General features: G+C 65.6%; 99 protein-coding genes, 1 tRNA gene, 1 other RNA gene and 2 pseudogenes (2 of these 103 running past the window's edge). 68 read left to right on the forward strand and 35 right to left on the reverse strand.

Translation table 11 applies throughout. The features are described from left to right. The 3 genes and pseudogenes from ABD017_RS07725 to ABD017_RS07735 all read right to left on the reverse strand — a co-directional run. Positions 1-4,355, reverse strand: the 5' portion of a protein-coding gene (locus tag ABD017_RS07725; RefSeq protein WP_343881808.1) for a DEAD/DEAH box helicase. The gene continues 1,804 nt to the left of window position 1, outside the view; only the first 4,355 of its 6,159 coding nucleotides appear in the window; the start codon lies at positions 4,353-4,355; its stop codon lies beyond the left edge, outside the window. After that, a complete protein-coding gene (locus tag ABD017_RS07730; protein WP_343881810.1) occupies positions 4,352-7,555 on the reverse strand; it encodes a hypothetical protein in 3,204 nt (1,067 codons plus the stop codon). The genes ABD017_RS07725 and ABD017_RS07730 overlap by 4 nt, the downstream gene beginning before the upstream one ends. A gap of 85 nt (positions 7,556-7,640) precedes the next feature. Then, a pseudogene (locus ABD017_RS07735) lies at positions 7,641-7,979 on the reverse strand (transposase domain-containing protein); the annotation flags it as partial. Positions 7,980-7,991: 12 nt separating this feature from the next. Here ABD017_RS07735 and ABD017_RS16765 point away from each other — a divergent pair. From ABD017_RS16765 to ABD017_RS07755, 5 genes and pseudogenes are all read left to right on the forward strand, one after another. Further along, a pseudogene (locus ABD017_RS16765) lies at positions 7,992-8,105 on the forward strand (IS5/IS1182 family transposase); the annotation flags it as partial. 778 nt (positions 8,106-8,883) lie between these two features. Further along, a complete protein-coding gene (locus ABD017_RS07740; RefSeq protein WP_343881812.1) occupies positions 8,884-10,914 on the forward strand; it encodes an ankyrin repeat domain-containing protein in 2,031 nt (676 codons plus the stop codon). Between the two features lie 670 nt (positions 10,915-11,584). Beyond that, positions 11,585-12,541 carry a DUF932 domain-containing protein gene (locus ABD017_RS07745; RefSeq protein WP_343881814.1) on the forward strand — a complete coding sequence of 319 codons (957 nt, stop codon included), beginning with the start codon at positions 11,585-11,587 and terminating at the stop codon, positions 12,539-12,541. Then, positions 12,541-13,044: a JAB domain-containing protein gene (locus tag ABD017_RS07750; protein WP_343881816.1), complete on the forward strand. Its 504-nt coding sequence runs from the start codon at positions 12,541-12,543 to the stop codon at positions 13,042-13,044. Before ABD017_RS07745 ends, ABD017_RS07750 begins: the two co-directional genes overlap by 1 nt. Before the next feature lie 86 nt (positions 13,045-13,130). Beyond that, positions 13,131-14,108, forward strand: coding sequence for a YqaJ viral recombinase family nuclease (locus ABD017_RS07755; protein WP_343881818.1), 978 nt, complete (start codon positions 13,131-13,133; stop codon positions 14,106-14,108). An 82-nt stretch (positions 14,109-14,190) separates the two neighbouring features. Here the strand turns inward: ABD017_RS07755 and ABD017_RS07760 are convergent, their stop codons facing one another. Next, the gene (locus tag ABD017_RS07760; RefSeq protein ID WP_343881820.1) at positions 14,191-14,538 is read right to left on the reverse strand and encodes a helix-turn-helix domain-containing protein; all 348 of its coding nucleotides are present in this window, start codon (positions 14,536-14,538) and stop codon (positions 14,191-14,193) included. Between the two features lie 294 nt (positions 14,539-14,832). Between ABD017_RS07760 and ABD017_RS07765 the strand changes: the two genes are divergently transcribed. The 10 genes from ABD017_RS07765 to ABD017_RS07810 all read left to right on the forward strand — a co-directional run bounded on the left by ABD017_RS07765 (position 14,833) and on the right by ABD017_RS07810 (position 28,540). Further along, positions 14,833-15,390: a DUF4339 domain-containing protein gene (locus ABD017_RS07765; protein ID WP_343881822.1), complete on the forward strand. Its 558-nt coding sequence runs from the start codon at positions 14,833-14,835 to the stop codon at positions 15,388-15,390. A gap of 113 nt (positions 15,391-15,503) precedes the next feature. Next, the gene (locus ABD017_RS07770) at positions 15,504-15,926 is read left to right on the forward strand and encodes a hypothetical protein (RefSeq protein ID WP_343881824.1); all 423 of its coding nucleotides are present in this window, start codon (positions 15,504-15,506) and stop codon (positions 15,924-15,926) included. Positions 15,927-16,135: 209 nt separating this feature from the next. Then, complete coding sequence (locus tag ABD017_RS07775; RefSeq protein ID WP_343881826.1) at positions 16,136-17,014, forward strand: recombination directionality factor; 879 nt, start codon at positions 16,136-16,138, stop codon at positions 17,012-17,014. A gap of 465 nt (positions 17,015-17,479) precedes the next feature. Beyond that, positions 17,480-17,725 carry a DUF4258 domain-containing protein gene (locus ABD017_RS07780; protein WP_343881828.1) on the forward strand — a complete coding sequence of 82 codons (246 nt, stop codon included), beginning with the start codon at positions 17,480-17,482 and terminating at the stop codon, positions 17,723-17,725. A 2-nt stretch (positions 17,726-17,727) separates the two neighbouring features. Beyond that, entirely contained in the window at positions 17,728-19,587 is a 1,860-nt protein-coding gene (locus ABD017_RS07785; protein ID WP_343881830.1) for an N-6 DNA methylase, read from the forward strand. Between the two features lie 66 nt (positions 19,588-19,653). Then, positions 19,654-22,017: a type I restriction-modification system subunit M gene (locus ABD017_RS07790; protein ID WP_343881832.1), complete on the forward strand. Its 2,364-nt coding sequence runs from the start codon at positions 19,654-19,656 to the stop codon at positions 22,015-22,017. After that, positions 22,017-23,423 carry a restriction endonuclease subunit S gene (locus tag ABD017_RS07795; protein WP_343881834.1) on the forward strand — a complete coding sequence of 469 codons (1,407 nt, stop codon included), beginning with the start codon at positions 22,017-22,019 and terminating at the stop codon, positions 23,421-23,423. The genes ABD017_RS07790 and ABD017_RS07795 overlap by 1 nt, the downstream gene beginning before the upstream one ends. Beyond that, complete coding sequence (locus tag ABD017_RS07800) at positions 23,410-24,474, forward strand: virulence RhuM family protein (RefSeq protein ID WP_343881836.1); 1,065 nt, start codon at positions 23,410-23,412, stop codon at positions 24,472-24,474. The genes ABD017_RS07795 and ABD017_RS07800 overlap by 14 nt, the downstream gene beginning before the upstream one ends. Then, positions 24,474-27,542: a type I restriction endonuclease subunit R gene (locus ABD017_RS07805; protein ID WP_343882223.1), complete on the forward strand. Its 3,069-nt coding sequence runs from the start codon at positions 24,474-24,476 to the stop codon at positions 27,540-27,542. Before ABD017_RS07800 ends, ABD017_RS07805 begins: the two co-directional genes overlap by 1 nt. Before the next feature lie 278 nt (positions 27,543-27,820). After that, a complete protein-coding gene (locus ABD017_RS07810; RefSeq protein ID WP_343881838.1) occupies positions 27,821-28,540 on the forward strand; it encodes a MobA/MobL family protein in 720 nt (239 codons plus the stop codon). A 185-nt stretch (positions 28,541-28,725) separates the two neighbouring features. On the opposite strand, the gene ABD017_RS07815 is transcribed toward ABD017_RS07810, so the two are convergent. The 4 genes from ABD017_RS07815 to ABD017_RS07825 form a co-directional block, all read right to left on the reverse strand. After that, positions 28,726-30,177 (reverse strand): YfjI family protein, encoded by a 1,452-nt coding sequence (locus tag ABD017_RS07815; RefSeq protein ID WP_343881840.1) that lies wholly within the window; start codon positions 30,175-30,177, stop codon positions 28,726-28,728. Continuing rightward, positions 30,174-30,482: a hypothetical protein gene (locus ABD017_RS07820; RefSeq protein ID WP_343881842.1), complete on the reverse strand. Its 309-nt coding sequence runs from the start codon at positions 30,480-30,482 to the stop codon at positions 30,174-30,176. The genes ABD017_RS07815 and ABD017_RS07820 overlap by 4 nt, the downstream gene beginning before the upstream one ends. Beyond that, positions 30,475-30,816 carry an AlpA family phage regulatory protein gene (locus ABD017_RS16770; RefSeq protein WP_425543683.1) on the reverse strand — a complete coding sequence of 114 codons (342 nt, stop codon included), beginning with the start codon at positions 30,814-30,816 and terminating at the stop codon, positions 30,475-30,477. Before ABD017_RS16770 ends, ABD017_RS07820 begins: the two co-directional genes overlap by 8 nt. A gap of 296 nt (positions 30,817-31,112) precedes the next feature. After that, entirely contained in the window at positions 31,113-32,051 is a 939-nt protein-coding gene (locus ABD017_RS07825; RefSeq protein WP_343881844.1) for a hypothetical protein, read from the reverse strand. A 356-nt stretch (positions 32,052-32,407) separates the two neighbouring features. Between ABD017_RS07825 and ABD017_RS07830 the strand changes: the two genes are divergently transcribed. The 4 genes from ABD017_RS07830 to ABD017_RS07845 are packed head-to-tail and all read left to right on the forward strand — an operon-like array spanning position 32,408 to position 35,589. Next, a complete protein-coding gene (locus ABD017_RS07830; protein ID WP_343881846.1) occupies positions 32,408-33,004 on the forward strand; it encodes an anthranilate synthase component II in 597 nt (198 codons plus the stop codon). A gap of 17 nt (positions 33,005-33,021) precedes the next feature. Next, positions 33,022-34,065 carry an anthranilate phosphoribosyltransferase gene (gene trpD, locus ABD017_RS07835; RefSeq protein WP_425543698.1) on the forward strand — a complete coding sequence of 348 codons (1,044 nt, stop codon included), beginning with the start codon at positions 33,022-33,024 and terminating at the stop codon, positions 34,063-34,065. A 28-nt stretch (positions 34,066-34,093) separates the two neighbouring features. Next, the gene (gene trpC, locus ABD017_RS07840) at positions 34,094-34,888 is read left to right on the forward strand and encodes an indole-3-glycerol phosphate synthase TrpC (protein ID WP_343881850.1); all 795 of its coding nucleotides are present in this window, start codon (positions 34,094-34,096) and stop codon (positions 34,886-34,888) included. 5 nt (positions 34,889-34,893) lie between these two features. After that, positions 34,894-35,589, forward strand: coding sequence for an HAD family hydrolase (locus ABD017_RS07845; RefSeq protein ID WP_343881852.1), 696 nt, complete (start codon positions 34,894-34,896; stop codon positions 35,587-35,589). A gap of 105 nt (positions 35,590-35,694) precedes the next feature. Here ABD017_RS07845 and crp read toward each other — a convergent pair whose 3' ends face one another. Continuing rightward, the gene (crp, locus tag ABD017_RS07850) at positions 35,695-36,390 is read right to left on the reverse strand and encodes a cAMP-activated global transcriptional regulator CRP (RefSeq protein WP_343881854.1); all 696 of its coding nucleotides are present in this window, start codon (positions 36,388-36,390) and stop codon (positions 35,695-35,697) included. A 282-nt stretch (positions 36,391-36,672) separates the two neighbouring features. Here crp and speD point away from each other — a divergent pair, with 282 nt between their 5' ends. Then, positions 36,673-37,458: an adenosylmethionine decarboxylase gene (gene speD, locus ABD017_RS07855; RefSeq protein ID WP_056084842.1), complete on the forward strand. Its 786-nt coding sequence runs from the start codon at positions 36,673-36,675 to the stop codon at positions 37,456-37,458. A 63-nt stretch (positions 37,459-37,521) separates the two neighbouring features. Here speD and ABD017_RS07860 read toward each other — a convergent pair whose 3' ends face one another. Beyond that, entirely contained in the window at positions 37,522-39,249 is a 1,728-nt protein-coding gene (locus tag ABD017_RS07860) for an IlvD/Edd family dehydratase (protein WP_343881857.1), read from the reverse strand. Between the two features lie 218 nt (positions 39,250-39,467). On the opposite strand from ABD017_RS07860, the gene ABD017_RS07865 reads away from it, so the two are divergent. Next, positions 39,468-40,277 (forward strand): SDR family NAD(P)-dependent oxidoreductase, encoded by an 810-nt coding sequence (locus ABD017_RS07865; RefSeq protein ID WP_343881859.1) that lies wholly within the window; start codon positions 39,468-39,470, stop codon positions 40,275-40,277. Positions 40,278-40,286: 9 nt separating this feature from the next. Here ABD017_RS07865 and ABD017_RS07870 read toward each other — a convergent pair whose 3' ends face one another. Then, positions 40,287-41,243 carry a LysR family transcriptional regulator gene (locus ABD017_RS07870; RefSeq protein ID WP_343881862.1) on the reverse strand — a complete coding sequence of 319 codons (957 nt, stop codon included), beginning with the start codon at positions 41,241-41,243 and terminating at the stop codon, positions 40,287-40,289. Positions 41,244-41,421: 178 nt separating this feature from the next. Between ABD017_RS07870 and araD1 the strand changes: the two genes are divergently transcribed. The 3 genes from araD1 (at position 41,422) to ABD017_RS07885 (ending at position 45,288) form a co-directional block, all read left to right on the forward strand. Further along, positions 41,422-42,429, forward strand: coding sequence for an AraD1 family protein (araD1, locus tag ABD017_RS07875; RefSeq protein WP_343881864.1), 1,008 nt, complete (start codon positions 41,422-41,424; stop codon positions 42,427-42,429). A gap of 213 nt (positions 42,430-42,642) precedes the next feature. Further along, positions 42,643-44,073, forward strand: a complete 1,431-nt coding sequence (locus ABD017_RS07880; protein WP_343881866.1) for a sugar porter family MFS transporter — start codon at positions 42,643-42,645, stop codon at positions 44,071-44,073. 66 nt (positions 44,074-44,139) lie between these two features. Next, positions 44,140-45,288 (forward strand): aldose epimerase family protein, encoded by a 1,149-nt coding sequence (locus tag ABD017_RS07885; RefSeq protein WP_343881868.1) that lies wholly within the window; start codon positions 44,140-44,142, stop codon positions 45,286-45,288. A 54-nt stretch (positions 45,289-45,342) separates the two neighbouring features. Here ABD017_RS07885 and ABD017_RS07890 read toward each other — a convergent pair whose 3' ends face one another. Both ABD017_RS07890 and ABD017_RS07895 read right to left on the reverse strand, forming a co-directional pair. After that, positions 45,343-46,221, reverse strand: coding sequence for a LysR family transcriptional regulator (locus ABD017_RS07890; RefSeq protein ID WP_343882225.1), 879 nt, complete (start codon positions 46,219-46,221; stop codon positions 45,343-45,345). Between the two features lie 92 nt (positions 46,222-46,313). Continuing rightward, on the reverse strand, positions 46,314-46,544 hold the full coding sequence (locus ABD017_RS07895; protein WP_343881870.1) for a hypothetical protein: 231 nt from the start codon (positions 46,542-46,544) through the stop codon (positions 46,314-46,316). On the opposite strand from ABD017_RS07895, the gene ABD017_RS07900 reads away from it, so the two are divergent. Next, entirely contained in the window at positions 46,543-47,415 is an 873-nt protein-coding gene (locus ABD017_RS07900; protein WP_343881872.1) for an aldo/keto reductase family oxidoreductase, read from the forward strand. The two genes, ABD017_RS07895 and ABD017_RS07900, sit on opposite strands and share 2 nt — an antisense overlap. Positions 47,416-47,473: 58 nt before the next feature. Next, on the forward strand, positions 47,474-48,187 hold the full coding sequence (locus tag ABD017_RS07905) for an extensin-like domain-containing protein (RefSeq protein WP_343881874.1): 714 nt from the start codon (positions 47,474-47,476) through the stop codon (positions 48,185-48,187). On the opposite strand, the gene coq7 is transcribed toward ABD017_RS07905, so the two are convergent. Next, complete coding sequence (gene coq7, locus ABD017_RS07910) at positions 48,175-48,816, reverse strand: 2-polyprenyl-3-methyl-6-methoxy-1,4-benzoquinone monooxygenase (protein WP_343881877.1); 642 nt, start codon at positions 48,814-48,816, stop codon at positions 48,175-48,177. The two genes, ABD017_RS07905 and coq7, sit on opposite strands and share 13 nt — an antisense overlap. Before the next feature lie 279 nt (positions 48,817-49,095). Here coq7 and rplM point away from each other — a divergent pair, with 279 nt between their 5' ends. The 4 genes from rplM to ABD017_RS07930 all read left to right on the forward strand — a co-directional run bounded on the left by rplM (position 49,096) and on the right by ABD017_RS07930 (position 52,599). After that, positions 49,096-49,524, forward strand: a complete 429-nt coding sequence (gene rplM / locus ABD017_RS07915) for a 50S ribosomal protein L13 (protein WP_056085180.1) — start codon at positions 49,096-49,098, stop codon at positions 49,522-49,524. Between the two features lie 9 nt (positions 49,525-49,533). Beyond that, complete coding sequence (gene rpsI / locus ABD017_RS07920) at positions 49,534-49,926, forward strand: 30S ribosomal protein S9 (RefSeq protein ID WP_343881881.1); 393 nt, start codon at positions 49,534-49,536, stop codon at positions 49,924-49,926. A gap of 57 nt (positions 49,927-49,983) precedes the next feature. Beyond that, positions 49,984-50,057, forward strand: a tRNA-Gln gene (locus ABD017_RS07925). 616 nt (positions 50,058-50,673) lie between these two features. Then, the gene (locus tag ABD017_RS07930; protein ID WP_343881883.1) at positions 50,674-52,599 is read left to right on the forward strand and encodes a chloride channel protein; all 1,926 of its coding nucleotides are present in this window, start codon (positions 50,674-50,676) and stop codon (positions 52,597-52,599) included. A gap of 42 nt (positions 52,600-52,641) precedes the next feature. Here the strand turns inward: ABD017_RS07930 and rpiA are convergent, their stop codons facing one another. Beyond that, complete coding sequence (gene rpiA, locus ABD017_RS07935) at positions 52,642-53,283, reverse strand: ribose-5-phosphate isomerase RpiA (protein ID WP_343881885.1); 642 nt, start codon at positions 53,281-53,283, stop codon at positions 52,642-52,644. Positions 53,284-53,444: 161 nt separating this feature from the next. Here rpiA and ABD017_RS07940 point away from each other — a divergent pair, with 161 nt between their 5' ends. Then, the gene (locus ABD017_RS07940) at positions 53,445-53,693 is read left to right on the forward strand and encodes a type II toxin -antitoxin system TacA 1-like antitoxin (protein WP_343881887.1); all 249 of its coding nucleotides are present in this window, start codon (positions 53,445-53,447) and stop codon (positions 53,691-53,693) included. Further along, entirely contained in the window at positions 53,690-54,094 is a 405-nt protein-coding gene (locus tag ABD017_RS07945; RefSeq protein WP_343881889.1) for a type II toxin-antitoxin system VapC family toxin, read from the forward strand. Before ABD017_RS07940 ends, ABD017_RS07945 begins: the two co-directional genes overlap by 4 nt. Before the next feature lie 78 nt (positions 54,095-54,172). On the opposite strand, the gene ABD017_RS07950 is transcribed toward ABD017_RS07945, so the two are convergent. The 5 genes from ABD017_RS07950 to ABD017_RS07970 all read right to left on the reverse strand — a co-directional run bounded on the left by ABD017_RS07950 (position 54,173) and on the right by ABD017_RS07970 (position 56,089). Beyond that, the gene (locus ABD017_RS07950; protein WP_343881890.1) at positions 54,173-54,625 is read right to left on the reverse strand and encodes an EVE domain-containing protein; all 453 of its coding nucleotides are present in this window, start codon (positions 54,623-54,625) and stop codon (positions 54,173-54,175) included. Continuing rightward, entirely contained in the window at positions 54,622-55,239 is a 618-nt protein-coding gene (locus tag ABD017_RS07955) for a 5-formyltetrahydrofolate cyclo-ligase (RefSeq protein WP_343881892.1), read from the reverse strand. Before ABD017_RS07955 ends, ABD017_RS07950 begins: the two co-directional genes overlap by 4 nt. A gap of 67 nt (positions 55,240-55,306) precedes the next feature. Beyond that, positions 55,307-55,492: non-coding RNA, 6S RNA (ssrS, locus tag ABD017_RS07960), on the reverse strand. A 58-nt stretch (positions 55,493-55,550) separates the two neighbouring features. Then, positions 55,551-55,865, reverse strand: a complete 315-nt coding sequence (locus tag ABD017_RS07965; RefSeq protein WP_343881894.1) for a cell division protein ZapA — start codon at positions 55,863-55,865, stop codon at positions 55,551-55,553. Next, positions 55,865-56,089: a TIGR02449 family protein gene (locus ABD017_RS07970; protein ID WP_343881896.1), complete on the reverse strand. Its 225-nt coding sequence runs from the start codon at positions 56,087-56,089 to the stop codon at positions 55,865-55,867. The genes ABD017_RS07965 and ABD017_RS07970 overlap by 1 nt, the downstream gene beginning before the upstream one ends. Positions 56,090-56,198: 109 nt before the next feature. Here ABD017_RS07970 and ABD017_RS07975 point away from each other — a divergent pair, with 109 nt between their 5' ends. The 4 genes from ABD017_RS07975 to cydB all read left to right on the forward strand — a co-directional run bounded on the left by ABD017_RS07975 (position 56,199) and on the right by cydB (position 60,720). Continuing rightward, complete coding sequence (locus ABD017_RS07975; RefSeq protein WP_343881898.1) at positions 56,199-56,762, forward strand: UPF0149 family protein; 564 nt, start codon at positions 56,199-56,201, stop codon at positions 56,760-56,762. Then, a complete protein-coding gene (locus ABD017_RS07980; protein WP_343881900.1) occupies positions 56,759-58,117 on the forward strand; it encodes an aminopeptidase P N-terminal domain-containing protein in 1,359 nt (452 codons plus the stop codon). The genes ABD017_RS07975 and ABD017_RS07980 overlap by 4 nt, the downstream gene beginning before the upstream one ends. Before the next feature lie 204 nt (positions 58,118-58,321). Then, positions 58,322-59,707, forward strand: coding sequence for a cytochrome ubiquinol oxidase subunit I (locus ABD017_RS07985; RefSeq protein ID WP_343881902.1), 1,386 nt, complete (start codon positions 58,322-58,324; stop codon positions 59,705-59,707). Between the two features lie 2 nt (positions 59,708-59,709). Then, positions 59,710-60,720, forward strand: a complete 1,011-nt coding sequence (gene cydB, locus ABD017_RS07990; protein ID WP_343881904.1) for a cytochrome d ubiquinol oxidase subunit II — start codon at positions 59,710-59,712, stop codon at positions 60,718-60,720. Positions 60,721-60,838: 118 nt separating this feature from the next. On the opposite strand, the gene pepQ is transcribed toward cydB, so the two are convergent. From pepQ to rph, 7 genes are all read right to left on the reverse strand, one after another. After that, complete coding sequence (gene pepQ, locus ABD017_RS07995; RefSeq protein ID WP_343881906.1) at positions 60,839-62,149, reverse strand: Xaa-Pro dipeptidase; 1,311 nt, start codon at positions 62,147-62,149, stop codon at positions 60,839-60,841. 128 nt (positions 62,150-62,277) lie between these two features. Further along, positions 62,278-62,634 carry a PilZ domain-containing protein gene (locus ABD017_RS08000; RefSeq protein WP_343881908.1) on the reverse strand — a complete coding sequence of 119 codons (357 nt, stop codon included), beginning with the start codon at positions 62,632-62,634 and terminating at the stop codon, positions 62,278-62,280. Continuing rightward, complete coding sequence (locus ABD017_RS08005; protein WP_343881910.1) at positions 62,631-64,847, reverse strand: DUF1631 family protein; 2,217 nt, start codon at positions 64,845-64,847, stop codon at positions 62,631-62,633. The genes ABD017_RS08000 and ABD017_RS08005 overlap by 4 nt, the downstream gene beginning before the upstream one ends. A gap of 110 nt (positions 64,848-64,957) precedes the next feature. Further along, positions 64,958-67,114 carry a DUF1631 family protein gene (locus ABD017_RS08010; protein WP_343881912.1) on the reverse strand — a complete coding sequence of 719 codons (2,157 nt, stop codon included), beginning with the start codon at positions 67,112-67,114 and terminating at the stop codon, positions 64,958-64,960. 77 nt (positions 67,115-67,191) lie between these two features. Next, positions 67,192-68,358: a radical SAM family heme chaperone HemW gene (gene hemW, locus ABD017_RS08015; RefSeq protein WP_343881914.1), complete on the reverse strand. Its 1,167-nt coding sequence runs from the start codon at positions 68,356-68,358 to the stop codon at positions 67,192-67,194. Next, positions 68,355-68,951, reverse strand: coding sequence for an RdgB/HAM1 family non-canonical purine NTP pyrophosphatase (rdgB, locus tag ABD017_RS08020; protein WP_343881916.1), 597 nt, complete (start codon positions 68,949-68,951; stop codon positions 68,355-68,357). Before rdgB ends, hemW begins: the two co-directional genes overlap by 4 nt. A 124-nt stretch (positions 68,952-69,075) precedes the next feature. Further along, positions 69,076-69,807, reverse strand: a complete 732-nt coding sequence (gene rph, locus ABD017_RS08025; protein ID WP_343881918.1) for a ribonuclease PH — start codon at positions 69,805-69,807, stop codon at positions 69,076-69,078. A gap of 93 nt (positions 69,808-69,900) precedes the next feature. Here rph and ABD017_RS08030 point away from each other — a divergent pair, with 93 nt between their 5' ends. From ABD017_RS08030 to ABD017_RS08060, 7 genes are all read left to right on the forward strand, one after another. After that, positions 69,901-70,764: a YicC/YloC family endoribonuclease gene (locus ABD017_RS08030; protein WP_343881920.1), complete on the forward strand. Its 864-nt coding sequence runs from the start codon at positions 69,901-69,903 to the stop codon at positions 70,762-70,764. A 114-nt stretch (positions 70,765-70,878) separates the two neighbouring features. Further along, positions 70,879-71,502, forward strand: coding sequence for a guanylate kinase (gmk, locus tag ABD017_RS08035; protein ID WP_343881922.1), 624 nt, complete (start codon positions 70,879-70,881; stop codon positions 71,500-71,502). A gap of 114 nt (positions 71,503-71,616) precedes the next feature. Continuing rightward, on the forward strand, positions 71,617-72,453 hold the full coding sequence (locus ABD017_RS08040; protein ID WP_343881924.1) for an ABC transporter ATP-binding protein: 837 nt from the start codon (positions 71,617-71,619) through the stop codon (positions 72,451-72,453). Continuing rightward, entirely contained in the window at positions 72,450-73,226 is a 777-nt protein-coding gene (mlaE, locus tag ABD017_RS08045; protein WP_343881926.1) for a lipid asymmetry maintenance ABC transporter permease subunit MlaE, read from the forward strand. Before ABD017_RS08040 ends, mlaE begins: the two co-directional genes overlap by 4 nt. A gap of 34 nt (positions 73,227-73,260) precedes the next feature. Then, positions 73,261-74,103, forward strand: coding sequence for an outer membrane lipid asymmetry maintenance protein MlaD (mlaD, locus tag ABD017_RS08050; RefSeq protein ID WP_343881928.1), 843 nt, complete (start codon positions 73,261-73,263; stop codon positions 74,101-74,103). A gap of 47 nt (positions 74,104-74,150) precedes the next feature. Next, positions 74,151-74,822 carry an MlaC/ttg2D family ABC transporter substrate-binding protein gene (locus tag ABD017_RS08055; RefSeq protein WP_343881930.1) on the forward strand — a complete coding sequence of 224 codons (672 nt, stop codon included), beginning with the start codon at positions 74,151-74,153 and terminating at the stop codon, positions 74,820-74,822. Further along, positions 74,819-75,118 (forward strand): STAS domain-containing protein, encoded by a 300-nt coding sequence (locus ABD017_RS08060; RefSeq protein WP_343881932.1) that lies wholly within the window; start codon positions 74,819-74,821, stop codon positions 75,116-75,118. Before ABD017_RS08055 ends, ABD017_RS08060 begins: the two co-directional genes overlap by 4 nt. Positions 75,119-75,184: 66 nt before the next feature. Here the strand turns inward: ABD017_RS08060 and ABD017_RS08065 are convergent, their stop codons facing one another. Further along, positions 75,185-76,012, reverse strand: a complete 828-nt coding sequence (locus ABD017_RS08065) for an MlaA family lipoprotein (RefSeq protein ID WP_343881934.1) — start codon at positions 76,010-76,012, stop codon at positions 75,185-75,187. 204 nt (positions 76,013-76,216) lie between these two features. Here ABD017_RS08065 and rpoZ point away from each other — a divergent pair, with 204 nt between their 5' ends. From rpoZ to ABD017_RS08100, 7 genes are all read left to right on the forward strand, one after another. Beyond that, a complete protein-coding gene (gene rpoZ, locus ABD017_RS08070; protein ID WP_007081172.1) occupies positions 76,217-76,507 on the forward strand; it encodes a DNA-directed RNA polymerase subunit omega in 291 nt (96 codons plus the stop codon). 135 nt (positions 76,508-76,642) lie between these two features. Continuing rightward, positions 76,643-78,814 carry a RelA/SpoT family protein gene (locus tag ABD017_RS08075; protein ID WP_343881938.1) on the forward strand — a complete coding sequence of 724 codons (2,172 nt, stop codon included), beginning with the start codon at positions 76,643-76,645 and terminating at the stop codon, positions 78,812-78,814. Positions 78,815-78,906: 92 nt separating this feature from the next. Further along, positions 78,907-79,290: a RidA family protein gene (locus ABD017_RS08080; protein WP_343881940.1), complete on the forward strand. Its 384-nt coding sequence runs from the start codon at positions 78,907-78,909 to the stop codon at positions 79,288-79,290. Positions 79,291-79,370: 80 nt separating this feature from the next. Further along, on the forward strand, positions 79,371-81,497 hold the full coding sequence (recG, locus tag ABD017_RS08085; RefSeq protein ID WP_343881942.1) for an ATP-dependent DNA helicase RecG: 2,127 nt from the start codon (positions 79,371-79,373) through the stop codon (positions 81,495-81,497). A 226-nt stretch (positions 81,498-81,723) separates the two neighbouring features. After that, a complete protein-coding gene (locus tag ABD017_RS08090; RefSeq protein ID WP_343881944.1) occupies positions 81,724-82,662 on the forward strand; it encodes a nucleoside hydrolase in 939 nt (312 codons plus the stop codon). A gap of 87 nt (positions 82,663-82,749) precedes the next feature. Next, the gene (locus ABD017_RS08095) at positions 82,750-83,004 is read left to right on the forward strand and encodes a type B 50S ribosomal protein L31 (RefSeq protein ID WP_343881946.1); all 255 of its coding nucleotides are present in this window, start codon (positions 82,750-82,752) and stop codon (positions 83,002-83,004) included. A 259-nt stretch (positions 83,005-83,263) separates the two neighbouring features. Beyond that, entirely contained in the window at positions 83,264-84,559 is a 1,296-nt protein-coding gene (locus ABD017_RS08100; RefSeq protein WP_343881948.1) for a citrate synthase, read from the forward strand. 148 nt (positions 84,560-84,707) lie between these two features. On the opposite strand, the gene ABD017_RS08105 is transcribed toward ABD017_RS08100, so the two are convergent. Then, the gene (locus ABD017_RS08105; RefSeq protein WP_425543684.1) at positions 84,708-85,388 is read right to left on the reverse strand and encodes a hypothetical protein; all 681 of its coding nucleotides are present in this window, start codon (positions 85,386-85,388) and stop codon (positions 84,708-84,710) included. A 170-nt stretch (positions 85,389-85,558) separates the two neighbouring features. Beyond that, positions 85,559-88,087 carry a penicillin-binding protein 1A gene (locus ABD017_RS08110; RefSeq protein ID WP_343881950.1) on the reverse strand — a complete coding sequence of 843 codons (2,529 nt, stop codon included), beginning with the start codon at positions 88,085-88,087 and terminating at the stop codon, positions 85,559-85,561. Positions 88,088-88,368: 281 nt separating this feature from the next. Here ABD017_RS08110 and ABD017_RS08115 point away from each other — a divergent pair, with 281 nt between their 5' ends. The 11 genes from ABD017_RS08115 (at position 88,369) to ABD017_RS08165 (ending at position 100,962) form a co-directional block, all read left to right on the forward strand. Continuing rightward, a complete protein-coding gene (locus ABD017_RS08115; protein ID WP_343881952.1) occupies positions 88,369-89,433 on the forward strand; it encodes a pilus assembly protein PilM in 1,065 nt (354 codons plus the stop codon). Further along, positions 89,433-90,071 carry a PilN domain-containing protein gene (locus ABD017_RS08120; protein ID WP_343881954.1) on the forward strand — a complete coding sequence of 213 codons (639 nt, stop codon included), beginning with the start codon at positions 89,433-89,435 and terminating at the stop codon, positions 90,069-90,071. The genes ABD017_RS08115 and ABD017_RS08120 overlap by 1 nt, the downstream gene beginning before the upstream one ends. Next, a complete protein-coding gene (locus tag ABD017_RS08125; protein WP_343881956.1) occupies positions 90,071-90,733 on the forward strand; it encodes a type IV pilus inner membrane component PilO in 663 nt (220 codons plus the stop codon). Before ABD017_RS08120 ends, ABD017_RS08125 begins: the two co-directional genes overlap by 1 nt. Then, positions 90,730-91,278 carry a pilus assembly protein PilP gene (locus ABD017_RS08130; protein ID WP_343881958.1) on the forward strand — a complete coding sequence of 183 codons (549 nt, stop codon included), beginning with the start codon at positions 90,730-90,732 and terminating at the stop codon, positions 91,276-91,278. Before ABD017_RS08125 ends, ABD017_RS08130 begins: the two co-directional genes overlap by 4 nt. Before the next feature lie 56 nt (positions 91,279-91,334). Beyond that, positions 91,335-93,575: a type IV pilus secretin PilQ gene (locus ABD017_RS08135; RefSeq protein WP_343881960.1), complete on the forward strand. Its 2,241-nt coding sequence runs from the start codon at positions 91,335-91,337 to the stop codon at positions 93,573-93,575. Between the two features lie 280 nt (positions 93,576-93,855). Beyond that, positions 93,856-94,851, forward strand: coding sequence for an AAA family ATPase (locus tag ABD017_RS08140; RefSeq protein ID WP_343881962.1), 996 nt, complete (start codon positions 93,856-93,858; stop codon positions 94,849-94,851). Then, a complete protein-coding gene (locus tag ABD017_RS08145; RefSeq protein WP_343881963.1) occupies positions 94,848-95,789 on the forward strand; it encodes a DUF58 domain-containing protein in 942 nt (313 codons plus the stop codon). The genes ABD017_RS08140 and ABD017_RS08145 overlap by 4 nt, the downstream gene beginning before the upstream one ends. Further along, entirely contained in the window at positions 95,789-96,340 is a 552-nt protein-coding gene (locus tag ABD017_RS08150; protein WP_343881965.1) for a DUF4381 domain-containing protein, read from the forward strand. Before ABD017_RS08145 ends, ABD017_RS08150 begins: the two co-directional genes overlap by 1 nt. Next, positions 96,333-97,319, forward strand: a complete 987-nt coding sequence (locus ABD017_RS08155; RefSeq protein WP_343881967.1) for a VWA domain-containing protein — start codon at positions 96,333-96,335, stop codon at positions 97,317-97,319. Before ABD017_RS08150 ends, ABD017_RS08155 begins: the two co-directional genes overlap by 8 nt. Beyond that, positions 97,316-99,277: a tetratricopeptide repeat protein gene (locus tag ABD017_RS08160; RefSeq protein ID WP_343881969.1), complete on the forward strand. Its 1,962-nt coding sequence runs from the start codon at positions 97,316-97,318 to the stop codon at positions 99,275-99,277. Before ABD017_RS08155 ends, ABD017_RS08160 begins: the two co-directional genes overlap by 4 nt. Continuing rightward, positions 99,274-100,962 (forward strand): BatD family protein, encoded by a 1,689-nt coding sequence (locus tag ABD017_RS08165; protein ID WP_343881971.1) that lies wholly within the window; start codon positions 99,274-99,276, stop codon positions 100,960-100,962. Before ABD017_RS08160 ends, ABD017_RS08165 begins: the two co-directional genes overlap by 4 nt. Here ABD017_RS08165 and ABD017_RS08170 read toward each other — a convergent pair. Continuing rightward, positions 100,949-101,470, reverse strand: coding sequence for an O-acetyl-ADP-ribose deacetylase (locus ABD017_RS08170; RefSeq protein ID WP_343881973.1), 522 nt, complete (start codon positions 101,468-101,470; stop codon positions 100,949-100,951). The two genes, ABD017_RS08165 and ABD017_RS08170, sit on opposite strands and share 14 nt — an antisense overlap. Before the next feature lie 248 nt (positions 101,471-101,718). Here ABD017_RS08170 and ABD017_RS08175 point away from each other — a divergent pair, with 248 nt between their 5' ends. The 3 genes from ABD017_RS08175 to ABD017_RS08185 all read left to right on the forward strand — a co-directional run bounded on the left by ABD017_RS08175 (position 101,719) and on the right by ABD017_RS08185 (position 106,659). Beyond that, positions 101,719-102,177 carry a MarR family winged helix-turn-helix transcriptional regulator gene (locus ABD017_RS08175; RefSeq protein WP_343881975.1) on the forward strand — a complete coding sequence of 153 codons (459 nt, stop codon included), beginning with the start codon at positions 101,719-101,721 and terminating at the stop codon, positions 102,175-102,177. 207 nt (positions 102,178-102,384) lie between these two features. Beyond that, a complete protein-coding gene (locus tag ABD017_RS08180) occupies positions 102,385-103,506 on the forward strand; it encodes an efflux RND transporter periplasmic adaptor subunit (RefSeq protein WP_343881977.1) in 1,122 nt (373 codons plus the stop codon). A gap of 51 nt (positions 103,507-103,557) precedes the next feature. After that, positions 103,558-106,659, forward strand: coding sequence for an efflux RND transporter permease subunit (locus tag ABD017_RS08185; protein ID WP_343881979.1), 3,102 nt, complete (start codon positions 103,558-103,560; stop codon positions 106,657-106,659). 60 nt (positions 106,660-106,719) lie between these two features. On the opposite strand, the gene ABD017_RS08190 is transcribed toward ABD017_RS08185, so the two are convergent. From ABD017_RS08190 to ABD017_RS08200, 3 genes are all read right to left on the reverse strand, one after another. Beyond that, positions 106,720-108,159 (reverse strand): M20/M25/M40 family metallo-hydrolase, encoded by a 1,440-nt coding sequence (locus ABD017_RS08190; RefSeq protein ID WP_343881981.1) that lies wholly within the window; start codon positions 108,157-108,159, stop codon positions 106,720-106,722. Positions 108,160-108,318: 159 nt separating this feature from the next. Next, a complete protein-coding gene (gene mscL, locus ABD017_RS08195; RefSeq protein WP_343881983.1) occupies positions 108,319-108,729 on the reverse strand; it encodes a large-conductance mechanosensitive channel protein MscL in 411 nt (136 codons plus the stop codon). A gap of 95 nt (positions 108,730-108,824) precedes the next feature. Further along, a complete protein-coding gene (locus ABD017_RS08200) occupies positions 108,825-109,511 on the reverse strand; it encodes a fumarylacetoacetate hydrolase family protein (RefSeq protein ID WP_343881985.1) in 687 nt (228 codons plus the stop codon). Positions 109,512-109,656: 145 nt separating this feature from the next. On the opposite strand from ABD017_RS08200, the gene ABD017_RS08205 reads away from it, so the two are divergent. From ABD017_RS08205 to ABD017_RS08220, 4 genes are all read left to right on the forward strand, one after another. Next, positions 109,657-110,895, forward strand: coding sequence for an efflux RND transporter periplasmic adaptor subunit (locus ABD017_RS08205; RefSeq protein WP_343881986.1), 1,239 nt, complete (start codon positions 109,657-109,659; stop codon positions 110,893-110,895). A 91-nt stretch (positions 110,896-110,986) separates the two neighbouring features. After that, positions 110,987-111,673: an ABC transporter ATP-binding protein gene (locus ABD017_RS08210; protein WP_343881988.1), complete on the forward strand. Its 687-nt coding sequence runs from the start codon at positions 110,987-110,989 to the stop codon at positions 111,671-111,673. Positions 111,674-111,683: 10 nt separating this feature from the next. Continuing rightward, positions 111,684-112,847: an ABC transporter permease gene (locus ABD017_RS08215; RefSeq protein ID WP_343881990.1), complete on the forward strand. Its 1,164-nt coding sequence runs from the start codon at positions 111,684-111,686 to the stop codon at positions 112,845-112,847. Positions 112,848-112,859: 12 nt separating this feature from the next. Continuing rightward, positions 112,860-114,182 carry an ABC transporter permease gene (locus tag ABD017_RS08220; RefSeq protein WP_343881992.1) on the forward strand — a complete coding sequence of 441 codons (1,323 nt, stop codon included), beginning with the start codon at positions 112,860-112,862 and terminating at the stop codon, positions 114,180-114,182. A 132-nt stretch (positions 114,183-114,314) separates the two neighbouring features. Here the strand turns inward: ABD017_RS08220 and ABD017_RS08225 are convergent, their stop codons facing one another. Further along, positions 114,315-115,017: the 3' portion of a short-chain fatty acid transporter gene (locus ABD017_RS08225; RefSeq protein ID WP_343882229.1), read on the reverse strand. The gene runs 686 nt beyond the window's last position; only the last 703 of its 1,389 coding nucleotides appear in the window; its start codon lies off the right edge, out of view; its stop codon occupies positions 114,315-114,317.

Genomic DNA, 115,017 nt, shown 5'->3' on the forward strand with positions numbered 1-115,017 from the left:
TCACTTGCTTGAGCATCCGCAGCCACGGCGAAGCCGGCTGGGTTCAGGTACTCGAACCGCGAGCGCGGGGTAGGCTCGTTGCCACAACCCGGACACGATTCCATGCGGGACGCCTGATCGGAGATCTCTCCGCAGTGCTGGCAGATCAGGCGCCAACGGAAGCTCTGCAATTCAGCGGCTTCGGATGCACCTGCAGGGCGCTTCCAATTCAAGGTAACTCCGCCAACGGTGTAACGAGCTCCGTTCACCACGACGTCTGCCCCGGGCTGGTACTCACGCAGAGCGACCGGCAATTCCCGGCTCAGCTTCGTGGCATCCCATTCGTAATTGGCGCTCGTGGCTCGAGAAGATGGAATGATCAGGTCACGCACGTGGGTCGGGAATCCTCTAGCTGGGAGGTAACCCCTCTCCGTCAGTTCCGTCAGTAGATAAGCCCCCGCCATCCGCTTGATCTGCGCGCTGATGGCCAGCCAAGGCTTGGAGTCGGCCTGCTCCTCGTGTCTCTGGTTAAGCAGCACCTCGAACTCGCCCCACCAGTCGTGGTCGATCTTTTCAAGCGTTGCCACGGCGGCGGCGGCCAGTTGCTCTGTTGCAAGCGCCTGCAACACTGTGCCCGCGACGATCGCTTGGATCGCTTGTCGCGCCTCTTCGGTAAGCCCCTTGTGCAGCTGATCCAGCATGGACGCGACAGGCGCGCTGCGTCGCTGGTAGTCGGCATTGTCGACATTGGCGTCTTCTCCACCAAGAAACCAGCCCACGGATAAGCTGCTGGCGTTGACTGATGGATGTAGGGTCAGGAAGTTGCGCAATAAAAGCGCGTTGACGTGCCGTTGCACCACGGCGGCGCTCTCAAGTCGAACGCTCGGAACCGGCGTCTTGCCTGAGATGAAGGCGCTTCCGTCAATGAATAGCTCCATAGCGCGCGGCTCAGGGCGGCATAGCGTGTACGCGAGCGCACGGGACTCTCCTCGGCGGCCCGCGCGTCCCGCACGCTGAAGGTAGTTGGCCAGCATGGGCGGTGGATTGGTCATCGCAACGACTGACAAGTTGCCTATGTCGACGCCCATTTCCATCGTGGTGGAACAGTTGAGGACGTTCAGCCTTCCCGACTGAAACTCCGAAGTGATTTCCTTAAGGGTATCCGTGCCTATTTGTGCCGAGTGCTCTCGCGCGGCATAAAATTCTGTGGCAACAAAGGCGCGGTCGAGTGCTTCACTCCAGTGCCCGTCGCGCCGCAACTCAGCCACGACCTCTTGGTTGTCTAACCACGCCTTACGTTCGGCCACGGGCACGAACGAATTGCCCTGTCTCCAAAACCCATGAGGCAGCTTGGGGAAGCGGACTTGCTGACAGGGCCGGATTTGCCTCTCAGCATTACGGGGGAGGTAGGGCGAAATACCCCGCAACGTGGCGTCCAAGAAGCGATGGGTGATATTGCACAGCCACACCCGTTCCGGCTCGGCCAGTTCTTGCCGCGAAAAATCAAGGTGGAAAACGTTAGGTTGACCGTCCGTGTTCGACAACGTCGGCAGCGTGCCGGTGGTGAGCGCAAGCCAAGCGTGGTCCATCACGTCATCGATCCAGGCCGCGCAGTCAGGCGCATTGCCATCGAGCTCGAAAGCAGCAACCAGCAGGCGATAGGCCCGATGTCCCGCATTGACCGCGCCATCGGACCGGATTATCACGGGCCATCCGATCTTGCGTTCATACCTGCGTTCTTGGGCGGTTACAACGCGCTTCAACCGCTTTTGGCGGAAGGAAGTGCCGATCCAGTTGGCCAGCTCATCGGGGAGATCAACGCAGCCGTTTTCACGCACGTGGTAATCGATAAGGATCTTGAGAAAGTCCTTCCAGTCTTGAAGGGATCCCCCCTTGCGAGCCCATCCCTCCGGTAGGGCCGTAAGTCCTTCGATCCCCGGGTAGCGGAGGGAAACTAATCCCATTGTTTCCAACGAATTGTGTCGCTTTGGCCTGCGGTAGAGTTCGCGCATGAGGAGCAAGTGCGCAGCCCGGCGACGGTCGCTCCCTCCACCGGCTATCTCGCCCAGGTAATTGGCGATGTATGCCAGTTCGGCCCGCTGGGCCAGCTGGTCGCGAAGCTCGCTCCACTGCATGCGCCCTGTCGCCGGGGCAAGCTGAAGTCTCTTGATAGCGAGCTCTTTACTCAGGTGGTTCCTAATGGCGGGTACCGTGGCGGCCTCAAGTCGGCGCTCGAGAGACTCGATATCCGCAGACAGCAGCTCTGCCACCTCAGGGTCTGGAAGCTGGCGTAGTGTGGCGAGTTGGTGCGGGACCACATAGCGTGCAAACTCGCGCAACGCCCTGTCATAGAGGCGAACGGCATTTCGCGCAGTGCCTTGACGACTATCCGTGAAGCTCAGCAGACGCCTGCCTTGCATCAGGGCACCGTCTTTGACGTCCTCGTCGGCCGGCGCGGAGGCCAGCAGTGAAGGAATCACCGTGCCAAGCATAAACGGCGCTGAGATCCGCACTTCTCGCCGGTTTCGGGCGTTGCGCCAGTCTGCGCTGCAATGGGGGCAATCCGTCAGTGCATCGCCCTCGGCGATAGAGACCGTCATGTCCGGATTGTCTGGCTCAAGCTGACCCGTTTTTGCATCGAGCAGGCGTGTGTGCGCGACATCGCCGGCCCGTAGGGCATCTGCAGCATTTAGCACAACAGCGAGGCCATGGCGTCGCGGTTCATCCTCCTCCGAGCCCTCCTCACTACCATCGAGCGAATCATCGAAACCTTCGTCCGCGTCGTAAAGAAAGTCATCCTCGTTATCGCCTAGCGCACGAAGGCGCTCGCTTGGTCCGACTCGCTCGATCAGAGCCTGCATCGATTCCGATCCGCACTCAACGCAAAGGCGCACACTCAGCACCTTGCTGCCGCAGTAGGAACAACACTCGGTTTGGTCTAAGAAGACGGCCCCGAAGCCCCAGTCCTCGGTCAATCCCTGGTCCTGCGTGCCCGGGCAATCGGTGCGTACACAGGACCAAACCCCTTCTAGCGTGCGTTGCATGAGATGCATGCGAACCGGGAGAAACCGCCGGTCGGTGAGGCTGTGATCGTCGGACACGCCGGCGGTAGCCACATCGAGCCAGCGCGCAGCGTGTGGCCAGCTCAGTTGAAGTGCGTTTGCTATCTGCCCGAGGTTCTGAGGTGCCTCGATGAGGAGATCCCGCATCCGCACGGCGACCGGTGAGCGTCGGAGCTCGCGATAGAGATCTGCCGCGGTCGCATCCGGGGAGTTGGCCAGTGCCTCAAGATCCTCTAGGGAAGGCGGCGCACCCTTGTCTGCCTTGTCCAAGACGGGGACTTGGCGATGCCCGCGCACGACAATCACGTGCGTATCGGGCACGCCCGCCATGTCGGCTAGGAAGCGACGAACCTTTGTGTCGTCCTCCCCGGAGGCATCACCCATGGTGGCGGATGTGGCGATAAATCGCACATCGGTAGGCTTTACTCCGAACGCTAGCATTGCGCGGCGCAATAAGAGTGTTAGCTCAGCAGCCTGGGTGCCGAGGTAGGAATGAGCCTCGTCAATGACGATGTACCGCAGCTGGCCGCGCGACGCCTCGAAGATCGGACGATCATCCGCGCGCACGAGCATGTATTCGAGCATGGTGGTGTTGGTGATCAGAACGGGCGGCGGTTCCGCGCGTAACCTGCTACGGTCGGGAACCTCGCACTTCAACTGTGCGGCGGTGTTCGGGCCGTCGCGCCTGACACTCGGCTTGAGCTCGCTGCTGTAAAGTGCGAACCGCATGTCACCGCCATACGGCTCCATCCAGGCAACAAGGCGTTCGCGCTGGCTGCGAATCAGCGCATTCAATGGATAGATGAAAAGCGCCTGCACCCCAACAAGTCGACCACGCGCTTCAATGGCCGAGGAAAGGTCACTCAGGATCGGGAAAAGAAAGCTTTCCGTTTTGCCTGACCCAGTGCCGGCCGAAACCAATACCGACTTGCCGGCGCCTACCGCCTCCAATGCGCGCAATTGATGCGCGTAAGGGTGCATTTCTCCTTGGAAGGCGTAAGGATTGGCACTTCCCGCCGCTGAGGGGTTCTCGGCGTGAGGCTGCTTCAGCGCGGCCACAAAGCGAGAGTCGAGTATTCCTTTGGCCGCCAATTGATCGAACGTCTCTCTCGCAGGGCGCCATCCGAACATTGCCTCGAATGCGGGGTCGGCAGTTATTCCGTCTCTATCAGCTGGCACGGCGCTCAAGCGCCGCGCCATGAAAGCACGGAAGCTGGCGCTTGCTGGTCGAAGCATGCTGACGGCCGCGTCAGAGACACGCTCAGGAAGCTCCTGCAGCAACTGGCTGACCAGAAGGTCTTTAGAAACGCTCATGAGATTTGTTCCAGCAACATAGCCGCGTAGGCATAAAGAGTGTCGAATTCTGTGTTGTCGAGGTGACGGACATAAGCGGTCTGCCTGCGCAGCTCGTCAGGAACAGGGGAGCCGTCGTGGGCCACCCAGGCGGCGACAAGAGGCGCTACCAGGACCGGTTCTATCCAACTGACCGCTCCGGGGAATCCAGTATCGAGGGTACCCTTATCTCGTATATCGCCGGCAACTGACCAAATCGACTCTAGCCACGGAAACGTTGCGCCGTGGAAGTCTTCTGCAAGCATCGCCACCTTGTTCCGCCAGACCTGTTTGTACTCGGTCACACATCCGGTGAACATGGCCCGGTGTGCGGGTGAGTGGTCTACCTGACCCATCAAGTGCTGGGTCAAAAAACCGTGGTACATCGTGGCCAGGTGGGCATCTAATGCCATCGTCTCTAGCTGGGCAGACGCCAACTGTTCTGCGATTGATTGGGTAAGTTCTGGCTGCTCTTCACCCAGTAGTCCTGTCCACCAACGGAAAAAGCCATTCCAAGAGCGCTTTGGGGCAAGCTGCCAATAAAGCGGTACGTGGCGCAGCTTGGCACTCAACGCGTTGAATGTTGGCCCTCCACAGGAGTAGGCCATCAACCGCGTGGCGTCATATGGTGAGCTCGCAATAGCCTTGAAGACGTCCAGGTAGTCGATGGGGAGGTCGTCAAATCGCATCAGCCAAAGGCGTAGGTACTCGAGTTCATCGCGAGAAGCTTCGGACGAGACCCCGTCGAGGGCTTCTTTCAAGTGCTGGCTTAACCGAGCGACTCGCTCGGCGTTTGTACCATCCAGCTGCAACAGGTGCCGAAAGCTTTCCGGATGCCCCTGTGTGATTGCCTGTTCCTCACCGAAGCGCACCGCGAGGGGCCTGACGCCTACCTCCATGGCAGAGACGATCGCCCAACCTGCAGGGAAGTCCTCAGGCAGAGACCAGGTTCGCTCCTGCTCATCGCTCTGTACCAAGACACATTCGTGCTCGAGGGACAAATGACGCAGGCGTAGTTCACCCGAAAGGTCCCGTGCCTCTTGCAGTCGAATCTGATGCCCAGCGCGGAGCAGGCGCTGCGGAGCAACCTCCAAGGAGGCCTGTCCGACGGATAAAGTCAATGGTGTGTCCACCTCATCGCCCGAGTAGCGAAACTCCCGAACGTCATTCTGAATAAGAGAAAGAGGCATCTGGCAACCGGCGGACCCTTCTCTCGCCCTTAAGCGGTATGGGAAGCTTGCCTTCCCATTGAGCGTCAGCCACAGAGACTCGCTTGGTGCGCTGGAGTAGGCGACATACTCCGAAAGCGCGGAAATCGTCATCCTCTTCGGGGCCGGGGTCCGATCGATAAGACGACGGAAGCCCTCGCCTGGGGTAAAAACCGGTACACGAAGCACGACGGACTTGGCACAGTACGGCGAACCAAGGAGAAGCTCAATTTCAGCCGAGTTGTCGCCAGCCGGCCGGGTGATGCGCCAAGTCTCACCATGCTGAACGGCCCCCCCGGGAGCCTCAATGCGCCACCCTTGGCCTAAGACCACATCCACCCTCATGCGGCTCGAGTGTGTAGTGAATGCTTCAGGTAGCAACAGCGCCCGGGCTTCGGCGACAGACTCGTCCCCATCGCAGAGGCGATAGCGAACCAAGCCCCGGGCTCGTTGAAGGCTACTGCTCCAGGTTCGCTGATGACCATCACCCACCGAACACCACTCGATGGTCAGGTTCTCCGCCCTTGGGACGGCAGAAACCCGCGCTTCGCCACGGAAGATCCTCCTGGTTGCAGGTGAAGTGGCGCCGACGTGGCTACCCGTTATCCGCAGTGTCGGGCTGTCCTCCGTCGCTCCGCACCTAACGGTGAATTCGCCTGCCTCACCAGCATCAATCAGCACCGTGCCTTCGATCAACAGGATCCGACGGGGAGCATTGCCGTTGTTCGGTTGCATGAGGCCAACCTGCTGCCAGGTGCCATGGACGACCTCCCATGTGTCGCAGATGGCTACGAGTGCATAAGGAAGTCTCGTACGAATGCTCCCCACCCCGATCAGTTCGGCCAGAGCTCCGCTATTCGCGGCATCGCCCTCGCTTGTGGATGCGAAGACCCACGGCATGTCGTCATCGAGTGGCTCTCCCCCGTCCGAAGAAAGGCTGATGCTCGCTCGCTCGTCGGCAATTTGCATTGCGAGCGTAGAGGAGGTTGCCGCAAACGAAGGGTCTAGCTGAAGGTCCCGCTGAGTTAAGCGGGGAAAGGCCACGTAACGGTTGTCATTTTGTCGAACCAGCCGCGCAAGCTCCTGCACAACCTCTCCCTCGACAAGTACCTGCAAGCGGTACATCGGTTCCGTGCATTCATCCGGCAACGATAGTCGCGGAGGGAGGTCCGCTACTTGCACGGAGGGAGTCCAGTTGTCCCTCACTCGAACGATCGACCGGATGAAAGAGACGCCGCTTCCGTCGCGGCCTGCGGCATCGGCCGCGACGTTCAAAAGCTCCGCGACGAGATGCTCGGCATCATTGCCATCAAAGGAGAGGGGCAACGTCCGCTTCCAGCCCGGTTTCTTGCTGTTTAGCAGGTCCAGATGCAGTGAGGTGTCGCCAACGTTCAGAGCCAAGTTCGCCACAGCATCCACAAGGTCAACGCACAGCCCTACAAAGAACGGCGACAACTTGAAGGCGTTTGGCAGGCCTGAAGCTGGAACAAGCACGTTTGCAGCCCGCCGTAGCTCATCTGCGCCACTGGCCATGCGCTTGCGTAGCAGAGACCTAAGAAGAGCACGCAATGGGCTTTGGCGACTCAAGAACGCAACGGGAAAGCCGCCATATGCCACCACCGATGCAAGACACAACTTGCGACCGTGGGCAACGAGCGGCTTGAGTCCCCAGTATTTCAGGCTCTCATGTATCAACCCGTTGAACGCGCCATTGCCACGCTTCTCTCGGAGGCGAGCAACCACGCTGCCGCAGTCGGCCCAGCTCCAAGCGTGGTCCTTGTAGCTTCTGCGAAACCGTTCGGAGGCGACGAAAGCGAGCAGTTTTACCCGAACTAAATCGGTGCACCTGGTGTGGGCCAGCTCGTCTTCAAGGCGCTGTAGCGACCTTTCCGATACGTTGTACGCGTAGAACGGTATCCCTGAAGGCTGTTCAAGCTTGTTAGGGCGAAAAACAACCAAGGCTAGCAAATCCATTTTTCGTCCCCCGCTGTAAAGCAATCGTACCGCCTCGGGATTCGTGGAGGCTATTCGGCTTACGTCTGGCCTCCGCGGTGGCTGCCTAACTGGCGAGTCGCCTGCAGTAGCTGGCCTCCGCCTCTGCAAGCGCGTTATAGCCGATCGATCCGAGCAGGCGCCGGTGGTTGAACCAGGCCACTCATCCGAGCATGGCCAGTTCGACCGCTCCCCTGCTTTTCTATGGCGCTCGGTGGCGGACCAGTTCGGGCTTGCAGAGGCCGTTGATGGTCTCGCTGATCGCGTTGTCGCAGCTGTCGCCCTTGCTTCCCACTGATGATTCGATGCTAGCCTCGGCCAGACGCTCGCTGTAGCGGATGGACACGTACTGCGACCCGAGGTTGCCTCGGGGGATCAGGGTGCTTTGCTGCCCTGGCTGTCGTGCGCAGGGGGGGCTTTGCGCGAACGGATCGAACAGGGCTTTGGCTGGATCAAGACCGTCGGCGGGCTGCGCAAGCTGCCGATGGTCGGCCTTGCCGCGGTGCGCGATTGGGTAACCTGGACGTTTGCCGCCTGCAGCCTGACTGGCTTGGTGGCATCGGAGAGTGGTGGGAGCCGTCGCCGACCTGAGGCACCACGAGAAGCGTGTGTCTGCAGGGCAGAAAATCGCGCCCTTCGGACACTGGCAAGAACGAAATGCATAGATCCGAGCTATGAGGAGCGCTATGGAACCACGCTTCTCAACAGCTTGTGAGATCGAAGCGTGCCGCTCGGTGGGTTCCGTGATGGACGCCTGCACATTTTCGAATTTCCTGACCACTCGCCTGGACGACGCCGAACCCTTGATTCCCTACGGTTGACCACGTCGCCAATCCCGGCGACGACCATCCGAGAGGCCAAGTGATGACTAAGAACTCCACCTCCTCCTCCTCACGCAATGCGATGACGACCGCTGCCGCGGCTCGTATCCAGTCCGCGACCGCTCGCAGCCACGGTGGTAAGACGCCGGCGGGAAGCTTCGCATCTCGTGGACAGGCCGCTGCGGCGCGCAATGCAGGTCGCGGCAAGAAGTAACTGCAACAGCCACCCGGGCGGGTTCACCCGCCCGGGACGGGAGGGATATCCATGAAGTACTGCAAGGACAAGGACATCGCCGCGCTGGTTAGGGGCATGATCCGAGAGGGATGGCGATGCCGGATGGGTGGGCGCCACGGAAAGCTGATATCTCCCCACGGGGGCTGGATGACTGTGCCTTGCACGCCTGGCGATCATCGCGCCCTGCAAAATTTCAAGCGGGACCTGCGCAAACTAACTAATTTGTCCGCGACATGACTGAGGAAAGAAATGCGATGGATCGCCCACCATACCCTCGTATTGGAGAGCTTTATCGCGCGCTGGCAGGTGCGCTCGACACCAAAGGCAAGGATCGTGCTGTCGATCGGCTGGCACGCGAGGGAGAATTCGACTGGACCCTGCTTCCCGAACTTCGAGAAGGTCTCGTCATGAGACCGATCAGGGACGCAACGGACGATGCTTTCGCCGGAGTTCTCGCTCGATTCGTTGATCGCGTACATGCCGGCTATCTTGATCTTGTGGCGAAGGTCCCGCTCGATAGCCTGAATCGCGACGACGCGCTGCCCTTGCTCGTAGAACACTACTTCGCTTATGAGGGTGCTGGTCTTCTCCTTGATATCAAGGAGAAATTCGGTGGTCCGGATCTCATGGTGCTGCTGGATTTGGAAAAGCATCCGCTTGCAGTGGTCCTCGACTGGCTGAATCAGCACAGCGGGGTCGACCTGGTGCGAACCGTGTTCCCGGACTCCACGGGGGAAGATCGGTCTGATCGAGAGTTGATTTCCAGCTGGACCAGCGGTGGGCAAATCCCAGACCTTGCGAGCATCAAGCGGGTTGCCCGCGTTGTCTGGGAGCGTGCGGGTGATGCTGGACGGCAGCGAGCACCTGCCTTGCGGCACTGGATGGTGGTCGCGCGCGCGCTTTGCTGGTTCCAAAGAGAGTCATCCCTGCCAATCAGGACCCTTATGGGTCGACATCTATTGGCCGGCCTTCCTGAGCTTGATCTGGGCCACGTGCTATCCGTTGCAAATCATCGAGAGGGAGTGCGCTTTTCAGCTCTCAAGATGCCGGCTTTGCAGCTCTACGAGGATCTGAAGCGGACTACACCAAAAGCTCCGGGAGATCAGGGCCGGATCCGTGAGAGGCTGGATGCTTTTGAACAGCTTGCGAAAGTGATCGATCCGGAGGGAAGGACCCGCTATCACCGGGCCTGGCTGTATGGAAGGTGGCATGCGCTGTCAGCTCGGTTCGATGAGGCCTTGGACTATTACGAGGAGGCGGTAGAACTCGCGCACTATAGGGCGGGCGATCAGGAAAAGCAGATTGTCGAGGAGACAATGGTCCTTGCGGCCCTTGTCGGTAACCAAAAGGCCTTGCTAAAGCGCCTCAAGCACCGTGCTGTGGCATTCGGCCTTTTTGTCGAGCCACGAGGCGATGCTGTAATCGAGGATTGGGAGGTTGAGCATCTGCGCCGGGAACTTCCTCGCCTATTTCCCCCTCATGGCATGTTTCCAGAGGCCCCAGAGCAGAAGGTCGCGCCGATGGCCATCCCAATGATCGCCGCAGAGGATCTGGATAGGCTCGCCCCCGATCTGCGCAACCCTGATCGCGTAAGAACGGTTTGTAGTGCGGACGGCCAAAGGCTCCGGAGGCCTCAGTTACATTTCTTCGTATCTCTCGGGCGCGTCGATGACGTGCAGACCTTGCTGGATCGGGGAGCCTCCGTCGACCAACTTGATGCCAGCATGGGCTCGGCATTGCTGTGTGCTCTTCAACGATTCGATAGCAAGGGAGACAGAGGGCCGCTGGACGTGATCCTACAACGGCATCACGCGAAGGCCACCCTGGACAGCGTGACCTCTCGGAAGCGACACACGGCTCTGATCAGTGCCGTGCGCTCCGGGGCGCCGGACATCGTCGAGGCACTACTGGCCATGGGCGCAACCGCTGACCAACGTGGAATGATTGAGAACGTCACGCCCTTGTACTGCTGCATTACCTTCCTCGGGTTGCTGGGGGCGCCGCGGCGACAACTGCCAGTGATGCAAGAAAGCGTCCGACGCGAGCATATGCGACGCTACGGTGTCCTTGGCGCCGGGACCTTCGGTGATGCGCAAAGCCCCTTCGCGAATGACGGAAATCCTCGGCATCAGCGCATCCATCAGGAGTTGAAGGCCGCGATAGATGCCAACCAATTTGAAAAGCTCTCTGAACCGAAGATTCTTCGTATGGTCGAGTCGCTCTTGAGGAGCGGAGCGAACCCAAATGTCGCCCATGATCACCCCGTGTCAGGCAGGACGCCATGATGTTGGCCGCCGAAATTGATTCGGTTGACGCTTTTGATCTGATGCTTCGGCATGGCGGCGCCCCTTACCAAAAGGATGATCGGGGCCTAGATTGCGTGAGGCTTGCCTTGGGGTTCCGCAGCGTTCGCATTGCAGGCTACCTTCGTAAAGTCGGAATCCTCTAGTGGCCAGAGGTGGTCTCGTTAAGGTCCAGCCGCGCGGCCTCTAAGTCGATGTGGGCGAGCTCGCATCGTCGATGCCTCGAAAACAAGGTCGTGCGTCGGCGGAAAGGAGGGCGGGCGGGTGTCGCGGCGAGCGACAGGCTGCGCATCCGCCGTTTCATCGCTCTCAACGTGGCGCTCAAGAGCATGATTCCGTGGCGTGGCAGGAAGTGATCGCAAACCAAAAAAGTTTCAGATCTACATCACCCACTCGAAGCAGGGAGATTCCTGCCTCGCGTGAGGGCATCCGTTCTGATGTCCTTTTCACCATGGAGTGATCTGATGCTTCCCGAAAAACCCGACCCGCTGACCTGCGTCCTGGTGGTCACCGCCGCCCTGCTGCTGGGCTTCGTCCGCTGCTCGGGGAACCTCAACAAGGCTCCCTGAACCATCCAACCACGCATGACTCGCCAAAGGCCCGGGAAACCGGGCCTTTGGCGTTTCTGCCGTCTGAAAATGAGGAATTGCACATGCATCTGGTCGAATCGATCGCCTATCGAGGCGAAAAACCGTGGCACGGCCTGGGTAACCGGCTCGAAGCCGGGCAACCCATCGAGGTCTGGAGGGAGCGCGCCGGTATGAACTGGTCCATCGAGGACGCCGACGTGCGCTACGTGGTGGGGAATCAGGGACTGGGCGTGATCCAGTCCTTCCCCAGCCACAAGGTGCTGTACCGCTCGGATACCAAGGTGCCGCTGGCGGTCGTCAGCAAGCGCTTTCAGGTGGTCCAGCCGGGCGAGATCCTGGAGTTCTACCGCGACCTGACCGAGGTCGGTGGGTTCGAGCTCGAGACCGCCGGCGTGCTGCGCGAGGGCCGGAAGTTCTGGGCGCTGGCCCGCACGGGCCACAGCGTCACGCTGCGGGGCAAGGACAAGGTCGAGGGCTATCTCCTGCTGGCCACCGCCTGCGATGGCACGCTGGCCACCACCGCCCAGTTCACCAGCGTCCGGGTGATCTGCAACAACACTCTGCAGATCGCCCTGGGCAAGGGCGAAGGTGTCATCAAGGTGCCGCACCGCAGTGCATTCGACGCCGACGCAGTCAAGCGCCAGCTGGGGATCACGGTGTCGTCCTGGGACGGCTTCGTGGCCCGGATGAAGGCGCTTGTCGACAAGCCGGTGGATCCGGATTCGGCCGAGGGGCTGCTGCGCCGGGTATTGACCTATCCCGGACAGGAGAGCCGGAGCGCCGTCGTCAACGAACAGGCGGTGGCCACGGTACGGGCGCTCTACGAGGGCGGCGGCCGCGGCGCGCAGATGGCCTCCAGTCGCGGCACGGCCTGGGGGCTGCTCAACAGCGTGACCGAGTTCGTCGATCACCACCGGCGTGCCCGCACGGACGATCACCGCCGGGATGCGGCCTGGTTCGGCCAGGGTGCGCAGATCAAGCAGCGGGCGTGGGATGAGCTGGTCAAGGGGGTGGCCTAATGCGCGCACAGGCGGTGAGGCGGCCCGTCGCTCAGCGGGCCATCGACGGGCCGACCGACCGCGACCAGCAGGATGCAGTGATCGCCCAGGCCCTGACGATCCTGGCGGCGCGGGCCCTGACCTCCGGACAGTTCATGAAGGATCCACCCACCGCGGGGCAGTTCTTTCGCCTGCGGCTGGGGGAGGAGCGCCGGGAGCATTTCGAGGTGGCCTTCCTCGACAACCGGCACCGGCTCATCGCGGTGGAACGGCTGTTCTCCGGGTCCGTGGATGGGGCCGAGGTGCATGCACGGGTGGTGGTCCAGCGCGCGCTCGCCTTGAACGCCGTGGCCGTCATGCTGGCCCACAACCACCCGAGCGGGAATCCGGAGCCGTCCCCGGCGGACCAGACGCTGACCGCCCGCCTAAGGGAAGCGCTGGGCTTGGTGGATATCCGGGTGCTCGACCACTTCGTGGTCACCGCCACGGAGGCGGTCTCGCTGGCTACGCGTGGCCTGATGTAACGCCCTTTGCTCATCACCCCGCTCCCCTCAGGAAGCGGCATATCGCCCGGCCCCTGGCCGGGCGTTTCTTTTTCAGGAGAGGATCGATGAAGAGACAGACAGCTTTGCGGCTGGTCGACACCCGGACGCTCGATCGGCAGCAGTGGTTGGCGGTACGCCGCGGAGGCATCGGGAGTTCGGACGCGTCAGCGGCCGTAGGTCTAAACCCCTACAAGAGCCCGCTCGCCCTGTGGATGGACAAGACCGGACGGGCGATCGAACAAGAGGACGCCGCCGAGGACATGGACGATCCGCGCTACTGGGGCACCTTGCTGGAGCCCTACGTGGCTGCGGCCTACCAGCGCAAAACCGGTCGCCGGGTGCGCAAGGTCAACGCGGTCCTGCAGCACCCTACCTTCCCCTTCATGCTCGCCAATCTCGACCGGGAGATCGTCGGGGATCCGGAGGTCCAGATCCTCGAGTGTAAGACCGCGGGCGAGTTCGGATCGCGACTCTGGAAGGACGGCGTGCCGGACTACGTGCAGCTGCAGGTCCAGCACCAGTTGGCGGTCACCGGCAAGCGGGCCGCCGACGTTGCGGTCCTGCTTTGCGGCCAGCAGCTGGAGGTGCACCGCATCGAGCGTGACGACGAGCTCATTGGCCGGCTGACATTGCTGGAGACGCGTTTCTGGGAACACGTGGAAACGGGCACCCCACCGTCCGCGGACGGGAGTGAGTCGTCGGCCAAGGCGCTGCGCCAGCTCTATCGCGACAAGGGCACGGTACTCGACTTCGCAGGCAACGCCGATCTGGACGGTGCTTTCGATGCCCTGGTCACGCTCCGGGCGGAGCTGGAGGCCAAGAGCCTAGAAGCCGAGCGTCTCAAGCAGGCCATCCAGCAAGCCATGGGGGACGCAGGCAAGGCCTGCTTCAGCCGCGGCGAGGTCACCTACAGGGGCGCGAAAGATAGCGCCTCTTGGGACATGAAGCGCCTAGCATCGGACCATCCCGACCTGGCAGCTCAGTATCTGGTGATCAGGCCCGGTGCACGACGGTTTGTCGTGACCCCGCATCCGACGGTGTGACGGCCCGGATGGTGCGATTCACGCGTGGGATCGAAAAGTACACGCACGGACCGAGGCGCTTATGGGTCCTCGGTCCACGTCATCAGCCGGACTTGGTGCCCTTGCTGGCGCGTTTCTCGGCCATCTGCTTGGCCTGCGCGAGGAGCTTGGTGCGATCGCCGCTGGTCAGCTGGGCGAAGGCAAGAAGTAACTCGGCCTGGTCGTCCTTCTCGGCGAAAAGATAAGCCAGCGGTACGTCAAGCGCTGCGGCGAGTGCGGCCGCCGTGTCCATGTCTGCGCGGTTGACGCCCTGCTCGTACCGGTTGATGCGGACGCTTCCGTTGCTCTTGCTCTCCGACACCAGGCCTCCGAGCGCACGCTGGGACAGGCCACGCAGTTCGCGTGCGGCCTTCAGGCGTGTCGCAAAGATCGATGTGATGGGCTTGGACAAGAGGCGAGAGGGCTTGCTCTGACAGCCCCCAGCATTGCGCAAGCCCGTAGCGTGCGACAGACTATACCGTATCAGTATATATCAGGCGACGAGTAGGCCCAACGCGGCCTGACGCAGCCAGGGCACGGTGTTTTGCGTCGCATACATAAACGGCAGCCCGCCGTTACCCCGGGTGTTTCTCGATGGCTTTCCCCGGCCCTCTCTCCGGTCATGGCTCCGCCGTGGCTGCTCTCCCCATGCGCTCGGCAACGGGTGCTTTTCCAGTCCTACCTATCCCACGACAAAGGAGTGCAGATGGACGCATCAAACACCGGCTCGGTGAGCTGGTTCTACGAAACCGATGGGCAACGCAAGGGACCCGTTACCGAGGACGCCATGCTGGCCCTGATCAGGCAGGGCACCGTCACCTACGGCACACTGGTCTGGAAAGCCGGCTTCCCGGAATGGCTCAAAGCCGAAGACAGCGAGCTACGCACTCACCTGCAGCGGGTCGCACCGCCACCGATCACCGGCAAGCACATCGGCAACGGCGTGGTCTGGACGCTCGCGTTCGCGCCGCTGATTGGCTACATCCTCGAAAGCGCGGTCGCCTACGCGGTCAACAGTAGCGACAGCGCGGCAGAGGCCGCCATGAATGACTCCAAGTACTGGTTCATCACCCTCGCCCTGAATGTCGGGTTGTCGTACTTCGACGAGGGCCGGCTCAACCGTGCCGGCTACGACACGGGCAAGTTCAAGGCCATGGCCTGGCTTGTACCGGTGTACCTCTACAAGCGCGCCAAGGCCCTGAACCAGAGGCTCGGCTACTTCATCGTCTGGATGGTCTGTTTCGTCCTCACGATGCTCGCCTGACGTCCGAAGGATGCGCAGCCCGCGCATCCGATTCCCTTCCTGATGCCTGACCACGCACCACCCCATGACGCATGCGCACATGGGTCGCCCCCGCTATTACATGGAGAACGACAATGGCTGAAATTTTCACTGGACTGAGCACGATCCTGACGATCGTCGGCTGGTTCTTCTTTGGGTTCGGTATCGCCCAACGGATCCGCCTTCGCAAGAAGAGGATCACTCCTACCAAGCGCCAGCTCTGGAAGTGGTGGTTCATGATGGTCGGCGCGTGGGTGCTGGGCGGGATCTGCCTGCTGATTGGTAACCACATCGCTACGAGCCAGACGCAAACTGCCGACTCGGCCGTCGCCCAGCAGAACATGGCGGATCTGAAGGCCCTCATGAGCGAACCCTCTGGCACGGATACCGACCAGTGTGTCGATCATTGGGTCGATGCCTACCGTAAGGACGCAGGCGAGGACGCAGTGGTGACGCAGGACCAACTCGATGAATGGACGGGCTGGTGCAAAGAGGGCAAGCAGGCCCCCGGCTCCTAAAGCCTTCGCAGCCGCCCGGCTGTCACACAAGTCCATACCGCCAAGAGCCCGCTATGCCGGGCTCTTGGCGTTTTTGCTTCCTGAAAGCAGGCAGACCTGACCCTGATCGGGCCGCGGACACCGAACGCCCTCAGCACAGGGGCGATTCGGCCGCGATGCACCCGTCCTGACTCTCTTTCATTTCCCAAAATCCACTAAGGAGAAAACCCATGCTCAAGGGCTTGGCCATCACCCCACCCGTCATCGGGCGAATATCCATCGGCCGCGTGATCGAACGTAACGGCAAGCGGCTCCCCGAGAAGGACGATCAGTTCACCCTCACCACCCAGGTGCAAACTCGCGACGGGTGGGTGCTGCATCCGCTGGACGAGGCACTCCGCAAAACTGCCGAAGGCAAGCTGCGGTCGATCCCGGTCCGTATGCTGTTCAATGATCCAGACCTCAACCTTCGCGCGGACTACTCGCTGTTCGACCGCACGACCGGCCGGCCGGTGTGCGTTGGCAATGGAGAAACCTGCCGTCGTACAGGCAAGGACGGCGTCAGCAGCTCGTCGTGTCCAGGACCGGATGCTTGCGCGTTCGCGCAGGGCGCGTGCAAGGCCTACGCCCGGCTCAACGTGGTGGTGGGGGATGACGATGCGCTGGGTAGCTTCGTCCTGCGCACCACGTCTTACAACACCATCCGCACGTTGGCAGCCCGGTTGGCGTATTTCGGTGCGGTATCGGGCGGCCTGCTGGCCTGCCTGCCGTTGGAACTGAAGCTGCGTGGGAAGTCCACCACACAAAGCCACCGAGCGCCGATCTACTACGTCGATCTAGTGGTTCGCGATGGGCTGACGCTGGAGCAGGCCATCACGCAGGCGCGGGAGCGGGATGAGCAGAGGCGAGCCGGCGGCTTTGACCAGGCCGCACTGGACGAGTCAGCGCGTACGGGTTTCGCCAACGGAGCGTTCGAGGAGCTGGAAGAGGACGTGCCCGCGGTGGTGGAGGAGTTCTTCGCTGAGGCTGGCGGTGAACGGCTCACATCCGCACACCCATCCGAGGGCTTCGGCCTGAAAAGTCGCCTGGAAGCGCGCGTTTGCGGATAGCGATGGCAATGACGGCGATGTTTGCTGTCGCGGAGGGCGTCGATTGGTGTACGCCTCTAGTTGCCGGGGGCTTGGAACATCGAATCGATCGATCTGATGCATTGGCGAGTTGACGCACTGCGCGGTGGAGGGGCATAAGCCCCTCCACCGCGCAGTGCGGGGCGCACTTTTCGTTTCTTGCCGCCTTAACGGGTAGCACCAACCTGGATGACACGGAAGTCCGTGGCCGCGCTTCATACGCTGAGTGACGCCCCATGCGGCCAGCATTTAGGTGAGTCATCCGTGGTCGCACCCTTACAAATCAGAAGGATAAAGAGTGCTGAGGTGCTTCTGGCCCATTGACGCTGGCGGCTAAACGTGAACAAAAAATAAATAGCGTCATGGTCATGCCTCACCTACTCATAAAAAGTATTGCACTGGTCTAATTTCATCCGTACATTGGTCTCATACGCGGAGGGCACTGGAATGGACAAGACCACCCATATTCGGCAGCGCATGAGCCAGCGGGGCATCAGTAGCGACATGCTGGATCTTGTTATTGGTTACGGCGAGGCCGAGGGCGACAAGATTGTCTTGAGTCGCAAGCATTCGGCCCGGCTGCTCGCCGCAGCCCGCACCTTGAACAAGATCGTGGACAAGGGTGGCCTAGTCGTCGTCGCAGACGGAGAGGCGCAAATCACCGCCTACAACTACACCGGTCGGAAGCACTGACCATGGCTCACGCGGAGAACGCGAAGGGTGTGTTGTTCGAGGTCAGCGATAGGCTGCGGAACTCGCCGCTGGGATCCCATGAATGTGGTCTTTTGGCGTTTCAGCTGCTGGCCTGGGGGTATCTGGAACAACAGGGGCGACTCGATAGTGCCGAATCGATCGATGACGCACTTGAGCGCGGAGCGGCAGGCGTCCTTGATGCGCTCAAGCACTTGGAATCGCGAGATGCCCCTATCGGACAGGCCTTTGATGGTGCGTCGAGGCGCGCGCATGCAGTAGGCAACGACCTCGTCCCGGCTACGGTGAGCACGAAACGCTTGACCGAAGGTGGGATCTTCGAGCGTTTCTCGCCGGTAGACATTGCGAACGCCCTTGAGCATGACCGCACAATGTCTTTCGTCGCGCCTCAGGAGCTGGCGGCACTGATGGTGAGCCTGACGGTGAGCGAGGGATGCTCTTCCATTTATTGCCCCTGGGAAACCGCCGGGCGACTCGTGGGCGCACTATTGCAAAGTCCGTCCACTATCTACGTGGAAGCGCCGTATGCCGCACCGGTTTCTGCTCTTCTGAGTCTGTTCCGGCATGGTGCAACGGAGATTGTCATCACCGACCCGCTGCGCGCTCCGACCGCTCTTAAAAGTGGCCGCCTGCGTAAGTTCGGCGCGACACTCTCGCTTCCTCCCTGGAACATGCAACTCGCTGACGACGTCTCCGATCGCGACCTCTATGGGCGCTTTCCGATCAAGAAGGCAAACGGGAATGGTCTTTCCGTACAACACATCGTGGCCCAGACCGATGGGAGGGCCGCCGTGGTTGTACCGAATGGATTCCTGTTCGGGCTGGGGCGAGACCGGGATGTACGCGAGGACCTGCTCAACAAAGGCCTAGTGGAGGCAGTCATCGCCCTTCCGCCCGGGCTTCTTCAGGGCACCAATATCTCCTCCGCGCTGCTTTTGCTGAATACGCAAACCCGCTGCCAGAGCGTTGGTTTGGTGGATGCAACGCAGCCCCACTTTGCCAAGGTTGCCGGGAAAGGAGTTGTCGGGCTCAGCCATACGGAAGCCATCATTGCCTTCTGCCAATCTCTGTCGAGCGGCCGTCCGGAACTTGGCCACCATCAGCTGGACGAAACGATGGCGAGGACAGTCTCCGTTAGCGAGATTCTCGCCAACGATGCGGTGCTGCAAGTCGACCGCTACGTGATGGCGCAAGAGCAGCGGGCAGCGCAGGCCGCGTTAGACGCCCTGCCTACAGCTGCGTTGGACGATGTGGTGCACTCATACAGTCCCGTCCCCAACAAGGACCGAGGCGTCGATTCGGTCGATGCCATTGAGGTTTATGAGGTGGGCGCCGCCGACCTCCCTTCCACGGGGTACATTCGCCACCCGGAAAAGAAGGTCACGATCCAGCTCAATTCCCGCCGACCGGGTTACAGCGACGAGGTGTTCCTCCGCGCCCACGACCTAGTGCTCATCACCAAAGGAAGTACCGGAAAGATCGGCATCGTCCCGGACAATGTCCCCCCTCCTGGGCCGGGGGGGTGGATCGCCGGACAGTCGGCGGCGATCCTCCGATCTCGCGATCCGAGATTCGATGCCCGCGGCCTCGGTTTGTGGTTGCGCTCCGAGATGGGGCAGCAGTTGCTGGCGGGCATCAAGGCAGGCGCCACGGTTCCACTGATCTCGCTGGCGACGCTACGCAAGCTCATGGTTCCCGTGTTGACGCCCGAGTGGATAGGCCGCGCCATTGATGCCTTGCGGTGTGAGGACGAGATCCAGCACCAAATAGAGGCGCTTGAGCAAGAGCAGCGCGGCATCGCCAGTGCGCTCTGGCAAGAATTTCTGCAGTCCACAGCCCACTGACCATCTCATAACTCGCAGTCCGCGCTGCACAAGCGCGAAGCGGGGAACACAAGGCAAAGCCGAAACATGACGCTGCACAAGCCGCAAGACCAAAGCCAAATCCGCTGGATCTCCGATTTCATCTGGAACATCGCTGACGACCGCCTACGCGACGTGTACGTGCGTGGCAAGTATCGCGACGTCATCCTGCCCTTCACCGTGCTGCGTCGTCTGGATGCGGTGCTTGAATCGACCAAGCAGGCCGTGCTGGAACAGAAGCGGTTCCTCGACAAGCATCGCGTCGCCGAGCAGGACGGCGCGCTCTACGATGCCGCGGATCAGGCGTTCTACAACGTCTCCGAGTTCACGCTCGCCAGGCTCAAGGCCAGTGGCCAGGGCCAGCGGTTGCGCGACGACTTCATCGCCTATCTGGACGGCTTCTCGCCCAACGTGCAGGAAATCCTGACCAAGTTCCGATTCCGCGACCAGATCCAGACGATGGTCGACGCGGGGATTCTCGGTTTCCTGATCGAAGACTTCCTGAATCCCGACATCAACCTCTCCCCCCTACCGGTCAAGGATGCCGATGGCCGCACCAAGCTGCCGGGTCTGGACAACCACGGCATGGGTACGGTGTTCGAGGAGCTGATCCGCCGCTTCAACGAAGAGAACAACGAAGAAGCGGGCGAGCACTTCACCCCCCGCGACGTGGTCAAGCTGATGGCCGAACTGTTGTTCCTGCCGGTAGCCGACCGTATCCAGTCCGGCACCTACCTACTGTACGACGGCAGTTGCGGCACGGGCGGCATGTTGACCGTGGCGGAAGACGCACTGAAGGAACTGGCTGAAGCGCGCGGCAAGGACGTCTCCATCCACCTGTTCGGGCAGGAGATCAACCCCGAGACCTACGCCATCTGCAAGGCCGATCTGCTGCTCAAGGGCGAGGGCGGCGAGGCCGACCACATAGTGGGTGGCGCGGACAAGTCCACCCTGGCTGCCGACCAATTTGGCAGCCACGAATTCGACTTCATGATCTCCAACCCGCCCTATGGCAAGAGCTGGAAGACCGACCTGGAGCGCATGGGCGGCAAGAAAGAGTTCAACGACCCGCGCTTCATCGTCACGCACGAAGGCAACCCCGAGCTCAAGCTCATTACCCGTTCCAGCGACGGGCAGCTCATGTTCCTAGTGAACAAGCTGCAGAAGATGAAGCACAACACGCCGTTGGGCAGCCGCATCGCTCTCGTCCACAACGGATCAGCGCTGTTCACCGGGGATGCCGGCCAGGGCGAGAGCAATATCCGGCGCTGGGTGCTTGAAAACGACTGGTTGGAAGCCATCATTGCCTTGCCGCTGAACATCTTCTACAACACCGGCATCGCCACCTACATCTGGGTGCTCGCAAACAAGAAGGCCGAGCACCGCAAGGGCAGGGTTCAACTGATCGACGCAAGCCAATGGTTCCAGCCACTGCGCCGCAATCTGGGCAAGAAGAACTGCGAACTGACGGCCGCCGACATGCGCCGCGTACTCGACCTCTACCTCGGCAAGCCGCAAGACACGACTGAATCGCGCTGGTTCGACACGAAAGACTTTGGCTACTGGAAGGTCACCGTCGAACGCCCGTTGCGCTGGAAGAGCCAGCTCAAGCGCAGCGCCATCGAAACCCTGCGCTTTGCCAGCGGCGACGAGGCGATCCGCGCCGAGCTGTACGCCAAGCACGGCGACAAACTCTACACCGCCTTCGCCGAGCTGAAGCCAGGCATCGAGGCGTGGCTGAAGGGTGACGACGAGGAAGCTGACGAAGACGACGGCGACGATGCCGCGCCGGCCCGCAGGGCCGTACCCGAGAAGCGTCGCAAGAAGCTGTTGGATGCCGCGACCTGGCAGCGCGACAAGTCGCTGGTCGAGCTGGCGCACAAGGCTCGTCAGGTATTGGGCGAAGACGTTTTTGACGACCACAACCTCTTCCGCGAACGCTTCGACGAGGTGATCAAAGCTTGTGGCGAGAAGCCCGGTGCCACCGACAAGAAGCTGATTTTCCGGGCCGTCAGCTGGCGCGATGAATCGGCGCCACCTGTGGTCGCCAAGCGCAGCAAGCTGAAGAAAGGCGAATTCTTCGAGCCGGGCTTCGACGGCGCTTACCTGCAAACCGTGGGCAAGGATCGCTACATGGTCGAGTACGAGGCGGACAGTGAACTGCGCGACACCGAGCAGGTACCCCTGAAAGAGCCGGGCGGCATCGAGGCGTTCTTTCAGCGCGAAGTCCTGCCGCACGCACCGGACGCCTGGATTGCCGCCGACAAGACCCAGATTGGCTATGAGATTTCATTTGCGCGGTACTTCTACAAGCCCACGCCGCTGAGGACGCTGGACAAGATCCGGGCCGACATTCTGAAGCTGGAGCAGCGGAGCGACGGCTTGTTGCGGAAGATCGTGGGGTTGGCGTGATGGCAGCCGCGCAGGCGTATCCCAACTACCAGCTGGTGCGTTCCCGCTGGATCCCGCGTGTGCCGGAGCACTGGTCGTTGCTCCGAGTCAAAAACTTCTTGCGGGAAATCGACGATCGCTCGAAGACAGGCGAGGAAACGCTGCTGTCTATGCGCATGCATCGAGGCTTGGTTCCACACAACGATGTTTCGGTTAAGCGCATCGACCCGCAACATCTCATCGGCTACAAGAAGGCGCGGCCGGACGAGCTGGTGCTTAACCGGATGCAGGCAGGGAACGCGATGTTCTTCCGCAATCGGCAATCTGGCTTGGTCAGTCCCGACTACGCCGTATTCCGTTTGCTCCGCAACGACCATCCCGAATACCTCGGCCATCTATTCCGTTCGTGGCCGATACGAGGGCTGTTTCGTTCAGAGTCTAAAGGACTTGGAACGGGCACGTCGGGCTTTTTGCGGCTCTACTCGGATCGCTTTGCGGCGTTGGAAATTCCGCTTCCTCCGCGGCCCGAGCAAGATCAGATCGTGATCTACCTGCGTGCGCAGGACGCCCATATCGCCCGCTTTATCAAAGCCAAGCGCGATCTCATCGCGCTGCTGACCGAGCAGAAGCTGCGCATCATCGATCACGCCGTCACGCGTGGCCTCGACGCCGCGGTCGCGCTGAAGCCTTCCGGCATCGAGTGGTTGGGCGAGGTGCCGGATCATTGGGAGGTGAAACCGCTGAAACGTTGGGTGCGGCTCAATGCCAGCACGCTGGGTGAAAAGACTGATCCGGGTTTTGAGTTCCGCTACGTGGATATTGGATCGGTACAAACCGGGCGCTTGACGAAGGAACTTGAGCGCATCCGTTTCGAGGCCGCGCCGTCCCGAGCGCGTCGCGTTCTAAGCCGAGGCGACACCATTATCTCGACTGTGCGCACGTATCTGAAGGCCATCTGGTATGTCAGTGAGGATGCGGAAGACCTAATCGCGTCCACCGGCTTCGCGGTGCTCACGCCGGGCAAGAGTGTAGAGCCTGAATATCTCGGCTACGTCATCCAGAGCAGTGCCTTCGTGAACCGGGTGGCGGCCAACTCCATCGGCATAGCGTATCCCGCAATCGCAGAAAGTGTGCTGGGGCGGTTCGCAGTGGCTTTGCCACCAACCGTGAATGAGCAGCAAGCCATTGTTGCGCGCATCAAGACAGAAAGCGCGCCGCTGGACATCGCGATCGCTCGCACCGAAGAAGAAATCAAACTGATCCGGGAATACCGCGACCGGCTGATTGCGGATGTGGTCACCGGCCAGGTGGACGTCCGCGGCTGGCAACCAGGCCCGGACGACTTCGTCGGTGATGATCAACTGACTGCACTAAGTGAAGAGGAAGCGGAACCCACCGACGAGGAGGATGCCGATGGCGACGAATGAACCCGAGTCACCGGGCGAGCTGGTGATCTACCCCGGGAAGGATGGCCGCCTGCGCGTGCAGGCACGTCTGGCCGTGGACACCCTCTGGCTGACGCAGAAGCAGATGGCCGAGCTGTTCGGCGTGCAGCCGCCGGCCATCAGCAAGCACCTGAAGAATATCTTCGAGACAGGCGAATTGGCCGAGTCGGCAGTTGTTTCCGTTTTGGAAAGTACTGCTGCTGACGGTAAGACCTACGCTACGCGCTTCTACAACCTGGATGCCGTGATCGCCGTGGGCTACCGCGTGAACTCGGTGCTGGCCACGCACTTTCGCATCTGGGCCACTCAGGTACTGCGCGAGTACATCGTGAAGGGCTTTGCGCTTGACGACGAGCGCCTGAAAAACCCGCCGGTGGCGGGCTCCACCGTGCCTGACCACTTCGCCGAGATGCTGGAGCGGGTGCGCGACATTCGCGCCAGCGAACGGCGCATGTATCTCCGTGTACGCGAGGTGTTCACGCTGGCGGCGGATTACCAGCCCTCGCTGCCGGAGACCACCCGCTTCTTCCAGATCATGCAGAACAAGCTGCACTACGCCGTTACGGGCCTGACGGCACCGGAGATCATCGCCAGCCGCATCAATCACGCCCTGCCCCATGCAGGCCTGACCACGTGGACGGGCGATGAGGTGCGCAAAAGCGACGTGACCATCGCCAAGAACTACCTGCAGGAGGGCGAAGTCCGCGAACTGAACCGCATCATCACCATGTGGTTGGATTTCGCCGAGGATCAGGCCGAGCGGCGCAAGCAGGTGTTCATGGCGGACTGGCAAAACAAGTTGGATGAGTTCCTGCGCTTCAACGAACGCAAGGTGCTGCCCAGCGCGGGCAAACGTTCGCGCAAGGAGGCCGATGCCATCGCGCACGCGGAGTTCGAGAAGTTCGCTGCACATCGCCGTGAAGAGAAGGAGTCGGCGGGTGCCATCGAGAACATTCGTGCACTGGAATTGGCGGCGAAGCTGCTGGATAGCGCCAAGCCAAAAGCGCGACGCAAAAGGAAGGGGGAAGAATGATGGCCAAGACGGACACCAGTGAACGCTGGTTCGAGGCGCGCATCGTGCGCGGCCTGACCGGCGTACCCCAGCCAGAGTACAGCCAGGCGTTGGCAAGCACCGACTTTGCCGCAACTGGTAACGGCTACGTGCAGGGCAAGCCCACCGACTACAACCGCGACGTGGCGCTAGACGTCGTGCAGCTGCTGGCCTTCCTGCAGGCCAGCCAGCCCAAGGCGGTGGAAGCGCTGGAGCTGGGGGCGGAGGGCATCAAACGCACCCAGTTCCTGCACCGCCTGCAAGGCGAAATCACCAAGCGCGGCGTGGTGGATGTGCTGCGCAAGGGCGTAAGTCATGGGCCGATGCACGTCGACCTCTACAAGCATCTGCCGACGCCAGGTAACGTCGCCGCCGCCGAGGCATTCGGCCAGAACATTTTCAGCGTCAGCCGGCAGGTTCGCTACAGCAACGATTCCGGCAACGAGCTGGATCTGGTGATCTTCATCAACGGCCTGCCGTTGCTCACGTTTGAGCTGAAGAATTCGCTGACCAAGCAAACCATGGCCGACGCGGTGGTGCAGTACCAGACCAGCCGAGAGCCCAGGGAGTTGCTGTTCCAGCTGGGCCGCTGCATCGCCCACTTCGCCGTGGACGACACGGAGGCGAGCTTCTGCACCGAACTAAAGGGCAAGGCCTCGTGGTTCCTGCCCTTCAACCAGGGCTGGAACAGTGGCGCTGGCAACCCACCCAACCCTAACGGCCTCAAGACCGATTACCTGTGGAAGCAGGTGCTGACCCGCGAGTCGCTGGCCAACATCGTCGAAAGCTATGCCCAGGTGGTGGAAGAGGAGGAGTCCGCGCCGGGCGGTAAACGCAGGAAGAAGCGCAAGCAAATCTTCCCCCGCTTCCACCAGCTGCGCACCGTGCGCGCCTTGCTGCGCCGCACGCGGGAAGACGGCGTGGGTAGGCGTTACCTGATCCAGCACTCGGCAGGCAGCGGCAAGAGCAACACGATTGCCTGGCTGGCGCATCAACTGGTGGAACTGCGCACGGCAGCAGACCCGTTGGTGCCGCAGTTCGATTCCATCATCGTTATTACCGACCGGCGTGCGCTGGACACGCAGATTGCCCGAACCATCAAGGGCTACGACCACGTGGCGTCGATCTTCGGCCACTCGGACAACGCTCAGGAGCTCCGCGACTACCTGCGACGTGGCAAGAAGGTCATCGTGACGACCGTGCAGAAATTCCCGTTCATCCTCGATGAGCTGGAGGATCTCTCGGGCAAGCATTTCGCACTGCTGATCGACGAGGCGCACTCCAGCCAAGGCGGCAAGACCACCGGCAAGATGCATGTGGCGCTCGGTGGCAAAACTACGGATGAAGACGCCGCCGCGGATGACGAGGAGTCCTTTGAAGAGGATGCCACCCAGGAAGCGGTGAACGCGGAGATCGCCAGGCGCATCGAGTCGCGGCGTATGTTGTCCAACGCGAGCTATTTCGCGTTTACGGCGACGCCCAAGAACAAGACGCTGGAGTTGTTCGGTGAGAGCGTGCTGGTGGGCGACAAGAAGCAGTTCCGCTCGCCGGAAGAGCTCACTTACACCACCAAGCAGGCAATCCAGGAGAACTTCATCCTGGACGTGGTGGAGCACTACACCCCGTTCAACAGCTTCTACCACGTCGCCAAGGCGGTTGAAGGCGACCCCGATTTCGACCGGGTGAAGGCTTTGAAGAAGATTCGGCGCTATGTCGAGTCCACCGACAAGGCGATCCGCCGTAAAGCCGAGATCATGGTCGATCACTTCCTGTCGGAGGTCATCGGCAAGCAGAAGATCGGTGGCAAGGCGCGGGCGATGGTTGTCTGTAACGGGATCGCCCGGGCTATCGACTACTACCGTGAAGTGTCGGCTTACCTGGCCGAGATCAAGAGCCCCCACAAGGCCATCGTGGCTTTTTCAGGCAAGTTCGAGATTGCCGGCGTCAAAAGATCCGAGGCTGATCTCAACGGATTCCCCAGCAAGGACATTCCGGACAAGCTTCAGCAAGATCCGTATCGGTTTCTCATCGTCGCGAACAAGTTTGTCACCGGCTTCGACGAGCCGCTGTTGCACACGATGTACGTCGATAAACCGTTGGCTGGCGTGCTGGCGGTTCAGACACTCTCCCGACTCAACCGCGCCCATCCGCAGAAGCACGACACTTTCGTGCTGGACTTTGCCGACAACCAGGAGGCGGTGAAGGCGGCGTTCCAGGACTACTATCGCGCGACGATCCAGGTTGGCGAGACCGATGCCAACAAGCTGCACGACCTGAAAGCCGAGCTCGATGGCCAACAGGTATACAGCTGGGAACAGGTCGAGAACCTGGTAGCTCTGTACCTCTCGGGAGCGAATCGCGACAAGCTCGACCCGATCCTCGACGACTGCGTCAGCGAGTACAAGAACAAGCTGGACGAAGACGGCCAGATTGCCTTCAAGGGCAAGGCGAAAGCATTCGTGCGCAGCTATGGCTTTCTCGCGGCCATCCTCGCCTACGGTTACGCCGACTGGGAGAAGCTGTCGATCTTCCTCAACTTTCTTGTCCCGAAGCTGCCGAGTCCGCAAGAGAACGATCTCTCCAGGGGCGTGCTGGAAGCCATCGATATGGATAGCTACCGCGTGGAAGCACAGGCCACACTCAAAATGACGATGGACGACGCCGATGCGAGCGTCGACCCAGTTCCCCCGGGCGGTGGTGGAGGTCTAAGCGAGCCCGACGTCGACAAACTTTCGAACATCATCAAGGCATTCAACGATCTGTTCGGGAACATCGACTGGAAGGACGGCGACAAGATCCGCCATGTGATCGCCGAGGAGATCCCGTCGCGTGTAGCTCGGGACAAGGCGTACCAGAATGCCCAAGCCAACTCCGACCAGCAGAACGCCAAGCTGGAGCATGACAAGGCGCTCAAGCGCGTCATGTTAGACCTGCTACAGGATCACACTGAGCTGTTCAAGCAGTTCAGTGACAACCCCGGCTTCAATCGTTGGCTGACCGATACGGTCTTTAATGCAACCTATCTAACAGGTGGTTCTGGGTCTCCGTAGCATCGTGCGGAATGATTGCTTCAGCGGGCGCATGTGCTGATCAGTAAATTTTTACTACGCTGGTACTTAATGTATGAGGTGGATCGTCACTCATACGCGTACATTCATTGTCGAGTGATTGGCTAGCTTAAGACAGCTGTTATATAGGGAGAGGAGCCTACGCGCACTTACCGTTTTTGTCGCAGCAAGCTGTAAAGGGGAAAAATCCACTGCCGCAAGCCGATGGGGGCAATCTCGTCGGCTTTACTTTTTCGACACTAAGAAAGGGTAGTTCACCAATGGCCACTTATCACTGCGAGATGAAGACTGGGCGCAACGCGAGCGAGCATGCCGACTACGTGGCGCGTAGGGGCTTTCACGGGAAGAGGGGAGACTTAATTGCTTCAGGCCACGGCAACCTGCCGTCATGGACGGGTGGTGATCCGAATGTGCTGTGGAAAGCAGCGGAGAAGTACGAGCGAAAAAATGGTGCGGTGTATCACGAGGTTGTCATCGCATTGCCAGGGGAGCTCGACTTCGAGCAGAACATGGCGCTTGTGGAAGACTTGGTATCAAAGCTTGCCCCCGGCAGGCCACACCAGTTTGCGGTCCATGCACCAAACTCATCACTTGAGGGCGAGCCCAATCCGCACGTTCACCTGATGAAGTCAAATCGAATGGACGACGGCATCGACCGGCCGGCTGAGCAATTCTTCTCGCGATACAACCCTAGTCAGCCTGAGAAGGGCGGGCGCAAAAAAGCGAGCGGCGGTCGCAATCGCATGGAACTTCGCGATGACGTCATCGCCACCCGTAAGGTAGTAGCGGAAACCATCAACCATCACCTCGCGATCAACGGGCACGATACTCGTGTTGACCACCGCACGTTGAGGGATCAAGGCGTTGAGCGCGACGCCGAGTGCCATCTGGGCCAGGCGCGTATTAGAGGCATGTCGGCGCGAGACAGGGACGAGTACATCGGCATGCGAGGCCGAAATCGTGGGTCGCTCAGCTCCTGACGTTAGCTGGCGACGATTGCGCCCACAGGGCCCGTCACGCATGTTCGGACTTTTTGCCCGGCAGGCCTCGGGCTCGTGCGCACCGTGCGATCTTGCCCCTAACGGGGCATAAACGCTGCCGGTGCATGGACTGGAACGAGAGAGCCGCCCAGTCGGGCGGCTCGGCGCAGTCTCGCTTGGCTCGGCTAAGCGTGTCCCATGTTAGCAAAAACGTGGGGGTTGAGGTGGATCCAGAGTTTGCCCTTGCGCGAGTGAGCCTGGTCCGTGGCCACCCCAATTGACCCACCCCAGGTAAGGGCCTGAATTGCCCGGTCGAAGCGCCCTTGGTGACGTACAGGGCCGCACTTGCGAACCTCGCTGCGGAGGGCGGCGTACAATCCGTTCCGCCAATAGCGAGAGTGCAGATATGAGAGTAACGATCGTGCATCGCGCTGTTCCAGAGGGAGATCTGCCTTGCTTCCGAACAGGTCGACATATTCGCTGAAGTAGTACTGGAGCAGGCTCAGTGCGCGCTGCAGGCTCTCCATGCTGATGGTGTTGCCCGCAACGCCCTCGAAGTGGTGCATGCAAGCCGCCAGGCGCCCGGCGATCTCCATTGACTTTGACGCGAAGTCGCGAACGCTCTGAAATTCCCCGCCCTGTTGCAACTTCGGCTCGATGGCATTCTGAACAGTTACCCACAGTTCCTTCGCTTCGGGGGAAAAGGACAGTAGCGTCCGGGTGGTGTCGCCGGCCTCTCGGCGGCTGGCGGTTGCTTCGAGGAGATCATCCATACGCTTGTGAAACGCTTTGAGGTGGTCCCACACGGGCTCATCGAGCGACATAAAGCGGAAGCCCTGAGTCGACGCAGGCCAGCAGACCAAGAAGCGGGCGAGGAAGCCGGATTCGCGCACCGCGCCGCCACGTTTCTGCATGAAGTCCTCGAACAGCTTTTCCTGGATCATAAAGCTGACCGTTACACGGGGGTCACGTGCTTCAATGCTGTCGTCAGCGCGATCGAACGTCAGCAAGCTGGGGCCATCCCAGGCCTTATTGAGCGCTGCGATCTTGTTGGTGGCGCCGCCCTTCAACACGATGCTGCCCTCATCGCTCAGGATAGCGATGCACCTGCTATCGCCCTGAATCGCCTCCATCAGCGGGCGCTCGGTGATGCTCTGATATACGAGCCGCTGGCGCTGAGGGGGAGGCGGCTCCGCTTCGGCATGCTCCTTCAGTTCAAGGCGGAGTTCATCGGTGTCGTCCCCCTTGCTGATTGCCTTCACCAGCTTTCGCTGAAGCGCTGCATCTTTCGCCGTCCAGTAGCGCACATCCGCACGGTAAGCACTGACTGCGCGCTTGTGTTCGGTTGCTGCCTTCACATCGCGCGCGTAGATCACCGCGAGCACGATTTTGTCAGTGGCAGTCTTACGTTCGCCAGAGTCCGCGATGGTTCCAATGTAGAGTGACGAGGGGCTGATCTGACCGGAGGGGTGCAGGACGTCAACATCACTTTCCGCGCAGATCGAGAGGGCGGTCAGAAATGCCCCGGCGATGAGACCCGCTGGTGCCTGCAGGTTCGTACAGACTTCGTGGAAGGCCTTACTCACGCTGCTGTAAAAGGCGTTCTCCGGAAAGATTTTGAAGCTGGGGCGGTTCATGCTTCGCCCTCCTCGTTCGTCTCCGTGCCGGCTTTAGAATGGGCCTTGTTCGCAGACGCCATTAGTTCATTGAAGCGAGTCGGGTGCAATTTAAGACCTTTGGCTTCAAGAACCTTGAGAATCGCTTTCTGGGTGACGCTCTTCTCAAGCAGCTCGACGATCACGGGGTAGAGCAGAGCGAACAGCTGACCTTTGCGATGCTGGGCTTTCGGCTGGAGCACACGAAGAGCCGAGGCAATTTCGCTAGCCTGGGTCTCAAGATCCTGTGCCGCGCGAGCATCGAGGGGGTGATAGGTATCAATCATTATGGTTCTCCTTAGTGCCCACGGCGGGCATCGGACTTCGACTGCAGATAGGCGAGCACTTCCCACGCCCACCACGCGGAGGGCGAGCGGGTGCTGTTCCCCAACTTGAACGGCTGGGGGCGCAATGGTCATAAGTGGGGAGGCGCGGATTCAGCAGTGCGTACCACGCGCTGCGGCTCATGCCGGTCATGCGAAGCACTTCAGGGAGACGGATCGCGCGATGCAATTCCATCTCAGTAAGCGGCGGGCGGAAGTCCGCGAGGGGGTTCGTGCAGTTGTGCGCATCTGCGCTGAACTGCGGTGCTTTGTTGAGGGTATGTTTGTGCACGTTCATCGGATTGCTTTGTTTGCGCTGCGGCCTGCAGCGTCAACAAAACTATCCATGCACGCTCGATCTTGAATCACCGTCTGCATGCTGACGGGGTGATGTGTACAGATGCTCGCCTGCAGCCGACAGGGCATGGAGAGGTGTTTGAACCCTCCGGAGCCTACGGGTGACCAGAGCCCAGTGGGCAGCGGCGCTTTTCCAACTCCAAGGAGAGTTGCCAATTCCTCCTTGCACTCGTCGGTTTACCGTTTGCTGCCTAAGGGCAGCTTCGAAGGTGCGGTATTCCGTAACCTCGGAGATCTTCAGTCCTGCAAAAGAAACTTCACTATGAGGGCTTCATCGTCATCGAGGATATTCACGATCCTCAAAAAGTATCTCTTTTCAACTGACTTAATTTCTTCACCATTAACCCTGTTTCTTCTCGCGCTGCCTTTTGGCGCGCGCCTTTTCTTGCTGAACTTTGAAAAAGCTTCCGAAATATCCGGGTAAGGACCGCTTGGCATGGACCAAGTGTCTAGCAAATTTCTCAAACGAACCATTACGTCGTTTTTAAAGTTATCTTGAGTCCGTCCCTTGGTTTTTTCCGGAATCGAGGCGTCGAATTCGTCAAGCCATTCTTTTACGCTTCCCTTCTTCTTCTCTATAAGGTTATAAACTTCATCTTTTGCTTCTTTGATGCTACGGGCTGAGCCTCGCCGTTCAATGAGTTCAAGGGCGCCTAGGACGAGAGCTCTTAACTTTTCGCTGCGTCGAGAGTGCAGTAGCCGAGCTGCCCTAGAAGCATTCTGCTTCACGGAAGCGGTTGTGTTCATGCCGAGGTAATAGTAGGCGATCGGCAAAAGATGCCAAGCTCGATCTCTATTGCCCTCTAGGCACAGTCGGCGCGCCTCTTGGAAGTAAATGGCGGAGACCAAGAGGCCTTTGTATGGGTAGGGCTTGGATGGGGCCCAGTTATCGGGATAGATGTCGCCAGTAATGATGTGGTAGCGCAGCCATTCGGTCCACGAATATACAGGAGTTTCTCTGCGGTCTTCCAAAAGGGATTCAGCAAAATCCCAAAGGTTCCAGTTATCAACATCTGTCGCTCGATCAACTTGCTCCTGCCAAAGATCAATGCCGTTGTTGACGAGGAGTAGGGGGTCGACAGTGCGCTCTCCGTGAAACTCGTAAAAAAACCGGGTGGTCGGCTCTCCCGTCACGAGTGCGTTCTCGACTGATTTGCCAGTCTTGCTGCTAGACATAATCCGAGTTTCCGAAGGGTGTCTTTCTTGTTTGGAGTATTGCCGATACAGGTGGCAGCTTGGTCTATGCCTCAGGGTACGCCGATCCGCTCCAGCCGAGTGACGTGGGTGACGCGGCGTGTAAGAGTGCTTCTTAACAACACGGCCAGCCTGAGAGTGCATGCGCAACAGGGCACCTGATGCTGATCGGTGTGACGTTCGATGCAGTCCAACGAGGTCCCTGCACGTGCGAAAATGCAACGCGTCTGTTGCTTAGCAGTGAAGTAGGGCATCAGAAGAATACGCGGGTACCTAGGTGGGTATCAAAAGCCACGCTTCTTTCTTGTGGCTATAAAAATCAATTGGATACATGTCTCATGCTTCTGATGATCGACAACTACGACAGCTTCACCTACAACCTCGTGCAGTACCTGGGCGAGCTGGGGCAGGAGGTGAAGGTGGTGCGCAACGATGCGCTGGACGTGGCCGGCATCCGTGCGTTGCGGCCCGAGCACATCATGATCTCGCCGGGGCCGGGCACGCCGGACGATGCCGGGGTGACGCTGGATCTGCTGCGCGGCCTGGCCGGCGAGATCCCGGTGTTCGGCGTGTGCCTGGGGCATCAGGCGATCGGGCAGGCGTTCGGCGGCAAGGTGATTCGCGCCAAAGAGATCATGCACGGCAAGATTTCGCCGGTGCGCCATCGCGGTCAGGGCGTGTTCGCGGGCTTGCCCGATCCGTTCGAGGCCACGCGCTACCACTCGCTGGTGGTCGAGCAGTCGTCGCTGCCCGACTGCCTGGACGTCACCGCATGGACGGAAAACGCGGATGGCTCGATCGACGAGATCATGGGCCTGCGCCACAAGGCCTTGCCGATCGAGGGCGTGCAGTTCCACCCCGAGTCGATCCTGACCCAGCATGGCCACGACCTGTTGCGCAATTTCCTCGGCCTGCCGCTGAAGCTCGCCGCATGAGCATGCCGGCCGAGGACATGGCGATCACGCCACGCGAGGCGCTGCAGCGCACGATCGAGCACCGCGAGATCTTCCACGACGAGATGATCTCGCTGATGCGCCAGATCATGCGCGGCGAGGTGAGCGCGCTGATGACGGCGGCGATCATCACCGGCTTGCGGGTGAAGAAGGAAACCATCGGCGAGATCACCGGCGCGGCGCGCGTGATGCGCGAGCTGTCGCTGAAGGTGCCGCTGGCGGGCACCGACGATCGCCACCTGCTGGACATCGTGGGTACCGGCGGCGATGGCGCGTCCAGCTTCAACATCTCCACCGCCTCGATGTTCGTGGCGGCGGCCGCGGGCGCGCGCGTGGCCAAGCACGGCGGGCGCAGCGTGTCGTCGAAGTCGGGCAGCGCCGACGTGCTGGAAGCGCTGGGCGCGGTGATCGATCTGGCGCCGGCGCAGGTGGCCCAGTGCATGGCCGAGACCGGCATTGGCTTCATGTTCGCGCCCAACCATCATCCGGCGATGAAGATCGTGGCGCCGGTGCGCAAGGAAATGGGCGTGCGCACGCTGTTCAACATCCTGGGCCCGCTGACCAATCCGGCCGGCGCGCCGAACATCCTGATGGGCGTATTCCATCCCGACCTGGTCGGCATCCAGATCCGCGTGCTGCAGGCGCTGGGCGCGCAGCGGGCGCTGGTGGTGTGGGGTCGCGACGGCATGGACGAGATTTCGCTGGGCGCGGCCACCATGGTCGGCGAGCTGCGCGATGGCGTGGTGCGCGAATACGAGGTTGAGCCGGAGGATTTCGGCCTGGCGATGGCCTCCAGCCGCAACCTGCGGGTGGAGGACGTCGGCGAATCGAAGGTCATGCTGCGGGATGCGCTGCAAGGCCAGCCGGGCGTGCCGCACGACATCGTCTGCCTCAACGCCGGCGCAGCGCTGTATGCCGCCGGCGTCACCGACGGCATCGACGCCGGCATCGAACGCGCCAGGGCGGCGATTGCCAGCGGCGCCGCCCGTGCGAAAATGGACGCGTTCATCGCCACGACCCGCCGCCTTGCCGGTTTGGCTTAGCGGCGCCTACCCCCATAGCGAGCACGCCATGACCGACATCCTCAACCGGATACTTGCCCGCAAGCAGGAGGAGATCGCCGAGCGCAGCGCCCAGCTGTCCGTGGCGGAGCTGACGGCGCGCATCGCGGACCTGCCGCCCACCCGCGGGTTCGCCGCGGCGATGGAGGCGAAGATCGACGCCGGGCTGCCGGCGGTGATCGCGGAGGTGAAGAAGGCCAGCCCCAGCAAGGGCGTGATCCGGGCCGATTTCGATCCGGCCGCCATCGCGCGCAGCTACGAAGCCGCCGGTGCCGCCTGCCTGTCCGTGCTGACCGACAAGGATTTCTTCCAGGGCAGCGAGGCCTTCCTGCAGCAGGCGCGCGCCAGTTGCTCGCTGCCGCTGCTGCGCAAGGATTTCATCATCGATCCCTACCAGGTGCACGAAGCCCGCGCGATCGGTGCCGACTGCATCCTGCTGATCGTGTCCGCGCTGGAAGACGACGCACTGCTGGAGCTTTCGCTGCTGGCGTCCGAGCTAGACCTGGACGTGCTGTGCGAGGTGCACGACGAGGAGGAACTGGAGCGTGCGCTGGCGCTGCCAGTGCCGCTGATCGGCGTCAACAACCGCAACCTGCGCACCTTCGAGACCTCGCTGGAAACCACGCTGTCGCTGCAGGCCCTGATGGAATACGACCGCATCATGGTGGCCGAGTCGGGCATCCACACGCCTGAAGACGTGGCGCGTTTGCGCGAGGGCGGCGTGCAGGCCTTCCTCGTTGGCGAGGCCTTCATGCGGGCGGAGAACCCGGGCAGCGAACTGCAGCGGTTGTTCGCCACCGCCTGATCGCCATGTCCCCCGATGAAACGCCCCCTCCGGCGCTGCCGCCGGACTCTGCCGCCGCGCGCGTGGTGCTGTTCGATTTCGATGGCGTGCTGATGCACGGCGATGCCTTCGCGCTGTTCGCGCGCGAACGCTATGCCCGTTCGCTGGGCTGCAAGCTGATGGCGCTGCTTTCGGCGCCGGGGCTGATCCTGCTGCTGCCGTTTTCGCGCAACTGGCCGCTACGCCTGCTGGCGCGGATCGCCTTGCTGGGCATGAGCGAGCACACGTACCAGCGCCGGGCCGAGGCGTTCGCCGGGCTGCTGGTGCGCCGGCCGCGCCAGTTCTGCCGCGACGGCATTCGCGCGCTGCGCCAGCATCAGGCCGCGGGTGACCGCGTCATCGTGGTCACCGGCTGCGAGCATCACCTGGTCAGCAGCATGCTGGCCCAGCTTGGCCTGACTGGTATTGAAATCGTCGCCTCGCAACTGCGCCCCAGCTGGATCGGCATGCGCCTTCGACGCCACAACGTGGGCGCGCGCAAGGTGCAGTCGCTGGCGCAATACGGCGTCACCGCGTGGCAGCTGGCCTACAGCGATTCGCTGCAGGACGCGCCGATGCTGAAACCGGCGGGCGAAGCCGTACTGGTCAACGGCACGCCGCGCTTGTGCAAGAAGGTGGAAAAGGCGCTGGGCCGCGCCGTGACGCGGGTGGAGTGGTGGTAGGAGCGCACCCTGTGCGCGATGCTTTTGCGGTTTTCGATTCCCGGCAGAAAAGCATCGCGCACAGGGTGCGCTCCTACTTCCAAGCCGGTGCCGGTCGGCACGGCTTCAGCGCGTGCCACGCACCACGATGGTCTTGCCGGACACGTCGATCATGCGCTGTTCTTCCAACTGCTTCAGCACGCGCCCGACCATCTCGCGCGAGCAACCCACGATGCGGCTGACTTCCTGGCGCGAGATGCGGATCTGGGTGCCGTCGGGGTGGGTCATCGCGTCCGGCTCCTGGCACAGGTCCAGCAGCGTGCGCGAGATGCGGTTGTTGACGTCCATGAAGGCCATCCGGCTCACCTGGCGCGAGGTGCGCAGCAGCCGGTGGGTGAGCTGCGAGCCGATCGCGCAGAGGATCTTGGGGCATTCCTCGCGCAGCGGGCCTTCCATCAACTGGAACAGCCGCTCGTAGCTGACCTCGGCCATCTCGCACGGCGTGCGCGTGCGCACCACCGATTCGCGCGCCGCCTGCGCCACGAACAGGCCCATCTCGCCGATGAACTGGCCGCGGTTGATGTAGGCCAGGATCAGCTCGCGGCCTTGCTCGTCTTCCGTGCACACGGCCAGCGAGCCGTCGATGACGTAGTACAAGGTGTTGGCCGGATCGCCGGGACGGATGATCGCCGTCTTGCCCGGGTAGCGCCGCCGATGGCACAACGCCAGGAAGCGTTCCATCGAGGCGGGATCGGGGGCGAAGCCGGCGGGAGTCTGCGAGCTTTCGAAGGCTTGCTGGAGCAGGTATTTGAGCTGGGCCAATTCGGTATCCCCCTATTTGTCGTTCACGCGCCTGCCGCGGTGCCGTTTTGTCGCTTCCTGCCACCGGCGAACCATTATGGCAAACCCGGCCGCGTTGCGGAGGTTCTGTTTTACCGCCTTTTGCCCCATACTTCGCGGTCTTTCGGCGGCGCCGAGCCCGTGCCTGCCGATCGCGAGGGTCGCGTCAGGTTACCGCCTGCGCTTCAATACGATTCAGCGGGGACCCTTGTCGCTAACCCGCCTCTACAGCTGACCGAACCTTTCGGTCATGGAGAGCCGCCCGTGGTCAAACCCCTTCCCCGTCTGCGCCTGCAGGGTTTCAACAACCTGACCAAGGCGTTGAGCTTCAACATCTACGACATCTGCTACGCGGTGTCGGAGGAGCAGCGCGGCCGCTACATCGAGTATATCGACGAGCAATACGACGCCGACCGCCTCACCCAGATCCTCACCGACGTGGCCGAGATCATCGGCGCCAACATCCTCAACATCGCGCGCCAGGATTACGACCCGCAGGGCGCCTCGGTGACGATGCTGATCTCCGAGGAGCCGGTGGTGGAGAAGCTGGGCCGCGACTCGATCGCCGGCGCCGTGGTGGCGCACATGGACAAGAGCCACATCACCGTCCACACCTATCCGGAAACGCACCCGCACAACGGCATCGCCACCTTCCGCGCCGACATCGACGTGGCCACCTGCGGCGTGATCTCGCCGCTGAAGGCGCTGAACTACCTGATCGACAGCTTCGAATCGGACATCGTGGTGTGCGACTACCGCGTGCGCGGCTTCACCCGCGACGTGAAGGGCAAGAAGCACTTCATCGATCACAAGATCAACTCGGTGCAGGACTACCTGGCCAAGCACATCCGCCAGAAATACGAGATGTTCGACGTCAACGTGTACCAGGAAAACATGTTCCACACGAAGATGCACATCAAGGACTTCGACCTGGACACCTACCTGTTCGAGTCGCACGCCGACGACCTGTCGTTCAAGGAGCGCCAGCGGATCGAGTCGCTGGTGAGCCGCGAGATCGAGGAACTGTTCCACGGCCGCAACCTGATGTGACGAAAAAACCCGCCGAAAGGCGGGTTTTTTCTGCGACGTGGTCGCGCTCGGCGTCAGGCAGGTTCAGTGCGAATCGCGCGGCACCTCGCTGCCGCTGCCGCCGACCAGGATGTCAAGGTCGGCGCCGAGGTTGGCCTGCTGCACGTGGTCCACGTAGAGCTTGTACCAGCCGCGTTTGGGCGCCTCCGGTGCTTTCCACAGCGCGCGCCGCCGCGCCAGCTCCTCGTCGCTGACGTCGAGGTGGATGCGCCGCGCCGCCACGTCCAGCTCGATCATGTCGCCGTTCTGCACCAGCGCCAGCGGGCCGCCGGCGGCGGCCTCGGGCGAGGTGTGCAGCACCACGGTGCCGTAGGCGGTGCCGCTCATGCGGCCGTCGGAGATGCGCACCATGTCGGTGATGCCGCGCTTGAGCAGCTTGGGCGGCAGCGGCATGTTGCCCACTTCGGCCATGCCCGGGTAGCCGCGCGGGCCGCAGTTCTTCAGCACCATCACGCAGTGCTCGTCGATGTCCAGCGCGTCGTCGTCGATGCGCGCGTTCAGGTCCTCGATGTTCTCGAACACCACCGCGCGGCCGCGATGCTGCAGCAGGTGCGTGGAGGCCGCCGACGGCTTGATCACCGCGCCATCGGGCGCCAGGTTGCCATGCAGCACGGCAATGCCGGCCTCGGGCTTGAACGGTTCGGCGGCGGTCATGATGACGTCGCGGTTCCAGCACGGTGCGGACTTCACGTTCTCGCCCAGCGTCCTGCCGTTCACGGTCAACGCATCGAGATGCAGGTGCGGCGCGATTTCGCGCAGCACCGCCGGCAGACCGCCGGCGTAGTAGTAGTCCTCCATCAGGTGCTCGCCGGAGGGCTGCAGGTTGACCAGGCAGGGCAGCTTCGAGCCCAGCTCGTCCCAGTCCTTCAGTGTCAGCGGCACGCCCAGGCGCCCGGCCATGGCCAGCAGGTGGATCACCGCGTTGGTCGAGCCGCCGATGGCCGCATTGGCGCAGATGGCGTTCTCGAACGCCTGGCGCGTCATGATCTTCGACATGCGCATGTCCTCGTGCACCATCTGCACGATGCGCCGTCCGCTGAGCTGGGCGAGGCGGTAGCGGCGCGAATCCACGGCGGGAATGGCGGCGTTCTCGGGCAGCGACATGCCCAGTGCCTCGACCATGTTGGCCATCGTGGACGCCGTACCCATCGTCATGCAGGTGCCGCCTTTGGAGCGGTGCATGCAGGACTCGGCCTCGACGAAATCCTCCTGGTCCATTTCACCGGCGCGCACCATTTCCGACATCTTCCACACGCCGGTGCCCGAGCCGATCTTCTGCCCGCGCCAGCGGCCGCTCAGCATGGGGCCGCCGGAGACGCCGATGGTGGGCAGGTCGCAACTGGCCGCACCCATCATCAGCGATGGCGTGGTCTTGTCGCAGCCCATCAGCAGCACCACGCCGTCGATCGGATTGGCGCGAATGGATTCCTCGACGTCCATGCTGGCCAGGTTGCGGAACAGCATCGCGGTGGGGCGCATCTGCGTCTCGCCCAGCGACATCACCGGGAATTCCAGCGGGAAGCCACCGGCCTCGTAGACGCCGCGCTTGACGTACTCGGCCAGCTCGCGGAAATGCCCGTTGCACGGCGTCAGTTCCGACCAGGTATTGCAGATGCCGATCACCGGGCGGCCATCGAAAAGGTCGCTGGGGTAGCCCTGGTTCTTCAGCCAGCTTCGGTAGAGAAAGCCGCTCTTGCCCTCGTGGCCGAACCAGGATTGGCTGCGTCTTTTCGTGTCTTTCGGTGAAGTCATGGCTGAACGATGTCCTTTGCTGGGATCCGCTTGCGTACCGGTGAAAACCGGCTTTGGAAAGCCTGAACACGCCGTCTTTCGCCGGAATGACGAGCAAGGGCTTGTTCGGGCCTTCCTTTACAGGCGGCAGACTACAGGGCATATTGATACAAATAAAATAATATTTGCAGCAATATTGATACACATAATCGTATCGAGAGAACGGTGGAGTTCTTACCATGCAGGCATCATCCGCTCAGCCGCATGACAGCGGCTCGTCCCCTGGCGACGCGCTTTATCCGGACCTGCGATCGCGGCGGGTCTTCATTACCGGCGGCGGCAGCGGCATCGGGGCGGCACTGGTGGAGGCCTTCGTGCGCCAGGGTGCCAAGGTGGCGTTTGTCGACATCAACGGCGAGGCGAGCGAGGCCCTGGTCGAGCGGTTGCGCGCCCGGTATCCCGGCTCCGTGCCTTGGTGGCGGCGTTGCGACGTGACCGACGTGCCGTCGCTGCAGCTCTCGATCGCCGACGCGGCGCAGGCGTTGGGCACCTTCGACGTGTTGGTGAACAACGTGGCCAGCGACGACCGCCACACGCTCGACGAGGTCACGCCCGACTACTGGGACCAGCGCATCGGCGTCAACCAGCGCGCGGCCTTCTTCGCGATCCAGTCGGTGGTGCCGGGCATGCGTCAGCTGGGGCACGGCTCCATCATCAACCTGGGCTCGACCGGCTGGCAGACCAAGAATGCGGGCTATCCCTGCTATGCCACCGCCAAGTCGTCGATGAACGGCATGATGCGCGGCATGGCCAAGGCGCTGGGCGAGCATCGCATTCGCATCAACGTGCTCAGCCCCGGCTGGGTGATGACCGAACGCCAGATCACCCAGTGGCTGGATGCCGAGAGCGAGAAGGAGCTGATGAAGAACCAGTGCCTCCCCGACAAGGTGATGCCCGAGGACATCGCGGCGATGGCGCTGTTCCTGGCCTCGGACGCCTCGCGCGCCTGCACGGCGCAGGAGTTCGTGGTCGACGCGGGCTGGACCTGAGCGCCGCCGTCAATCGAGTCGCGGCAGCCCGTAGACGTCGCCGGCGGCCTGTTTCAGCGCCTTCAGCATGCACTCGGCCGCCGGCGACAGCAGCCAGTCCTTGCGCGTGATGATGCCGAAGTCGTCCATCTTGCAGGCCAGCTCCACCGGCACCTGCGATACGATGCCGTGCGCGACGTAGTACTCGGCCGCGTCGGTGGGGATCACGCTGATGTAATCCGTGCGCCGCAGCATGTTGAGCACGAACACCAGCGCCGTCGATTCGATCAGCCGCTCGGGCAAGGCCAGCCCCGCATTGTGGAACAGCAGCTCGAACCGGTGCCGCAGCACGCTGCCGGGCGGCGGCACGATCCAGCCGTAATGCGCCATGTCGGCCAGGGACGGTTCCTGCAGCGCAAGCAGCGGGTGGTCGGGGCGCACGATGGCGCAGATGTTCTCCTCGGCCAGCGCCTGGTAGTGCAGCTGGCTCTTGTCGTGGCGGGCAAAAAGCCGGGCGACGAGGATGTCCAGCTTGCGTTGCGCCAGACGCTCCATCAGCACGTCGCTGCTCTCCACCAGCATCGAGACGCGCAGCAGCGGCCGCTCCTGCACCGCGCGCTTGATGGCCTCGGGGATCAGCGTGACCGCCGGCCCCTGGATGGCGCCCACGCGCACGGTGCCGGCGTAGCCTTCCTTCAGCGACTCGATCTCGGCGCCGGCCTCCTCGAGGCTGGCCAGCGCGATGCGCGCATGGCGGATCATCACCTCGCCGTACAAGGTGGCCCGCATGCCGCGCGGCATGCGCTCGAACAGCGGCACCTCCATCAGGTCTTCCAGATCTTTCAGCAATTTCGACGCCGCCGGTTGCGACACGTCCAGCGACTCCGCCGCCCGGTGGATATTGCCCTGCTCGTCGATGGCGACCAGCAGCATCAATTGCCGCGTCTTCAGTCGCGCGCGCAGAAACCACGGTTTTTCCTGGGACACGATGGGCGCTCCGGCGCGCAAAGATATGTTTTTACGTATCAGATGACTTAAAAGCCATATTTGTTGTGTATACATGGCCCCGGCAGAATGGGCAATGATCGGGAGCGGCCGTGTCAGGTTTGGCTCCCGCTGCCCGGCGTGGCCGGGCGCGTTCTCAAGCTGTCGGGATGATGTGCGTATGCGATTGATCCAGTTCATCGACGATGTCCGGACGCAACGGGTGGGCGTGGTCGATGCCAGTGGCGCCACCGTGCAGGCGTTGGCCGGTGCCCAGACCATGTATGCCCTGGCGCAGGAGGCGCTGGCCTCGGGCCAGTCGCTGGCCGCCCTGGTCGGCGCGCGGCCGCGCGAGGAGGCGTTCGACTACGCCGAACTGCTTGCCAACGGCCGCGTGCTGCCGCCGCTGCAGCATCCCGACCCGGCGCACTGCCTGGTGACCGGCACCGGCCTTACCCACACCGGCAGCGCCGCCACCCGCGACGCCATGCATCAGCAAGCCAAGGCGCAGGTGGAGGAGGAAACGCTCACCGACTCGATGCGCATCTTCCGCTGGGGCCTGGAAGGCGGACGCCCGACCGGCGGTCGCCCCGGCGTGCAGCCGGAGTGGTTCTACAAGGGCAACGGCCACATCGTGGTGGGTGCGGGCGCGCCGTTGTCGTCGCCCGGGTTCGCGCTGGACGGCGGCGAGGAGCCGGAGCTGGTCGGCATCTACCTGGTCGACGACGCGGGTACGCCGCGGCGCCTGGGTTTCGCGCTCGGCAACGAATTTTCCGACCACGTCACCGAACGGCAGAACTACCTGTATCTGGCCCACTCGAAATTGCGCCAGTGCGCGGTGGGCCCGGAGCTGTGGACGGGCGAGCTCCCCGACGACCTGCGCGGGCAGAGCCGCATCCGCCGCCAGGGCAAGGTTATCTGGGAAAAGCCCTTCGTCACCGGCGAGGCAAACATGTGCCACACGCTGGCCAATCTTGAATACCATCACTTCAAGTACGCCGCCCACCGTCGTGCGGGCGACGTCCACCTGCATTTCATGGGCACGGCCACCCTGAGTTTCGCCGACGGCGTCCGCGTGGAGCCGGGCGACGAGTTCGAGATCGACCTGCCTGCGATGGGCGCGCCGCTGCGCAACACGCTGCAGGTGGTGGACGAGGATTTTTCGATCGGTGGCGTGCGGCCACTGTAGACGCTGGAGCGTCATGGCCGGGCCGTGCCGGGGTGGCAGGGCGGCGAAAGAACGGCGGCGACACGGACGCGACGCGGCATCTCCTGCAGCACAGGACAAGGGCGACCGGCGCGGTGGCCAGAGGTCGATGGATCGGCGTTGCGCGTGCATCCCGCGGGGGCGGGCGACATCGGTATCGACAGCAACACCCAATCGGTGGGGAAGGGGAAGACCATGTATCAATCCGACAGCGAGGCAAGCGCCATGACACCACTCGACGTGCCCGCCGGTCAGCATAGAAAGCCGCTGCCCATCATCTACATCGTTGGCCCCATCGCCGCGCTTGCCGGCCTGTTGTTCGGCATGGACATCGGCGTCATCTCCGGCGCATTGCCGCTGATCGCCGAGGCGTTCCACGCCTCCGACCTGGTCCAGGAAATGATCGTCAGCGCGATGATGGCCGGCGCGGCCGTCGGTGCGATCGGCGGTGGCTGGCTGTCGCATCGCTTTGGCCGCCGGGTCACGCTGCTGATCAGCGGCCTGGTGTTCGTGGTGGGTGCGGTGGGTTGCGCCGTGGCGATGTCGACGACCACGCTGATCGTGATGCGCGGCCTGCTCGGCGTCGCCGTGGGCATCTCCTCCTACATCGCCCCCATCTACCTGTCGGAGATGTCGCCCGAACGCAACCGCGGCGCGCTGATCGCCTGTTACCAGTTGTCGATCATGATCGGCATCCTGCTCGCCTACCTGATCGGTGCGGGGCTGAGCTACTCCGGCAACTGGCGCATGATGCTGGGGTCGATGGCGCCGCTGGCGGCGATCCTGGTGGTGACGATGTTCTTCCTGCCCACCAGTCCGCGCTGGCTGATGTCCAAGAAGCGCGATGACGAGGCGCGCGCCGTGCTGCTGCGGCTGAGGGAAAACGATCCGGTCGTCGCCGAAGCGGAAATGGCGGCCATCCGCGTGAGCCTGCAGGTGGAGGGCAACGGTTTCCGGCTGTTCCGCACGAATCCGAATTTCCGCCGCTCGACCTACCTGGGCATGCTGCTGCAGTTCATGCAGCAGTTCACCGGCGCCAACGTGATCCTGTACTACGCGCCCAAGATCCTGGGGCTGGCCGGCATCGCCACCGGCGCCAACCGCATGTGGGGCACGGTCGCCATCGGCGCGTTGATGGTGCTGGCCACCTTCATCGCCATCCACCAGGTCGATCGGCTGGGCCGCAAGCCGCTGCTGTATATCGGCTACTCGGTCATGGGGCTGTGCATGCTGGGCATGGCGGCACTGTTCCATGTGGGGCTGGGGCACGGGCATTCGGCCGGCGTCGCCATCGCCCTGCTGGTGGCGTTCGTGATCGCCTACGCCATGTCCGCCGCGCCGGTGGTGTGGATCCTGTGCTCGGAAATCCAGCCGCTGAACGGTCGCGACTTCGGCGTGTCCTGCTCGACGGTGACCAACTGGGTGAGCAACTTCGTGGTCGGCGCCACCTTCCTGTCGCTGCTGACGGCGCTGGGCAGCGGGCAGACCTTCGCCCTCTACGCGGTGCTCAACTTCCTGTTCATCGGCCTGGTCTGGCGGCTGCTGCCGGAGACCAAGGGCGTGACCCTGGAGAACATCGAACGCAAGCTGATGGCCGGTGTACGCCTGCGCGACATCGGCATCTGACGCCGCGCCCCGCCGCCGGTCGGCTGGCGGGGCGCCCATGGCATCCCCACTGCGAGGAGTTGGTCCGTGAAGAATCCCCATCGTCACCTGATGCTGAGCCTGGCCTGCGCGCTGCTGCTTCCCGGCGCGGCGCTGGCCACGTCCGCCACGCGCTCGAATTTCGGCGCGATGCCCGACGGCCGCACGGTCGAGGCGGTCAAGCTGCAGAACGGACACGGCACCAGCGTCACGGTGATCTCGTACGGCGCGCGGGTGCAGTCGCTGCTCACGCCTGATCGCGATGGCCACGTGGCGGACGTGGCGCTGGGCTACAACACGATGGACGGCTATCTGTCCAAACGTCAGTTCTTTGGCGCCACCGTGGGCCGCTTTGCCAACCGCATCGACAAGGGCCAGTTCACGCTTGACGGCGTGCGCCACCAGCTCACCCTCAACGACGGTCCCAATTCCCTGCACGGCGGCACCGAAGGCCTCGATACGCGGTTGTGGAAGATCACCGCCGTCGCCCAGGGTCCGACGGCCAGCGTCACCTTCAGCGACGTCAGCCCCGATGGCGACCAGGGCTACCCCGGCCGCTTGACGGTCACGGTCACGTACTCGCTGAGCGAGGACAACCAGCTGACCATCGACCACCGCGCCACCACCGACAAGACGACCATCGTCAACCTCTCCAACCACACCTACTGGAACCTCGACGGCGAAGGTTCGGGCACGGTGATGGACCAGAGGCTGACGATCCCGGCCGACGAGATCACGCCGGTGGACGACACGCTGATCCCCGCCGGCGCCTTCCTTGCCGTGGCCGGCACGCCCTACGATTTTCGCCAGGCCAAGGCGATCGGCAAGGACATCCGCGATGGCCGCTCGGCCCAGCTGATGACCGGCAAGGGCTACGACATGAACTGGGTGATCAGCCGCGCGAAGAGCGCCAGGCCGCGACTGGTGGCGCAGGTGGAGTCGCCCGACAGCGGCCGCGTGCTGCGCCTGTATTCCGACCAGCCGGGCCTGCAGTTCTATTCCGGCAACTTCCTCGACGGCACCACGGTGGGCAAATCCGGCCACACCTATCGCCAGGGCGATGCCTTCGTGCTGGAGCCGCAATTCTTCCCGGACACGCCCAACCATCCCGAGTTCGGCTCGGCCGTGCTGCGGCCGGGGCAGGTGTACGAAAACCGCATGGTCTATCGTTTCTCGACCGACAAGGTCGGCAAGTAATACGGGCGGTTTGCAGGTTGTGACGAAGACCCCGCGCAAGCGGGGCTTTTCCTGTCAGGCGTTCGCCTTGATGAAATCGATGAAGGCGCGCAACGGTGCCGGTACCAGCCGCCGGCCGGGATAATACAGAAAGGGGCCGGGGAACGACGGCCACCACGGTTCCAGCACCGCTTCCAGCGCACCGCTGTCCAGTTGCGGGCGGATCCAGTCCTCGAACATGGCCACGATGCCGCAGCCGGCGACCGCCGCGTCGACGGCCAGGTCGGAGGCGCCGCCCATGCGCACCACCAGCGGCCCGGTCGGTTCCACCAGCACGGTTTCGCCGTCCTTCTCGAACTCCCAGGCGGGCATGTTGCCGCTGGCGAAGCGACCGCGCAGGCAGGCATGGGCAAGCAGGTCGCGCGGATGCTGTGGGCGGCCGTGAAGGTCCAGGTACGCCGGCGACGCGGCCGTGGCGAAGCGCTGCACGCGCGGCCCGATCGGCACCGCGATCATGTCCTGCTCCAGCCGTTCGTCGTAGCGGATGCCCGCGTCGCAACCGGCGGCCAGCACGTCGACGAAGCTTTCGTCGGTGATCACTTCCAGGCGGATGTCGGGATAGGCGGCCAGGAACGGCGGCACGATCGCCGGCAATACCAGGCGCGAGGCACTCATCGGCACGTTGAGCCGCAAGGTGCCGGCGGGGCGCTCGCGAAAACGGTTGACCACATCCAGCGCGCCCTCCACCTCGGCCAGGGCCGGGCGCAGCCGTTCCAGCAAACCCTGGCCGGCTTCGGTGGGTGCCACGCTGCGGGTGGTGCGATGGAGCAGGCGCACGCCGAGCTGCGATTCGAGTCGGCGCACCGCCTCGCTGAGCACCGACGCGCTGCCGCCGCTGAGGCGCGCCCCTTCGCGGAAGCCTCCCGCGCCGGCCACGGTCACGAACGCGTTCAGATCGGCCAGGTTGGGTTTCATCGCACTCTCCGCTGGGGTCGCCATTGTGCGGAAAACGGCACAAGTCGTGCGGATTGTCACCGCTTATCGCGCTATCCGGCAGGCCCTACGCTTGGAGAAAGTTTGAACACGCCTTTGCTCGTCATTCCAGCGAGGCGCTCCTCAACGGCCGAAGGGCCGGCCAAGCTGGAATCCAGTGTCTTCGAGAGGTTGCTGAGGCGCTGGATGACCAGACATTCGTCTGTTGAAAAGCTCCTCCAGTTTTCGCTGGGATGACGATTGTTCAGACCATCATTGGTTCCCCCTGACAGGAGATAGCTCATGTCCCCCATCACGAAATCCGGCACGTTCCCGCTCGGCGATCGCCGCGTCCATCGACTGGGCTACGGCGCGATGCAGTTGGCGGGCCCCGGCGTGTTCGGGCCGCCGCGGGATCGCGACGCGGCGCTGGCGGTGTTGCGCGCGGCGATCGAGAGCGGCATCGACCATATCGACACCAGCGATTTCTACGGTCCGCACGTCACCAACCGGCTGATCCGCGGAGCGCTGCATCCGTATCGCGACAATCTGCTGATCGTCACCAAGATCGGCGCGCGCCGCGACGACAAGGGCGGCTGGTTGCCGGCGTTCTCGCGTCAGGAGCTGACCGCCGCCGTGCACGACAACCTGCGCCACCTGGGGCTGGAGGCATTGGACGTGGTGAACCTGCGGGCCATGTTCAGCGCGCATGGGCCTGCCGAAGGCTCGATCGCCGAGCCGCTCGCGGTGCTGGCCGACCTGCAGCGCCAGGGCCTGGTGCGCCAGATCGGCCTGAGCAATGTCACGCCCAGCCAGATCGCCGAAGGCTGCGGCATCTGCGAGATCGTCTGCGTGCAGAATCTCTACAACCTCGCGCAGCGCGACGACGACGCGTTGATCGACGAGCTGGCCCGCGACGGCATCGCCTACGTGCCGTTCTTCCCGCTGGGCGGGTTCACGCCGCTGCAATCCTCGACCTTGTCGGCCGTGGCCGCGCGCCTCGATGCCACCCCGATGCAGGTGGCGCTGGCGTGGTTGCTGGCGCGCTCGCCGAACATCCTGCTGATCCCCGGCACGTCGTCGGTCGATCATCTGCATGAGAACCTGGCGGCGGCGGAGCTGGTGTTGCCGCAGGACGTGCGGCGCGAACTGGACAGCGTGGCGAAGGCCGCCTGAGGGCTCTCCAGGGTGGTGGCGGTCGCCACCTTCACGCCTGTCGCCCTAGGCTCTGGCCATGCGCGCGTGGCTGCTCCTGATCCTTCTCGGTTCGCTCATCGCCCTGGCGTGGGTGCGTGGCTGGCGCCCGCCGGATCGCTACAACCCGTGGGCGCCGCTGGATCTTCGGGCCGAGCCGGACCCGTTTCTGCGTTACAAGCTGCGCCGCCTCGCGGCCGATCCGCCGCGTTGCCTGGCCGCGTTGCAGCGGGCGGGAGCGCGCTTCACGTCAGTCGATGATCGCCATGGCCCGGGCGGCTGCGGCTGGCATGACGCCGTGCGTCTTCGCGGTACCGGCGTGGCCGTGCTGTCGAGCCCGGCGGTGATGGCGTGTCCGCTGGCGGCCACACTGGTGCTGTTCGACCGCGATGCGCTGCAGCCGGCGGCGCGCTCGGCGTTTCAGCAGCCGGTGGTGCGCATCGACCACGTGGGCAGCTATGCCTGCCGCAATGTCTATCACCGCAACGATGCGCCGCTCAGCCGGCATGCCCGGGCGCAGGCCATCGACATCACCGGGTTTCGGCTGGCCGATGGCAAGCAGGTGCGGATCGGCGAGGCTTGGGGCGATGGCACGCCCGCAGGCCGGTTTCTTCATCGCGTGCGTGCCCGTGGCTGTGCGGTCGTCGGCATGTTGCTGGGGCCGGATTACAACGCCGCCCACCGCACGCACTTCCACATCGAGGCGTCTGGTTGGGGTTATTGCCCTGGCGGAGGCACGGCTCAGAGGCGGTAGGCCACCGTCTTCATCACCATCGAGCTGGCGTGCATCAGTTGCGGCAACGGAAACCGCAGCGCGATGCCGCCGCGTTGCTGGGCGGCGTCGGCATGGCGGATTTCGTCGGCCTGCATCCGGGTCAGCACGGCGCGCGAACGCTCATCCGCGGCCGGCAATTTCTCCAGGTGCTCGGCCAGGTGCGCTTCCACCTGGTGCTCGGTCTCCACCACGAAGCCCAGGCTGACCGGATCGCCAACCAGGGCCGCTGCCGCGCCGATCGCATAGCTGCCCGCGTACCACAGCGGATTGAGCAGGCTGGGGCGGCTGTGCAGTTGTAGCAGCCGCTGCGCGCACCAGGCCAGGTGATCGGTTTCCTCCGCCGCCGCATGCAGCAGGTGGGCGCGATTGGTTTCGTCGCGGGCCAGCGCGGCCTGGCCGACATACAGCGCCTGCGCGCAGACCTCGCCGGTGTGGTTGACGCGCATCAGGCCCGCCGCGTGGCGGCGCTCGGCGTCATCCAGCTCGGCTTCGGCAATGCCGTTGGCCGGTGACGGGCGCGTAGCCATGGGCATGCCGGCGATCGCTTCCAGCGCGCGCTCGCAGCGTTCAAGCAGGCGGTCGAGGGGGCTCAGGGTGCGAACGTTCATGGGGTGCCTGTTGAGAATGTCGGGGTGGCCGGTGTCGGGTCGAGCCGGCAGGTCAGCGGATGCGGCAGCGGCCGGCGCCGGTTCGCCAGCCGACGATGCGCCCGGCGGAAGCGGAAGTAGGGGACTTTTCAAGCGACCTGCCCGTCATGCTATCATTGCCAGCTCACAGCCCGCCGGTCGGTGGGCTTGCGCCACGAGTGACGGCTCCGCTATCATCTCGCGCCTTTGATCCACCGATGACGCGTACCGCCACCCATGGCGGCATACCAGGTATTTGAAATGAAAACGTTTAGCGCCAATGCAGACAACGTCAAGCGCGACTGGTTCGTGGTCGACGCCGCGGGCAAGACGCTCGGTCGCCTGTCGACTGAAATCGCTCGTCGTCTGCGCGGCAAGCACAAGCCGGAATACACCCCGCACTGCGACACCGGCGATTATATCGTGGTGATCAACGCGCAGCAGGTGCACGTCACCGGCGCCAAGCTGGACGACAAGAAGTACCACCGCTTCACCGGTTACGTCGGCAACCTGAAGACCACCAGCCTGAAGGACCTGCTGGCGACCTACCCGGAGCGCGTGATCGAGATCGCCGTCAAGGGCATGCTGCCGAAGAACCCGCTGGGCCGCGAGATGTACCGCAAGCTCAAGGTCTATGGTGGCGCCGAGCATCCGCATACCGCACAGCAGCCGCAGGCGCTGGAAATTTAAGGAACCGACATGGCAATCCAGCAGAATTACGGCACCGGCCGCCGCAAGACCTCCGCCGCCCGCGTGTTCCTGCGCAAGGGCAGCGGTGCCATCGAAGTCAACGGCAAGTCGCTTGAGCAGTTCTTCGGTCGCGAAACCTCGCGCATGATCGTGCGCCAACCGCTCGAACTGACCGAGAGCACCGAAAAGTTCGACATCAAGGTGACGGTCGCCGGCGGCGGCATCACCGGCCAGGCCGGCGCCATCCGCCTGGGCATCGCCCGCGCGCTGATCGAATACGACGAAAGCCTGAAGTCGCCGCTGCGCAAAGCCGGTTTCGTGACCCGCGATGCGCGCGAAGTGGAACGCAAGAAGGTCGGCCTGCACAAAGCCCGCCGCGCCACCCAGTTCTCCAAGCGCTAAGTCACCAGCGCATCGGCACGCTGCAGCAAGGTCAGAGCGCAGCCTGCCACCGGTTCTTGGGAGATCGTCTAATGGTAGGACAACAGACTCTGACTCTGTTTATCTAGGTTCGAATCCTAGTCTCCCAGCCAAAACAAAAAGACCGCCCTCGTGGCGGTCTTTTTGTTTTTGGTTGGGGTACAGGAGTCAACCACGTTCGACAATTTTGTCTGGAACAAAATTGGACAGCCGCAGGCTGGCCCCGCGAAGCGGGGTTGGTCCCATGGATGGGACCAACAATCCTAGTCCCCCATGCAACCTGAGCCGTCTTCCCTGCCGAGCTTTTTTTCTGGTTGGGAAACATGATGTGCCACGTCACTCGGCACGTCCCGTGCCTCGCCCTTCGGGCCATCGGCTGCGCCGATGTTCGCTCCGGCATCCTGCCTCCGCAGTCGACAATCTTGTCTGGAACATTGTGGACAGCCGCAGGCTGGCCCCGCGAAGCGGGGTTGGTCCCATGGATGGGACCAACAATCCTGGTCCCCCATGCAACCTGAGCCCTGTTTCTTGGCGGTATCTCTTGGTTGGGACACGGAGCCGAACCACATTACTAGGCACGTCTCGCGCCTCACCCTCCAGGCCACCTGCCCTCGATCCTCCTCCCGCAGGCATCCACTTTTCCCCGCCTGACCCGTCCCCGGACGCCGCCCCACTTTTGCTCCCCTCCCGCAACAAAGTAACATTCACTCCTTTGCCTCGCGGAAAACCATGACCAACCCCGATACAAGCAAGGCACCCGGACAGGCCGATGTGCGTACCGTTGGCAGCACAGACGCGCTGCCGGTGGCGCCGGCGCTGGGTTTGTCGCTGGATGCGGCGCGGATGCCGCGCAAGTCCACCCTGGTCACGCACCGCATCCTGTTGATCAGCGTGCTTGCCATCGCGCTTGGCGTGCTGGCGGCCTGGGCGGCGCAGCTGCTGATGTTCATGATCAACCTGATCACCGACCTGGTCTTCTATGGCCGCGTGTCCGACGTGATCGGCCCCACGGCGCGCGAGGGCTCGTTCGTGCTGTCGCCGGCGGGCAACCAGTTGGGCGCCTGGGTGATCCTGGTTCCGGCGATCGGTGGTTTGCTGGCGGGCATCATGGCGCGCTGGGGCTCGCGCGCGATCCAGGGCCACGGCATTCCCGAGGCGATGGAGCAGATTCTCACCAATGAATCGAACATCCCCGCGCGGATGACCTGGTTGAAGCCGGTGTCGTCGGCGTTCGCGATCGGCACCGGCGGGCCGTTCGGTGCGGAAGGGCCGATCATCTCCACCGGCGGCGCGCTGGGTTCGCTGCTGGGTCAGCTGCTGCACGTGACCGCCAACGAACGCAAGGTGCTGTTGGCGGCGGGTGCGGCGGCCGGCATGGCGGCAGTCTTTGGTGCGCCGGTGGCCTCGCTGGTGCTGGCGGTGGAGCTGCTGCTGTTCGAGCTGCGCCCGCGTTCGCTGATCCCCGTGGCGCTGGCCACGGTCACCGCGGTCGGCATCCGCTACGCCACCTACGGTGCCGCGCCGGTGTTTCCGATGCCGAACGTGGCCGAGCCCGGCGGCTTGGCGCTGATCAGTTTCGTGCTGGTGGGCGGTCTGGTCGGTTTCGCCTCGGTGTGGGTCACCAAGGCCGTTTACGGCGTCGAGGATCTGTTCGCCAAGCTGCCCATCCACTGGATGTGGTGGCCGGCGATCGGCGCGCTGATCGCCGGTTTCGTCGGCTGGATCGAGCCGCGCACGCTGGGCGTCGGCTACGACAACATCGATGCGCTGGTGCAGGGGCATTTCGGCCTCACCGTGCTGCTCAGTTTCGGTGCGCTGAAGTTCATTTCGTGGGTGATTGCGCTGGGCAGCGGCACGTCCGGCGGCACGCTGGCGCCGCTGTTCATGATCGGCGGCTCACTCGGCGCGGTGGTCGGCATCGGCATCAATCACTGGGTGCCCGGTGCCCACCTGGACATGGGTATCGCCGCGCTGGTGGGTATGGCGGCGATCTTCGCCGGTTCGTCGCGGGCGCTGCTGACCGCCGTGGTGTTCGCCTTCGAAACCACGCGCCAACCCGCGGCGCTGCTGCCGTTGCTGGGTGGCTGCACGGCGGCGTACCTGATTTCGGCGGTGATGATGCGCAACACCATCATGACCGAGAAGATCGCCCGCCGCGGCGTGCGCGTGCCGTCGGAATACGCGGCGGATTACCTCGACCAGGTGACGGTCGGCGCGGCCTGCGCCCGCGACGTGTTTTCGCTGCGCGCGGATCAGACCCTGGCCGAGGTGCGGCGCTGGCTGGGCGAGGGCGCGCCCGAAGCGCAGCACCAGGGTTTCCCGGTGGTGGATGCCAGCGGCAAGGTGTGCGGCGTGCTCACGCGCCGCTCGCTGCTCGATCCGCAATGGCACTACACGCTGACGGTGGGCGAGCTGGTCACGCGTCCGCCGGTGACGGTGAAGGAGAGCCACTCCCTGCGCGAAGCGGCCGACCACATGGTGGCCGAGCAGGTGGGCCGGCTGATCGTGGTGAGCCAGACCGCGCCGCACCGGCTGGTGGGCATCCTCACCCGCGGCGACATCCTGTCGGCGCACGCGCGGCGGCTGCGCGAGGCGCGTCTGAAGGATCGCCACATCAAGCTCGGCAAGCATCGCGGTTCGGCGTCGCACGCCTGAGATGCGGCCACCGGCGCGGCGCGTCGGTGGCGACAGGTCGGGCTAGATTTCCCGGTCGCCCAGCAGTACCACGTCGGCCGGACGTCGCGCGAACAATCCCACGGTGACCACGCCGGCCAGCTGGTTGAGCTCGCTTTCCAGCGCGACCGGGTCGGCGATGCGCCAGCCGTGCACGTCGATGATCCAGTTGCCGTTGTCGGTGACCACGCCGTCGCGCCACACCGGCTGGCCGCCCAGTTTCACGATCTCGCGCGCGACCAGGCTGCGCGCCATCGGGATCACCTCGATCGGCAGCGGAAAGGCGCCCAGCAGGTCCACCTGCTTGCTGGAGTCGATGATGCAGACGAACTTCCGCGCCGCCGCCGCGACGATCTTCTCCCGCGTCAACGCGGCACCGCCGCCCTTGATCAGCCGCTTGTGCGGATCGCATTCGTCGGCGCCGTCGATGTACAGCGACAGCGGCCCGGCGGCGTTGAGGTCGAGCACGGGGATGCCCAGCCGGGTCAGGTGCGCCGTGGATTGCTCCGAGCTGGAGACGGCACCCTGGATGCGATGGCGCAGATCGGCCAGCGCCTCGATGAAAAACGCCACGGTGGAACCGGTGCCCACGCCGACGATGCTGCCGTCCTCCACGTAGCGGATGGCGGCCTCACCGGCCTGGCGCTTTTCGTTGGCGTTGCTCATGGGGTCCCCTCGGCATAAAGAACGCCATGATCGTCGATTTGACGCGCGATGGCACGAGCGCACCGAGGGGCGACTCAATAGCGATCGTATTGAATCCATCGGTCTGCCGATGGCTCTATCCGATAAATGTACGGTATCATGCCGTACACAGGAGACTCGCCATGGCCACAACCGCCGACCGCCTCGACCTGCGCCTCAGCGCCGAGGACAAGACCCGCATTCGCCGTGCCGCGGCCCTGCATGACATGCCGCTGGCGGCTTTCGTGCGTGAAGCCGCTCTACGCGAGGCCGATACCGTCATCGCCCACCCGCCCAAGGCGCGGCCCGGCAGCCTGTCCGCCCGCCTGCGCGGCCGCGCCACCGCACGCCTGGGCACCGACGAAATCATGCGCCTCACCCGCGGCACATGAGTCGCGTACTGGTGGACGCCAACGTCCTGCTGGACGTGCTTACCGACGATCCGAAATGGTACGGCTGGTCGGCCGCCCAACTGGACGCCTGTGCCGCCAGCGGCGAGCTGTGCATCAACCCCATCGTCTACGCCGAGGTTTCGGTCGGTTTCGAGCGCATCGAGCAACTCGATGATGCCCTGTCGCCCGACAGCTTTACTCGCCTGGAACTGCCATGGGAAGCGGGCTTTCTCGCCGGCAAGGCTTTCCTGCAATACCGCCGCGCCAGAGGCATGCGACGTTCACCGCTACCGGACTTCTACATCGGCGCCCACGCCGCCATCGAAGGCTTGGCGCTGCTGACGCGCGATGCGAGGCGGTATCGCACGTACTATCCGACGCTGGAATTGATCTGTCCGTGAGCCCGCGCGTGGAGCGCTCTCCAACGTCAGATCGTCGAGGCCTGCAAATCCGATGGATTCAGGTGTGCTCGCGGCGCGTCATTCCAACCCGATGATGTGCTTCCAGTGCCGTGCCTCAACCGGCTGTACCGACAGCCGACTGCCCTTGCGCAGCAGCACCATGCCGTCCAATGCAGGATCGGCCTGAAGTTCCTTGAGGCTGATCGTGCGCTCGAGCTTCTTCACGAACTTCACGTCCACCAGCATCCAGCGGGGGTTGTCGCGGGTGCTGCCGGGGTCGAAGTATTTGCTCTTGGGATCGAACTGGCTGGGGTCGGGATAGGCTTCCGTCGCCACCTTGGCGATGCCGACGATGCCGGGCACGGCGCAGTTGGAGTGGTAGAAGAAAACCTTGTCGCCCGGACGCATGCCGTCGCGCATGAAGTTGCGCGCCTGGTAGTTGCGCACGCCGTCCCAGGCTTCCTGCTTCTTGCGTTTCAGGTCGTCGATGGAGAACGTGTCGGGCTCGGATTTCATCAACCAGTAGTTCATGCGCTCGCCTTGGTATCGGGTTCGCCGTTGCAGTCGATCAGCTCGCGCTCGGTGGCGATGAAATCCAGCGCCACGTCCCACGGTTCGGCGTCGATCGCGTCCAGTTCCTGGAACGCGTAGCCGATGCCCACCAGCAAGGGTTCGGTGGGCCGCATCTGGTCCTTGAGGAAGGCGAAGCTGCGATCGTAGTAGCCGCCGCCGTAGCCCAGCCGGTGGCCGCGGCGGTCGAAGGCCAGCAGCGGTACCAGCACCAGATCGAGCTGGAACGGCGCGAACCAGGTCGTCGGCGCCACCGGTTCGGGGATGCCGTGGCGGTTCGGTTGCACCGCGTCGCCTGCCTGCCACGGCGCGAACCGCAACTGCCGGTCGGCGCCGACCACCGGCAGCAGGAATTGCTGCTCACGCGCGGCCAGTGGCGGGATCACCACGTTCAGCGGCAGCTCGCCATTGCTGGCCCAGTAGCCGGCCACGCGGGCGTCGGTAAAGTATTCGGGCAGTTGTTCAAGCGTGCGCCGCAGGCCTTGCGCGGCGGTGATGCGCTCCAGCGGCGTGAGTGCGCGGCGGCGCTCGGCCAGTTGCTGGCGAAGTTCGCGGCGTTGGGCGGGGGCGTCCACGGGTCGCGTATCTCCGATCGAAAGGCGCCCCGTCCGTCGGGTGACGAACGGGGCGCGTAATGGGGTGGCGTCAACCGCAATGCCGCTGCCCACCAAACGACCTTGATCCACGAGGATCAGGTGGGAGGGCTACATGGTCTCAAGGCTTTCCGCACATGGCGGACATGCACAACAACCGATGTGAAGCCGACCCGGGGCCGTATTTAGGAACAAGGCAAATGTAAGAGTGTGCTGGCGCACATCACAGAAAACGCCGAGGTCGATTCTAAAAGCCTGCGCGCTGGAAAGCGAGCGCGGCGCGCGCCAACGATTCAGCGCTTGACCAGGTTTTCATCGAACGCGGCATCCAGCTTGTGCCGCAACACGGCCAGGCCTTCGCTCAGGCGCTGCTCCTGCGTCTCATGCTGTTTGCGCAAGGCCATCAGCTCGTGGGTGACGCTGATGGCGGCCAGCACCGCCAGCCGCTCGAAGCTGGGCGCGCGGGCGTTGGCGCGCAGTTCGCGCATCTTGCGGTCCAGGAACACCGCCGCGTCCAGCAGCCCCTCGCGCTCTTCCGGCGAGCAGGCGATCAGGAATTCGCGATCGATCAGGCGCAGCGCGACCGGATCACTGACAGGCGTGTTCATCAACCGTTGCTCTCGAGGGATTTCAGCCGCTGGATCATCGCCTCGACGCGGCTGCGGGCCAGTTCGTTGCGCGCCATCAGGCCCGCGCGCTCGCCGCTCAGCTGCTCCTGGCTGTGGCGCAGGCTCCGGTTTTCCTCGGTCAGGCGGCGCACGGTTTCCAGCAGGCGATCGAGCTGCTGGGCCAGGGCGGCCAACTCCTGCTGAACGGCATCAGGCGTATTCATGCGCGAAACTATAGCAGTACGCCAGGCGAAAACAGCCGCCCCGCGAGGGCCCATGAAGCGGCCGCGACGCGCTGCATTAAACTGGCCGCCATCTTTCGAGGAGTACGCCATGACAGACACCGAACTGGTCAGCCATGACCAACTGGACGCCGTGGTCATGCGCCTGCAACTGGGCACCGACGCCAGCGAACTGCATGGCTCGCTGTGCGGCTATCTGGCCGGCGGCGGCACCCTGCGCGGCACCTCGGTGCTGGCCGCGCTGCATCTTGATGCCGAGGTGGAGGCGCCCGAAGCGACCGACCTGGCCCTGCTGCGGCAACTGGCGCGGCAAAGCGAGATCGAGCTGGCCGACCCCGAGCTGGGCTTCGAGCCGCTGCTGCCCGAAGACGACCGCCCGCTGGTCGAGCGTGCCGAGGCGCTGGTGGAGTGGTGCCGCGGCTTCCTGGGCGGTTTCGGCCTGGCCGGTGCGCCGGCCCACGCCAAGCTGTCGGAGGAGGCGCAGGAGATCCTGCGCGATTTGGGCACCATCGCCGGCTCGGCGTTCGATTTCCAGAACGAGGAGGAAGACGAGGACGCGTTGATCGAGGTGCAGGAATTCGTGCGCGTGGGCGCCATGCTGCTGCACACCGAATGCACCGCCAGCGGCGATCCGGCCAGCGGCACGCTGCATTGAACCTTGCCTCCACGGGCAGCGCCGCGAGCGGGCGCGATGCATCGCTGGCGCTGAACGGCGCCGAGTTCGCCGGCCGCCGCCGGCAGCTGATGGACATGGCCGGCGACGACGCGGTGCTGCTGCTGGCCGCCGCGCCCGAGCGCATGCGCAATGCCGACGCGGCCTGGCCGTACCGGCAGGATTCCGATTTCCACTACCTCAGCGGTTGGCCCGAACCGGCCGCGGTGCTGGCCTTGCTGCCGGGCCGCCAGCATGGCGAGGCGGTGATGTTCTGCCGCGAGCGCGATCCGGAGCACGAGCGCTGGCACGGGCAGTCGGTGGGCACCGAGCGCGCGGTCGCCGATTACGGCATGGACGACGCGTTCCCGATCGAGGACATCGACGACATCCTGCCCGGCATGATCGAAGGCCGCGCGCGCGTGTATTGCCACTTTGGCCGCGAACCGGAATTCGACGCACAGCTGATGGGCTGGATGCGCCGTTTGCGCCAGCTGCGCGGCGGTGGCGTGGTGCCGAAGGAATTCGCCGCGCTGGGCCATCTGCTGCACGACCTGCGCCTGTACAAGTCGCGCGGCGAACTGAAGCTGATGCGTGCGGCGGCGGCCGTCGCGGTCGAGGCGCACCGCGCGGCCTGGCAGGCGGCGCGCGCCGGTGCGCACGAATACGAGGTGGAAGCGGAGCTGCTGCGCTCGATTCGCCGCCACGGTGCCGTCGCCGCGTTCGTCCCCACCGTGGCCGCCGGCGCCAACGCCTGCGTCATGCACTACCGCGCCAACCGCGCGCCGCTGCGCGATGGTGATTTGCTGCTGATCGACGCCGGCGCCGAAATGGACGGCTATGCGTCCGACATCAGCCGCACGTTTCCCGTCAATGGCCGCTACAGCACGGCGCAGCGCGCGCTGTACGACGTGGTGCTGGCGGCACAGCACGCCGCGATCGATGCCGTGCGTCCGGGCCAGCCGTTCGGCGCCGCGCATGCGGCGGCGGTGCAGGTACTGGCCGAAGGCCTGTGCCAGCTCGGCCTGCTGAAAGGGGACGCCGATGCGGCCGTGGCCAGCGGCAGCTACCGGCGTTTTTTCCCGGCAAAAACCGGTCATTGGCTGGGGCTGGACGTGCACGACGTGGGCGATTACCGCGTGGGCGGCGAATCGCGCCTGCTCGAATCGGGCATGGTGCTGACGGTGGAGCCGGGCCTGTACGTGCCACCGGATGATCTCTCGGTGGCCGAGCGCTGGCGCGGCATCGGCATCCGCATCGAGGATGACGTGGCGGTAACGCGCGAGGGCCATGAAATCCTCAGCGCCGCGCTGCCGCGTGACGCCGACGAGATCGAGTCGCTGCTGGCGCTGCGCTGACGGTGAAGCTCCTCTCCCTCCGGGAGAGGGGTTGGGGAGAGGGTTCGGCCGGCGTGGGTAATCCGCCTTCGGCCGCACCCTCATCCGGCCCTGCGGGCCACCTTCTCCCGGAGGGAGAAGGGAGCGAACCCGCGTGGCGAATCGTCACACGGCTGAGTCCTTCACATGGCGAAGCCTATAGTCGGCGGATTCGTTCCGCGGGAGATGGCCGTGCCGACTGCCGAATTCCTGTCGCGAATCCAGTTCGGTTTCGTGATGTCGTTCCACATCCTGTTTCCGGCCTTCACCATTGGCCTGGCGAGCTGGCTGGTGTTCCTGGAAGCGCTCTGGTTGCGCAAGCGCGACGAGATGTTGCGCGATCTCTATTTCTTCTGGATGAAGGTGTTTGCCGGCTCGTTCGGCCTGGGCGTGGTCTCCGGCATCGTGATGAGTTTCCAGTTCGGCACCAACTGGGCCGGTCTGTCGACGGTGGCCGGCAACGTGCTGGGGCCGCTGCTCAACTACGAGGTGATGACGGCGTTCTTCCTCGAGGCCACGTTTCTCGGCGTGATGCTGTTCGGCTGGAACCGGGTCAGCCACCGCACCCATTTCCTCGCCACCTGCATGGTGGCGCTGGGCACGCTGATCTCCAGCTTCTGGATTCTTTCGGCGAACAGCTGGATGCAGACGCCGCAGGGCTACGCGATGGTCGATGGGGTGATCCAGGCCACCGACTGGTGGGCGGCGATCTTCAACCCCTCCTTCCCGACGCGGCTGGTGCACATGGTGCTGGCCTGCTTTTTGAGCACGGGCCTGGTGGTCGGCGGCGTGTCGGCCTGGTACCTGCTGCGCGGGGTGTGGCCGGACAAGGCGCGGCTTATGCTGCGCTGTGCGCTGGCTTTCGTGGCGATCGTGATCCCGTTGCAGATCCTTGTCGGCGACATGTCGGGGCTGGTGGTACGCGAGCACCAGCCGGCCAAGCTGGCGGCGATCGAGGCGCGCTGGACCACCGAAAAAAGCGTGCCGCTGACCTTGTTCGCCTGGCCGGACGAAAAGGCCGAGCGCAACGATTACGCCATCGACGTGCCGCACCTGGGCAGCCTGATCCTCACCCACAGCTGGGACGGCGAGGTGAAGGGCCTGAAAGATTTTGCGCCAGAGGACCGGCCGCCGGTGGCGGCGCCGTTCTTCAGCTTCCGCATCATGGTGGGCCTGGGCCTGCTGATGCTGGCGCTGGCCGTGGTCGGCCTGCTGTTGTGGTGGCGGCGGCGCCTGTTCGACAGCCGCTGGTACCTGCGTTGGTGGATGGCGATGATGCCGGCCGGTTTCATCGCCCTGCTCACCGGCTGGTACACCGCGGAGATCGGGCGCCAGCCCTGGGTGGTGTACGGCGTGCTGCGCACCGTGGACGCGGCCAGCCCGGTGCATGCGTCCAGCGTGCTGGGCTCGCTGATCGTCTACTTCGTGACCTACATGATCCTGTTCGGCTTCGGCAGCTGGTACCTGTTCAAGGTGTTGCATACCGGGCCGGAGGCCGCGCCGCCGCGGTTCGGTTTCGAGGCCACCGCGTCGCGGCCGCTGGCCGTGGTCGACGATCGCAGGGAGGACTGACCATGCAACTTGCCACGATCCTGCCGATGGTCTGGTTCCTCATCATCGGCTTCGCGATCATGATGTACGTGCTGCTGGACGGCTTCGTGCTTGGCATCGGCATCCTCACGCCGTTTGCCGACGACGAGGCGCAGCAGGAGCTGATGATGAACACCGCCGCGCCGATCTGGGATGGCAACGAGACCTGGCTGGTGATGGGTGGCGCCGGGTTGATGGCGGCGTTTCCACCGGCCTATGCCGTCATCCTGTCCAGCCTGTATTTGCCGGTGCTGGCGATGCTGATCGCGCTGATCTTCCGCGGCGTGGCGTTCGAATTCCGCTTTCGCGCGCATCGCTCGCGGCGCATCTGGGGCGTGGGGTTCCACCTGGGATCGGTCATCGCCGCGTTCGCTCAAGGGCTGATGCTGGGCGCCATCGTCGAGGGCATGCCGCTGGAAGGCGGCAAGTACCTGCATGGCGCGTTCGCCTGGTTCAGCCCGTTCTCGGTGCTCACCGGGATGGCGCTGGTGTTCGGCTACGGCCTGCTGGGCGCGACCTGGCTGGTGCTCAAGACCGAGGGCCGCCCGCAACGCATCGCGCGCGACCTGACCCGGCCGCTGATGCTGGCGGTGATCGCGTTCATGGTCATGGTCAGCGCGTGGCTGCCGTTCCTGGATTCACGACTGATGGACCGCTGGTTCACCTGGCCCAACGTCCTCTACCTGTCGCCGTTGCCGATCCTCACCGTCGTCGTGGCCGCGTGGCTGTGGCGCGCGGTGCTGGCCAATCGCGAGGTGGCGCCGTTCGTGCTGGCGCTGTGCTTCTTCGCGCTGGGCTTCCTGGGCCTGGTGGTGGGCATGTGGCCCAACCTGGTGCCGCCGACCATGAGCATCTGGGACGCCGCCTCGCCGCCCTCCAGCCAGGGTTTCGTGCTGGTCGGCGCGGCGATCATGATCCCGGTGGTGCTGTTCTACACCGCGTACTCGTACCGCGTGTTTCGCGGCAAGGTGAGGGCGGGGGAGGGGTATCACTGATTGGTGGGGAATGGGGAATGGGGAACGGGGAACGGGGAACGGGGAACGGGAGAATCCGAAGCCCGCATGCGAAGCCGTGCGCGCTGTTCCCTGTTCCCTGTTCCCCGTTCCCTGCCTCCTATTCCCGCCCCCACGCATCGCGCGTGAGGTTCTCCGGTGCGCCCTCGGTACACACCACATCGTCCTCGATGCGGATGCCGCCGTAGGGTTTGAAGGCCTCGACCTTGGCCCAGTCGATGTCCTTCGCCGCGGGCTTGTCGCGCAGTTCGGCCAGCAGCATGTCGATGAAGTACAGCCCCGGTTCGATCGTCACCACCATGCCCGGCTCCAGCGTGCGGGTCATGCGCAGGTAGGGATGACCGGCGGGGCGGGGGATGGTGCCGCCGCGTTCGCCTTGCTGGAAACCGGCCACGTCGTGCACCTGCAGGCCGATCGAATGGCCCAGGCCGTGCGGGAAGAACGCGCTGGTGACGCCGGCCTCGACGGCGCTTTCCGCGCTCATGCGGAGGATGCCGTGCTCGCGCAACACGCCGGCCAGTACGTGGTGGGCGTGGACGTGCAGGTCGGGATAGCTCTGGCCGGCGCGCACCATCGCCACGAAGCCCTGCTGGGCCGCGTCGACGCTGTCGATCAGGGCCTGGAACTCGCTGGCGTCCGCCGCGGCGTAGGTGCGCGTGATGTCGCTGGCGTAGCCCGCGGCGCTGGCGCCGGCATCGATCAGCAGCGAGCGGCTGGTCGACGGCGGCGTGCGGTCGAACCTGCTGTAGTGCAAAACGGCGCCATGCTCGTTGAGGCCCACGATGCTGGCGTAGGGCAGTTCGGCGTCGATCTGGCGCGCGGCGTCGAGATACGCCATGTGAATGTCGAACTCGCTGGCGCTCGCGCGGAACGCGTCGGCGGCGGCGCGATGGGCGCGTGTGCCGATGCGGCTGGCTTCGCGCATCAGCGCCAGTTCGTACGGCGTCTTGTAGCTGCGATGCCAGTGCAGGTAATCGAGCACGGCCGCGGGGTTGTTCACCTCGATGCCGTCCACCGCGGCCGGCGCGATCACCGCGCGGTGGCCGGCGGGCAGGGCGGCCACCGCCTCGGCCGCATTGCGCACGATCACGATCTCGAAATGCTCGACCCAGTAGCCCTGCGGCGCCTGCGGCACCACGTGCCAGTAATCGCGCGGCTGCAGGAACACCAGCTTCGGCTTCTGGCCCGGCGTGTGGATGATCCAGCTGCCGGGCGCGTCGGTCAGCGGCAGCCAGTGCTTGAAATGCGGGTTCACCGCGAACGGGAAATCCTGGTCGTCCAGGAATTTTTCCGCGGGCATGCCGGCGGCGATCAGCAGGTGGTCGAAACCGCCCAGTGCCAGTGCCTTGTCGGCGCGATCGCGCAGGACGGCCAGGTGTCGGGGGTACAGGGTGGCGAGCTGATCGTGCATGGTTGTTCCCTTCGTCGGGCGGCCGTCGGGGCGGCGCGAAGGGTTTCGTCACGGCGTCGCGCGCTACGGCCGCGATAAGCGGTCCGTTGATGATGCGGCCGTGGCGGGTGGCCGGCCAGTGAAGAAGGTCAGGCTTGCGCCAGCCAGCGGTCCAGGTGGCCGGCGTCGGCGTCGCTGATCGCCACGATGCGATAGCCGGCCCAGATCTGCCCCGGGCTGGCGGCGGCCGCCTGCCATTGCTCCTGGATGCCCACCTCGATCGGCTGCGACGGTTGCAGGCCGGGCTGCGCCGGCAAGGTCAGGCTGACCTGGTACAGCGCCTCGCTGCGCGGCGCCCTGGAGCTGATCAGCATCATGCCGCCCACCGACAGGTTGCCCAGGTGGCCAAGCGGCTGGCCGCTGATCACGTCGGTCACCACGGCGGTGAAGTTGATCGGCTTGCGCTCGCTGCGGCGCTGGTTGGCGGGGTTGTCCGGTGAATTCATGAGCGACGATTTCCCTGCGCCACGGCGCTCGGGGTGATGGATTGGCGCAACGCGCCGGTCAGGCCGTGCCAGGCACGGTCGAGCAGGCTTTCGCGCGACGCGGGCATTTCGCGGGCGCGGCCGCTGGCGATTTCGTGGGCCAGTTGCGCCAGGGTCATTTCCGCGCCGCGCTGGCCGCGGCGGGTCACCATCAGGCAGCGGCCGGACATGGGCGAATACCAGCTGAGCTTGCGCCGCGCGACCTGGCCGGTGGCCGGGTCATCGAACTCGAACCAGCTGCCGAACGGCATCTGGCGCAGCCGCAACAGGGTCTCGCGCTCGCGCGGATCGACCGGTGGCTGGGGCGGCGCCGGCTCGGCGTGATCGGATTGCTCGCCCAGCCGCTGGTGCTGTTTCAGGCGCAGGGCGAGATCCGTGGCGCTGGGCAGGTCCACCGCCGGATCGACCTGCTCGATGCCCAGCAGGCGCTGGGCGACCTGTTCGGCCTCCTCCGCGTGCATGCCGATCTGCTGCAGCCCGGTTTCCACGTCCTGGCGCAGCTGTTGCCGGTCGGTGGTCGGCGCGCGGTCCAGCAACTGGTCGGTGACCCGCAACTGCGCCACGAAGGCTTCGCTGTCCTCGCCGTGGCGCAGCAGGGTGAGCGCCAGCACGTCGGACCAGGCGCGGTCCAGCAGCGCGCGCAGCAGGCCGCGCGGCGGCGACTGCGCGAAGCGCTCGGCCATCAGTTCGGTGGCGCGCTGGCGGGCCCGGTCCAGCCGCTCGCGACCTTGCGCCGCTTCCAGGTGACGATGTTCGGCCGCCTGCGCCTTGCGGCTGAGCAGTTCGACGTGGCGCTTGATGTCGGCCAGCAGGCTGGCATACAAGTCCGCGCTGGGCGGCTCCTGCCGCGCGCGCGACACCAGTTGTTCCAGCTTGGCCGTCAGCGGGCGGTTGCTCTCCTCGTCGCTGCCTTCGAACCAGTCGTTGGCGGTCGTGGTGACGGTATCGAGCAGCTGCCGTGCGGGATGCTCGGGCCGTTCGAAGAAATCGTGGTCGGCCATCGCCATGCGCAGCAGCGGCAGCTGCAGGCCGCCGAGCAGGGCCCTGGCGTCGCCGCTGCGCTGCAGTTGTTCGCCAAGCTGCTCGAACAGCATCGCCACCAGCTCTACCGTGTCGCCCTGTTCGCCGCTCAGTTCGGTGCGCGGCGCGTCGGCGGGCTTGCCGCTGTTGAGATGGAACAGAAGCTCGTCGCGCAGGCGCTGCGCGCTGCGCAACTCGCGGCTGGCGTGGTCGGTGACGGCGACCAGGTGCTGTTGCAGCGCGGCGAGCGCGGTTTCCAGCTCTTCCGGGCTGGCGGCGCGACCGGCGGGCTGGCCGGTGGTGCCGTCGATACCGCGCTGCCGTGCCAGCAGGTCACGCAGCGATTCGAGCACCGCGATCGGCTCGTGCGACGCCGGTGCGCTGCGCGCGGCCGCCGGCGTGGCGCCGGGCGTGGGCACCGCATGCGGCCGGCTGATCGCATGGCGTGGCAACTGCGTCCCGCGCAGCCGTGGCAGGATGCCGTCGCCCAGCAGCCGCGTGTTCACCGCGGCCAGCAACGGCGCGAGCGTGCGCAGCACCGACTGGTCGAAACAATGCAGCAAGGTCTGCTGTTGCTGCAGCGGCAAGGCCAGTGACGCGCTGACGTGGTGGAAGGCGTGGATCAACGCGCGCGGCCCATTCGGCAGCGCTTCGCCCTCCAGCGGCGGGGCGGCCACCAGCACGCCGAGACGGTAGGCAAGCTCATGCAGCACGGTGCCGTGGCGCGCCTCGGCGCGGGCCGACAGTTGCTCCAGGGTCATGCTCAACTCGTGCTCGACCGGATCGAGCAGTTCGAGCTGGCCCCAGGTGTTGGGCTGTTTCGCCGGTGCCGGCGGGTGGTGGCCGATGCGGTCGAAACCCACCACCAGATGGTTGGCGAAGCGCTGCCCCAGGCTTGCGCGGTCCTGCTGCACCCGTTGGCGGGTGGCGAAGTATTCCTGCTGTTCGCTGGCCTGGTGCGACTTTTCGGCACGCGTGAAGATGTGCTGGTCGAACGCGGCCAAGCTTCGCTGCAGCGGCTGGTGCAGCTCGGCAACGCAGTGGGCGCAGATTTCTTCCAGCAGGCGTTGCGCCCGTGCCGGCCAGTGGCCGCGGCGGGTATCTGGCGCCGACCCGGACACAAGTGAAGCGCGTTGTTGCTGCTCCGCGTCCATGGCAGATCCCGTCGTTTTCCGGAACGATGAGTTTATGCCGGTTGTCGCCGGCCTGTCATGCGGTTTCCGCGTCCACCCGGCACCCGTGCCGGGTGCGGTGGCGCGGGGTATCACGGCGATGGAGGGATGTCGGTCATGGCGCGCCAGGCGGCCGCCAGCGACGGCGGTTTCCGGGCGGCGCAGGGGCGGGCTTCGCCGTCGACCAGCTTTCGCGCCAGTTGCGCCAGGGTGATGTCTTCCGCCGGCTGGCCGCGCCGGTTGAGCAGCAGGCAGCGTCCGGAATGCGGCGCAAACCAGGCCAGCTTGCGCGCCCGGATCGGTGCGCCCGGCGTGGCGGCGAATTCGAACCAGTCGCCCGCGGGTTTCTGCCGCAACTGCTGCAGTTGCTCGCGCACGCGCGGATCGGTTTCGTCGCCGCCAGGGTCGCCAGGCGCATCCGCCGCCGGCGCCTCGCCAAGGCGTTGTTTCAGCCGGATGGCCAGGCTGGTGGTGCTGGGGCCGCGCGACGCCGGATCGTCGCTGTCGGCAAACAGCCAGCGGGCCAGCTCCGCGCTTTCCTCCGCCGGCATGCCGATCTGCTGCAGCCCGGTTTCCAGTCCGTGGCGCAGGGCCAGCGGATTGCTGACCGGACGCTTGCCGCAGAGCTGGTCGGTGATGAGCAGGCGGCTGGAAAACGCGTCGCTCTGCTCGCCATGGCGCAGCAGGGTCAGCGCCAGCACGTCGGTCCAGACGCGGTCGATCAGGCCGCGCAGGCCGTTGTCCGGGCGGGCGGGGTCCCTGCGTTCGGCCATCAGCTGTGCCGCTTGCCGCCGCGCCTGGGCCAGCCGGTCGTGTCCCTGCATGGCCTCCACGTGGCGCCGCTCGGCCAGTTGCGCCTTGCGTTGCAGTTGCGCCAGGTAGGCGTCGAGCTGGCCCTGCAACGCGGTGTACAGCGCCGCCGCGGGCGGCTCCCAGACGGTGCGGTCCACCAGCTGGTTTAGCGCGCTGACGACGCCGCGATCGGCCTCGCTGTCGCTGTCCTCGATCCAGTCGCGGGCCGCGTCGGCAAACGTCTCCAGCAGTTGCCGCGCCGGATGCCCGTGTTCGAAGAAACCGGGGTCGGCGAGCGCCAGGCGCAGCAGCGGCAGTTGCAGCTCGCCGAGCAGCGCGCGGGCCTTGCCGGACGGGCGCATGGCGGCGGCCAGCGCCTGCAGCAGCCGCGCCACCAGTTCCAGGATGTCGTCCTGCTCGTCACCGATGCGCACGTTCGCGCCGTCCCCCGGCGACCGCGCCTGGGCAGCGCCCGCGTTGAGGCATCCCAGCAGCGCGCGGCGCAACTGCGAGGCGCTGGCGGGCGTGCCGCCGACATGGCCGGGGATCAGGCTGGGGCGCTGTTGCAATGCCTCCAGCGCGGCCCGCAGTTCTTCCTCGGTGGCCACCAGGGCGGCGTCGTGGCGTGCCGGGCTGGCGTTGCGGCGGCGGATCAACGGTTCGCGCAGCCCATCCAGCGCGCTGGCCGCCGTCGCCTTGCCAGGCGGGGTGGGCGGTGCCGGTGGCGCCGGCGTTTCGATCGACAGTGGCGGCGCCTTGCGCAGCGGCGTGCGCGCCATGGGAAACGCGCGCAGGCGCGGCAGGATGCCTTCGGCCAGCAGGTGACGGTTGACGATCTCGTACAGCCCGGCCAGCCCCGGCACCAGGGTGCTTTCCAGGCTTTGCAGCAGCAGCACGTCGTGCTCGCTGGGCAGGTTCAGCGCGGCGGTGGCATCGCGGAACGCGGCGGCCATGGCCTGCGGCCCCAGCGGCAGGCGTTCGCCCTCCAGCGGCGGCGCGGCCACCAGCACGGCGAGGCGGTAGCTCAATTCCACCAGCAACGGCCCGTTGCGCGCCTCGTTGCGCGCCACCAGCTGGTCCAGCGCGGCGGTCAGCTCGTGCTCGACCGCATCGAGCAGGCTCAGCGTGAGCCCCGGCTTCTTGCCGGCGGACGGGGCGGCGAGGGTGCCGATCTGCGCAAACGCGCGGTCGATGCTGGCCACGAAGCGTTCTTCGAAAACCTGCCGTCCCTGCAGCAGCGTCTGCCGCGTGGCCAGGTAGCGCTGCTGGTCCACGTGGCTGCGCGTGCGGTCGGATTTGTCGTGCAGGCGGCGGTCGAAATCCCCGAGGCAGGCGCGCAGCGGCTCGTGCAGCCAGGTCGCGCACAGGCCGCGCACTTCATCCACCAGTCGTTGTGTGCGCGCCGGCCAGCCGGGTTTGTCGGGGGACGGCGCGTCTTCGGTGATGTCGATCTTCAAAATGATCCCGAACCATGCGACAGGGCGAGTCTATGCCCGATGCGGTGAGCTAACCATGAGCGTTTTGTCACAACGGCTCAAGCCAGGAAGCTGGCGATCACGTCGTTGAGAAAACGCTGGCCCAGCGCGGTGGTGCGCAATCGTGAGGGATCGTGGTGCAGCCAGCCGCGCTGTTGCGCGTCGTGCAACGGCGCGGCGATGGCGGCCAGCGGCAGGCCGGTGCGCTGGGCGAAGTCGTCCAGCGGTACGCCGTCGATCAGCCGCAGCGCGTTCAACATGTATTCGAACGGCAGCTCGCCGGGCACCACGATTTGGTCGCCGCCGATGCGCGCGGGCGTGCCGCAGGCTTCCATGTAGGCGCGCGGGTGGCGCGATTTCCAGCGCCGGTGCACCTGGCCGCTGGCCGCGTCGCTGAGCTTGCCGTGCGCGCCGGCGCCGATGCCCAGGTAGTCGCCGAAGCGCCAGTAGTTGAGGTTGTGCGCGCAGCGCCGGCCCGGTTGCGCGTAGGCGGAGATTTCGTATTGGCCATAGCCCGCCGCGGCCAGGCGTGCCTCGCAGGCTTCCTGCATCGCCCAGGCGTGGTCGTCGTCCGGCAGCGGCGGCGGGTTGGCGGCGAACACGGTGTTCGGCTCCAGCGTCAGCTGGTAATGCGAGAGGTGCGCAGGTTGCAGCGCCACGGCGCGATCCACGTCGGCCAGCGCGCCATCCAGCGTCTGTCGGGGCAGGGCGTACATCAGGTCGAGGTTGATGTTGGCGTAGCCCGCGTCCTGCGCCGATTTCACCGCGCGCTCGGCTTCCGCGGCGGAATGGATGCGGCCCAGCCGGCGCAGCTTGTCGTCGTCGAAACTTTGCACGCCGAACGAGATGCGGTTGACGCCGGCTGCCAGATAGCCATCGAAACGGCCATGTTCGACCGTGCCGGGATTGGTTTCCAGCGTGATCTCGGCATCGGCGGCCAGCGGCAGCCGCTCGCGCACGCCATCGAGCAGGCGCTCGATCAGCTCGGGCGAAAACAGGCTGGGCGTGCCGCCGCCGAAGAAAATGCTGACGATGGGCCGGCCCTGCAGCGCCGCGCCGAAATCCGCGCGGTCGGCGTCCAGGTCGGCCAGCAGGTGGTCGATGTATTCGGCGTACGGCGGCGGCGTGTTGCGCAGGCCGTGCGAGTTGAAATCGCAGTACGGGCACTTCTTCACGCACCACGGCATGTGGATGTACAGCGACAGCGGTGGCGCGGTCAGGCTCATGTCTGCTCGGCCAGCCGCGCCCGCAGCGCCGCCATCGCCTGGCCGCGGTGGCTGAGGTGGTTTTTCAGCGCGGGGTCGAGTTCCGCGGCGCTTTGCGTTTGCCCATCGGGCAGGAACAGCGGGTCGTAGCCGAACCCGCCCGGCCCGCGCGGCGCCTCCAGCACGCGGCCGTGCCAGCGGCCTTCGACGATCAGCGGCGTGGGGTCGGCGGCGTGGCGCAGCAGCACCAGTGCGCACATGAAGAAGGCACGGCGCCGTTCCGGCGGCACGCCGTCCAGCGTCCGCAGCAGTTTCGCGTTGTTGGCGGCGTTGTCACCGTGGTGGCCGGCGTAGCGCGCGGAGTACAGCCCCGGCGCACCATCGAGCATGTCCACGCACAGGCCCGAATCGTCGGCCAGCGCGGGCAGACCGCTGGCCCGGGCCGCGTGGCGCGCCTTCAGCAGGGCGTTTTCCACGAAGGTCAGGCCGGTTTCCTCGGCGTCCTCGATGCCCAGGCTGGCTTGCGTGACCACCTCGCAACCGCTGCCGGCAAACAGCGCGTTGAATTCGCGCAGCTTGCCGGGGTTGCTGCTGGCCAGGACGATGCGATGCATGGGGTGGGTTTCCTGAAGTGCCGGGAGTGGAATCGTCGTGGGGCCATGGTGACGGGAGAAGGCCCTCTCCCCCTGCCCCTCTCCCGCAAGCGGGAGAGGGGAGTGTCGTGCTTGCGCGACCGCGTTAGTTGGATTGCAGCGCGGCACGCTGCGCTGCGACCAGTTCACCGATGCCTTTTTCGGCCAGCGCCAGCATCGCGTCCATCTCGTCACGGCGGAAGGCGTGGCCCTCGGCCGTGCCCTGGATCTCGATGAAGCCGCCGCCGTCGTTCATCACCACGTTCATGTCGGTGTCGCAGCTCGAATCCTCGGCGTAGTCCAAGTCCAGCACCGGCATGCCCTGGTAGACGCCCACCGACACCGCGGCGACGGCGCCCACGATCGGGTTGCGCTTGAGGTTTTCGCGCTTCATCAGCAGGTTTACCGCGTCGACCAGGGCCACGTAGGCGCCGGTGATGGCGGCGGTGCGGGTGCCGCCGTCGGCCTGCAGCACGTCGCAGTCGAGGGTGATCACGCGCTCGCCCAGCGCCTGGCGGTTGACGCAGGCGCGCAGGCTGCGGCCGATCAGGCGCTGGATCTCCATGGTGCGCCCGCCCTGGCCGCCGCGCGCGGCCTCGCGCTGCATGCGGGTGTTGGTGGCGCGCGGCAGCATGCCGTATTCGGCGGTGATCCAGCCCTCGCCCTTGCCGCGCAGCCAGGCCGGTGCGCGGTCCTCGATGCTGGCGGTGCACAGCACGCGGGTGTCGCCGAAGCTCACCAGCACCGAGCCCTCGGCGTGGCGGGTGTAGTGGCGCTCGATGGTGACCGTGCGCAGCTGGTCGCTGGCGCGGCCGCTGGGGCGGGTGGGGGCGTTCATGGGGTGGTTCCTTCGCGTCGCTTGGCCGGATTGGGCAAGGCGGGACCGGAGAGTTTACCATTGCGACTTTTAGCCCCGCCCGGAAACGCTTCAATGATCCGCAGCATGACGGCCTACGCCAGCGCCGAAACCACCGGCCCCGCAGGCACGCTCGGTTGCGAGCTGCGCACGGTCAATCACCGCTACCTGGAACTGAGCCCGCGGCTGCCGGACGACCTGCGCGCGTTCGAATCGCAACTGCGCGAGCGGGTGGCGGCGAAACTGTCGCGTGGCAAGCTGGACTTGACCGTGCGCCGCACCGGCAGCGATGCGCGCGGCGAGTCGCTGCAGATCAACCACGCGCTGCTGGCCCGCCTGTCCGAACTGAACCGGGACATGAGCGCGCTGTTTCCCGGCCTGCAGGTGCAGTTCACCGAAGTGCTGCGCTTCCCCGGCGTGATGCAGCAGGCCGAGGTGGACGCGGCGACGCAACAGGCAGCGCTGTTCGATGTGCTGGACCGCGCGCTGGATGCGCTCACCGCCACGCGCGAGCGCGAGGGCGCCAAGCTGGGCGAGATCCTGGGCGAGAAGCTCGATGCGATCGAGCGCGTGGTGGCCGACGTGCGCACCTGGATGCCGCAGATCCGCGCCGGGTTGCGCACGCGCCTGGAAACGCGCCTGGCCGACCTGAAGCAACCGGTCGAGCCGGGTCGGCTGGAACAGGAGCTGGTGCTGCAGATCACCCGCATCGACGTGGACGAGGAGCTGGACCGGCTCAGCACGCATATCGCCGAGACGCGTCGCGTGCTGGGGCTGCGCGAGCCGATCGGACGCCGCCTGGATTTCCTGATGCAGGAGTTCAACCGCGAGGCGAACACGCTGGGCTCCAAGTCGGTCGACGCGCGCAGCACCAATGCGGCGGTCGAGCTGAAGGTGCTGATCGAGCAGATGCGCGAGCAGGTGCAGAACATTGAGTGAGCGGGGAGCTGTCGAGCTTGGTGGGGGCGCGGTCGATGCTTCTTGGCAAGCACCGGGCCCTCTCCCCAACCCTCTCCCCAAGGGGGAGAGGGGGCAAAGGAGCTTCGCATCGTTATGTTGATTGAAGCAGGCACCCTGTTCGTCGTGGCGGCGCCCTCGGGCGCGGGCAAGTCCAGCCTGGTCAACGCGCTGCTGGAGCGCGAGCCGACGATCTCGTTGTCGATATCGCACACCACGCGGCCGCCGCGCGTGGGCGAGCTGTACGGGCGGCACTATTACTTCGTCGAGCGCGACGCGTTCGAAAAGCAGGTCGCCGCGGGCATTTTCCTGGAGCACGCCGAAGTGCACGGCAACCTCTACGGCACGTCGGGCACCATGGTGCAGGAGCAACTGGCGCAGGGGCGCGACGTGTTGCTGGAAATCGACTGGCAGGGCGCGCAGCAGATTCGCCGCAGCAAGCCCGATTGCGTGAGCGTGTTCATCCTGCCGCCATCGCGCGCCGAACTGGAGCGGCGGCTGCGCGGGCGCGGTTCGGACAGCGCCGCGGTGATCGAGCAGCGGCTGCGCAATTCGCGCGAGGAAATCAGTCATGCGCACGAGTTCGATTTCATCCTGATCAACGATGTCTTCGACGAGGCGCTGGCCGACCTGCAGTCCATCGTGCGCGCGGTGCGCCAGCGCAGTGCGCTGCAGTGGCGCCGCCACGAAGCGCTGATCGCGCAATTGCTGGCGCCTTGAGGCGCAGGCCGGGGCGCGTGGCCGTGGCTTGATGTTCGCTGCCCTGCACCCCATTCCCATTTCCCTGCGTCACCTGCTTCCATTACCTTGTCCTTTTTTCCGGCCGATGCACCCATGACCCAACCTGTTCGCCCGCCAGCTGACGACGGCGCCCTGGTCAGGATTCGCGGGCTGACCACGGTGCTCAACGGCAAGACCATCTTCGATGCGCTGGACCTGGACATCCCGCGCGGCAAGATCACCTCGATCATGGGCCCCAGCGGCACCGGCAAGACCACCCTGCTCAAGCACATCACCGGGCAGATGCACGCCGACGCGGGCAGCATCCACGTTGACGGGCAGGACGTGGCGCGGCTGTCGCGCGAGCAGTTGTACAAGCTGCGCGAAGGCATCGGCTACCTGTTCCAGAACTCGGCGCTGCTGACCGATTTCGACGTGTTCGAGAACGTGGCGTTTCCGCTGCGCCAGCATACGAAGCTGCCCGAGGTGCTGATCCGCAACCTGGTGCTGATGAAGCTGCAGGCGGTGGGCCTGCGCGGCGCGGCGCGACTGAGCCCGAACGAGCTTTCCGGCGGCATGGCGCGGCGGGTGGCGCTGGCGCGGGCGATCGTGTTCGACCCGCAACTGATCCTGTACGACGAGCCGTTCGTGGGGCTGGACCCGGTGGCGCTGAACCAGGTGCTGAAGCTGATCCAGACGCTGAACCAGACCCTGGGCATCACCAGTGTGCTGGTCTCGCACGAACTGCCGGCGGTGCAGCGCATCGCCCATCACGTGGCGTTGCTGGCCAACGGCAAGGTGGTGGCGCAGGGCGACCCGGCGACGATCGCCGACGACGGCTCGCCGTGGACGCGCCAGTTCTTCGGCGGCGAGGCGGATGGGCCGATCCCGTTCCGTTATCCGGCGGGCGACTATGCCACCGAGCTGGGTTTTGCCGGAGCGGCGAAATGAGCGCGCGCGCGCCGCGGTCCCGCAACGTGGTGACGCAGTCGCTGGCGCAGATCGGCGCCTGCGGCCTGTTCCTGCTGACCCTGCTGGCGGCGATCCCGCGCAGCTTCCGCTACCTGCGCGAAACCACGCGCCAGCTGTGGTTCGTGGGCGCGATGAGCCTCACCATCATCATGGTCTGCGGCCTGTTCGTGGGCATGGTGCTGATGCTGCAGCTGTACCACGTGCTGTCGATCTTCGGCGGCACCTCGGCCAGCGGCATGGTGGTGGCGCTGTCGGTGTACCGCGAGCTGGGGCCGGTGGTCACCGCGCTGCTGTTTGCCGGGCGTGCCGGCACGGCGGTCACCGCGGAGATCGGCCTGATGCGCGCCACGGACCAGATCTCGGCGATGGAGATGATGGCGGTCGACCCGGTCGCCTACGTGGCCACGCCGCGCTTCCTGGCCGGGCTGATCGCGATGCCGCTGTTGTGCTGCGTGTTCTGCGCCATGGCGATCTTCGGCGGCCACCTGGTCGGGGTGACCTGGCTGGGCATCGACAACGGCACGTTCTGGTCCAACATGACCGCCCAGGTCGACGTGCATACCGACATCGTCAACGGCGTGCTGCTGAAGAGCCTGGCGTTTGGCGCGGTGGTGTCGCTGATCGCGGTGTTCCAGGGTTTCACCACGCCGCCCACCAGTGAAGGCGTGGCCTATGCCACCACGCGCACGGTCGTCGCCTCGTCGATCGCGATTCTGGCGCTGGACTTCGTGCTGACCGCCTTCCTGATGTGATTGCCATGACTTATCGCTTTTCGAGGAACCTGCCGTGAGCCAACCGAGAAATTCCTATGCCGTCGGCACCGGCCTGTTCATCGTGCTCGGTTTTGCGGCGCTGGCCTACCTGGCCACCCAGACCAGCTCGGTGGCCAATGTCCGCCAGGGCGACAGCTACACGCTGCAGACGCAGTTCACCAACATCGGCCAGCTGAAGGAGCGCGCCCCGGTGAAGATCGCCGGCGTGCGGGTGGGCCAGGTGCAGTCGATCACCCTGAAGCCCGACCACGACGTGGCCGACGTGACCCTTTCGATCGACAGGCACTACGACCACATCCCGCAGGATTCGGTGGCCACCATCTTCACCAGCGGCCTGCTCGGCGACCAGTACGTGGGCATCGAGTACGGCAGCGCCAAGCAGGTCGTGGCCGACGGCGGCACGCTGGCACGGACCAAGTCCACCCAGCCGCTGGAGGAGATGCTGGGCAAGTTCTTCGGCGCCGGCGGCGTGGTCGACAACGTGGGCGGCAGCTACACGGTCAAGGCGAACTTCACCAACGTGGGCACGCTGTCCGCCGGCGCGCCGGTGAAGATGGCCGGCGTGGTGATCGGCAGCGTGCAGTCGGTGCGCGCCGATCCGGTGCAGTTGAACGCCCGCGTGGTGCTGGCGATCGACAAGCGCTACGACGCGATTCCGGATGATTCGGCCGCCGCGGTATTCACCAGTGGTTTGATCGGCACCCAGTATGTTGCGATCCAGCCCGGCGGCTCGCCCGACATGCTCAAGGACGGGGACGAAATGATCCTCACCCAGTCCGCGATGCAGTTGGAGGACCTGATCGGGAAGTTCCTGGTGAACGGCTCCGGCGACAAGAAGCCCGCCAGCGACAAGTGACCCCCTATTCCCGCCTGCCCATCGGCCGGCCCCGCCAAGGAAACCCCATGCTGCGCCAACTGGCTCTTGCCACTGCCATCGCCTTCGGTGTCGTCGTCACCGCGCCCGCGTTCGCCCAGGCTGCTCCGGCGGCCGCCACCAGTCAGCCGACACCGGTGCAGGTGGTGCAGACCATCGCCGACCAGCTGGCGACCGCCATCGAAGGCCATCGCGACGAACTCAAGCGCAACCAGGAAAAACTGATCAGCGTGATCGATGAAGTCTTCCTGCCGCACTTCGACCTCGATTACGCCTCCATCCTGGTGCTGGGCCAGCATGCGCGGCAGGCCACGCCGCAGCAGCGTGATCGTTTCGCCAAGGCGTTCTACAACTCGATCACCCATCGCTACGCCGAGGGTCTGCTCAACTACACCCGCGGCCGGGTCAAGGTGCTGCCGTTCAACGGCGACCTCAACGACAAGCGCACCGTGGTGCGCACCCAGGTGGTGCTGGACGACGGCAAGCTGGTGTCGATCGACTACGCCTTCCGCAAGGGCCGCGGCGGCGACTGGAAAGCCTACGACGTGATCATCGAAGGCATTTCCTACGTCACCAACTACCGCAACCAGGTCGACGCCGAAATCCGCAAGGTCGGCATCGAGCAGTTGATCAGCAACCTGGAAACCCAGGGCGAGAAGGCGCTGGACACGATGGCCAAGGACAACAAGGACGCCTCGTGACCCAGCCGGCCGCGCCAGCGTTTGAACTCGTCACCACGGAGCCGGGTACGCTTGGCGTGCGTGGCGTGCTGAGCTTCGACACGGCCGCCGCGGCGATGCAGGCGATCCGCACGGCGCTGGCCGCTGGCGACTATGAACGGCTCGACCTGGGCGAGGTGCGGCGCAGCGACAGCGCCGGCCTGGCCTGCGTGCTGGCGGTCGTGGCATCGCCCGGAAAGACGCTGCGCGTCGTGCGCATGCCGCCGGGCATGCAGGCGTTGGCGAAAGTGTGCGAGGTGGATTCGCTGGTCGCCTGACCGCTGCGCCAGGACCGCAACGACGAAGGGGCCGCAAGGCCCCTTCGGTTTTGGCGATGCCGCAAACTACGGCTGGTTGGCCTGCTTCGGATGCGTGGTTTCCCATTGGTGCTGCTGGTCGAGCAGCTCCTCGGGATCGAAATTGTCGTCGTCCAGCCCCTGCATCTGCTGGATCACCGACGCGGGCGGGCTGCCATCGTAGATCTTGTACAACCGCTGCTGGCGGTAGGCGTCGCGCATGAAAACGTAGGGGTCGTAGGCCGATTTGAGGAAGTTTTCCGCGTCGATCGCGCGCGAGCGCAGCGTGATCAGATAGATCGCCTGCGGCAGGTATTGCAGGCCGTTGTAATGGTGATTGTCGGCGTACAGGCTCAGCGGGTCGAAGAAATAGCTGTCCACCGGCATGCGCCACATGTCGCGCGCCGTCGACGGTCCCAGCAGCGGCAACACCAGGTAATCGCCATCGGGCAAGCCCCAGCGCGCCAGTGTCACGCCGAAGTCGTTGTCTTCCAGCGGAATGCCGAACTTGCTGGCCGGGTCCAGGAAGCCGCCCATGCCCAGGGTCAGGTTGACCAGGAACCGGCCGGTGCTCTGCAGCGCCTGCTTCGGGCGCGCCTGCAGCAGGTCGTTCGCCACCGTGATCGGCATGCGGATATTGGTGAAGAAATCGCTGACCGAACGGCGCACCGGCGGGTTGGTGATCTTGCGATAGCCGGCGGCAACCGGGCGGATCACGGCCTGGTCCACCGCGTCGTTGAACTGGTAGGCCTTGCGGTTGTACTTTTCCAGCGGATCGTCGGTACGCGGCTTGGCAATCGTGCAGCCGGTCAGCAACGCCAGGGCAGTCAGCGTCGCAAACCAGCGCCAGCGAGGGGATTGAAGCAGGGAAGGCATGAGGAAGCCCGGGCTCACGGGGGAGGAGAGCGCATAAGTGTACTGCAGAGTCTTGTATCTTGCCCGGTTTTCCGGGCGGCAGGGCATCGGTCGCGCGCGGCGACAGCGCCGGACAGGATACACGCTGCGCACATTGCCAGTCACGCCCGTGGTGTCCTACACTGATCGGTCTGATAAGTCATTTTTTTCTCTAAGGATTTCGCAATGGCACGCATTACCGTGGAAGACTGCCTGGAGGTAGTCGACAACCGATTCGAGCTGGTGTTGATGGCGACCAAGCGCGCCCGTCAGCTGGAAAAGGGCGCCGAGCCGGCGGTCAACCCGGGTCACGACAAGCCGACCGTGCTGGCGCTGCGCGAAATTGCCGACCGCCGCATCGACCAGGCCACGATCGACGAGATCGACAAGAGCGAGCGCGAGCGGGCCGAGCGCGAAGCGCTGGAGTGGGCCGCGGCCGAGGTGGACGACGACCTCTCCAAGGGCGGGGAAGACTGATGACCGGCGATGGCCATCACGCGCCCATCGGCTGCCTGACCGGCCTTGCCGGTTCGCGGGCGGCCGCGCGTCGCATGACCATCGGCCTGGATTCACGTTCGTGCGGGGCAGGCGCCTGATCCGGCGCCTGGTGCAATGACCGCGCTGGGCGATCGCGACAATGGGGACCTGTCCGCGTTGCCGCCTTACGTACTGGCGCTGAAGGAGCGCATCGCCTACCTGCCCGAGGCGCAGGTGCAGCGCGTGCTGCTGGCGTACGAGATCGGCGCGCGCGCCCACCTCGGCCAGTCACGCAAGAGCGGCGAGCCCTACATCACCCATCCGGTGGCCGTGGCCGGCATCCTGGCCGAGCTGGGGCTGGACACCGAAACCATCATCGCGGCGATCCTGCACGACACCCTGGAAGACACCGAGCTCAGCCGCGAGGCGCTGGCCGGCGAATTCGGCGAGGAAGTGGCCGAGCTGGTCGATGGCGTCACCAAGCTCGACAAGATGCGCTTCGGCAGCCGCCAGGAAGCCGACGCGGAAAGCTTCCGCAAGATGCTGCTGGCGATGGCGCGCGACCTGCGCGTCATCCTGATCAAGCTGGCCGACCGCCTGCACAACATGCGCACGCTGGGCGCCAAGGATTCCGCCTCGCGCCGCCGCATCGCGCGCGAGACGCTGGAGATCTACGCCCCGATCGCGCAGCGCCTGGGCATGAACAAGTTCAAGGCCGAGCTGCAGGACCTGGGCTTCCGCACGCTGTATCCGGACCGCTACCGGGTGATCCGCGAACGCATTCGCGCCGCGCTGGGCAATCGCCGCGAGGCGATGGGCAAGATCGAGTCGGCGCTGGCCGCGCGGCTGGCTTCGGAACACCTCACCGTGCGCGTGGTGGGCCGGATCAAGTCGCCGTGGAGCATCTATTCGAAGATGCGCAACGAGCACAAGAGCTTCGCCCAGCTGATGGACGTCTACGGCTTCCGCGTCATCACCGACAGCGTGATGAGCTGCTACATGGCGCTGGGCGTGGTGCACGCGCTGTACAAGCCGGTCGACCGGCGCTTCAAGGATTTCATCGCGATCCCCAAGGCCAACGGCTACCAGTCCCTGCACACCGTGCTGCTGGGGCCCTTCGGCGCGCCGATCGAGGTGCAGATGCGCACCGCCGAGATGGATTCGTTCGCCGAGAGCGGCGTGGCCGCGCACTGGGCCTACAAGACCGAGAGCAGCCCCGCCAACAGCGCGCAGGCGCGCGCGCGCGAGTGGCTTTCGTCGCTGGCCGACAGCCAGATGAACACCACCTCGTCGGCCGAGTTCATCGAGAACGTCAAGATCGACCTGTTCCCCGACGAGGTCTACCTGTTCACGCCGCGCGGCGACATCCTGTCGCTGCCGCGCAACGCCACCGCGCTGGATTTCGCCTATGCGGTGCATACCGACGTGGGCGACCACGCGGTGGCCGCGCGCGTGGACAAGAAACTGCTGCCGCTGCGCACGCGGCTGGAATCGGGCCAGCTGGTGGAAATCATCACCGCGCCATCGGCCTTGCCCAACCCGGCCTGGCTGGAGTCGGTGGTCACCGGCAAGGCGCGCACCGCGATCCGCCAGTACCTGAAACACCTGCAGCACGAGGATGCGGTGGATTTTGGCCATCGCATGCTCGACCGCGCGCTGGACGCCCGCGGCAGCAGCCTGGACGACATCACGGCGACCGTGCTCGACCGCTTCCTGGAAACCTCCAAGCTGAAGCGGCTGGAGGAGCTGCTCTCGGATATCGCGCTGGGCAACCGCATGCCCGACGTGGTGGCCGGCCAGCTGCTGAAATTGCGCGGCAAGCGCAAGGGTGAGGCGTCACTGCCGACGGTGCCGCACGCGCACGAGAACATCCGCATCACCGGTGCCGAACGTGGCGTGCTGAGCTTCGCCAATTGCTGCCACCCGCTGCCCGGCGACGACATCATCGGCTACCTCTCCTCCGGCAAGGGCATTGTGGTGCATCGCGAGGAATGCCCCAACGTGGTCGAGTTGCGCAAGTCGCCCGAGCGCTGCGTGGCGATCGAATGGGATCGCGACGTGCAGGGCGATTACCGCGCCGAACTGCGCATCGAGGTGATCAACCGCACCGGCGTGCTGGCCACCATCGCGGCGGCCATTGCCGCGGCCGATTCCAATATCGAGAACGTGGAATACGTCGAGCGCGACGTCGCCGCCGCCACGCTGGTGTTCGCGATCGAAGTACGAAGCCGCAAGCACCTGGCCGACGTGATCCGTCGCGTGCGCCGCACCGGCGTGGTCAGCGGGGTGTATCGGTACCCCCTGTAGGAGCGCCTTGTGCGAAAGGTGTGGCGGAAAGCCAAGCTTTTCGCGCACAAGGTGCGCTCCTACAATGAGCGTTTTCAGCGCCGAGGCCGCCCATGTCCAGCACCGTCATCACCACCACCGACGCACCCGCCGCCATCGGCCCGTATTCGCAAGCCGTGCGTGCCGGCGACACCGTGTATTTCTCCGGCCAGATCCCGCTCGACCCGGCCACCGGCGCGCTGGTCGAAGGCGACATCACCGTGCAGACGCGACGTGTGTTCGACAACCTGGTCGCGGTGGCGCAGGCGGCTGGCGGCTCCCTGTCGCAGGTCGTGCGGGTGGGCATCTACGTCACCGACCTGGCGAATTTCGCCGCCGTCAATGCGGTGATGGCCGAGTATTTCCAGCCGCCGTATCCGGCGCGTTCCACCATCGAGGTTTCGGCGCTGCCCAAGGCCGCGCAGGTGGAAGTCGACGCCGTGATGGCGCTGGGCTGATCCGCGGCCAGGGCCTGCGCTGACGCTTGGCGCCGATGGTGGGGCCGCGCGCCACGCGACGTCTCGGCTAGGCTTGGCAGATGGCTTCTCCCCACCCCGTCGCTTCCGCCGAAGCCGGTCTCGCACCGGTGTCGACCGTGCCCGGTGTCGGCCCCGCGCTGGTGAAAGCGCTGGCGCGGCTGGGACTGGAGCGGGTGCAGGATCTGTGGTTCCACCTGCCGCTGCGTTACGAGGACAAGACCCGCGTCACCGCGATGGCCGACCTGCGCGCCGGCGAGCGGGCGCAGGTGGAAGGCGTGGTGGAGGCGGTGGAGCGCGGCTTCCGCTACCGCCCGCAACTGAAGGTGGCGATCGGCGATGGCAGCGGGTACACCCTGTTGCTGCGGTTTTTCCATTTCAACCGCGCCCAGGCCGAACAACTGGTGCCGGGCACGCGGTTGCTTTGCTATGGCGAGATACGCCACGGCGCGAATGCGCTGGAGATGGTGCACCCGCAATACCGCCGGCTGGACGGCAACGACGCGGTGGCCGTCGACGAGGTGCTCAGCCCGGTCTATCCCACCACCGAAGGATTGGGCCAGAAGCGGCTGGCCGGCGTGATCGGCAAGGCCCTGGCGCTGTTGCCGCCGGCGCCGCAACTGGAACTGATCCCGCCCGCGCTGTGCGCCGAGCATGGCCTCACTTCGCTGCGCGAGGCGCTGCTCTATGTGCATCGGCCGCCGCCGGACGCGCCGCTGGCGCAACTCACCCTGGGCCGCCATCCGGCGCAACAGCGGTTGGCGTTCGAGGAATTGCTGACCCAGCACCTGAGCCTGCGTCGCATGCGCGAGGCCGTGCGCCTGCGGCATGCGCCTGCGTTGGTAATGGATCGCGCGCTGCAGCGACGCTTCCTGGCCACGCTGGCGTTCAAGCTGACGCGGGCGCAGCAGCGCGTCGGCGCCGAGGTGGCGCAGGATCTCGCGCAGACCCGGCCGATGCTGCGCCTGGTGCAGGGCGACGTCGGCAGCGGCAAGACGGTGGTGGCGGCGCTGGCCGCGCTGGCCGCGGTGTCGTCCGGCCACCAGGTGGCCCTGATGGCGCCGACCGAATTGCTGGCCGAGCAGCATCTGCACAATTTCCGGCAATGGCTGCAGCCGCTGGGCATCGAGGTGGCATGGCTGGCCGGCAAGGTCACCGGCAAGGCGCGGCGGCAGGTGCTGGAGCGCGTGGCGCACGGCGCCCCGGTGCTGGTGGGTACGCACGCGTTGATGCAGGAGGGCGTGAATTTCTCCCGGCTTGGACTGGTCATCGTGGACGAGCAGCACCGCTTCGGCGTGCAGCAGCGGCTGGCGCTGCGCGACAAGGGCATGACCGACGAGGCCGTGGCGATCGGTGGAACCGAGCAGGTGCCGCATCAGCTGGTGCTCACTGCCACGCCGATACCGCGCACGCTGGCGATGAGCGCCTACGCCGACCTCGACGTCTCCTCCATCGACGAGCTGCCTCCCGGGCGCACACCGGTGCAGACCATTGCGATTTCCAACGCGCGCCGTTTCGACGTGATCGAACGCATCCAGGCCGCCTGCGCCGAAGGCCGGCAGGTGTACTGGGTGTGCACCCTGATCGAGGAATCCGAACAATTGCGCGCGCAGGCCGCGGAGGTGGCCCACGCGGAGTTGTCGGCGGCCATCGGCGAAACCCGCGTCGGGCTGATCCACGGACGCATGAAGCCGGCGCAGAAGCAGCAGGTGATGGATGCCTTCAAGGCCGGCCGCCTCGCCGTGCTGGTCGCCACCACCGTCATCGAAGTGGGCGTGGACGTGCCCAACGCCAGCGTCATGGTGATCGAGAACAGCGAGCGCCTGGGCCTGGCCCAGCTGCACCAGTTGCGCGGGCGCGTGGGTCGCGGTGCGGTCGCGTCCAATTGCGTGTTGCTCTATCAACCGCCGCTGGGCCAACTGGCGCGCGAGCGGCTGCAGGTGATGCGCGACAGCAACGACGGCTTCCGCATTGCCGAAAAAGACCTGGAACTGCGCGGCCCCGGCGAAGTGCTGGGCACCCGCCAGACCGGCCAGTTGAGCTTTCGCATCGCCGACCTGGCCCGCGATGCGCACCTGTTGCCCGCCGTGCAGGAGGTTGGCCAGAGCATGCTGGCCGATCACCCGGATCAGGCCGGTCGGCTCATCGAACGATGGATTGGCGGCGCGGCGCGGTATGCGCATGCGTGAGCGGGGAACGGCGGGGGAGTGGATGCTATGGCAAAAAGCGTCCCCTCCATCCGTCTTCGGCACCTTCCCCCGCGAGCGGGGGAAGGAACAGCAGGTTGCGGCAAGCTCCCCGAGTTTCCTTCCTCCGCGTGCGGGGGAAGGTGGCCGACAGGGCGGATGGGGGCGCTCTTGATCTACCCCAAAATTCTCACCCATTACACTGCGTATTCCCCTCATGAAGACACCCATGACCCGACCGCAACTGCTGATCGACACCGACCCCGGCGTGGACGATGCGCTGGCGATCCTGATGGCGCATGCCGATGCCGACATCGCCGCGCTCAGCATCGCCGCCGGCAACGTCGGCATGGCGCATACGGTGCGCAATGCGCGCGCGCTGGTCGACCTCCTGGGCGGCGGCACGCCAGTGTTTGCCGGCTGTGGCTCGCCGCTGGTGCGTGCGCCGGGCGAGGACGCCGCTTTCGTGCACGGCCAGGACGGTTTCGGCGACATCGGCCTGCCCGCACCGAAGGCCGCCGTGGCCGATGAGCCGGCCGCATTGGCCCTGCTTCGGCTTACCCGCGAACGGCCCGGCGAGCTGACCCTGGTGGCGCTGGCGCCACTGACCAACCTGGCCCTGGCGCTGCGGCTCGACCCCACCCTGCCGCAGCGCGTCGCCCGGCTGGTGGTGATGGGCGGCGCGGTCACCGGACACGGCAATACCGGCACGATTCCGGCCGAGTTCAATATCGGTTTCGATCCTGAAGCCGCGCACGTGGTGTTCGAGGCGTTTCCCTCGTTCGACCTGGTCGACTGGGAGGCGACGCTGCGCCACGCCTTCGACGAGGATGCGTTCGACAGGTGGCTGCGTTCGGGCGATCACCGTGCGGATTTCTACGGCCGCATCGCGGGCACCGCGCGGGCGTTCAATCGCAAGCACGAGCGTCGCGGCATCATCGCCGCCGATGCGCTGGCGATGGCGGTCGCGCTCGACCCCGCCATCGTCATCCGCAGCGAAAGGCGCGCCGTGGCGGTGGAGCTCGATGGCCGGCTGACCCGTGGCGCCACCGTGGTGGACTGGGCCGGGCGGCGTGGCGCGGCGGCCAACGCCAACATCGTGCTGGAGGTGGACCAGGCGCGTTTCGGCGCCATGGTGCGGCGGGCGCTGGGCGCTGCGGAGCGGTAGCGTGCGGGCCGCAACCCCCTGGCTTGCGGTGATTGCCGTCGGGCCGCTACAATGCCGCTCTTTTCTCCCGCCGCTTTTGAGTAAGCCATGAAGCCCGATATCCATCCGAACTACGCCCCGGTGGTGTTCCAGGATCTGTCGTCCGACTTTGCCTTCCTGACCAAGTCGACCATTTCCAGCAAGGAAACCATCAAGTGGGAGGACGGCAACGAGTATCCGCTCGTCAAAGTGGATATCTCCAGCCACTCGCATCCGTTCTATACCGGCAAGCAGAAGTCGCTGGACGTGGGCGGCCGCGTCGACAAGTTCCGCCGCCGCTACGCGGGCACCGTCAAAGAGTAATGCCGCCGGGGTTGCCGACATGGGCAACTCGTCTGGCCACGCACGGGGCGAGCATCGACTCGCCCCGTGCTTTTTTGTGCGCGTCGTTCCCCGTCCGCCTGCGGATGCGCGCGGATCGTTGTGCGATAATGGCGCTTTTCCCGACGCCCCCGCGTCTGCCGCATCGCATGCGTGTCCCACGCGATGCACACCATTCCCCCGCTGAAAGGCGTCGCTTTGCGGCTCGCCCTCGCGATGAACTTTTTTGAAGGAGGTTTTCGTGTCCACTCCCAAGATCGTCAAACTGCTGGATGAGTCGAATCAGCGCAGCAGCGAGCTGCCCTTGATCAGTGGCACGCTGGGACCGGCCTGCATCGACATCGGCACGCTGTACAAGGACACCGGGCACTTCACCTATGATCCGGGCTACGCCAGCACCGCCAGCACCAAGAGCGCGATCACCTACATCGACGGCGACAAGGGCGTGCTGCTGTATCGCGGCTACCCGATCGAGCAGCTGGCGGCCAACTCCAGCTTCCTCGAAGTGGCCTATCTGCTGCTCAATGGCGAGCTGCCCAACGCGGCCGAGTTCGACAAGTTCGAGCACGACGTCTCGCATCACACGATGATGCACGAGTCGCTGAAGAACTTTTTCCAGGGCTTCCACCACGATGCCCATCCGATGGCGATGCTGGCCGCGTCGATTGCCTCGCTGTCGGCGTTCTACCACGACGACCTGAATGTCGATGACCCGGTCGACCGCAAGATGGCGGCGATCCGCCTGATCGCGAAGATGCCCACCATCGCGGCGGCCTGCTACCGCTACTCGATCGGCTGGCCGCTGCGCTACCCGCGCAACAACCTGGAGTACGTCGACCGCTTCCTGCACATGATGTTCGAGGTGCCCAGCGAGCCCTTGCAGATGAGCCCGGTGGCCGCCAAGGCGCTGGACCTGCTGTTCATCCTGCATGCCGATCACGAGCAGAACGCGTCCACCTCGACCGTGCGCCTGGTCGGTTCCACCGGCGCCAATCCGTATGCGTCGATCGCCGCCGGCATCACCGCGCTGTGGGGCCCGGCACACGGCGGCGCCAACGAGGCGGTGCTCAAGCAGCTGGAGGAAATTGGCACGCCGGACAACGTCGCATCGGCGGTCCTGCGCGCCAAGGACAAGAACGACAGCTTCCGCCTGATGGGCTTCGGCCACCGCGTCTACAAGAACTTCGATCCGCGCGCCAAGATCATCCGCGAGATGTGCCACAAGGTGCTGGCCGAGCTGGGCGTCAAGGATCCACTGCTGGATGTGGCGCTGAAGCTGGAAGAGGCGGCGCTGAAGGACGACTACTTCGTGGAGCGCAAGCTGTACCCGAACGTCGACTTCTACTCCGGCCTGATCTACAAGGCGCTGGGCATTCCCACCGAGATGTTCACCGTGATGTTTGCCATCGCGCGCACCGCCGGCTGGATCGCGCACTGGATCGAGCAGCACGAAACGCCGGGATCGCGCATCGGCCGTCCGCGCCAGATCTACACCGGCGCCGACGTGCGCGATTACGTGAGCGCCGACAAGCGCTGAGCAGCCGCGTCATCGCATGAGCAAACGCCCCGGCCTGTCGGGGCGTTTGCGTTTCACGCACGTCTTGCGGGAGCGTATCCGGGCGCGACGTCTTGGCTTTTTGCGGCTCCTGCCCCGCAAAGAGCATCGCGCACTCTCCGGTGCGTTCCTAAGGTCGGCGGCTGGCGTTGGCCAGCATGCGTTCCAGCCGATCGCCTCCGTCGTCTTCGGACAGCAGGGCCTCCACCGCCGCCAGCGGGGCGCGGCGCATCGGCTTCTCGTCGATGCGGTCCAGCGGTGCCTGGCGCAGCGCGTTGCGCGGCAAGACGGTGAGGTCGAACGGCAGGTCGTCGGCGGTGAACAGCAACACCGGGTACTCCGCCAGCTCGGTTCGGGTGACGCGCAAACGCCGGGTCTGGGTGTCGGCCGGAACGCCGTGGTCGCGCAGGAACAGCGCCACCGCGTCGGGATCGTCGCTGAACACGTGCAGGCAGACCGCCGAGTGCCCGTCGGCCGTGCCCTCCAGCACGGCGCCCACCAGCCGCGGTTCGAAAGCGGCCAGGAACCGCATCGCCTCCACCGCCGCCTCGCGCCGCTGCCGCAACGATTGCGGCTGGCTGTCGGCCAGGAACAGCCGCTGGCGTTCGCGCAGTGCCTGCTCGATCTCCTGGTTGCGCGGCAGCGCCTGGGTTTCCAGGATGCCCAGCCGTTCGGCGGCCTTCGTCTTGGCGTGATGGAAATCCCGGATGCCGTGCTCGCTCATCAACCGCGCCGCCTCCTGGGCAACCAGCAGGCGACTGCGTTGCAGGCGGTCATGCGCATGGATGCGGTGATGGTCGCCTCGGGCCATGCTCATCTCCATTGCGTGGACGGGTCCGTCCGTTCGTTCGTGCGTGTGCCAGCGCGTCGACGGCATCGGCGCGCGGGTGACGAAGCCACCCTACCACTGTCGCGCGCCGCGATGAATGGCCGACGGCGCGCGCCGCCCGAGCTTGCGCGCGGCGCGCCCGGCGGCAGCGGTCAGAAGATGTCGTAGGCGCGTTGCTGCTCCTGCTCCTTCTGCTGCTGCGCCTGTGCGCGCAGGCGATCGACATCCTCCACCTTGAAGATTTCGCTGATGCCGTTGGGGTCGTCGGGCGTGGTCGGCAAGCCGTTGTCGCGGTTGATCGTGACCGTCGCGATGCCCGGTGGCATCGGCAGCGCGTTCGATGGCAGGCCCTTGAGCGCGGCGCCCATGTAATCCATCCAGATCGGCAATGCGGCCTTGGCCCCGAACTCGCCCCGCCCCAGCGAATCGTAGTTGTCGAAACCCACCCACACGGCGGTGGAAAGGTCGCCGTTGAAGCCCACGAACCAGGCGTCGTGATGGTCGTTGGTGGAGCCGGTCTTGCCGGCCAGGTCGTCGCGTTCGAGTGCGCGTGCGGCGGAGCCGGTGCCGCGCAGGATCACGTCCTTCATCAGCGAGGTGGTCAGGAAATCGTTGCGCGGATCCAGCACGCGTGGCGCCAGGATGGGCGGGTGGTTGCCGTCTCCGTGCGCGTCCGGCGGCAGGACGGCGTCGCCCACCGCATCGATGCCGTCTTCGGCGGTGTCCGGCGCCGATGCGGCATGGGCCAGGTTGTTGGCCGGGGTCGCGGTCATGTCCGCCGGTGGTGGTCCGGCGACGCTGGTGTCGAGCAGACGTGCCTGGCAATCGCGGCAGGCGCGCGAAGGGTTGGCCACGTAGACCGCCGCGCCGGTGCGGTCGTCGATCTCGCTGATGAAGTACGGCGTCACCAGGTAGCCACCATTGGCGAACACCGCGTAGCCGCGGGCCATGCCCATCGGCGACACCGACGCCGTGCCCAGCGCCATCGACAGGTTGGCGGGAATGGCGTCGAGCGCGAAACCGAAGCGGGTCAGGTATTCGCGCGTGTAGCGCACGCCGATGGCCGCCAGCAGCCGGATCGACACCAGGTTCTTCGACTGCACCAGCGCCTCGCGCAGCCGCATCGGGCCGGCGAACTTGCCGTCGTCGTTGTTCGGCGTCCACAGGCCGCCGGGCCGGGACGGGTCGGGCAGGGCCAGCGGGGCATCGTTGATGATCGACGCCGTGGTGAAGCCGTGGTCCAGCGCCGCCGAGTAGAGATAGGGCTTGAAGCTGGAGCCCGGCTGGCGCGCGGCCATCACTGCGCGGTTGAACTTGCTGCGCATGAAATTGAAGCCGCCCACCAGAGCCTGGATCGAGCCGTCCTCGGGGTTCACCGATGCCAGGGCCCCCTGTACCGCCGGGATCTGGGTCAGTTGCCACGCGCCCTTGTCATCGGTCGACAGGCGCACGATGTCGCCGCGCTTGATGACGCTGTCCACCGAGGTCGGCGTGGCGCCGACGCGGCCGTCGCCCAGATGCGGCCGGGCCCAGCCGATGCTTTCCAGCGACAGCTCGACAGTCTCGCCGTTGCGCAGGAAAACCGCGGCGCGATGGGTGCCGCTGGCGATCACCAGGCCCGGCTCCATGTCGGAAATATCGGTGTAGCCCGACAGCGCCTGCCGGTAATCCGATGGGCCCGCGTTGGCGGGCAGGTCCTGGTGGGCCTCCGCACCGCGCCAGCCATGGCGGCGGTCGTAGGCGACGAGGCCGCGGCGCAGTGCGTCCACGGCTGCCTGCTGGCGGTCGCTGCGCAAGGTGGTCTTGACCACGTAGCCCTCGGTCAGCGCGTCGTTGCCGAGGCGGTCCAGCACCTGGCGGCGAACCATTTCGGCGAGGTACGGCGCATCCAGTTCGATCGGCTGTTCATGCGGTGCGCCGTGGTTCGGCTCGGCCCGCGCCTGCTCGTATTGCGCGCGGGTGATATAGCCGTGCCGCAGCATTTCGCTCAGCACCCAGTTGCGCCGCGCCAGCAGGCGCTTGGGGCTGTTGATCGGGTTGACCGCCGATGGCAGCTGGAAGCTGGACGCGATCGCCGCCGACTCGGCCACCGTCAGTTGATCCAGCGTCTTGCCGTAGTAATACGAAGCGGCCGCGGCCACGCCGTAGGAGCGGTGGCCGAGGAACATCTTGTTGAGGTACAGGTCGAGGATCTGGTCCTTGCTGAGTTCCTGCTCCATGCGCAGCGCGATGAAGATCTCCGTGATCTTTCGCGAATACAGCTTCTCGGGGCTGAGGAAGAAATTGCGCGCCACCTGCTGGGTGATCGTCGATCCGCCCGAGCCCTTGTCGCCGCCCGTCTCGATGACATGCCAGGCCGCGCGCAGGATGCCGTGCCAGTCCACGCCCGGGTGGTGGTAGAAATCGGCATCCTCGGCCGACAGCACCGCATGCTTCAGCCGGTCGGGCACCTTGCCGATATCCACCGGTATGCGGCGGGTTTCGCCGAAGCTGGCGATCAGCTTGCCGTCGGCGCTGAGCACGCGCAGCGGCACCTGCATGTGGTAGTCCTTGAGTACCGCGACGGATGGCAGACGCGGCGCGATCAACCAGTACGTCACGCCTACCGCGAGGATACCCAGCAGCAAACCGGAGAAAGCCAGGATCAGGGCCCAGCGAAACAGACGCTTCAAAATATGCATGGATACGGTTAGCGAGACTTGAGTCAAAACATGCCAGAGTATAGATGGCGCAATATTGAAGGCGTTCCGGCACCGGGTCAGCGGGGGTAATCCACGGGGATCGCGCGGGGGGCGCACGGCCATGCCATGCCGCCGGGGGATGAGCGCAACTGTGGTGGCTATCACGAGAAATGCTTGAGAAAGTTCGTGTAGGCCGTTGCCATTACGAAAATTTTTCGATTTAATGCCGTGGCGTACCGACCGGGATTCCGGTCCGGACTCAGGGGCAAGGGGGAAACACCGTGGGTCTCTTTACACCCAAGAAGCCGCCATTGATTGGTGTCGACATCAGTTCGACTGCCGTCAAGCTGCTGCAGCTCAGCCAGGCGGGCGGGCGTTTCCGCGTGGAGCATTACGCGGTCGAGCCGCTGCCACCCAATGCGGTGGTCGAGAAGAACATCGTCGAGGTCGAGGCGGTCGGCGACGCCATCCGTCGGGCCATGGCGCGCTCCGGCAGCAAGGTGAAGCACGCCGCCGCGGCGGTGGCGGGGTCGGCGGTCATCACCCGCATCATCCCGATGGCGGCCGAACTGTCCGATGACGACCTCGAGGGGCAGATCCAGGTCGAGGCCAACCAGTACATCCCGTATCCGATCGAGGAGGTCAGCCTCGACTTCGAAGTCATCGGCCCGGTTCGCGACAACCCGGACATGAACAACATCCTGTTGGCCGCCTCCCGCACCGAGAACGTGGACATGCGCGTGGCGGCGCTGGATCTGGGCGGGCTAACCGCCAACGTGATCGACGTCGAGGCGTTCGCCATGGAAAACGCCTTCGCCATGGTGGCCGACCAGATGAACGTGGCGCGCGACGCGCTGGTGGCCGTGGTCGATATCGGCGCCACCATGACCACGCTGTCCGTGCTGCGCAACCAGCGCACCATCTATTCGCGTGAGCAGGTCTTCGGCGGCAAGCAGTTGACCGACGAGATCATGCGCCGCTACGGGCTCTCCTACGAGGAGGCCGGCCGCGCCAAGCGCAAGGGCGGCCTGCCCGAGTCCTACGCCAGCGAAGCGCTGGACCCGTTCAAGGAGTCGCTGGTGCAGCAGGTCGGCCGGCTCATGCAGTTCTTCTTCGCAGGCAGCGAATACAGCAAGGTCGACCAGGTGATGCTGGCCGGCGGCTGCGCCTCCATCGAGGGGCTGGCGCCGATGCTGCAGGAGCAACTGGGCGTGCCGTGCGTGGTCGCCAACCCGCTGGCCCGCATGTCGCTGGCGCCGCGGGTGCAGTCGCAATCGCAATCGCTGGCCCAGGACGCGCCTTCGCTGATGATCGCCGTCGGCCTCGCGCTGAGGAGCTTCGACTGATGGCACACGTCAACCTACTTCCCTGGCGCGCCGAACGTCGCAAGCAGCGCGAGCGCGAGTTCTACATGCAGCTGGGCGCCGCCGCGGTGGCCGGCGTGCTGGTGGTGCTGGTGTGGATGTTCTGGATGGGCCAGCGCATCGACAACCAGAACGAGCGCAACGGCTACCTGCAGACCGAGATCAAGCAGCTGGATGTGCGCATCGCCAAGATCAAGGATCTGGAAAAAGTGCGCCAGCGCCTGCTGGCCCGCAAGGAGATCATCGAGCAGCTGCAGGCCGACCGTTCGCAGATGGTGCACCTGTTCGACGAACTGGTGAAAACCATTCCCTCCAGCGTGCGGTTGACCAGCCTCAAGCAGGGCGGGCAGTCGATGACGCTCAATGGCGCGGCCCAGTCCAATGCCAGCGTCGCCGAGTACATGCGCAACATCGAGTCCTCGCCGTGGATGGGTCACGCCGACCTCACCAAGACCGAGAACAGCCACAACGCCACCCGCATGCCCTACAACTTCGGCCTGACCGTGGCCCTGAACAAGCCGAAGACCGACGAGGTTGTCGCCGGTGACAATGCCCCGGCCGCAGCCGCCAGCGTTCCCGCGCCAGCCGGCAGGAAAGCGGCGACCGGAGGAACTCACTGATGAAGTTCTTCAACGACATCCGCAATCTGGACCGTAACAACGTCGGCGGCTGGCCATCCTCGGTAAAGATGTTCTTCACCGGCCTGCTGTTCGTGGTCATCGTGTTCATCGGCTGGTACGTCTCCGTCAGCGGCCAGCAGGACGAACTGGCCACGCTGGCCACCAAGGAAGAACAGCTCAAGAAGGACTTTGCCGCCAAGCAGGCCAAGGCCGTCAACCTGGAGGCATTGCAGCAGCAGCTCGACGAGATGCAGGACATGCTGCGGCAACTGCTGCGCCAGTTGCCCAGCAAGACCGAGATGCCCGAGCTGCTGGTCGACATTTCGCAAACCGCGTTGTCGGCCGGCCTGCAGACCGAGCTGTTCCAGCCCGGCAACGAAACCAAGAAGGACTTCTACGCCGAGAAGCCCATCACCTTGCGCATGAGCGGCACCTACCACCAGTTCGGCTCGTTCATCAGCGGCGTGGCTTCGCTGCCGCGGGTGGTCATCCTCACCTTGCACGATGTGTCGCTCACGCCCAAGAGCCCGTCCAAGGCCGGCGGCGCCTCCGATGGCCAGCTGGTGCTGCAGGGGACGGTAAAGACCTATCGTTATCTCGATGATGACGAGAGCGCCGAGGCCAAGCCGACGCACAAGAAAAAGGCCGGGGGGCGGAAATGATCAAGTTTGCTGCCATCAAGCCGGGCCGGGTCGTGGGCGCATTGCTGATGCTGGCCATCGCGCTGGTGCTCAGCGGCTGCACCCGCGGCATGTCCGACCTGCGCGACTGGGTCGCGAAGGAAAAGGCCCGCAAGGGCCAGCCGATCCAGCCCCTGCCGGTGATCAAGACGTTCGAGACGTTCACCTACAACGACCAGGATCGGCGCGATCCCTTCAGTCCCAGCGCCACCGAAATGGAAAGCAGCGTCGCCGCCGCCAGCACTGGCCCGCGGCCGGATGCCGACCGTGCCAAGGAGCCGCTGGAAGCGTTCGCCCTGGATAGCCTGAAGATGGTCGGCACGATCGGTACCGGACCGGGCGCCATCGCCCTGGTGAAGGACCCGGCCCGCGTGATCCACCAGGTGCATCGCAACGAATACATGGGCCAGAACTACGGACGCGTTACCGCCATCAGCGAGGACCACATCGAGCTGGTCGAGCTGATTTCGAATGGCAATGGTGGCTGGATGGAACGTCCGGCCAGCATCGCGCTCGGCGAGCAATAGGAATACAGGGGCTGATGCCAATGACCAACGAAATCCAATCCGTCCGGGGCCGTGCAATGCGCCATGCCACTCGCTACATGCTGTTCGGCCTTCTGCTGGCCGGCGCGACCTGGGCCGGCACGGCCATGGCCGCCAGCAACACCTTGAAGGACATCAGCTACGACACCCTGCCGGGCGGCGCGGTTGAGCTCCACCTCAGCTTCGCCAACAGCGCCGTGCCGTCGCCGAAATTCTTCACCACGGACACGCCGCCACGCATCGCCGTGGACTTTGCCGATACCGACAACGCGGCGCAGCGGCATCTGGCCATCGGCAAGGGCTCCACCTCGGGCGTCACCGCGGTATCGGCCGGCGGCCGCACGCGGGTGGTGGTCGAGCTGATGCGGGCGTCCAGCTACCGCTCGAGCGTCAAGGGCAACAGCCTGCTGCTGACGATCAACAACGGCACCGGCGACCAGTCCATCACCACCGCCTCCGCCATCGATCCGTCCAAGGCACTGCCGTCCTCGATGGTCGGTCCGTCCGTCAGCAACATCGATTTCCGCCGCGGCCCCAACGGCGAGGGCAAGGTGCTGATCACCTTCAGCGGCAGCGGCGCCAACGCCGAAATGGTCCGCAAGGGCGACAAGGTGGTGGTCGACATCGATCACGCCACCCTGCCGCCCAACCTGGCACAGCGGCTGGATACGCTGGATTTCGCCACGCCGGTGCAGTCCATCGTCACCCGCAGTGGCGGCATGGGCGGCGTGCACATGGAGATCGCCACCAAGGGTGAAGTGGAAACGTCGTCGTACCAGAGCGGCAACCAGTACGTGGTGCAGGTCGCGCCGCGTCGCGCCGAGGAAAAACCCGATGCGTTGAGCAAGGCGGGCGCGCCGCCGGTGTACAACGGCAAGCGCGTCACCTTCAATTTCCAGGACATCCCGGTGCGTTCGGCGCTGCAGCTGATCGCCGACATCTCGGGCCTCAACCTGGTGGCCTCCGACAGCGTGGGCGGCAGTGTCACGCTGCGGCTGGTCAACGTGCCCTGGGACCAGGCGCTGGACGTGATCCTGCGCGCCAAGAGCCTGGACAAGCGTCGTGACGGCAACGTGGTGTGGATCGCGCCGCAGCAGGAGCTGGCCAAGTACGAGGACGACGTCGCCCAGGCGCGCCTGAAGGCGCAGGACAACGCCGAACTCATCACCACCTACATTCCCATCAGCTACGGCAAGGCCGCCGACATCGCCAAGCTGCTGACCACCGGCAGCATGCAGGGCGGTGGCGGCAGCAGCAGCGGTGCCGGCAACAGCCGCGGCTTCCTGTCGCGCCGCGGCAGCGTGTCCTACGACGAGCGCACCAACACCCTGCTGCTCAACGACACCCCCGAAAAGCTGGAGCAGCTGCGCCTGCTGATCGCGAAGCTGGATCGTCCGGTGCAGCAGGTGCTGATCGAATCGCGCATCGTGGTGGCCAACGACGACTTCACCCGCGAACTGGGCGCCAAGTGGGGCGTGTCCGGGGTGCAGACCAACAGCAACAACCTGATCACGCTGGGCGGCAAGGGCGGTGATGCGCTCAAGTACGCCACCGACGTCAGAAATAACAACATCAAGTATGGCAACGACGTTACCGATTGGTTCGCCAACGGTGCTACGGGTGCGCCTCCGCACAAGGGGTCTGTCACGCTGCCCACTGGCGGCATGAACGTGAACCTGCCCGCAGGCGGCGCCACCAGCGGCTTCGGCCTGGCCATCCTGGGTGCCAACTACGCGCTCGACCTGGAACTGTCGGCCGCGCAGACCGAAGGCCGCAGCGAAGTCATCTCCAGCCCGCGCGTGATCACCGCCAACCAGCAGGAAGCGGTGATCCGCCAGGGCCAGGAAGTGGGCTACGTGACCTTCCAGAACAGCGGCGGCGCGGGCGCGGGCTCGGGTAGCGGCACCGCCACCGTGCAGTTCAAGGATGCGGTGCTGGAGCTGAAGGTGACGCCCACGATCACCGCCGACAACCGCGTCTACCTGATGATCAACGTGAAGAAGGACGCCATCGCCGGTTACGTGCCGGTGCCGGGCGGCGGCCAGATCCCCACCATCGACACCCGCGAGATCAACACCTCGGTGCTGGTGGACAACGGGCAGACCGTGGTGCTGGGCGGCATCTACGAGATCAACAAGGCCAACTCCACCTCCAAGGTGCCGGGCCTGGGCGACATTCCGGGCCTGGGCGTGCTGTTCCGCAAGACCTCGCGCAACGAGAGCAAGGCCGAGCTGCTGATCTTCGTGACGCCGCGCATTCTCAGCGAGACGTTGCAGTAGACCAGCGCTGTCGATGGAAGAAAGAGGCGGCTGCGGCCGCCTTTTTCTTGCCGGTCACTGTGCCGGCCACCTCGCGGATTAAACTTCCGGGCATCATCGTGGTCAGTTGCACGCCTGCGCTTGCCAGGCGCTGCATCCTCGCGGCCTGCGAAACGCCCGACGGCCACCGCAGCGCCGTCCGTCTCCCGAACGGCAACGCGGTCCGGTCATGAGGAGCACCAGGCCTGCGGCCGTGCTCGCGCATCCGCAGGCGTCCACGCCAGCAAAAACGGAATCGATGATGGATATGCCCGAAACGCCCGCCCTCAATCCCCTGCAGCAATCCTTTGCCCAACTTCGCGAGGAGCTGCAACGCTGCATCATCGGCCAGCCGCATCTGATCGACTGCCTGCTGGTCACCTTGCTGGCGGACGGGCATCTGCTGGTGGAGGGTGCGCCGGGCCTGGCCAAGACGACCGCGGTGAAGGCGCTGGCGTCGCGGATCGAGGCGGATTTCCACCGCGTGCAGTTCACGCCCGACCTGCTGCCGGCCGATCTCACCGGCACCGATGTTTTCCGGCCGCAAACGGGCAGCTTCGAATTCGAGCGCGGGCCGCTGTTTCACAACATCGTGCTGGCCGACGAGATCAATCGCGCGCCGGCCAAGGTGCAGTCGGCCCTGCTCGAAGCGATGGCCGAGCAGCAGATCACCGTAGGCCGCGCCACCTGGCACCTGCCGGACCTGTTCATGGTGATGGCCACGCAGAACCCGATCGAGCAGGAAGGCACCTTCGCGCTGCCCGAAGCGCAGCTTGACCGCTTCCTGATGCACGTCACCATCGGTTACCCGGATGCCGCGGCCGAGCTGGCCATCCTGAAGCTGGCGCGCGAACAGGCCAGCCGCCGCGCGCATCCCGTCGCCACGGCACCTGCGTTGCTTGGCCAGGCCGACGTGTTCGCCGCGCGCGATGCCGCCATGGCCGTGCACATGAGCCAGCCGCTGGAGGAGTACCTCACCCAACTGGTGCTGGCCACGCGCGATGCCGCGCGCTATGGCGCCGAGCTGAAGCGCTGGATCGCGTGGGGCGCCAGCCCGCGCGCCACCATCGCGCTGGATCGCTGCGCCCGTGCCCGCGCCTGGCTGGCCGGGCGCGACTACGTGTTGCCGGAGGACGTGCATGGCGTGGCCCACGAGGTATTGCGCCACCGCGTGTTGCTGAGCTACGAGGCCGAAGCCGAGGGCGTGCGTCCCGACCAGGTAATCGGCCGGCTGCTGGATCTCGTGCCGCTGCCGTGAACGCCGTCGCCGCCCCACACCCGGATGGCGACGGCCGCCGCAGCGTATCGCTGGCCGAGCTGATCGCGCTGCGCGCGCGGGTCGGCCGCGTGCGGATAGCGTCGATGCCCAGTCGCGCCACGCGCAGCGGCCAGCAGTCCAGCCGTCTATACGGCCGCGGCATGGATTACGCCGAATCGCGCGTTTACCAGGCCGGCGACGACGTGCGGAGGCTGGACTGGCGGCTTACCGCACGCAGCGGAAAACTGCATACCAAGCTGTTCCAGGAGGATCGCGAGGGTTGCCTGATGATTTTGCTGGACACCCATGCCAGCATGCGTTTCGGTACCCGCCGGCGCTTCAAGTCGGTGCAGGCCGCGCGGCTTGCGGCATGCGCCGCCTGGTACGCCGCCCGCGCGGGCGAGCGGGTCGGGGTGATGGCGTTTGGCCAGACCGACGCGCTGCTGCGGCCACGCCCCGGCGCCCGCGGTGCGCTGGCGGTATGCGGCGCGCTGGCCGACTGGGATGCGCAGGCCGAACGGCAACCGGCGCGCGCCGAATCCCTGTCCGATGCGCTGGTGCGCGCCGGCCGCCTGCTGCACGGGGCGAACCGGGTGTTGCTGATCAGCGATGGTTTCAGTTGCGATGCCGACGCGCGGGCACGATGGCTGTCCTTGCGCCAGCACGTCGGCACCGGCGTGCTGGTGGTGGCCGATGCACTGGAGCAATCGCTGCCGCCGCCGGGTCACTATCCGCTGGAGCATGCGGGCGAGCGCTACGAGGTGGTGCTGCAGGGCGAACGCCAGCGCCGCGACTTCCAGCAGGCGCTGGGCGCGGGCAGTGCGCGGCTGGGGCAACTGGCCCGGTCCACCGGCACGCGCTGGCAGGCTGTCGACACGCAGACCGATCCGCTGGTCGCGGTGTCCGCCGTGCTGGGTGCGGCGAAGGGGACGCGATGATGATCGCGATTGCTGCGCCCGTGTCGGCGGCATCGACGCAAGGCCCCGTGCTGCGCGATATCCACCTGCCGCCGGAACCTTCCTGGTGGCCGCCCGCGCCGGGATGGTGGGTGCTCGCCGCTTGCATCCTCGTCGGCGTGTCGCTGGCGGCTTGGGGCTGGCGTCGCTATCGGCGGACGCGGCGGCGTCGGCAACGCGTCCTGCAAGAACTGGAGCAGGTGGCGGCGCAGTACCGGCACGATGGCGACCCCGCCGCACTGGCCGGCGGCATCCAGCAGTTGCTGCGACGGGTGGCGCGCCAGCACGTGCCGCTGGCCGGGCGCCAACGCGGTGAGGCATGGCGGCAGACGCTGGCGCGGATACCGCTGGACGCCGCTGCGCTGGATGTCCTGGTGGCGCTGGATCGACACATCTATCAACCGGGCGCATTCGATCACACGGCGGCCCTGGATGCCGCGCGGCAGTGGTTGCGGCAGGCATTGCGCGACAGGAACTGGAAGCGGCGCAGGCGGGCCGTGGCCGATCCCGCGCTGGAGTCGAACCATGCTTGAGTTTGCCTGGCCGTGGGTCGCCGTGCTGCTGCCATTGCCGTGGCTGCTGCGCCGCCTGGTGCGCGCGGCGGCGCCGGCACAGGCGCTGCATCTGCCGCAGCCGGGCCTGCAGCTGTCGCGCGCCGCCGGGCAGCCCACGCGCGGGATCATGCCGTGGCTGCTGGCGCTGGCCTGGCTGTGCCTGCTGGCGGCCGCGGCGCGGCCGCAGTGGGTCGGTCCGCCCCAGGCGCAGCAGCGCAGCGGGCGCGCGTTGATGATGGCGGTGGACCTGTCCGGCAGCATGCAGACCGATGACATGGAACTGGCCGGCCACCGGGTCAGTCGCTTTGGCGCGGTGGAAGCGATCGCGGGCGATTTCATCAGCCGCCGCAGTGGCGACGAACTGGGTCTGATCCTGTTCGGCAGCCAGGCGTTTCTGGTGACGCCGCTGACCTACGACCTCGGCGCCGTGCGCGCGCAGTTGCAGGGCGCGGCGGTCGGGTTGGCCGGTACCGAGACGGCCATCGGTGATGCGATCGCGGTGGCGGTGAAACGCCTCGCCGCGCTGCCCGAGCCGGCGCGGGTGCTGGTGCTGCTTACCGACGGCGTCAACAACGCCGGCAGCATCGAACCGCGCGATGCGGCGCGCGCCGCCAAGGCCGCCGGCGTGCGCATCTACACCATCGGCATCGGCGCCACGCGGATGCGCGTGCCCGATTTCTTCGGCAGCCGGCTGGTGAATCCGTCGGCCGATCTGGATGCCCGCATGCTCACCGCGATCGCCAAGGAGACCGGCGGCCGCTTCTTTCGAGCTACCGACAGCGATGAGCTGGCCGACGCGTACCGGGCGATCGACGCGCTGGAACCGATGCCCCAGCACGGCCCCGCGCTGCGGCCACGCCACGAATGGTTCCGCTGGCCATTGGGCGCGGCGGTGATCCTGCTGTTGCTGGCGATGGCGTCGCGGCGAAGCGTGCGGCCGCTGGAGCCCGCCGCGTGAACCAGCTCGTGCAGCATTTTCATTTCCTGCAGCCGTGGTGGCTGACCGCGTTGCTGCTGCTGCCGCTGTGGTGGTGGCTGGGCGCGCGGCGCGGTTCGGCGCAGCGCGAACTGTCGCGCTTGGTCGATGCCGAACTGTTGCCGCATCTGTTGCAGGGGCGCGCCGGTTCGCCACGCCTGCCGTGGTGGCTGTTTGCCGCAGGCTGGACACTGGCGGTGCTGGCGATGGCCGGCCCGACCTGGAGCCAGGTGGAGCAACCGCTGTATGCCAAACGCGCGGCGCAGGTGGTGGCGATCTCGCTGTCCCAGCGCATGCTGGCGCACGACGTTGCCCCCAGCCGCATCGCGCGCGCGCGCTTCAAGGTGCATGACCTCCTGGCCAGCAATCGCGATGGCCTCAACGCACTGATCGGCTACGCCGGCGAGGCTTTCGTGGTGGCGCCGCTGACCACCGACGTCCACAGCCTGGACGACCTGCTGGACGCGATGGCGCCCGACACCATGCCGGTGGACGGCAATGATGCGGCGCGCGCCATCGAGCGCGCCATGGCCCTGATCAAGGGCGCCAAGGTGGCGAACGCGTCGCTGGTGCTCGTCACCGACCAGGCCGATGACGCTGCGCAGGCTGCCGCACGCGCCGCGCGCGCCGCCGGTGTGCGCGTCTCGGTACTCGGTGTCGGCACCACCCAGGGCGGGCCGGTACCGCTGGCCGATGGTTTCCTGCACGACGCCCAGGGTCATTTGCTGTTGGCCAAGCGCGACGACGGCGCGCTGGCCGCGCTGGCCGCCGCCGGCGGTGGCCGCTATCTGCCGATGAGCGCCGACGGCACCGACGTGGACGCCCTGCATGCCTTGCTGCGTACCGCGTCCGGCACCGTGCCGACGACCCAGAAGGGCGACCAATGGCAGGACCAGGGCGCGTGGCTGCTGTTGCCCCTGCTGCTGATCGCGGCGCTGGCGTTCCGCCGCGGCTGGCTGTTGCTGCTGCCGTTGGTCCTGCTGCCGTGCCTGCCCACCCCGGCGCAAGCCGGCACTTGGCAGGACTGGTGGCAGCGACCGGATCAGCAGGCGGCCCAGGCGCTGCGGCAAGGCCAGCCGAAACAGGCGCAGCAACTGGCCCGCGATCCGCAATGGCGCGGCGCTGCCGCCTACCGTGCGGGCGATTACGCCGCTGCGGCCAAGGCGCTGGAAAAAGCGCCGGGCAGCGACGCCGCCTACAACCTCGGCAACGCGCTGGCACGGCAAGGCCAGTATCCGCAGGCCATCGCCGCCTACGACAAGGCCCTGAAAATCGATCCGGCCAACGCCGACGCCTCGGCCAACCGCAAGGCGGTGGAAGACTGGTTGCGCCAGCAGAAGAAGCAACCGCCATCGGACAAATCCCAATCCGGGGCCGGCAAGAAGGATGACAAGAACGCGCCGTCCCGAAACCAGAACGGGCAAGGCGAGAACGGGCAGGACAAGAACAAGCAGGAAGGCTCGGATTCCTCGCAAGGTTCGGATGGAAAGCCGCCGCCGAAGTCGTCGGAAAAGGGTCAGGAAGACCAGCACAAATCGAAGCCGGGTGACGCAGAGTCAGCCGGGAAAGACAGCCGACGTCCCGATTCGGATCCGGACAAGTCCGGCCGGCAGGACAAGGCGCAGGACGCCGGCAACAACGCGCCGGACAAGCCGGCATCACCGCCATCGGCCGAACAGCAGGCACGCGCGGAACAGGCGCAGCAGGCGCTGAAACAGCAGATGGACGACGCGCTGGCCGGCTCGAAGAAGGAAGGCTCGCCGCGCACCCACCAGCTGGGCGCGGCGGGCGACGACGATGCCAGCGCGAAGTTGCCCGCCGATCTGCGCCAGGCGCTGCAGCGGGTGCCGGATGATCCGGGCGCCTTGCTGCGGCGGAAATTCGAACTGGAATATCAGCAGCGCCATGGCGGCGCATCGAACGAGGATGCCCAACCGTGAAACTCCGTCACCTGCTGGCCTTGCTGCCATGGCTGCTGATGCCTGCGCTGGTTCACGCCGCCAGCGTGCAGGCCACGCTGAATCGCAGCACCGTGCAACTGGGCGAGACGGTGACGCTCAACCTGCGCATCAACGATTACGATGGCAACCTGCCCGCGCCGGATCTTTCCGCGCTGAACCAGGACTTCAGCATCCTGGGCACGTCGCAGAACCGCAGCCTCAGCATCATCAACGGCCGCCGTACCTCGGAGCTGACCCTGGGCGTGGCATTGCGGCCGCGCCACACCGGCACGCTTGAGATTCCCGCGCTGACCCTGGCCGGCATGCAGACCACCCCGTTGCAGCTGCAGGTGGATCCACCCGATCCGAACGCGGCGCGTGCCGCGCAGGGCGACGTGTTCATGGAGGCGCAGGTCGAACCGGGCCAGGCCTATGTGGGCCAGCAGTTGAGCTACGTGGTGCGGCTGTATTACGCGGTCGATCTCACTGGCGGCTCGCTGGACACCCCGCAGATCGACGGCGTGCAGGTCAGCCGCATCGGTGACGACCTCAACTACGACGCCCAGCGCGGCGGTCGCGCCTACCATGTGCTGGAGCGCCGCTTTGCCCTGATCCCGCAGCGCGCCGGCCACATCGAGATTCCGCCGCTGGGCTTCCAGGGCGACATGGTCGACCCGCGCGATCCGAACAGTTTCTTCGGCGCCAGCACGCCGGTGAGCGCGAGCGCGCCGGGTGCCTCGGTCGAGGTGAAGGCCGCGCCGGCGGACTGGGGCAAGAGTGCCTGGCTGCCGGCGCGCGACTTGCGCCTGACCCTCAGCGGCTGGCCCGACAGCGCCGACCAGGTGCGGGTGGGACAGCCGCTGAACCTGCGCATGAAACTGCAGGCCACCGGCATCCCCTTCGAAGCCTTGCCTGAGCTGAGCCTGCCGCCGATCGACGGCGCCACGGTGTATCCGGACAAACCGGTAACGGGCACCGACAACGACGGCCGCTGGTTGAAGGGCCATCGCGAACAGGCGTTTGCCGTGGTGCCCACCCGCGCCGGCACCCTGACCTTGCCCGCCACCACGCTGAAGTGGTGGAACGTGCAGACCAACACGGAGGAAGTGGCGCGCATCCCCGCGCACAGCGTGACCGTGCTGCCGGCGACGGGCGCGGCAAGCGCCGCTGCCATGCCGCCAGCGGCATCCGCGGCCGCTCCGGCAGCGGTATCGCCGCCCGTCCCCGCCGCCGCCGGCGCCGCGCCGTGGTGGCGCTGGCTGGCGCTGGCCAGCATCGGCCTGTGGTTGCTGAGCGCGCTGGGCTGGTTGCTGTGGCGCTGGCGTCGGCGCCGTGCGTCGACGGCGGTGCCGAGCGCGGTGGCAGCGGACAGCACGCGGCAGCTGCGGCTGGCTTTTCTGGCGGCCGCCCGCGGCAGCGACAGCGCGGCGCAGGTGCGCAGCCTGCTGGCCTGGGCGCGTGCCGAGCGGCCTTCGCTGCGAAACCTGGGCGACCTTGCCGCGGCGCTGGCCGACGAGGCCCAGCGCCGCGCGATCGAGCATCTGCAGCAACGCCACTATGCCGGCGTGGCATCGGGCGAGGACGACCTCGCGGCCGTGTTCAAGCGCGGCTTCGTCTGGCGCGCGTCAGGCGCGGCGCCGGGCGACCAGGATCTGCCGCCGCTGTATCCGTTCAATCTTCACTGAGCGCCTGGCGCAGGATCGCGCCCATGCTTTCGCTGAAGGCGCACAGCTGCACCTCGATGGCCGGGTCGTCGGCCAGTTCCGCGCGCACGCTGGCCACGGCGATGCGCGCGGCGGGCTCGGCGGGGTAGCCGTAGACGCCGCAGCTGATCGCCGGAAACGCGATCGTGCGCAACCGATGCGCGCGCAGCAGCTGCAGCGCGTGGCGATAGCAGCTGGCCAGCAGGTCCGGCTCGCCGTGGCTGCCGCCGTGCCACACGGGCCCCACGGTGTGGATCACATGCTGTGCGGGCAGGTCGAAGCCCGGCGTGATGCGCGCCTCGCCGGTGGGGCAGCGCACGCCGGGCGATGGTTGCGGCAGCGCGCGGCAGGCCGCCAGCAATCGCGGCCCGGCCGCGCGGTGGATGGCGCCGTCCACCCCGCCGCCGCCGAGCAGGCTGGGCTGGGCCGCGTTAACGATGGCGTCGACGCCCAGGCGGGTGATGTCGGCGGTGATGACGTGGATGGGCATGGGCACCCCGAGGAGCGTGGGCGGTAGAAACCAAGTGAGCGAGGCAAAGCGGTTTTGCGTCAGTTTTTTCGATCATTTGAGACGAATAGCCGTAGCTATTCAACGAAAAGGAGCGGAAAAAATGGCCAAAACCACGAAGCCGCAGCCACTTGTGTTTCTGCCGCCCACGCTCCGAGGCTTGGTTTGGCCGATGGCCCCGACGTATGCTGCCAGCGAGGTACGTGTCGGGTGAAGAAGGGCGGTAGATCATGGCAAAAACGGAAGACGTCTCCTTCGGCTATCTGCTCAGCGACGTGACCTTGCTGTTCCGCAAGCATTTCGACCGGCGCGCGGTGGCGTTCGGGCTGACCCGGGCGCAGTGGCGCGCCACCAAGATGCTGTACCACCGCGAGGGTCTGCGGCAGACCGAGCTGGCCGAATACCTGGAGATGGAGCCGATCGCCGTGGGCCGCGTGATCGATCGCCTGCAGGCGGCCGGTTTCGTCGAGCGTCGCCCCGATCCCAAGGATCGCCGCGCCTGGCGGCTTTACATCACCGAGCAGGCGCGCGACGTCATCGGCGGCATGGAGCTGATCGCGCGCGGCCTGCGCAAGGATGCCACCCGCGGCATCGACCACGCCGAGCTGGAGCAGGCGCTGGCAGTGATCGGCCGCATCAAGGACAACCTGCTGGCGCTGGAACAGGCCGACGACAGCAGCGGCAGCTGAGCGCGGTCGCCAGCGGGGCCAGTGCCACCAGTCCCCGTCCGGCCGCGGCGGATCGGCGACATAATCGGGAGCCGTGCGAGTCGGCTGTCAACCGTTGCACGGGATTGGCGTTGTATTTCCGTTGCCCGCGCTCCCCGCCGTGGCGGCCATCGTCACCCTGCCATCCCCGCCGCATCGCGCGGCGTGCCGATCGAGAATCCGCCGCGCATGTCCTGGAAAAAAGCCGTCCTTCTTGCTGCCGTTCTGCTGGTGCTGGCGTTGGCGCTGCATTTCGGGACATCGACCGGCAAGCATGACGACGCAAAAGCGGCGGGGCAGGCCGCTGCGCCGGTACCGGTGGAAGTGGCCAGCACCAGGCGCGGCGACATCGAGCTTTCGTTGCAGCTGGTGGGCCGGGTGGAGGCGTGGTCCACGGTGACCGTGCGCGCGCGGGTGTCGGGCCAGCTGGAGTCGCTGGCGTTCACGCCGGGCACGCATGTGCGCAAGGGCAGCGTGCTGGCGCAGATCGATCCGCGATTGCTGCAGGCGCAGCTGGACCAGGCGCGCGGCAACGTGGCGCGCGACCGCGCGCAACTGCAGAAGGCACAGGCCGACCAGAAGCGCTATGCCGACATGCTCGGCAAGGGCTTCGTCTCCCGCGCCGACTATGACCTGTACCAGGCCAACCTGGCCGTGGCCAAGGCCACGCTGCAGAGCGACCAGGCCGCGCAGGAGCTGGCGCGGACCCAGCTCGACTACGCGCGCATCGAGGCGCCGTTCGACGGCGTCACCGGCGCGCCGCTGGTGTATCCCGGTGCGCAGATCAGCGCCGACAGCACCGACATCGTGGTGCTCAACCAGATCGAACCGGTGCGCGTGGCGTTCAATATCCCCGAGGACACGCTGCCGGCCGTGCGCGATGCGCGTTCGCGCGGCGACGTGCCGGTGCAGGTAACGGTGTCCGGCGACCACGGCGCGCCGCTGGCCGGCACGCTCGAGTTCATCGACAACGCGGTGGACGCCAGCACCGGCACCATCGTGCTGAAGGCGCGCTTCGACAACGCCGACCACCGCCTCACCCCCGGTCAGTTCGTGCAGGTGAGCCTGCCTACCACGCGGCTCACCAACGTGGTCAGCGTGCCGGTGCATGCCTTGCAGAGTTCCACCAGCGGCAGCTTCGTGTTCGTGCTGGGCGCCGATGGAAAAGTGCAGCAGCGCCCGGTCACCGCCGGCCCCACCAGTGCGGGACGCACCGTGATCGACAAGGGCCTGCAGGGTGGCGAGAAGGTGGTGACCGAGGGACAGATGCTGCTGGTCGATGGAGCGCGCGCGCATGCCGTCACGCGCTGATCGCCGTATGGACGTCCATCCGTCGGGCACCGCGCGCGCCGGGGCGGTGCGATGAACATCCCCCAGCTCTGCATCCGCCGCCCGGTGATGACCACGCTGCTGATGACGGCGCTGCTGGTGTTCGGCATCGTGGCGTATCCGCGCTTGCCGGTGAACGAACTGCCGAACGTGGATTTTCCCACCATCAGTATCAGCGCCAAGCTGCCGGGCGCGTCGCCGGAGACGATGGCCTCGGCGGTGGCCACGCCGCTGGAAGGCAAGCTCTCCACCATCGCCGGCATCAGCTCGATGAGCTCCACCAGCGCGCTGGGTTCCACCTCGATCACGCTGACCTTCGAGCTTGACCGCAACATCGACGCCGCCGCGCAGGACGTGCAGTCGGCCATTTCCTCGGCGCTGCGCCAGCTGCCGAGGGAGATGACCACGCCACCCACCTTCCGCAAGGTCAACCCGGCCGACGCGGCGATCCTGTACCTGGCGATGAGCTCCTCGACGATGCCGCTGACCCAGGTCGACGAATACGCCGAGACCGAATTGGCGCAGCAGTTGTCGATGGTCGACGGCGTGGCGCAGGTGAACGTGTACGGCTCGCAGAAATACGCCGTGCGCATCAGCGTGAATCCGGACCGGCTGGCCGCCGCCGGCATCGGTATCGACCAGGTGCAGGACGCGATCGCCGACGCCAACGTCAACCAGTCCACCGGCTCGCTGTACGGCGCGCGCCAGCAGTTGCCGATCCGCAGCGACGGCCAGTTGCAGCGCGCGGCGGCGTACAACGACGTGGTGGTGGCGTACCGCAACGGTGCGCCGGTGCATGTGCGCGACATCGGCGTGGCCCGCGACAGCGTGCAGGACGACCAGAAATCCAGCTCGTACAACGGCACCCGCGCGATCGTGCTGGCGATCCAGCGCCAGCCCGGCGCCAACACCGTGGCCACGGTGGATCGCATAAAAGCCGTGCTGCCCAGCTTCCGCGCCGGCCTGCCGCCATCGGTGAAACTGGACACGCTTTACGATCGCTCGCAGTCCATCCGCGCCTCGGTGGACGATGTGCAGTTCACCTTGCTGCTGGCCGGCGTGCTGGTGGTGTTCGTGATCTACCTGTTCCTGGGCAGCCTGTCGGCCACGCTGATTCCGGCGGTGGCGCTGCCGATCTCGGTGCTGGGCACGTTCGGCGTGATGTACGCGCTGGGCTACAGCCTGGACAACCTTTCGCTGCTGGCGCTGACCCTGGCGGTGGGTTTCGTGGTGGACGACGCGATCGTCATGCTGGAAAACATCGTGCGCCACATGGAAGCGGGCGTGCCACCGTACGAGGCGTCACTGCGCGGCGCCAGCGAGATCGGCTTCACCATCTTCTCGATGACGCTGTCGCTGATCGCCGTGTTCATCCCGGTGATGTTCATGGGCGGCATCGTGGGCCGGCTTTTCCATGAGTTCGCGGTGGTGATCAGCGTGGCGATCCTGATCTCCGGCATCGTGGCGATCACGCTGACGCCGATGCTGTGCAGCCGCTTCATCAAGGCGCACGACCACACCAGGAAGAACTGGCTGATCGGTGGCTTCGACCGCGGCTTCGGCGCGGTCACGCGCGGCTACATGGACAGCCTGCGCTGGTGCATGGATCGCCCGCGCATCGTGCTGGGCGCGTTCGGCTTGAGCCTGCTGGCCACCGCGCTACTGTTCTACGTGGCGCCGAAGGATTTCATCCCGGCCGGCGACAACGGCCAGCTGCACGTCAACACCGAGGGCCCGGAGGACATCTCCTTCGAGGGCATGGGCGCGCGCCAGCAGCAGCTGGTGGACATCGTGGCGGCCGACCCGAACATCGCCGGCTACATGTCCAGCATCGGCGCCGGCGGCTCGCGCAGCACGGTCAACAACGGCTCGATCCTGCTGATGCTGAAACCGCCCAGCGAGCGCAAGCTCAGCCCGGAGCAGATCATCCAGGAGCTGCGCCCGAAGCTGGCCGCGGTGCCCGGCATCCGCGCGTACATCCAGAACACGCCGGCAATCCGCATCGGCGGGCGCCAGTCCAAGTCGCAATACCAGTACACGCTGCAGTCGATCGACATGCCGGCGCTGTACGAGTGGAGCGGCAAGGTCACGCGCGCGTTTGCCGCGCTGCCCGGCTTCGAGGATGTCACCAACGACCTTGACCTCAACAGCCCCTCGATCGTGGTGAACGTGGACCGCAGCAAGCTGGCGCCGCTGGGGCTCACCATGGCGCAGGTGCAGACCGCGCTGGGCATCGGCTTCGGCGAAAACCAGATCTCCACCATCTACGGCTCGGCCACGCAGTACTGGGTGATCCTGCAGGTGGATCGCCAGCTGCAGAACGATCCGTCGGTGTTGTCGCGGCTGTACGTCACCTCCAGCAGCGGTGCGCTGGTGCCGCTGGGCGCCGTGGCCAGTTTCAGGCGCGAGCCGCAGGCGCTGACCGTCAACCACCAGGGCCAGCTGCCCGCCGTCACGGTGTCGTTCAACCTGGCGCCGGGCTACAGCTTGAGCGATGCGGTGGCCAGCATCGACGGCGCGATGCAGAAGATGGGCCTGCCGGCCACCATCAGCGGCAGCGTGCAGGGCACGGCGCAGGCATTCCAGCAATCCATGCAGGGCATGGGCATGCTGTTGCTGCTGGCGGTGTTCGTGATCTACCTGGTGCTGGGCATCCTGTACGAGAGCTTCATCCACCCGCTGACCATCCTGTCCGGCCTGCCCGCGGCGGCGGTCGGCGCGCTGCTGACGCTGGCGATCTTCCGTGCCTCGCTGGACCTGTTCGCCTTCGTGGGCATCGTGATGCTGATCGGCATCGTCAAGAAGAACGCGATCATGCTGATCGACTTCGCGCTGGAGCGGCAGCGCGAGGAAGGCATGGTGCCAGCGCAGGCGATCTTCGAGGCCTGCCGCGTGCGCTTCCGACCGATCATGATGACCTCGATGGCCGCGATGGCCGGCACCTTGCCGATCGCGCTGGGCATCGGCGCCGGTGCGGAAGTGCGCCGCTCGCTGGGCCTGGCGGTGGTCGGCGGGCTGGTCTTCTCGCAGGTGCTGACGCTGTACCTGACGCCGGTGATCTACATCTACATGGATCAGCTGCAGAAGCGCTTCCCGGCGCCGGGACGCACCGATACCGCCGCGTTGGCGGATTGATGCGGCGCCGGCCGTGCCGGGGCTGAAGGGGTTTGCGATCCCGGAGTGCGGCTGAAGTCGTCAGTCGTCGGCGCCGTCCTTGGCGAACGCGCCGGGCGCCGAGCCGAAGTCCCCATCCGCCTGCGCGGCCATGTACGAGAACGCGGCGTACACGGCCACGTTCTGCGCCAGTTCCTGCGGATCGATCTTGTCCAGCGTGTCGTTGGCGGTGTGGTGCCAGTCGAAATACTTTGTGCCGTCCTGGGTCAGCGACAGTGCGGCCATGCCCCTGGCGTGCATTTGCGACAGGTCCGACCCGCCGCCACCGGGACGCCGGGTGTCATAGGCCACGCCCAGCGGCGCCAGGACAGCGGCGATCTGCTCGATGGCGGCGCGCGCGTCGGGCTTGACGCTGGCGCTCATGCGCCAGATCGGGCCGGCGCCGAAATCCGAATCCGTGCCCAGCTGGAATTGGTTGACCTCGCCGGCATGTTTTTCGGCATAGGCGCGGCTGCCCCACAGGCCCATTTCCTCGTTGGCGAACGCGATCACGCGGATGGTGCGGTCGGGGCGCTGCGGCAGGTCGCCGATCAGCTTGCCGGCCGCCATCGCGATGGCCACGCCGGCGCCGTCGTCGATCGCGCCGGTGCCCAGGTCCCACGAATCCAGGTGCCCGCCAATGGCCACCACCTGGTCGGGATGCTTGCCGCCGGTGATCTCGCCGATCACGTTGGCGCCGGTGTAGTTGCCGTCGAAGCCGCAATCCAGATCCAGCTTCACCGTCACCGGCTGGTCATAGGCCAGCGCGCGCTCCAGCTGGTCGGCGTCGGGGTTGGAAAGGGCGGCGGCGGGGATCGACTTCGCGGCCCGGTCGCGAAAACCGGTGACGCCGGTGTGGGCAATGCGCTCGTGCGCATCGGTGCCGGCCGAGCGCAGCAGGTAGCCGGCGGCGCCCTTGGCGGCGGCAATCACCGGACCGGCGGTACGCACGGCCGAGCCCATGCCGTAGCCGTGGCCGTCCTTCGCGCGCTGCATGCGGTAGCCGACGTAGACGATGCGGCCTTTCACGCTGGCCGGGTCGGCCGCCTTCAGCGCATCCAGGCTGTCGAACTTCACCACCTGCGCGCTGAGCCCGCCCTCGGGCGTGCCCGGCGAATAACCCAGCGCGGTCACCACCAGCGGCTGCGGAAACGGCGCCACGATGGCGGCATGCTCACTGCGGCGTACCCACTTCGGATAGCTCACCGCTTCGGTATAGACCTTGTCGTAACCGAGCGCCCTGAACTTGGCGACCGCCCAGTCGCGGGCGCGCTGGTCGGCTTCGCTGCCCGCCATGCGCGCACCGACCTCGGTAGTCAGCGAGGCGACGATGCGGTAGCCGGTGTCGTCATGCAGCGCCTGGTCGCGCAGCTGTTTGGCCGTCTTTACGGCTGAGGCCGGAATCGTGGTAGTGGCCGCGCTGGCGATACCGCTGGCCAGTAGCGCGCTGGCGGCGAACAGGGTGAAGGGAAGACGGCGCATCGGGGCACTCCGCGGAGGAAACCCCGATTATGGCGTGATGATCCATCGGCGCTTAGGCCAGAAGTCATTGTGGGAGCGGCTTCGGCGGCGATGCTTCGGCCGTGCGGCTTCAGGCAAAAGCATCGCGACTGAAGTCGCTCCTGCGGGAGGCAGATGAGCTTACTGGCGGTTTTTCAGCAGATCGCGGATCTCGGTCAGCAGAACCACGTCGGCCGGTGGCGCGGCGGGGGCCTCTTCCTGCTTGCGGCTGAGCCGGTTGATGCCCTTGACCACCAGGAAAATCACGAACGCGATGATCAGGAACTGCACCACCGTATTGATGAACGCGCCGTACTGGATGGCCACCTCGGCCACCTTGTGCGTGGGGTCGCTGTCGTCCGCGGGCTTGATCACCCATTTCAGTCGCGAGAAATCCACGCCGCCGGTGATCCAGCCGATCGGCGGCATGATGATCTGATCCACCAGCGAGGTGACGATCTTGCCGAACGCCCCGCCGATCACCACGCCGACCGCCAGGTCGATGACGTTGCCGCGCATGGCGAAGGTCTTGAATTCGCTAAGCATGCTCATGCTGCATGTACTCCTGTGTGGTGTCGGATGGCCCGACGACTTTACCGCCTGGCCGCGCGTACGGACAGGGAGTGCGCGGCGCCGGGCGGGTGAGGTCAGACGATCCGGCCGTCCAGTTCGGCCACGCCCGCCAGTTCGGCGTGAAAGCGGTCGCCGCGCTGCAGCGCGGCCACGCCGGCCGGCGTGCCGGTGAAGATCAGGTCGCCGGCCTTCAGCTCGAACAGCCGCGACAGCGCGGCGATGATCTGCGGCACGCCGTGCAGCATGTGCTCCAGCGTGGTCTGCTGGCGCGGCTCGCCGTTGACCTCCAGCCGCAGCACGGTGTCCGCGCCTGGCGTGACTTCGGCGGCGGGGCGCAGGGCGGATACCGGGGCGGAATGGTCGAACGCCTTGGCTACGTCCCAGGGATGGCCTTTTTCCTTGGCCCGCGCCTGCAGGTCGCGGCGGGTCAGGTCCAGCCCGACGCCGTAGCCGAAGACCAGTGCTGTCGCCTTGCCGGCCTCGATGTCGATACCGCCACCGGCCAGCGCCACCACCATCTCGACTTCGTGGTGCAGCGACGCCGTCGCCGAGGGGTACGGCACGTCGGCGCCATCGCTGACCACGGCGTCGGCCGGCTTGCAGAAAAACATCGGCTGTTCCAGGTCGGGCACCGAGCCCATTTCCGCGGCATGATCGGCATAATTGCGGCCGATGCAGAATACGCGGCGGACGGCAAAACGCTGGTCGCTGCCGATGACGGGCAGGCTGGGAAGGGCGGGCGGATCGATGATGTAGCTCATCGGCCAAGCGTAGCAAACCACGGTGGGGCGTGGCCCGGGTGACAGCTGTCATCGACGATGGCTGATGCCGCACCCTGACCGCACCACGCGCGATCGATCAATCTTGCATGCATTGCACACCGGGCAAACCGGTCGGGGAGTGAGGGTGGACAACGCCGAGCTGTTGAAGGAATTGCGCATCGACCGCAACCAGCGCGAGGCGCACGACAGCGGCCCGGGCCGCTGGCCGTGGATTGCCGGCGGCGTGCTGGTGCTGCTGGCCGTGCTTGGCGCCGGCGCCTGGCTGTGGCTGAGCCATCGCCCGCTGCCGGTGAAAACCGCCACCGCCGTGGCGCCCGCCGCCGCGGGAGAATCCGGTGCGGTATTGCAGGCCACCGGTTACGTCACCGCGCGGCGCCAGGCCACCGTGTCGGCGCAGATCACCGGCACGCTCACCGCGGTGCTGATCGAGGAAGGCGATCGCGTCACCGAGGGCCAGGTGCTGGCGCGGCTGGACGATAGCGGCTACAAGGCCACGCTGGCCGCGGTGAAGGCGCAGGCCGATGCGGCGCATGCGCTGGTGCGGCAATACCAGTCGCAGCTGGATCAGGCCCAGCACGACGCGAAGCGCCAGCAGCAGCTGGTCGCGCGCGGGCTGGTGTCGCGGCAGAGCGCCGAGCAGGCGCAGACCCAGGTCGACGCGCTGCGCGCCCAGCTCGCCGCGCAGCGCCAGCAGGCACATGCCGCCGATGCCCAGGCGGTGGTGGCGAAGGTGAATTTCGACTACACCGTGGTGCGCGCGCCGTTCAGCGGCGTGGTCACCACCAAGGACGCGCAGGTGGGCGAGATCATCTCGCCGCTGTCCGCCGGCGGCGGCTTCACCCGCACCGGCGTGGGCACCATCGTGGACATGGATTCGCTGGAAATCGACGTCGACGTCAACGAGGCATACATCGGCCGCGTCAAGCCCGGCATGCCGGCCGAGGCGGTGCTGGATGCCTACCCGGACTGGAAGATCCCCGCCCACGTGGTCGCCATCGTGCCCACCGCCGACCGTGGCAAGGCCACCATCAAGGTGCGCGTGGCGCTGGAGCAGAAGGATGCGCGCGTAGTGCCGGACATGGGCGCGCGGGTGTCGTTCCTGGAAGAGAAGGCGAAAACCGGCGCCGCGCCGCCGCAGGGCGTGCTGGTGCCGGCCACCGCGATCGTGCAGCGCGACGGCCACAGCGTGGTGTTCGTGCTCGACGGCGACCGGGTGCATCAGCGCACGGTAATGCCGGCCGCGCAGACCTACGGCGACCTGCGCCTGCTGCCGGCCGCGGTGAGCGCGGGCGAGAGCGTGGTGGTGTCGCCGCCGCCGGCATTGAAAGATGGTTCGGACGTCCAAACGCAGAAGAGCCCGTAGGAGCGCACGCTGTGCGCGACGGATTGCGGGCCAGAAAGCATCGCGCACAGGGTGCGCTCCTACACACATTCGACATCTACTGGAGAACGCCATGGCCACGCTGATCGACATCCAGAACCTCGCCAAGAGCTACACCCGCGGCAAGCAGAAGGTCGAAGTGCTGCACCACGTCAACCTGGCCATCGCCGAAGGCGACTTCCTGGCGCTGATGGGCCCGTCCGGCTCGGGCAAGACGACCTTGCTCAACCTGATCGGCGGCCTCGATACGCCCAGTGCCGGCAGCATCAGCGTGGGTGGCCAGCGCATCGACCAGCTCGGTGGCGGCGCGCTGGCGAAATGGCGTGCGTCCAATGTCGGTTTCATCTTCCAGTTCTACAACCTGATGCCGATGCTGTCGGCGCAGCGCAACGTGGAATTGCCGCTGCTGCTGACCAAACTGTCGGCGGCGCAGCGCAAGAAGAATGCGGCGATCGCGCTGCAATTGGTGGGCCTGGCCGACCGCGCCAGCCACAAGCCCAGTGAACTGTCGGGCGGCCAGCAGCAGCGCGTGGCGATCGCCCGTGCGATCGTTTCGGACCCGGCCCTCCTGGTCTGCGACGAACCGACCGGCGACCTTGATCGCCAGTCCGCCGAGGATGTGCTGGGCCTGCTGCAACAGCTCAACCGCGATCACGGCAAGACCATCGTGATGGTCACGCACGATCCCAAGGCCGCGGAGTACGCCAGCCATACGCTGCACCTGGACAAGGGCACGCTCGTCGAATCGGCCACGGCGTGAGGAGGCGGCCATGAAATACCTCCATCTGATCTGGGCCGCGCTGTTCCGGCGCAAGACCCGCACCATCCTCACCCTGGTATCGATCGTCGCCGCGTTCCTGCTGTTTGGCATGCTCGACGCGGTGCGTACCGCGTTCGATTCCGGCAGCCAGGGCATCGTGGGCGTGGACCGGCTGGTCACCTCGTCGCGCTACTCGATCATCCAGCCCCTGCCCGAATCGCTGGGGGCGCGCATCGCCGTGATTCCCGGCGTGCGCGACGTGGGCCACGCCAACTGGTTCGGCGGCATCTACCAGGACCCGAAGAACTTCGTCTTCAGCTACGCGGTGAGCCCGAACTACCTCGACCTGTATCCGGAAATCCACCTGTCGGCCGAGCAGCGCAAGGCCTTCGACGGCAACCGCACTGGCGCGGTGATCGGCGACAAGCTGGCGCAGAAATACGGCTGGAAGGTGGGCGACAAGATTCCGCTGCAGTCGACCATCTTCCCGCTGAAGAACGGCTCCAAGACCTGGACCTTCGACATCGAGGGCATCTTCACCGTGGACAAGGACGCGGCCAACGGCCTGGACCAATTGTTCCTGCTGCACTGGAAATATTTCGACGAGGCCAACGCGTTCGGCAACGGCACGGTCGGCTGGTATGTCGACCGGCTCACCGACCCGGCGCTGGGCGACCGGGTGGCGCATGCGATCGATGCGCTGTCGGCCAACTCCGACCATGAAACCAAGACCCAGACCGAGCAGGCCTTCAGCGCCTCGTTCGCCAAGCAGCTGGGCGACATCGGCCTGATCGTGGGCTCGATCATGGGCGCGGTGTTCTTCACCCTGATCCTCTTGACCGCCAACACCATGGCGCAGGCGGTGCGCGAGCGCACCTCGGAACTGGCGGTGCTGAAGACGATCGGCTTCTCCAGCCGCAGCGTGCTGGCGCTGGTGCTGGCCGAATCGGTGCTGCTGCTCCTGATCGGCGGCGTGATCGGGCTGGGCCTGGCCGCCGTGCTGGCGCCAGCCATCGGCAAGGGCAGCGGCGGCATGATCAACCTGCCGCCGGTGGGCGCGGGCAGCTGGGCGATGGGCGTGGGCCTGATGGTGCTGATCGGCCTGGTGGTGGGCGCGTTGCCGGCGTGGCGGGCGATGCGCTTGAACATCGTCGATGCACTGGCTGGCCGCTGAGGAGAATCGGATATGCGCACATTCAAATCCTTCCTGCGCGGCCTGGGCCTGGTCGCCATCGTGATCGCCGGCCTGTTGGTCTGGTCGCGCCTGCCGTGGACCGCCGTGCTGGCGCTGCTGGTGGTGCTGGCGCTGTGGCTGGTGCTGACCCGGCGCGGGCGGCAAACGCTCTCGATCACCGGCGTGGGCATCAGCAGCTTGCGCCAGCGCATCGGTGCCTCGCTGGTGGTCGTGGTCGGCATCGCCGGCGTGGTCGGCGTGCTGGTGGCGATGCTGGCGATGGGCGAGGGCTTCCAGAGCACCCTGCAGCAGACCGGCTCGGACGACACCGCGATCGTGCTGCGCGGTGGCTCCAATGCCGAGCTGAACTCCGTGCTCGACCGCGACAGCATCAACGCCATCATCCAGGCGCCGGGCGTGGCGCGCAGCGCCGACGGCAAGCCGGTGGCCTCTGCCGAACAGTCGGTGGTTGCCAACCTGCCCAAGCGCAACGACCCCAGCGTGGACGCGAACGTGCCGATCCGCGGTGTGGACGACGAAGCCTGGACCTTGCGGCCGAACGTGAAGATCGTGCAGGGCCGCCGCTTCAAGCCCGGCCTGCGCGAGCTGGTGGTGGGCCAGGGCGCGATGCGCCAGTTCGCCGGGCTGGACGTGGGCAGCCGGCTGCGCCTGGCCGGGCAGGAGTGGTCCATCGTGGGCGAGTTCGCGTCGGGTGATTCGCACGACTCGGAGCTGTGGGGCGACGCGCAGACGGTGGCCTCGGCCTATCGCCGCGGCAGCAGCGCGCAATCGGTGACCGTGCGGCTGACCTCGCCGCAGGCGTTCGACACGTTCAAGGCCGCGCTGTCCAGCGACCCGCGCCTGAAGATCGACGTCAGTACCACCCGCGAGTACTTCAGCAAGCAGTCCGAGAGCCTGACCAAGGTGATCCGCATCGTCGGCATCACGGTGGGCGTGATCATGGCGATCGGCGCGATCTTCGGTGCACTCAACACCATGTTCGCCGCCATCGCCTCGCGCGCCCGCGAGATCGCCACGCTGCGCGCGATCGGTTTTCGCGGCCTGCCGGTGGTGGTTTCGGTGCTGATGGAAACCATGCTGCTGGCATTGCTCGGCGGCGTGCTGGGCGGCTTGATCAGCTGGCTGATCTTCAACGGCTATACCGCCTCCACGCTGGGCGCCAACTTCAGCCAGGTGGTGTTCCAGTTCAAGGTTTCGCCGGAACTGCTGTGGCTGGGCATCAAGTGGGCGATGGCGATCGGCTTCGTCGGCGGCCTGTTCCCCGCCGTGCGCGCGGCGCGGCTGCCGGTGACCACGGCCCTGCGCGAGCTGTAGAAGGCAGAAGTGAGTGGAGAGGAGTGAGAAGTGAGAGAAGGCGCACGCCGATCGCGGCGCTCGCTCTCTCTCACTTCTCACTTCTCACTTCTCACTTCTCACTTCTCACTTCTCTTCCCTCACTCCTCGCTCTTACGGCATCACCGGCGGCACGTAGTCCAGCGTCATCCCCAGCAGCCACAGCATGCCCAGCACCAGCGGCACGTGCACCACCAGTTGCACGAAGGTGTAGCCGACCACGTCGCGGGCCTTCAGTCCCAGCACGCCGAGCAGGGGCAGCATCCAGAACGGGTTGATCAGGTTGGGCAGCGCCTCGGCCGCGTTGTACACCTGCACCGCCCAGCCCAGGTGCACGTGCAGGTCGTTCGCCGCCTGCATCACGTACGGCGCCTCGACCAGCCACTTGCCGCCGCCGGAAGGCACGAAGAAACCCAGGATTGCCGAGTACGCGCCCATCACCGCGGGGAAGCTTTCCTGGCCGGCGATGTGCACGAACAGGTTCGACAGTCGGTGCGCCAGTGTCGCGCCATCGGCGCCGGGCACGTGGGTGAGCAGGGCGGCGATACCGCCGTACAGTGGGAACTGGATCAGCACGCCGGCGGTACTCGGCACGGCACGATGCACCGCGTCGAGGAAGCTGCGCGGGCGCCAGTGCAGCAGGATGCCCAGGGTGAGGAACAGGAAGTTGTAGGTGTTGAGATTGGCGATCGCGGTCACGGCCGGCTTGGTGGCGAACTCGTGGCCCAGCCAGCCCAGCCCCAGCAGACCGATCGCCAGCGCCAGCAGCGGGCTGTATTCCAGCCACTCGCCCGGGCGCGTGCGCGGCGGCAACGCG

Origin of the sequence: Rhodanobacter caeni (assembly GCF_039523575.1) — a bacterium.
In the GTDB taxonomy this organism is placed as follows: domain Bacteria; phylum Pseudomonadota; class Gammaproteobacteria; order Xanthomonadales; family Rhodanobacteraceae; genus Rhodanobacter; species Rhodanobacter caeni.

Bases quoted from the DNA above. Each gene is read 5' to 3' on its own strand.
- ABD017_RS08075 (WP_343881938.1), top strand. From the start codon at position 76,643: ATGACCGCGCTGGGCGATCGCGACAATGGGGACCTGTCCGCGTTGCCG.
- trpD (WP_425543698.1), top strand. From the start codon at position 33,022: ATGGCGATCACGCCACGCGAGGCGCTGCAGCGCACGATCGAGCACCGC.
- ABD017_RS07945 (WP_343881889.1), top strand. From the start codon at position 53,690: ATGAGTCGCGTACTGGTGGACGCCAACGTCCTGCTGGACGTGCTTACC.
- recG (WP_343881942.1), top strand. From the start codon at position 79,371: ATGGCTTCTCCCCACCCCGTCGCTTCCGCCGAAGCCGGTCTCGCACCG.
- ABD017_RS07785 (WP_343881830.1), top strand. From the start codon at position 17,728: ATGGCTCACGCGGAGAACGCGAAGGGTGTGTTGTTCGAGGTCAGCGAT.
- ABD017_RS07750 (WP_343881816.1), top strand. From the start codon at position 12,541: ATGCGCGCACAGGCGGTGAGGCGGCCCGTCGCTCAGCGGGCCATCGAC.
- ABD017_RS07815 (WP_343881840.1), bottom strand. From the start codon at position 30,177: ATGAACCGCCCCAGCTTCAAAATCTTTCCGGAGAACGCCTTTTACAGC.
- ABD017_RS07965 (WP_343881894.1), bottom strand. From the start codon at position 55,865: ATGAACACGCCTGTCAGTGATCCGGTCGCGCTGCGCCTGATCGATCGC.
- ABD017_RS07805 (WP_343882223.1), top strand. From the start codon at position 24,474: ATGGCCAAGACGGACACCAGTGAACGCTGGTTCGAGGCGCGCATCGTG.
- ABD017_RS08105 (WP_425543684.1), bottom strand. From the start codon at position 85,388: ATGGCCCGAGGCGACCATCACCGCATCCATGCGCATGACCGCCTGCAA.
- ABD017_RS07895 (WP_343881870.1), bottom strand. From the start codon at position 46,544: ATGAGCTATCTCCTGTCAGGGGGAACCAATGATGGTCTGAACAATCGT.
- cydB (WP_343881904.1), top strand. From the start codon at position 59,710: ATGCAACTTGCCACGATCCTGCCGATGGTCTGGTTCCTCATCATCGGC.
- ABD017_RS07865 (WP_343881859.1), top strand. From the start codon at position 39,468: ATGCAGGCATCATCCGCTCAGCCGCATGACAGCGGCTCGTCCCCTGGC.
- hemW (WP_343881914.1), bottom strand. From the start codon at position 68,358: ATGAGCCTGACCGCGCCACCGCTGTCGCTGTACATCCACATGCCGTGG.
- ABD017_RS07940 (WP_343881887.1), top strand. From the start codon at position 53,445: ATGGCCACAACCGCCGACCGCCTCGACCTGCGCCTCAGCGCCGAGGAC.
- ABD017_RS08095 (WP_343881946.1), top strand. From the start codon at position 82,750: ATGAAGCCCGATATCCATCCGAACTACGCCCCGGTGGTGTTCCAGGAT.
- ABD017_RS07975 (WP_343881898.1), top strand. From the start codon at position 56,199: ATGACAGACACCGAACTGGTCAGCCATGACCAACTGGACGCCGTGGTC.
- ABD017_RS07730 (WP_343881810.1), bottom strand. From the start codon at position 7,555: ATGGATTTGCTAGCCTTGGTTGTTTTTCGCCCTAACAAGCTTGAACAG.
- mlaE (WP_343881926.1), top strand. From the start codon at position 72,450: ATGAGCGCGCGCGCGCCGCGGTCCCGCAACGTGGTGACGCAGTCGCTG.
- ABD017_RS07845 (WP_343881852.1), top strand. From the start codon at position 34,894: ATGTCCCCCGATGAAACGCCCCCTCCGGCGCTGCCGCCGGACTCTGCC.
- pepQ (WP_343881906.1), bottom strand. From the start codon at position 62,149: ATGCACGATCAGCTCGCCACCCTGTACCCCCGACACCTGGCCGTCCTG.
- ABD017_RS07790 (WP_343881832.1), top strand. From the start codon at position 19,654: ATGACGCTGCACAAGCCGCAAGACCAAAGCCAAATCCGCTGGATCTCC.
- ABD017_RS08200 (WP_343881985.1), bottom strand. From the start codon at position 109,511: ATGAGCTACATCATCGATCCGCCCGCCCTTCCCAGCCTGCCCGTCATC.
- ABD017_RS08110 (WP_343881950.1), bottom strand. From the start codon at position 88,087: ATGCATATTTTGAAGCGTCTGTTTCGCTGGGCCCTGATCCTGGCTTTC.
- ABD017_RS08215 (WP_343881990.1), top strand. From the start codon at position 111,684: ATGAAATACCTCCATCTGATCTGGGCCGCGCTGTTCCGGCGCAAGACC.
- ABD017_RS07810 (WP_343881838.1), top strand. From the start codon at position 27,821: ATGGCCACTTATCACTGCGAGATGAAGACTGGGCGCAACGCGAGCGAG.
- ABD017_RS07830 (WP_343881846.1), top strand. From the start codon at position 32,408: ATGCTTCTGATGATCGACAACTACGACAGCTTCACCTACAACCTCGTG.
- ABD017_RS07800 (WP_343881836.1), top strand. From the start codon at position 23,410: ATGGCGACGAATGAACCCGAGTCACCGGGCGAGCTGGTGATCTACCCC.
- ABD017_RS07795 (WP_343881834.1), top strand. From the start codon at position 22,017: ATGGCAGCCGCGCAGGCGTATCCCAACTACCAGCTGGTGCGTTCCCGC.
- ABD017_RS08155 (WP_343881967.1), top strand. From the start codon at position 96,333: ATGCTTGAGTTTGCCTGGCCGTGGGTCGCCGTGCTGCTGCCATTGCCG.
- ABD017_RS08140 (WP_343881962.1), top strand. From the start codon at position 93,856: ATGGATATGCCCGAAACGCCCGCCCTCAATCCCCTGCAGCAATCCTTT.
- ABD017_RS08005 (WP_343881910.1), bottom strand. From the start codon at position 64,847: ATGGACGCGGAGCAGCAACAACGCGCTTCACTTGTGTCCGGGTCGGCG.
- rph (WP_343881918.1), bottom strand. From the start codon at position 69,807: ATGAACGCCCCCACCCGCCCCAGCGGCCGCGCCAGCGACCAGCTGCGC.
- ABD017_RS07765 (WP_343881822.1), top strand. From the start codon at position 14,833: ATGGACGCATCAAACACCGGCTCGGTGAGCTGGTTCTACGAAACCGAT.
- ABD017_RS07860 (WP_343881857.1), bottom strand. From the start codon at position 39,249: ATGACTTCACCGAAAGACACGAAAAGACGCAGCCAATCCTGGTTCGGC.
- ABD017_RS07770 (WP_343881824.1), top strand. From the start codon at position 15,504: ATGGCTGAAATTTTCACTGGACTGAGCACGATCCTGACGATCGTCGGC.
- ABD017_RS07780 (WP_343881828.1), top strand. From the start codon at position 17,480: ATGGACAAGACCACCCATATTCGGCAGCGCATGAGCCAGCGGGGCATC.
- ABD017_RS08120 (WP_343881954.1), top strand. From the start codon at position 89,433: ATGGCACACGTCAACCTACTTCCCTGGCGCGCCGAACGTCGCAAGCAG.
- ABD017_RS07775 (WP_343881826.1), top strand. From the start codon at position 16,136: ATGCTCAAGGGCTTGGCCATCACCCCACCCGTCATCGGGCGAATATCC.
- ABD017_RS08175 (WP_343881975.1), top strand. From the start codon at position 101,719: ATGGCAAAAACGGAAGACGTCTCCTTCGGCTATCTGCTCAGCGACGTG.
- ABD017_RS07745 (WP_343881814.1), top strand. From the start codon at position 11,585: ATGCATCTGGTCGAATCGATCGCCTATCGAGGCGAAAAACCGTGGCAC.
- ABD017_RS08220 (WP_343881992.1), top strand. From the start codon at position 112,860: ATGCGCACATTCAAATCCTTCCTGCGCGGCCTGGGCCTGGTCGCCATC.
- rdgB (WP_343881916.1), bottom strand. From the start codon at position 68,951: ATGCATCGCATCGTCCTGGCCAGCAGCAACCCCGGCAAGCTGCGCGAA.
- ABD017_RS07985 (WP_343881902.1), top strand. From the start codon at position 58,322: ATGGCCGTGCCGACTGCCGAATTCCTGTCGCGAATCCAGTTCGGTTTC.
- ABD017_RS07950 (WP_343881890.1), bottom strand. From the start codon at position 54,625: ATGAACTACTGGTTGATGAAATCCGAGCCCGACACGTTCTCCATCGAC.
- ABD017_RS08150 (WP_343881965.1), top strand. From the start codon at position 95,789: ATGATCGCGATTGCTGCGCCCGTGTCGGCGGCATCGACGCAAGGCCCC.
- ABD017_RS08190 (WP_343881981.1), bottom strand. From the start codon at position 108,159: ATGCGCCGTCTTCCCTTCACCCTGTTCGCCGCCAGCGCGCTACTGGCC.
- ABD017_RS08065 (WP_343881934.1), bottom strand. From the start codon at position 76,012: ATGCCTTCCCTGCTTCAATCCCCTCGCTGGCGCTGGTTTGCGACGCTG.
- ABD017_RS16770 (WP_425543683.1), bottom strand. From the start codon at position 30,816: ATGAACGTGCACAAACATACCCTCAACAAAGCACCGCAGTTCAGCGCA.
- ABD017_RS08210 (WP_343881988.1), top strand. From the start codon at position 110,987: ATGGCCACGCTGATCGACATCCAGAACCTCGCCAAGAGCTACACCCGC.
- gmk (WP_343881922.1), top strand. From the start codon at position 70,879: ATGTTGATTGAAGCAGGCACCCTGTTCGTCGTGGCGGCGCCCTCGGGC.
- ABD017_RS08185 (WP_343881979.1), top strand. From the start codon at position 103,558: ATGAACATCCCCCAGCTCTGCATCCGCCGCCCGGTGATGACCACGCTG.
- ABD017_RS08000 (WP_343881908.1), bottom strand. From the start codon at position 62,634: ATGAATTCACCGGACAACCCCGCCAACCAGCGCCGCAGCGAGCGCAAG.
- rpiA (WP_343881885.1), bottom strand. From the start codon at position 53,283: ATGAGCAACGCCAACGAAAAGCGCCAGGCCGGTGAGGCCGCCATCCGC.
- rpoZ (WP_007081172.1), top strand. From the start codon at position 76,217: ATGGCACGCATTACCGTGGAAGACTGCCTGGAGGTAGTCGACAACCGA.
- ABD017_RS07970 (WP_343881896.1), bottom strand. From the start codon at position 56,089: ATGAATACGCCTGATGCCGTTCAGCAGGAGTTGGCCGCCCTGGCCCAG.
- ABD017_RS07900 (WP_343881872.1), top strand. From the start codon at position 46,543: ATGTCCCCCATCACGAAATCCGGCACGTTCCCGCTCGGCGATCGCCGC.
- ABD017_RS08080 (WP_343881940.1), top strand. From the start codon at position 78,907: ATGTCCAGCACCGTCATCACCACCACCGACGCACCCGCCGCCATCGGC.
- ABD017_RS08090 (WP_343881944.1), top strand. From the start codon at position 81,724: ATGACCCGACCGCAACTGCTGATCGACACCGACCCCGGCGTGGACGAT.
- ABD017_RS08030 (WP_343881920.1), top strand. From the start codon at position 69,901: ATGATCCGCAGCATGACGGCCTACGCCAGCGCCGAAACCACCGGCCCC.
- ABD017_RS07740 (WP_343881812.1), top strand. From the start codon at position 8,884: ATGGATCGCCCACCATACCCTCGTATTGGAGAGCTTTATCGCGCGCTG.
- ABD017_RS08180 (WP_343881977.1), top strand. From the start codon at position 102,385: ATGTCCTGGAAAAAAGCCGTCCTTCTTGCTGCCGTTCTGCTGGTGCTG.
- ABD017_RS07755 (WP_343881818.1), top strand. From the start codon at position 13,131: ATGAAGAGACAGACAGCTTTGCGGCTGGTCGACACCCGGACGCTCGAT.
- rpsI (WP_343881881.1), top strand. From the start codon at position 49,534: ATGGCAATCCAGCAGAATTACGGCACCGGCCGCCGCAAGACCTCCGCC.
- ABD017_RS07930 (WP_343881883.1), top strand. From the start codon at position 50,674: ATGACCAACCCCGATACAAGCAAGGCACCCGGACAGGCCGATGTGCGT.
- ABD017_RS08040 (WP_343881924.1), top strand. From the start codon at position 71,617: ATGACCCAACCTGTTCGCCCGCCAGCTGACGACGGCGCCCTGGTCAGG.
- araD1 (WP_343881864.1), top strand. From the start codon at position 41,422: ATGCGATTGATCCAGTTCATCGACGATGTCCGGACGCAACGGGTGGGC.
- ABD017_RS08125 (WP_343881956.1), top strand. From the start codon at position 90,071: ATGAAGTTCTTCAACGACATCCGCAATCTGGACCGTAACAACGTCGGC.
- coq7 (WP_343881877.1), bottom strand. From the start codon at position 48,816: ATGAACGTTCGCACCCTGAGCCCCCTCGACCGCCTGCTTGAACGCTGC.
- ABD017_RS07825 (WP_343881844.1), bottom strand. From the start codon at position 32,051: ATGTCTAGCAGCAAGACTGGCAAATCAGTCGAGAACGCACTCGTGACG.
- ABD017_RS07820 (WP_343881842.1), bottom strand. From the start codon at position 30,482: ATGATTGATACCTATCACCCCCTCGATGCTCGCGCGGCACAGGATCTT.
- trpC (WP_343881850.1), top strand. From the start codon at position 34,094: ATGACCGACATCCTCAACCGGATACTTGCCCGCAAGCAGGAGGAGATC.
- ABD017_RS07880 (WP_343881866.1), top strand. From the start codon at position 42,643: ATGTATCAATCCGACAGCGAGGCAAGCGCCATGACACCACTCGACGTG.
- ABD017_RS07905 (WP_343881874.1), top strand. From the start codon at position 47,474: ATGCGCGCGTGGCTGCTCCTGATCCTTCTCGGTTCGCTCATCGCCCTG.
- ABD017_RS08170 (WP_343881973.1), bottom strand. From the start codon at position 101,470: ATGCCCATCCACGTCATCACCGCCGACATCACCCGCCTGGGCGTCGAC.
- ABD017_RS08135 (WP_343881960.1), top strand. From the start codon at position 91,335: ATGCGCCATGCCACTCGCTACATGCTGTTCGGCCTTCTGCTGGCCGGC.
- ABD017_RS08130 (WP_343881958.1), top strand. From the start codon at position 90,730: ATGATCAAGTTTGCTGCCATCAAGCCGGGCCGGGTCGTGGGCGCATTG.
- rplM (WP_056085180.1), top strand. From the start codon at position 49,096: ATGAAAACGTTTAGCGCCAATGCAGACAACGTCAAGCGCGACTGGTTC.
- ABD017_RS08055 (WP_343881930.1), top strand. From the start codon at position 74,151: ATGCTGCGCCAACTGGCTCTTGCCACTGCCATCGCCTTCGGTGTCGTC.
- mscL (WP_343881983.1), bottom strand. From the start codon at position 108,729: ATGAGCATGCTTAGCGAATTCAAGACCTTCGCCATGCGCGGCAACGTC.